Annotated in this window: 97 protein-coding genes, 1 pseudogene and 1 riboswitch; of the genes and pseudogenes, 57 read left to right on the plus strand and 41 right to left on the minus strand. The window is 40.8% G+C overall.

Annotated features, from left to right (window positions below):
- Positions 1-111 precede the first annotated feature (111 nt).
- Positions 112-639 carry a VC2046/SO_2500 family protein gene (locus OIZ54_RS14940; RefSeq protein WP_264390715.1) on the plus strand — a complete coding sequence of 176 codons (528 nt, stop codon included), beginning with the start codon at positions 112-114 and terminating at the stop codon, positions 637-639.
- Between the two features lie 190 nt (positions 640-829).
- The gene (locus OIZ54_RS14945) at positions 830-1132 is read left to right on the plus strand and encodes a DUF6172 family protein (protein WP_004589192.1); all 303 of its coding nucleotides are present in this window, start codon (positions 830-832) and stop codon (positions 1130-1132) included.
- A gap of 130 nt (positions 1133-1262) precedes the next feature.
- Here OIZ54_RS14945 and OIZ54_RS14950 read toward each other — a convergent pair whose 3' ends face one another.
- From OIZ54_RS14950 to OIZ54_RS14960, 3 genes are all read right to left on the minus strand, one after another.
- On the minus strand, positions 1263-1742 hold the full coding sequence (locus OIZ54_RS14950; protein ID WP_029774254.1) for a YchJ family protein: 480 nt from the start codon (positions 1740-1742) through the stop codon (positions 1263-1265).
- Positions 1743-1784: 42 nt separating this feature from the next.
- Positions 1785-2219, minus strand: a complete 435-nt coding sequence (locus OIZ54_RS14955) for a SulA-like leucine-rich domain-containing protein (protein ID WP_054983082.1) — start codon at positions 2217-2219, stop codon at positions 1785-1787.
- 283 nt (positions 2220-2502) lie between these two features.
- Entirely contained in the window at positions 2503-2958 is a 456-nt protein-coding gene (locus tag OIZ54_RS14960) for a tetratricopeptide repeat protein (RefSeq protein ID WP_264390716.1), read from the minus strand.
- Positions 2959-3075: 117 nt separating this feature from the next.
- Between OIZ54_RS14960 and OIZ54_RS14965 the strand changes: the two genes are divergently transcribed.
- A complete protein-coding gene (locus tag OIZ54_RS14965) occupies positions 3076-4368 on the plus strand; it encodes an NCS2 family permease (RefSeq protein ID WP_004589400.1) in 1293 nt (430 codons plus the stop codon).
- A gap of 254 nt (positions 4369-4622) precedes the next feature.
- On the opposite strand, the gene OIZ54_RS14970 is transcribed toward OIZ54_RS14965, so the two are convergent.
- The gene (locus OIZ54_RS14970) at positions 4623-5381 is read right to left on the minus strand and encodes a hypothetical protein (protein WP_024032356.1); all 759 of its coding nucleotides are present in this window, start codon (positions 5379-5381) and stop codon (positions 4623-4625) included.
- Between the two features lie 293 nt (positions 5382-5674).
- Between OIZ54_RS14970 and cysB the strand changes: the two genes are divergently transcribed.
- Positions 5675-6652, plus strand: a complete 978-nt coding sequence (gene cysB, locus OIZ54_RS14975; RefSeq protein WP_004589402.1) for an HTH-type transcriptional regulator CysB — start codon at positions 5675-5677, stop codon at positions 6650-6652.
- Positions 6653-6723: 71 nt separating this feature from the next.
- Here cysB and OIZ54_RS14980 read toward each other — a convergent pair whose 3' ends face one another.
- The 3 genes from OIZ54_RS14980 to pabB form a co-directional block, all read right to left on the minus strand.
- Positions 6724-8100: an L-serine ammonia-lyase gene (locus OIZ54_RS14980; protein ID WP_004589403.1), complete on the minus strand. Its 1377-nt coding sequence runs from the start codon at positions 8098-8100 to the stop codon at positions 6724-6726.
- Positions 8101-8202: 102 nt separating this feature from the next.
- Positions 8203-8778 (minus strand): NUDIX hydrolase, encoded by a 576-nt coding sequence (locus OIZ54_RS14985; protein ID WP_264390717.1) that lies wholly within the window; start codon positions 8776-8778, stop codon positions 8203-8205.
- A gap of 6 nt (positions 8779-8784) precedes the next feature.
- Positions 8785-10131 (minus strand): aminodeoxychorismate synthase component I, encoded by a 1347-nt coding sequence (gene pabB / locus OIZ54_RS14990; protein ID WP_264390718.1) that lies wholly within the window; start codon positions 10129-10131, stop codon positions 8785-8787.
- Between the two features lie 169 nt (positions 10132-10300).
- Here pabB and OIZ54_RS14995 point away from each other — a divergent pair, with 169 nt between their 5' ends.
- The 6 genes from OIZ54_RS14995 (at position 10301) to OIZ54_RS15020 (ending at position 21513) form a co-directional block, all read left to right on the plus strand.
- Positions 10301-11827 carry a fumarate hydratase gene (locus tag OIZ54_RS14995; protein WP_264390719.1) on the plus strand — a complete coding sequence of 509 codons (1527 nt, stop codon included), beginning with the start codon at positions 10301-10303 and terminating at the stop codon, positions 11825-11827.
- A 450-nt stretch (positions 11828-12277) separates the two neighbouring features.
- Positions 12278-13318: a Glu/Leu/Phe/Val family dehydrogenase gene (locus tag OIZ54_RS15000; protein WP_024033350.1), complete on the plus strand. Its 1041-nt coding sequence runs from the start codon at positions 12278-12280 to the stop codon at positions 13316-13318.
- Positions 13319-13473: 155 nt separating this feature from the next.
- Entirely contained in the window at positions 13474-14112 is a 639-nt protein-coding gene (locus OIZ54_RS15005; protein ID WP_031289849.1) for a chloramphenicol acetyltransferase, read from the plus strand.
- A gap of 355 nt (positions 14113-14467) precedes the next feature.
- Positions 14468-17356, plus strand: coding sequence for a diguanylate cyclase (locus tag OIZ54_RS15010; protein WP_319641010.1), 2889 nt, complete (start codon positions 14468-14470; stop codon positions 17354-17356).
- A gap of 58 nt (positions 17357-17414) precedes the next feature.
- Positions 17415-18239, plus strand: a complete 825-nt coding sequence (locus OIZ54_RS15015) for a M90 family metallopeptidase (RefSeq protein ID WP_004588146.1) — start codon at positions 17415-17417, stop codon at positions 18237-18239.
- 97 nt (positions 18240-18336) lie between these two features.
- Positions 18337-21513: an amidohydrolase family protein gene (locus OIZ54_RS15020; RefSeq protein ID WP_264390720.1), complete on the plus strand. Its 3177-nt coding sequence runs from the start codon at positions 18337-18339 to the stop codon at positions 21511-21513.
- A 141-nt stretch (positions 21514-21654) separates the two neighbouring features.
- On the opposite strand, the gene OIZ54_RS15025 is transcribed toward OIZ54_RS15020, so the two are convergent.
- On the minus strand, positions 21655-22023 hold the full coding sequence (locus tag OIZ54_RS15025) for a hypothetical protein (RefSeq protein WP_004588144.1): 369 nt from the start codon (positions 22021-22023) through the stop codon (positions 21655-21657).
- Between the two features lie 150 nt (positions 22024-22173).
- Here OIZ54_RS15025 and OIZ54_RS15030 point away from each other — a divergent pair, with 150 nt between their 5' ends.
- A complete protein-coding gene (locus OIZ54_RS15030; protein ID WP_055254995.1) occupies positions 22174-22926 on the plus strand; it encodes a Nif3-like dinuclear metal center hexameric protein in 753 nt (250 codons plus the stop codon).
- A 32-nt stretch (positions 22927-22958) separates the two neighbouring features.
- On the opposite strand, the gene OIZ54_RS15035 is transcribed toward OIZ54_RS15030, so the two are convergent.
- From OIZ54_RS15035 to OIZ54_RS15045, 3 genes are all read right to left on the minus strand, one after another.
- Positions 22959-23702: a YdcF family protein gene (locus tag OIZ54_RS15035; protein ID WP_264390721.1), complete on the minus strand. Its 744-nt coding sequence runs from the start codon at positions 23700-23702 to the stop codon at positions 22959-22961.
- Between the two features lie 51 nt (positions 23703-23753).
- A complete protein-coding gene (locus OIZ54_RS15040) occupies positions 23754-24641 on the minus strand; it encodes a LysR substrate-binding domain-containing protein (protein ID WP_004588141.1) in 888 nt (295 codons plus the stop codon).
- Positions 24642-25094: 453 nt separating this feature from the next.
- On the minus strand, positions 25095-27464 hold the full coding sequence (locus OIZ54_RS15045) for a GGDEF domain-containing protein (RefSeq protein WP_264390722.1): 2370 nt from the start codon (positions 27462-27464) through the stop codon (positions 25095-25097).
- 214 nt (positions 27465-27678) lie between these two features.
- On the opposite strand from OIZ54_RS15045, the gene pyrC reads away from it, so the two are divergent.
- The 9 genes from pyrC (at position 27679) to OIZ54_RS15090 (ending at position 36361) form a co-directional block, all read left to right on the plus strand.
- Positions 27679-28728: a dihydroorotase gene (pyrC, locus tag OIZ54_RS15050; RefSeq protein ID WP_064386682.1), complete on the plus strand. Its 1050-nt coding sequence runs from the start codon at positions 27679-27681 to the stop codon at positions 28726-28728.
- Between the two features lie 464 nt (positions 28729-29192).
- Positions 29193-29396 (plus strand): cold-shock protein, encoded by a 204-nt coding sequence (locus OIZ54_RS15055; RefSeq protein ID WP_004588138.1) that lies wholly within the window; start codon positions 29193-29195, stop codon positions 29394-29396.
- Positions 29397-30283: 887 nt separating this feature from the next.
- Positions 30284-31054, plus strand: a complete 771-nt coding sequence (locus OIZ54_RS15060) for a DUF3450 domain-containing protein (RefSeq protein WP_004588137.1) — start codon at positions 30284-30286, stop codon at positions 31052-31054.
- A 7-nt stretch (positions 31055-31061) separates the two neighbouring features.
- Entirely contained in the window at positions 31062-32426 is a 1365-nt protein-coding gene (locus OIZ54_RS15065; RefSeq protein WP_004588136.1) for a MotA/TolQ/ExbB proton channel family protein, read from the plus strand.
- Complete coding sequence (locus OIZ54_RS15070) at positions 32426-32950, plus strand: MotA/TolQ/ExbB proton channel family protein (protein ID WP_004588135.1); 525 nt, start codon at positions 32426-32428, stop codon at positions 32948-32950. Before OIZ54_RS15065 ends, OIZ54_RS15070 begins: the two co-directional genes overlap by 1 nt.
- Positions 32951-32964: 14 nt before the next feature.
- Positions 32965-33369 (plus strand): ExbD/TolR family protein, encoded by a 405-nt coding sequence (locus OIZ54_RS15075; protein ID WP_004588134.1) that lies wholly within the window; start codon positions 32965-32967, stop codon positions 33367-33369.
- Positions 33369-33983: an energy transducer TonB gene (locus OIZ54_RS15080; RefSeq protein WP_004588133.1), complete on the plus strand. Its 615-nt coding sequence runs from the start codon at positions 33369-33371 to the stop codon at positions 33981-33983. Before OIZ54_RS15075 ends, OIZ54_RS15080 begins: the two co-directional genes overlap by 1 nt.
- A gap of 11 nt (positions 33984-33994) precedes the next feature.
- Positions 33995-35254, plus strand: a complete 1260-nt coding sequence (locus tag OIZ54_RS15085) for a tetratricopeptide repeat protein (protein ID WP_004588132.1) — start codon at positions 33995-33997, stop codon at positions 35252-35254.
- A gap of 63 nt (positions 35255-35317) precedes the next feature.
- On the plus strand, positions 35318-36361 hold the full coding sequence (locus OIZ54_RS15090; RefSeq protein ID WP_264390723.1) for a hypothetical protein: 1044 nt from the start codon (positions 35318-35320) through the stop codon (positions 36359-36361).
- Positions 36362-36365: 4 nt separating this feature from the next.
- Here the strand turns inward: OIZ54_RS15090 and OIZ54_RS15095 are convergent, their stop codons facing one another.
- Both OIZ54_RS15095 and OIZ54_RS15100 read right to left on the minus strand, forming a co-directional pair.
- Positions 36366-36698, minus strand: a complete 333-nt coding sequence (locus OIZ54_RS15095; RefSeq protein ID WP_264390724.1) for a TraR/DksA C4-type zinc finger protein — start codon at positions 36696-36698, stop codon at positions 36366-36368.
- 57 nt (positions 36699-36755) lie between these two features.
- Positions 36756-37736, minus strand: coding sequence for a tRNA-dihydrouridine synthase (locus OIZ54_RS15100; RefSeq protein ID WP_248450812.1), 981 nt, complete (start codon positions 37734-37736; stop codon positions 36756-36758).
- A 227-nt stretch (positions 37737-37963) separates the two neighbouring features.
- On the opposite strand from OIZ54_RS15100, the gene OIZ54_RS15105 reads away from it, so the two are divergent.
- From OIZ54_RS15105 to adk, 11 genes are all read left to right on the plus strand, one after another.
- On the plus strand, positions 37964-38449 hold the full coding sequence (locus OIZ54_RS15105) for a hypothetical protein (RefSeq protein WP_264390725.1): 486 nt from the start codon (positions 37964-37966) through the stop codon (positions 38447-38449).
- A gap of 113 nt (positions 38450-38562) precedes the next feature.
- Entirely contained in the window at positions 38563-39390 is an 828-nt protein-coding gene (locus OIZ54_RS15110; protein WP_264390755.1) for a DUF692 domain-containing protein, read from the plus strand.
- A gap of 10 nt (positions 39391-39400) precedes the next feature.
- Entirely contained in the window at positions 39401-40153 is a 753-nt protein-coding gene (locus OIZ54_RS15115) for a DUF2063 domain-containing protein (protein WP_264390726.1), read from the plus strand.
- 72 nt (positions 40154-40225) lie between these two features.
- On the plus strand, positions 40226-40348 hold the full coding sequence (locus OIZ54_RS15120) for a hypothetical protein (RefSeq protein ID WP_004588125.1): 123 nt from the start codon (positions 40226-40228) through the stop codon (positions 40346-40348).
- Positions 40349-40520: 172 nt separating this feature from the next.
- Positions 40521-41066 (plus strand): adenine phosphoribosyltransferase, encoded by a 546-nt coding sequence (apt, locus tag OIZ54_RS15125; protein ID WP_004588124.1) that lies wholly within the window; start codon positions 40521-40523, stop codon positions 41064-41066.
- Between the two features lie 3 nt (positions 41067-41069).
- Positions 41070-43538, plus strand: coding sequence for a DNA polymerase III subunit gamma/tau (dnaX, locus tag OIZ54_RS15130; RefSeq protein WP_264390727.1), 2469 nt, complete (start codon positions 41070-41072; stop codon positions 43536-43538).
- Positions 43539-43597: 59 nt separating this feature from the next.
- Entirely contained in the window at positions 43598-43924 is a 327-nt protein-coding gene (locus OIZ54_RS15135; RefSeq protein WP_004588122.1) for a YbaB/EbfC family nucleoid-associated protein, read from the plus strand.
- A 6-nt stretch (positions 43925-43930) separates the two neighbouring features.
- Positions 43931-44539, plus strand: coding sequence for a recombination mediator RecR (gene recR / locus OIZ54_RS15140; protein WP_004588121.1), 609 nt, complete (start codon positions 43931-43933; stop codon positions 44537-44539).
- Between the two features lie 266 nt (positions 44540-44805).
- Positions 44806-46710 (plus strand): MFS transporter, encoded by a 1905-nt coding sequence (locus tag OIZ54_RS15145; RefSeq protein ID WP_264390728.1) that lies wholly within the window; start codon positions 44806-44808, stop codon positions 46708-46710.
- Positions 46711-46855: 145 nt separating this feature from the next.
- The gene (htpG, locus tag OIZ54_RS15150) at positions 46856-48769 is read left to right on the plus strand and encodes a molecular chaperone HtpG (RefSeq protein ID WP_121637648.1); all 1914 of its coding nucleotides are present in this window, start codon (positions 46856-46858) and stop codon (positions 48767-48769) included.
- Positions 48770-48951: 182 nt separating this feature from the next.
- Entirely contained in the window at positions 48952-49596 is a 645-nt protein-coding gene (gene adk, locus OIZ54_RS15155) for an adenylate kinase (RefSeq protein ID WP_004588118.1), read from the plus strand.
- Between the two features lie 113 nt (positions 49597-49709).
- On the opposite strand, the gene tpx is transcribed toward adk, so the two are convergent.
- Positions 49710-50297: a thiol peroxidase gene (gene tpx / locus OIZ54_RS15160; RefSeq protein WP_024033369.1), complete on the minus strand. Its 588-nt coding sequence runs from the start codon at positions 50295-50297 to the stop codon at positions 49710-49712.
- 216 nt (positions 50298-50513) lie between these two features.
- On the opposite strand from tpx, the gene OIZ54_RS15165 reads away from it, so the two are divergent.
- Both OIZ54_RS15165 and OIZ54_RS15170 read left to right on the plus strand, forming a co-directional pair.
- Positions 50514-51518, plus strand: coding sequence for a response regulator (locus OIZ54_RS15165; RefSeq protein ID WP_004588116.1), 1005 nt, complete (start codon positions 50514-50516; stop codon positions 51516-51518).
- Between the two features lie 3 nt (positions 51519-51521).
- On the plus strand, positions 51522-52493 hold the full coding sequence (locus tag OIZ54_RS15170; RefSeq protein WP_029774351.1) for a diguanylate cyclase: 972 nt from the start codon (positions 51522-51524) through the stop codon (positions 52491-52493).
- A 152-nt stretch (positions 52494-52645) separates the two neighbouring features.
- On the opposite strand, the gene OIZ54_RS15175 is transcribed toward OIZ54_RS15170, so the two are convergent.
- From OIZ54_RS15175 to OIZ54_RS15190, 4 genes are all read right to left on the minus strand, one after another.
- Complete coding sequence (locus OIZ54_RS15175; RefSeq protein ID WP_264390729.1) at positions 52646-54160, minus strand: SpoVR family protein; 1515 nt, start codon at positions 54158-54160, stop codon at positions 52646-52648.
- A gap of 17 nt (positions 54161-54177) precedes the next feature.
- Positions 54178-55461, minus strand: a complete 1284-nt coding sequence (locus OIZ54_RS15180) for a YeaH/YhbH family protein (RefSeq protein WP_264390730.1) — start codon at positions 55459-55461, stop codon at positions 54178-54180.
- Between the two features lie 26 nt (positions 55462-55487).
- Positions 55488-57410 (minus strand): PrkA family serine protein kinase, encoded by a 1923-nt coding sequence (locus OIZ54_RS15185; protein ID WP_024033371.1) that lies wholly within the window; start codon positions 57408-57410, stop codon positions 55488-55490.
- A 209-nt stretch (positions 57411-57619) separates the two neighbouring features.
- Positions 57620-58201 (minus strand): Fe-Mn family superoxide dismutase, encoded by a 582-nt coding sequence (locus tag OIZ54_RS15190; protein WP_004588111.1) that lies wholly within the window; start codon positions 58199-58201, stop codon positions 57620-57622.
- 267 nt (positions 58202-58468) lie between these two features.
- Between OIZ54_RS15190 and OIZ54_RS15195 the strand changes: the two genes are divergently transcribed.
- The 4 genes from OIZ54_RS15195 to OIZ54_RS15210 all read left to right on the plus strand — a co-directional run bounded on the left by OIZ54_RS15195 (position 58469) and on the right by OIZ54_RS15210 (position 66772).
- Positions 58469-58807 (plus strand): Grx4 family monothiol glutaredoxin, encoded by a 339-nt coding sequence (locus OIZ54_RS15195; RefSeq protein WP_004588110.1) that lies wholly within the window; start codon positions 58469-58471, stop codon positions 58805-58807.
- A gap of 844 nt (positions 58808-59651) precedes the next feature.
- Entirely contained in the window at positions 59652-64109 is a 4458-nt protein-coding gene (gene gltB, locus OIZ54_RS15200; protein ID WP_264390731.1) for a glutamate synthase large subunit, read from the plus strand.
- A 9-nt stretch (positions 64110-64118) separates the two neighbouring features.
- Complete coding sequence (locus tag OIZ54_RS15205; RefSeq protein WP_004588108.1) at positions 64119-65534, plus strand: FAD-dependent oxidoreductase; 1416 nt, start codon at positions 64119-64121, stop codon at positions 65532-65534.
- 218 nt (positions 65535-65752) lie between these two features.
- Positions 65753-66772: a GGDEF domain-containing protein gene (locus tag OIZ54_RS15210; protein WP_244151624.1), complete on the plus strand. Its 1020-nt coding sequence runs from the start codon at positions 65753-65755 to the stop codon at positions 66770-66772.
- Between the two features lie 12 nt (positions 66773-66784).
- On the opposite strand, the gene OIZ54_RS15215 is transcribed toward OIZ54_RS15210, so the two are convergent.
- The 4 genes from OIZ54_RS15215 to nadK form a co-directional block, all read right to left on the minus strand.
- Positions 66785-67096, minus strand: a complete 312-nt coding sequence (locus OIZ54_RS15215; protein ID WP_064385182.1) for a hypothetical protein — start codon at positions 67094-67096, stop codon at positions 66785-66787.
- A gap of 37 nt (positions 67097-67133) precedes the next feature.
- Positions 67134-68807, minus strand: a complete 1674-nt coding sequence (recN, locus tag OIZ54_RS15220) for a DNA repair protein RecN (RefSeq protein ID WP_264390732.1) — start codon at positions 68805-68807, stop codon at positions 67134-67136.
- A 75-nt stretch (positions 68808-68882) separates the two neighbouring features.
- Positions 68883-69449 carry a hypothetical protein gene (locus OIZ54_RS15225; RefSeq protein WP_264390733.1) on the minus strand — a complete coding sequence of 189 codons (567 nt, stop codon included), beginning with the start codon at positions 69447-69449 and terminating at the stop codon, positions 68883-68885.
- A 75-nt stretch (positions 69450-69524) separates the two neighbouring features.
- Positions 69525-70409, minus strand: coding sequence for an NAD(+) kinase (gene nadK / locus OIZ54_RS15230; RefSeq protein ID WP_004588103.1), 885 nt, complete (start codon positions 70407-70409; stop codon positions 69525-69527).
- A 284-nt stretch (positions 70410-70693) separates the two neighbouring features.
- Between nadK and OIZ54_RS15235 the strand changes: the two genes are divergently transcribed.
- Entirely contained in the window at positions 70694-71659 is a 966-nt protein-coding gene (locus OIZ54_RS15235) for an HrcA family transcriptional regulator (RefSeq protein ID WP_264390734.1), read from the plus strand.
- Positions 71660-71717: 58 nt separating this feature from the next.
- Positions 71718-72332 (plus strand): nucleotide exchange factor GrpE, encoded by a 615-nt coding sequence (grpE, locus tag OIZ54_RS15240; RefSeq protein WP_024033377.1) that lies wholly within the window; start codon positions 71718-71720, stop codon positions 72330-72332.
- Positions 72333-72360: 28 nt separating this feature from the next.
- Here grpE and OIZ54_RS15245 read toward each other — a convergent pair whose 3' ends face one another.
- The gene (locus tag OIZ54_RS15245; RefSeq protein WP_264390735.1) at positions 72361-73560 is read right to left on the minus strand and encodes a Bcr/CflA family multidrug efflux MFS transporter; all 1200 of its coding nucleotides are present in this window, start codon (positions 73558-73560) and stop codon (positions 72361-72363) included.
- A 194-nt stretch (positions 73561-73754) separates the two neighbouring features.
- Between OIZ54_RS15245 and OIZ54_RS15250 the strand changes: the two genes are divergently transcribed.
- Positions 73755-74552: a M48 family metallopeptidase gene (locus OIZ54_RS15250; RefSeq protein ID WP_004588099.1), complete on the plus strand. Its 798-nt coding sequence runs from the start codon at positions 73755-73757 to the stop codon at positions 74550-74552.
- Positions 74553-74624: 72 nt separating this feature from the next.
- On the opposite strand, the gene OIZ54_RS15255 is transcribed toward OIZ54_RS15250, so the two are convergent.
- The 3 genes from OIZ54_RS15255 to OIZ54_RS15265 all read right to left on the minus strand — a co-directional run bounded on the left by OIZ54_RS15255 (position 74625) and on the right by OIZ54_RS15265 (position 78037).
- A complete protein-coding gene (locus tag OIZ54_RS15255; RefSeq protein WP_264390736.1) occupies positions 74625-75638 on the minus strand; it encodes an alpha/beta fold hydrolase in 1014 nt (337 codons plus the stop codon).
- Positions 75639-75800: 162 nt separating this feature from the next.
- Positions 75801-76589: a nucleoside-binding protein gene (locus OIZ54_RS15260; protein ID WP_264390737.1), complete on the minus strand. Its 789-nt coding sequence runs from the start codon at positions 76587-76589 to the stop codon at positions 75801-75803.
- Positions 76590-76723: 134 nt separating this feature from the next.
- On the minus strand, positions 76724-78037 hold the full coding sequence (locus OIZ54_RS15265) for a Na+/H+ antiporter NhaC family protein (protein ID WP_004588096.1): 1314 nt from the start codon (positions 78035-78037) through the stop codon (positions 76724-76726).
- Between the two features lie 339 nt (positions 78038-78376).
- On the opposite strand from OIZ54_RS15265, the gene dapB reads away from it, so the two are divergent.
- The 10 genes from dapB (at position 78377) to OIZ54_RS15315 (ending at position 90455) form a co-directional block, all read left to right on the plus strand.
- A complete protein-coding gene (dapB, locus tag OIZ54_RS15270; RefSeq protein ID WP_264390738.1) occupies positions 78377-79174 on the plus strand; it encodes a 4-hydroxy-tetrahydrodipicolinate reductase in 798 nt (265 codons plus the stop codon).
- Between the two features lie 364 nt (positions 79175-79538).
- Positions 79539-80675 (plus strand): glutamine-hydrolyzing carbamoyl-phosphate synthase small subunit, encoded by a 1137-nt coding sequence (gene carA, locus OIZ54_RS15275; RefSeq protein ID WP_004588094.1) that lies wholly within the window; start codon positions 79539-79541, stop codon positions 80673-80675.
- 16 nt (positions 80676-80691) lie between these two features.
- The gene (gene carB / locus OIZ54_RS15280) at positions 80692-83910 is read left to right on the plus strand and encodes a carbamoyl-phosphate synthase large subunit (protein WP_248450822.1); all 3219 of its coding nucleotides are present in this window, start codon (positions 80692-80694) and stop codon (positions 83908-83910) included.
- 46 nt (positions 83911-83956) lie between these two features.
- Positions 83957-84433 carry a transcription elongation factor GreA gene (gene greA, locus OIZ54_RS15285; RefSeq protein ID WP_004588092.1) on the plus strand — a complete coding sequence of 159 codons (477 nt, stop codon included), beginning with the start codon at positions 83957-83959 and terminating at the stop codon, positions 84431-84433.
- A gap of 353 nt (positions 84434-84786) precedes the next feature.
- A complete protein-coding gene (locus tag OIZ54_RS15290) occupies positions 84787-85845 on the plus strand; it encodes a S66 peptidase family protein (protein ID WP_264390739.1) in 1059 nt (352 codons plus the stop codon).
- 67 nt (positions 85846-85912) lie between these two features.
- Positions 85913-86094, plus strand: a riboswitch (FMN riboswitch).
- A 224-nt stretch (positions 86095-86318) separates the two neighbouring features.
- A complete protein-coding gene (ribB, locus tag OIZ54_RS15295; protein ID WP_264390740.1) occupies positions 86319-86972 on the plus strand; it encodes a 3,4-dihydroxy-2-butanone-4-phosphate synthase in 654 nt (217 codons plus the stop codon).
- A 189-nt stretch (positions 86973-87161) separates the two neighbouring features.
- The gene (locus OIZ54_RS15300) at positions 87162-87653 is read left to right on the plus strand and encodes a cupin domain-containing protein (RefSeq protein ID WP_264390741.1); all 492 of its coding nucleotides are present in this window, start codon (positions 87162-87164) and stop codon (positions 87651-87653) included.
- Positions 87654-87661: 8 nt separating this feature from the next.
- A complete protein-coding gene (locus OIZ54_RS15305) occupies positions 87662-88795 on the plus strand; it encodes an L-dopachrome tautomerase-related protein (RefSeq protein WP_064385173.1) in 1134 nt (377 codons plus the stop codon).
- Between the two features lie 178 nt (positions 88796-88973).
- Positions 88974-89606 carry a glutaredoxin 2 gene (gene grxB / locus OIZ54_RS15310; protein ID WP_264390742.1) on the plus strand — a complete coding sequence of 211 codons (633 nt, stop codon included), beginning with the start codon at positions 88974-88976 and terminating at the stop codon, positions 89604-89606.
- A 264-nt stretch (positions 89607-89870) separates the two neighbouring features.
- A complete protein-coding gene (locus OIZ54_RS15315; RefSeq protein ID WP_138578699.1) occupies positions 89871-90455 on the plus strand; it encodes a class I SAM-dependent methyltransferase in 585 nt (194 codons plus the stop codon).
- Positions 90456-90507: 52 nt separating this feature from the next.
- Here OIZ54_RS15315 and OIZ54_RS15320 read toward each other — a convergent pair whose 3' ends face one another.
- From OIZ54_RS15320 to OIZ54_RS15335, 4 genes are all read right to left on the minus strand, one after another.
- Positions 90508-91161 carry a nitroreductase family protein gene (locus OIZ54_RS15320; RefSeq protein WP_054983121.1) on the minus strand — a complete coding sequence of 218 codons (654 nt, stop codon included), beginning with the start codon at positions 91159-91161 and terminating at the stop codon, positions 90508-90510.
- Positions 91162-91236: 75 nt separating this feature from the next.
- A complete protein-coding gene (locus OIZ54_RS15325) occupies positions 91237-92028 on the minus strand; it encodes a glycine betaine ABC transporter substrate-binding protein (RefSeq protein WP_264390743.1) in 792 nt (263 codons plus the stop codon).
- Entirely contained in the window at positions 92025-92579 is a 555-nt protein-coding gene (locus OIZ54_RS15330) for a thioredoxin family protein (protein ID WP_264390744.1), read from the minus strand. The genes OIZ54_RS15325 and OIZ54_RS15330 overlap by 4 nt, the downstream gene beginning before the upstream one ends.
- Before the next feature lie 52 nt (positions 92580-92631).
- Entirely contained in the window at positions 92632-93738 is a 1107-nt protein-coding gene (locus OIZ54_RS15335; protein WP_138725021.1) for an L-dopachrome tautomerase-related protein, read from the minus strand.
- A gap of 456 nt (positions 93739-94194) precedes the next feature.
- Between OIZ54_RS15335 and OIZ54_RS15340 the strand changes: the two genes are divergently transcribed.
- The 3 genes from OIZ54_RS15340 to OIZ54_RS15350 all read left to right on the plus strand — a co-directional run bounded on the left by OIZ54_RS15340 (position 94195) and on the right by OIZ54_RS15350 (position 95650).
- The gene (locus OIZ54_RS15340) at positions 94195-95130 is read left to right on the plus strand and encodes a LysR family transcriptional regulator (RefSeq protein WP_264390745.1); all 936 of its coding nucleotides are present in this window, start codon (positions 94195-94197) and stop codon (positions 95128-95130) included.
- Between the two features lie 13 nt (positions 95131-95143).
- Complete coding sequence (locus OIZ54_RS15345) at positions 95144-95302, plus strand: hypothetical protein (protein WP_004589679.1); 159 nt, start codon at positions 95144-95146, stop codon at positions 95300-95302.
- Positions 95303-95485: 183 nt separating this feature from the next.
- A complete protein-coding gene (locus tag OIZ54_RS15350; RefSeq protein ID WP_232510967.1) occupies positions 95486-95650 on the plus strand; it encodes a hypothetical protein in 165 nt (54 codons plus the stop codon).
- A 45-nt stretch (positions 95651-95695) separates the two neighbouring features.
- Here the strand turns inward: OIZ54_RS15350 and OIZ54_RS15355 are convergent, their stop codons facing one another.
- The 4 genes from OIZ54_RS15355 to OIZ54_RS15370 form a co-directional block, all read right to left on the minus strand.
- Positions 95696-96586 (minus strand): dienelactone hydrolase family protein, encoded by an 891-nt coding sequence (locus OIZ54_RS15355; protein WP_264390746.1) that lies wholly within the window; start codon positions 96584-96586, stop codon positions 95696-95698.
- Positions 96587-96804: 218 nt separating this feature from the next.
- Complete coding sequence (locus OIZ54_RS15360) at positions 96805-98601, minus strand: SulP family inorganic anion transporter (RefSeq protein WP_264390747.1); 1797 nt, start codon at positions 98599-98601, stop codon at positions 96805-96807.
- 712 nt (positions 98602-99313) lie between these two features.
- Positions 99314-102463 (minus strand): efflux RND transporter permease subunit, encoded by a 3150-nt coding sequence (locus OIZ54_RS15365; protein ID WP_264390748.1) that lies wholly within the window; start codon positions 102461-102463, stop codon positions 99314-99316.
- Complete coding sequence (locus OIZ54_RS15370; RefSeq protein WP_004588902.1) at positions 102460-103641, minus strand: efflux RND transporter periplasmic adaptor subunit; 1182 nt, start codon at positions 103639-103641, stop codon at positions 102460-102462. Before OIZ54_RS15370 ends, OIZ54_RS15365 begins: the two co-directional genes overlap by 4 nt.
- A 169-nt stretch (positions 103642-103810) precedes the next feature.
- Here OIZ54_RS15370 and OIZ54_RS15375 point away from each other — a divergent pair, with 169 nt between their 5' ends.
- Positions 103811-104074 (plus strand): YkgJ family cysteine cluster protein, encoded by a 264-nt coding sequence (locus tag OIZ54_RS15375; protein ID WP_029774574.1) that lies wholly within the window; start codon positions 103811-103813, stop codon positions 104072-104074.
- 379 nt (positions 104075-104453) lie between these two features.
- Here OIZ54_RS15375 and OIZ54_RS15380 read toward each other — a convergent pair whose 3' ends face one another.
- Positions 104454-106307 (minus strand): TonB-dependent receptor plug domain-containing protein, encoded by a 1854-nt coding sequence (locus OIZ54_RS15380; protein ID WP_264390749.1) that lies wholly within the window; start codon positions 106305-106307, stop codon positions 104454-104456.
- A 177-nt stretch (positions 106308-106484) separates the two neighbouring features.
- Between OIZ54_RS15380 and OIZ54_RS15385 the strand changes: the two genes are divergently transcribed.
- Positions 106485-106976 carry a peptide-methionine (S)-S-oxide reductase gene (locus tag OIZ54_RS15385; protein WP_264390750.1) on the plus strand — a complete coding sequence of 164 codons (492 nt, stop codon included), beginning with the start codon at positions 106485-106487 and terminating at the stop codon, positions 106974-106976.
- A gap of 73 nt (positions 106977-107049) precedes the next feature.
- On the opposite strand, the gene OIZ54_RS15390 is transcribed toward OIZ54_RS15385, so the two are convergent.
- The 5 genes from OIZ54_RS15390 to OIZ54_RS15410 all read right to left on the minus strand — a co-directional run bounded on the left by OIZ54_RS15390 (position 107050) and on the right by OIZ54_RS15410 (position 110042).
- On the minus strand, positions 107050-107346 hold the full coding sequence (locus OIZ54_RS15390) for a hypothetical protein (protein WP_096739449.1): 297 nt from the start codon (positions 107344-107346) through the stop codon (positions 107050-107052).
- Complete coding sequence (locus OIZ54_RS15395; protein ID WP_232510969.1) at positions 107330-107509, minus strand: hypothetical protein; 180 nt, start codon at positions 107507-107509, stop codon at positions 107330-107332. Before OIZ54_RS15395 ends, OIZ54_RS15390 begins: the two co-directional genes overlap by 17 nt.
- 125 nt (positions 107510-107634) lie before the next feature.
- The gene (locus tag OIZ54_RS15400; RefSeq protein WP_096739450.1) at positions 107635-108501 is read right to left on the minus strand and encodes a formylglycine-generating enzyme family protein; all 867 of its coding nucleotides are present in this window, start codon (positions 108499-108501) and stop codon (positions 107635-107637) included.
- A gap of 69 nt (positions 108502-108570) precedes the next feature.
- Positions 108571-109041, minus strand: a complete 471-nt coding sequence (locus tag OIZ54_RS15405; RefSeq protein WP_096739451.1) for a hypothetical protein — start codon at positions 109039-109041, stop codon at positions 108571-108573.
- Positions 109042-109475: 434 nt separating this feature from the next.
- Positions 109476-110042, minus strand: a complete 567-nt coding sequence (locus tag OIZ54_RS15410) for a hypothetical protein (RefSeq protein ID WP_264390751.1) — start codon at positions 110040-110042, stop codon at positions 109476-109478.
- 590 nt (positions 110043-110632) lie between these two features.
- Here OIZ54_RS15410 and OIZ54_RS15415 point away from each other — a divergent pair.
- Entirely contained in the window at positions 110633-111094 is a 462-nt protein-coding gene (locus OIZ54_RS15415) for an immunity protein YezG family protein (RefSeq protein WP_264390752.1), read from the plus strand.
- A gap of 296 nt (positions 111095-111390) precedes the next feature.
- Here the strand turns inward: OIZ54_RS15415 and OIZ54_RS15420 are convergent.
- A pseudogene (locus OIZ54_RS15420) lies at positions 111391-112556 on the minus strand (IS3 family transposase).
- An 83-nt stretch (positions 112557-112639) separates the two neighbouring features.
- Here OIZ54_RS15420 and OIZ54_RS15425 point away from each other — a divergent pair.
- Positions 112640-112783 carry a DUF4272 domain-containing protein gene (locus OIZ54_RS15425; RefSeq protein WP_264390753.1) on the plus strand — a complete coding sequence of 48 codons (144 nt, stop codon included), beginning with the start codon at positions 112640-112642 and terminating at the stop codon, positions 112781-112783.
- The last annotated feature ends 595 nt before the right edge of the window (positions 112784-113378 follow it).

The raw sequence follows: 113378 nt of genomic DNA on the forward strand, positions 1-113378 counted from the left end.
ATGCAACGGCGCTGATAATAGCAAACTGCGTATTTAAGTAAAGAAAAAAGCTAAAGAAATTTGAAATAAAGCCGATAAATATCTATCAGTTATCATAATCGGCTAAAGACTATGCAAATCGATGATTTGTTAATCACAGAGAGTCAACTAAAGACCAGGCTAAATAAAAGTGTGCATGAAAATCGCAGAGGCGAATTCTCACTTTTATTAGCGATGCTATCGCACGATGCGCTGGATTTTAGTCAATTTCACTTGCCAAAAAGTGAAACGCATAGTGCTTATGAAGACGAAGAACAGTTAAGGGAGCGCTTTGGTGCTGGACCAAAGCAATTATTAGCTCCCGAAAAATTTGATATGACCATAGGGCAAGAGCATGCATCGGTGATTGTTCAACAAGGCGAGCAAGCAGGTATGAAAGCAATAAAATTAAGCCACTGCTTAAACCCTGAGCCACTAGCGATTAGAGATGACAAGTTACATATTCCTTTAACAGTAATCGATAATTGTGAACTATCAGTACGCAGGCGCTTAAATGACACGCACACCGCGCTTGCAAGTCCACAAATGGACGCCGCGGCATTTTATGACGATTTAACTAATGAGGCTATACATAAGCCATTGCTTGTTGCTAACGCATAAAAATAATTTAACACTTGTGCGTTTCAAAAGCCTAAAACACCTTATATTTAATAATCGGTTATGCAATAAAATAGAACAATTCTTTTTTTGTTTAAAAAAAGCATCCACAAATTAAATGCAATTGCTATAATGGCTGCAAATGGTATGACTTGAGTGCCATTATCATTAAATCAAGGTAATTAGGAACGTAATGAAGAAAACATTCACGCTAAATCATGAGAAAATCAAATACCCTCGTATGGTTGATGCTGCAAAGCATGAAGTGAAAAAATATTTGAAAAGAGAGCGCAATAAAACGCTACCTGTTGAAGCTGATTACTGGGCGTTTGACTGTAAGTTTGGCACAAGTGCCGATGATGCCGAAGTCGTTCACGTAGCTGAAATTAACAACAAGATCAGCGAAATCGAAAAGCAGGCGCTTACTTCATTCTATGTTGAGATTTTAGCTAGACCTGCGCAGCGTGAATCGTTCGATCTAGATGATGATGAATAAACCAATAGCAATATTGTAGAAAATGGACCTAGATGGTCCATTTTTTGTTTATGGCAGTTATTAACATGTTTAGTGGTATAGAGTAGCGCTTAAATAAAAAGCTATTTTTATGCTAAGTGTTTAGCTTATTTTATACACTGTGACACTTTTTATATTTTTTACCGCTTGCACATGGGCAGGGGTCGTTTCTGGCAACTTTTATATCGGCGACCGGATTAATAATACCCTCTAAATAACGCCATTCACCGTCCTCTTTTATAAAGTCTGATTTCTCATCCAACTCACAATATAAGTTTTGGTAAAAATAATACGCGTTAAAAGCAACATAACCTCGCTCATCACTTTGCTGCGTATCGCGCACAACTAATTTTACAAAGCGGCAGCTATTAGCAAAGTCAGCAATTTCATTTACTGGGTTTTGTGCTTGTTTTTCTTTGGCGTAAGTTTTAAATACATAAGATGCATTTTTTAATGCATAAGCACTAAAGCGCGAACGCATTAGTTGCTCAGGTGTTGCTGGGGTTTTTATATCAAGATGATAAGGCTGGCAACAGTCGCCATAATTAAGCTGACTGTTGCATAAGCAAGCGCTAGTACTGGTTACACTCATAAAATACTAATTAACATAAATTAAAAATGTATTTTACCAAGCTTATTGAGTAAGTGATATTGCTGTAGTGCTGGTTTTTTTAGTAAAGCAAAATAGCTTAGCGCTTCTTTTGTCTAAATTAAGCGATAAATTAACAAGCTGCTGTTCACTTACTATATCGGTCCACGTAATAATGGCTGCAAAGTTACCATTATGAAGTGCTGAATTTAGCACATACTCTAAATTTACTAAATGCTTTTGTCTTATTACAAGCAGTTTGCTGGTATCTATAGAGCAGCTATCTAACAAGGCTTTACTAGGCACATGGTCGGGCGCAATCAGTAAGGTCCACGCGTTAGAGCTATTGTATTGGTGCAACACTTTTAGCATCTCAAACGTAGCAGAAATTTCATCTTCTACTTTTATTAAGTTTACCGACTCACTTTCATCATGTTGTTGGTAGCTTTTAACGGTTCTTACGGTAATTGGCTGTAGCATAGGTCTCACTCACTGGGTTTATATACAGTACATGTATACAGTAGTTTATACAGTTGTTGTGTGCAAGCGTTTTTTGTTATTTTTTATACAGTTAATGGTTTTAAAAAATAAATAATAAAAATAACACTTTAAAAACAGTGCGTTATAATTTAAGTCGTGTAAGTGAAAGCTGAGGGTGTTTGCAGTACTGTATAAAGTGTAGCAGCGTTATACAGTACTTAAGGGATGGCTATACAGTTATTTTAGTGTGTTTTACAGTGCTTAGCTGTTAGCTATACAGTAGTTAGTCATTTTTTGGGATTAAGTGGGCAAACTGAATTTGGTGGATTTGCTCATACAAACTGGCTGCATAGCACTGAGCGTCTTTAAGACGTTTGGTGTCGATATATTTTCTTAAACCATTTAAAGCAGCGGTTGCCGGTTCATAGCCTTGGCTGCTGGCTAAACTCAGCCATGCTGCTGCGTGAAATACGCTTTTTGGTACGCCTTGGCCTTTGACAAAAAATAACCCTAAATAAAACTGGGCGCGATGATTTCCGGCCATTGCGGCAAGGCGCATCCACTTAGCTGCCAACGGTGCTTGGTTATGCTTTAAATAATACAGTGCTTTATTAAGTGTTGTTTGCTCACTTACATCACTATTGTTTTCAGCGCTGTGGTTTGTAGGCTGTGTTACAAAATCTAAAATATTGTTTAATTGCTGCTCTAAGTCTTGTCCGCTAGGCTGAGTCTTATTCATATATTTTCTTTTTTATAGTTTCTACGCCAACAGTTTAGTATATCGCAAGGTAAAATGTCCTGTTTATACTTAATTTTATGGTAAAATCACGTCACTTTTTACTATCACAAGTCTATTATGCTCGAAGCTCTATTTAAACTCCGCGAAAATAACTCCAATGTGCGACGCGAAAGCATTGCTGGAATCACTACTTTCATTACTATGGTTTACATTGTATTTGTAAACCCTGCTATGCTTGCGGAAGCAGGCATGGATCAAGGTGCTGCATTTGTTGCTACCTGTATTGCGGCTGCTATTGGCTGTTTTATTATGGGATTGTGGGCTAATTACCCTTTAGCACTTGCGCCGGGCATGGGTTTAAACGCATTTTTTACTTACGGTGTTGTACTGGGCATGGGTTATAGCTGGCAAGCTGCATTAGGTGCGGTATTTATGTCTGGTTGTATATTTTTAATATTAAGTTTGTTTAAGGTCAGAGAGTGGATAATTAATGCTATTCCTTTGGTCTTAAAGCAGGCTATTGCCACTGGTATTGGTGCGTTTTTAGCGTTAATTGCGCTTAAAAATGCAGGCATTATTGTTTCAAGCCCAGCTACATTAGTACAGCTTGGCGATATTACTTCGGCAGGTCCTTTATTAGCTATTTTAAGCTTTTTTGTCATTGCTGCTTTGCTTTATCGTGATATAAAAAGCGGCGTACTTATTAGCATTTTGCTAGTAACGGGCATTGCGTTAAGCCTCGACTTAGTTGAGTACCACGGCGTAATGTCAATGCCACCATCTATTTTACCTACCTTCATGCAACTTGATTTTGCAGCGGCCTTTGAGCTTTCTATGCTGAGTGTAATTTTTGCGTTTTTGTTTGTTGATTTATTTGATACATCAGGCACGTTAGTTGCGGTAACTCAAAAAGCAGGCTTAGCCGATGAAAAAGGCAATATGCCACGTTTAGGGCGTGCTTTAAGTGCCGATAGTACAGCTACTATTGCGGGTGCAATGTTAGGTACTTCTACCACTACTTCTTATATTGAGTCTGTGGCCGGTGTATCGGTTGGTGGGCGTACTGGCTTAACAGCTGTTGTTGTGGGTATATGCTTTTTACTAATGATGTTTTTTGCGCCGCTTGCGCAAATGGTGCCGGCTTATGCAACAGCGGGTGCTATTTTATACGTTGCGGTATTAATGCTGCAAAACCTTAAGTTTGTAAACTGGGATGACATGAGCGATGCAATTCCGGTAAGTGTAGTACTACTTATGACGCCGCTTACATTCTCTATTGCGCATGGTATTGCTCTTGGTTTTATATCGTATACTGCGGTTAAAGTACTGTGTGGTAAACGCGATCAGGTTAGTATTAGCGTGTGGATTTTAACAGCGTTATTTATTATCAAGTTTGCATTTTTATCATAATAGCTAATACCCATTCTTTTAGCTAAGAGGCTTAGTTTGAGGGTGGGTAAACATTTATTATTTAGTGGCTATCGCTCATTGCCACTGCATTGTTATACCTTGCGTATCTATGTTGTGGTAAATGAGCGTTTATAACGTAGTTAGCGCTAGGTAGTGCCTCAAAATACGTTAGTATTTACCCATTGGTAAAAACAGCTTAACAGATACAAAAAAGCCCATACATTATGTATGGGCTTTCTTTTGGGTATTTAAAATTACCATTTCTTTTTAGGTGCAAATAATACGTCCAAGTCATCTTGCTCTGCTTCTGCTTTTTTCTTCAAGGCAGTGGCGTTTGATGCTTTTAGTTCGGTGCTTATTTCTTCTAAATAGGCTTCAACTTCTTGGCGTTTTGCGTTTACGTATTCATCAGAATAGGTAACGGCACTAAGTGTGGCATAGGCTTTTTCAAAATATTGCCTAGCAGAGCCCACCATGCTCGCTGAACGAGCAGATAAACCGCGTTTAATTTGGCTTTCTATGTTGATTCTAAGTTGTAACTTTTCTAGGCGCTTATCTTCAGCTGCAAATACTTGGCTATCTACACGGCCTTTACTGTGCTCAGAGCGCATAATAACTCTAAGCTTTTTTATGCCCTGAATTAACGAGACTAACTGCTTATCGTTACTTGGTAACGATAAATTGTCGCTGCTATTACCTTGTACTGCACCACTTAGCTTTTCTTTAGCTTCGTTCATTCTGCTTTTTAATGCTTTAGAATTAGGTGAATGGTTCACCATAGCGTTTAGTGCTTCGTAACATCTACGTTGTAAAACGCGTATAATGTTTTCAGAAAGCGGAATATTAGCGCTATTCATAAGTGCTTCTTCGGTTTCTTCAATTATCGCTTTTTGTTTTGTTAATTCTTTGCGACGTTCAATTTCTTGCTTTTCTTTATGCTGCTGTACAGCGCTTACCCACAGTGCAATCACTATCAGTGCCACTATAAGCACAATTATAATCGAAACGATCATGGCTTAATTCTCGGATTCATAATCTATTTTTTTATATTACATCAAATATATGCTTTGAGGGTAGCTTTGCGCTGATTAACTTAAAAATATGTTAAAAATTAGATATAAGAATAATGTATTATAAGTTGAACCTGAATAAACATCGCTATCTGCAGCGGGTTTATTATGCTAGCCTTAATGCTTAAATAATGAAAATATACGTGCTTACTTTGCCAAGTTTTAACTAAATTAAACTTGGTTTTGCTTAGTATTACCATCATATAAGCTTAATAATAACGTTAAAAACTGCAACCATGAAATTACAACAACTTAGATACATCGTAGAAGTTCAAAACCATAAGCTAAACGTATCAGCAACTGCTGAGAGTTTATTTACCTCACAGCCTGGTATATCTAAACAAGTGCGCATGCTTGAAGATGAGCTAGGTGTACAAATTTTTGGCCGCAGTGGTAAGCATTTAACGCATGTTACAGGTGCCGGCGAAGAAATAATTAACATTTCTCGCGAAATTTTATCTAAAGTCGAAGGTATAAAAGCGGTTGCTAATGAGCACACGCTGCCTGATCAGGGTAAACTAAATATAGCCACCACACATACGCAAGCACGTTATGCTTTGCCAAGTGTTATTCAGGGCTTTATGAAAAAATACCCAGCTGTTTCGCTGCATATGCATCAAGGTACACCACAACAGATTTCTGATGCGGCAGCGCGCGGTGACGCAGACTTTGCCATTGCAACTGAAGCACTTCATTTATACTCAGATTTAGTTATGCTGCCTTGCTATCATTGGAACCGCAGCATTGTGGTGGCAAAAGATCATCCTCTAGCACAAAAGGCCGACAATTTAACCGTTGCCGATATAGCGCAGTATCCGCTTATTACGTATGTATTTGGGTTTACTGGGCGCTCTGAGCTTGATAAAGCATTTAACGCGCACGGTCTTGAGCCGCACATTGTGTTTACTGCAACCGATGCCGATGTAATTAAAACTTATGTAAGGTTAGGGCTAGGTGTAGGTGTAGTTGCCTCAATGGCCGTTGATCAATTAAGTGACACAGATTTAGTGTGTATTGATGCCAGCCATTTATTTGAAGCTAGCACAACTAAAATTGGCTTTAGAAAGGGCAGTTTTTTACGTACTTATATGTATGACTTTATTGAGCGTTTTGCCCCGCATTTAACTAAAGAGCGAGTAGAGCGAGCAAGCTTATTACGTAATCAAGATGATGTTGATGCGTTATTTGCCGACATAGAACTGCCAGTAAAATAGTAAGACTTTAAGTATACAAATACTAAAAAACCGCGTATTGCTAAAATACGCGGTTTTTTGTTTTTATACGCTTAACATTCAATAATGTTTACCGCTAATCCACCGCGTGCGGTTTCTTTATATTTGGTTTTCATGTCGTTACCGGTATCGAGCATGGTTTTAATCACTTTATCAAGCGACACCTTTTGCTCGCCACTACCACGTATTGCTAGGCGAGAGGCATTAATTGCTTTAATGGCGCCCATGGCATTGCGCTCAATACACGGTACTTGTACCAATCCGCCTACAGGGTCGCAAGTTAGGCCTAAATTATGCTCCATGCCTATTTCGGCGGCGTTTTCAACATGTACTACATTACCACCAACAATTTCAGTAAGTGCGCCAGCGGCCATTGAACAGGCAACACCTACTTCACCTTGGCAGCCTACTTCTGCGCCCGAAATAGAGGCATTTTTTTTGTATAAAATACCAATCGCCGCTGCGGTTAATAAATAGCGTGTAGCTATGTCGCGGTCCACTTCTTTAATAAATGTGTGGTAGTACATTAAAACGGCCGGCAATATACCCGCAGCACCATTTGTTGGCGCCGTGACTACGCGCCCACCTGCGGCATTTTCTTCATTTACAGCTAAGGCAAATAAATCCACCCAATCCATTGCTCTGAGTGGGTCATTACTCACTTCTACATTTAGCTTTAAATACAAACTAGGTGCACGGCGTTTAACTTTTAAACCACCTGGTAAAATTCCCTCGGTGCGCATGCCACGTTCAATACAGGCTTTCATTACTTGCCAAATATTAAACAGCTCGTCTTTAATATCGTCTTCTTTGCGCAGCGTTTTTTCGTTATGCATCATTAAAGTAGATACACTAAAGCCTGATTCTTTACACAGCTCTAGTAAATCTTTTGCACTTTCGAACGGGTAAGGAGCTGGGTTTTGTTCGCGTATATCAAGGGCTGCTTGTTTTTCGTTTTCAAATTCTTCATCGGTAACAATAAAGCCGCCGCCAATAGAGTAGTACACTTTGCTATATACTTTTTCGCCATTGTTTGAGGCAATAATTTCCATTGCATTAGAGTGCTTAGGTAAGGTTTTGCGGCGATGAAAAACAATAGCCCCTTGCTTAGGAAAGTTCGCTTTATGGGTTTGGTTGAGGTATATCACTTGCTCTTTTTCAATGGTGGCAAGGATATCGTCAACTAAATCGGCATCTATTGTTTCTGGGTCGTAGCCGGCAAGCCCTAATATAACGGCTTTACCAGAGCCATGGCCTACGCCGGTTTGACCCAGTGAGCCATAAAGCTCTACCTTTATATCGGTAACAGAGGTTAAAAGTTGTTGCTCTTGTAGGTCATTAACAAATAAGCGCGAGGCACGCATTGGGCCAACGGTATGTGACGACGATGGGCCAATACCAATGCTAAACATATCAAATGCACTGATCATACTATGGGTCTCTACTTTATTTACTCAGCCCGAAAGCTGTTCTTTGAACGGTCGAGTATCATAACGTTAATTCTATATTATGTAACTATTTGGCCGTAAGTTTTACACTGGTAGGGCAAGCTGTTTTGTAAAGTTTTTTATAATGCTAGCCGTTGCTCCCCACAATAATCCGTGCGGTGTACTAAACCCTTGCAAGGTGATGGTTTTGCCAAAACGTTGAAAAGGAATAGGCTGCCAATTGGCCTCGTTTGAAAGCTGGGTAAGCGACAGTAAAAAGCTAGCTTGCACTTCATTAAAATCGTTCTCCCATACTGTGTGTTCATCAAGTAAACCCACAAATGGGCTAATGCTAAAGCCAGTTAGGGTCGAGTATTGTGGCAGCTGCCCGAGCACTTTAACATTACTTGGCGCTATATTAAGCTCTTCGTGTAGTTCTCGAAGCGCTGTGGTGCGCAGGTGTTTATCGCTTTGCTCAAATTTACCGCCGGGTAAACAAATTTCCCCAGGGTGATGATGTAAATAAGTAGGGCGTTTGCACAATAAAATATGCGCCTGGTTATCAACATCAATAATAGGCAGCATAACCGCACTGGCACGCTTTTTACGGGTATCTTTTATTTGATTTGGCGCGGCAGTAGGGCTTAGCTGAAACCGCGCCATAATATGTTCACTATTCAAAGCGTTCTACTGTTTTAATAAAGGAAGTATTTTATTCACTTTATCGTATGTTTCTTGGTATTCCAATTCGACTTTAGAATCAGCGACAATACCACCACCGGCCCAGCAATAAATGTGTTCGTTATGACAAACCAATGTGCGGATTGTAATACTGGTGTCCATATTACCGCAGGCGCTTAAATACCCTATAGAGCCACAGTAAATACTACGCCTATGAGGCTCTAGCTCTTCAATTATCTCCATAGCTCTAATTTTAGGCGCGCCGGTGATTGACCCTCCGGGAAATGCTGCTTCAAGTTGATCAACACACGTTTTGCTCTCATCCAGTTCTGCCGTTACGGTACTCACTAAGTGATGCACTGCCGGAAAGCTCTCAATAGCAAAAAGTGAGGGCACCTTTACAGAGCCAGGTTTTGCAACCTTACCTAAATCGTTACGTAGTAAATCAACAATCATTACGTTTTCTGCGCGGTCTTTGGTTGAGTTTTCAAGGGCTCTGGCTTGCTGTTGGTCGGCGATTGCATCGGCCATGCGTGGCAAAGTGCCCTTGATGGGTTTTGTTTCAACTATATTGTCGTGAACTGCAATAAAGCGCTCTGGCGATATTGATAAAATGGCGCCACGTGGGTGGTTAATAAAGCTAGAAAATGGCGCTTTATTAGCCTCTCGCAATACTTTATAGGCTTGGAAAGGGTCGCCTTTAAAACCGGCACTAAAGCGCTGTGCTAGGTTGATTTGATAGCAATCACCACTTTTTAAATAATCTTGTATTTGCGCAAATTTATCAGCGTATTCATGCTTACTCATATTTGAGTGCCAATCGCTGGTGAGCGAAAACTGTGCAGGCGCTACATCGTTTGCTAAAAATTGCTGGTAAAGCGCTAAACGGTTCACCTCAGGTTGAGAAACGTAAAACCAGCTTTGCTGGTGTTTATCAAATATCAGCGCATCTAAATAAAGGCCAATGGCCATTTGTGGCATTGTTATATCGTGTTTTGCCGTGCGTGGCATGTGCTCAATAATACGCCCTAAATCGTAACCAAAATAACCAAGCCAGCCGCCGTTAAAAGGCAGGTTATTAGCGGCCTTTTGCGCGCTAAGTTTACTTAGCTCATCGTTCATTATTGTAAAGGGGCTACGCGAGTCAAGCTGTTGATTAAATACGCTTTGATTGTTGTTTACTTCTAAAATAGCGTGAGGCTCTATCGCAATAATATCAAAGCGACTATTTATGTGCTCGCTATTGGCTGAGTCTAGTAATACGGCATAGGGTAAATGCGCAAAATGCGCGAAAACATCAATGCAGTTTTGTGTTATGGCTAATTTTACACAATTTTTTTCATTGTTTAGCATTTACTGCCCCTTTAAGAACTGGCTCGAAACGGGCTGGGAGGGTATCATAAGTCAAATTTTTTTGGCAGCGTTTAGTATCAAATCTACGTTGTAATTAAAACAGTGCAAACCACCGTCACCGGTTTGGTATAGATTACGCTTAAGCGTAACGCTAACTTAAGGAACCACTATGAGTACAATCCGTCAGCAAGACTTTATTGATAGCATTGAAGATGCGTTGCAATATATCTCTTTTTATCATCCCCTTGATTTTGTTCAAGCGTTAGAAAAAGCCTACAACAAAGAACAAAGCAAGGCTGCAAAAGATGCAATCGCGCAAATTTTAATTAACTCGCGTATGTCGGCTGAAGGCAAGCGTCCATTGTGTCAAGACACGGGTATTATTACCTGTTTTGTAAAAGTAGGGATGGATGTTAAGTGGGATAAAACAGATTTAACCGTACAACAAATGGTTGATGAAGGCACACGTCGCGCATATTTAAAACCAGATAACCCACTACGAGCTTCTATTGTAGCTGACCCTGCTGGCACACGTAAAAACACTAAAGATAATACCCCTTCAGTTGTACACATTGATTTAGTGGCGGGTGGCGAAGTAGAAGTAATGGTTGCAGCGAAAGGCGGCGGCTCAGAGAACAAAAGTAAAATGGTTATGCTAAACCCATCTGACGATGTAGCTGCATGGGTAGAAAAAACGCTACCGACAATGGGCGCTGGTTGGTGCCCGCCAGGCATGCTAGGTATAGGCATTGGTGGAACCGCCGAAAAAGCAGCGGTAATGGCAAAAGAGTCGTTAATGGACCCGGTTGATATTCATGAGCTTATGGAGCGCGGTGCAGAAACAATGGAAGAAAAACTGCGTTTAGAAATTTTTGAACGTGCTAACAAACTAGGTATTGGCGCGCAAGGTTTAGGTGGTTTAACCACGGTTGTTGATATTAAAGTAAAAACAGCGCCTACGCATGCGGCATCAAAACCTGTTGTGATGATCCCTAACTGTGCAGCTACGCGCCACGTACACTTTACACTAGACGGCTCTGGCCCTGCAGATTTAAAAGCACCTAAACTAGAAGACTGGCCAGAAGTAACGTTTGAAGTAGGTGAAGGAACTCGCCGTGTTAATTTAGATACGTTAACTAAAGAAGACACCCGCGAGTGGAAAATGGGAGAAACTGTTTTACTCTCAGGCACTATTTTAACAGGCCGTGATGCTGCTCATAAACGCTTACAAGATATGATCAATTCAGGTGAAGGTTTACCTGAGGGCGTTGATTTTGATAATAAGTTTATTTATTACGTTGGCCCAGTTGATGCTGTAGGTGATGAAGCTGTAGGCCCTGCAGGCCCTACAACTGCAACACGTATGGATAAATTTACCGATATGATGCTAGAAAAAACCGGCATTGTAGGCATGATAGGTAAAGCTGAGCGTGGTCCTGCTACAGTTGAGTCGATTAAAGAGCATAAATCGGTTTATTTAATGGCTGTAGGTGGTGCGGCATACTTAGTATCTAAAGCAATTAAAAAAGCACGCGTGGTTGCCTTTGAAGATTTAGGTATGGAAGCAATCTACGAATTTGAAGTAGAAGATATGCCAGTTACGGTTGCCGTAGACAGCGAAGGTGCTAACGCACACACGCAAGGCCCTGCAATTTGGAAAGCTAAAATTGAAGAGCTAGACGGCAAGCTTAAATAAAGGTTTACGTAATCTAATAACAAAGCGAGCTTAGGCTCGCTTTTTTTGTATTTGTTTTATGAAATATTAAAAAAGCGCAAATTGCCCCTTCAAATAAACACCTCAGACCAGTTGTAGTAAATCTGCTTTTTTCTTCATAAACCTATACACTGTGCGCCTTTGCTGGGAGGGGAGCTGTGTAATACAAGGTTTACACTTGGCATTACCTTTACGTTCACGTAAATGTGAAGGCGCTTTTTAACGGTGTTGTTAGCTTTAAACTTAATTTATATGCCTTTTGTTGAATTTTATATCCATTTTTTATTGCTATTTAGATTTATTAATTCACAATGCTCGCTTTTTTCGGGTTTAACTTCTCATTATGTGGCACCCTTAAAAATGAAGTGGTAAAGTTTCGTCAATTTCCAGCGCTCATCCCTCTCACGGGTAAACTATTTTGGAGTAATTACAGTGGCTGTGTTTAATCAAGCTGAATTTGATAACCACGAACAAGTGGTTTTTTGTTCTGACGAAGCGTCAGGTTTAAAAGCAATTATTGCCGTACATAATACTAACCTTGGCCCTGCTGTTGGTGGTTGTAGAATGTGGGACTATGCCAACGATGAAGATGCCGTTTACGATGTTTTACGTCTCTCAAAAGGGATGACCTATAAAAATGCGGTTGCTCGCCTACCGTTTGGTGGTGGTAAATCAGTTATTATTGGCAATGCAAAAGAGATTAAATCAGAGCAGTTATTTCGAGCTTTTGGTCGTCAATTAGAGCGATTGAATGGCCGTTACTATTCTGCCGAAGATGTAAACATTACATGTGATGACGTTGCATTAATGAATAAAGAAACGAATTATGTGTTGGGCTTGGAAGGGAAAAGCGGTAACCCGTCACCTTTTACAGCTTACGGTACGTTTTTAGGAATTAAAGCGGCATTACAGCACCAACGTGGGCATCAAGATTTTGCGGGCATTAAAGTGGCTGTACAAGGTTTAGGTGCAGTCGCCTATGGTTTATGTAAGCATTTAGCTCAAGCTGGTGCAAAATTATTTGTAACAGATATCAATCAAGATGCTGTAGAGCGGGTAGTAAATGACTTTGGCGCTACGGCGGTGGGTATTGATGAAATTTACGACCTTGATGTTGATGTATACGCACCTTGTGCATTAGGTGCCACCATTAATGATGAAACCATTGCACGTATTAAGGCAACCATTATTGCTGGGTGTGCTAATAATCAGCTAGCGCAGTCTCGTCACGGTGAAGTACTTCGTGAAAAAGGTATTTTGTATGCACCCGATTACGTTATTAACGCTGGTGGCATTATTAATGTGTATTACGAAACTGCACCACAAGGCTACAGTGAGGCGGCGTCTAATAAACATGTTGAAGGTATTTTTGATACCTTAACCGAAATATTCACCCGTAGTGAAAAAGAGCAAAAATCAACGCACTTGATTGCCGATGAGTTAGCGCAAGAGATAATTCAAAACGGCCTGTAAACTTACCCCGTTTATTTAAACTAAGGCGTACAGTGGTACGCCTTTTTTGTTTATACTCTGTGGCGTGGTAGTTTTTGTGGCCAAGACCCTAAAGGCATTGCGGCCTAATCGTTAACGACAAGCTTATGGATATTATGACTGATACAAACGCCTTAATGGAGCCCATCGACCTTGATACATGGCCTCGCCAACAACACTTCGAATTATTTAAAAACTTTACCCAGCCATATTTTAATGTGTGCGTAACACTTAACGCCAAGCCTTTATTTGAATATTGTAAACAAAATAAACTGTCTTTTTTTCAAGCATATGTGCATGCCACATTAAAAGCTTGCCACGCTTATAACCCGATTATGCTAAGAATTATTAATGACCGTCCATGGCGATTAAAGCAAGTAAGAGCCAGTGTGGTAGAGCTTGCTAGTGATGACTCGTTTATATTTAGTTACTTTAATTATTCGCCTTGCCTTGAAGAATTTGCTCAGCACGCCACAGCGATAAGCGCCAATGCTAAATCTCAACCGTTATTTTCTCAGGCGTTTAATCAAACCGAAGGGCAGGCCGATTTGATACATATATCGGTTTTACCTTGGCTGAACTTTAGTAGTTTTTCGCATGCCTTTAGTGAAGGGAAAAGCTTAGGTATTCCTAAATTTGTGTTTGGTCAATACGATAAAACCACGGGCCTAATGCCGTTTTCGATTGATGTGCATCATTCGCTAATGGACGGTTTACACGTCGCAGCGTTTATAAACGTATTACAAAACAATATTGACGACTTTTGTAAAGATTAATTGAATTTAGTTAATGCAATGTATTTATTTGCTATGGTAGTATTTTTAGTTAGATAAGCGATATAAGTTAATTTGTAACGATTAGCTGATACGTTTACGACATTAAGTTTTAGCGACTTATTTAAGGTGCTTTTTAGCACGTATTATTAGTTGTTTACGCTATTGTTTAGTTTTAATTAATGCGCTTTTAGCGCTTAAACAAATTCTAGTGTATTCACCCAATGCGTATAGGGATTTTAACGCTTTGTTGGAGCGCACAATTTTGGTGTGCCCAGTGCCAAGTAAATTCTTTCCTACTCCTTTTAAATAACGATAAAACGCTTACACACAAGTAAAAGAATAACTAAGGCAGTTGATGATGAGACAATTAAGCATTATATGTTCTTTTTTCGTCATGTTTTTATGTGAAGCCCAAGAGCAAACCCGTTTACCGTTAAGTGATTATTTTTCTGAAACATGGAATACCCGCTCTGGATTGCCACACAACAGTATTAATAGCGTTACGCAAACCCAAGATGGCTACTTATGGGTTGCTACATGGGAAGGTTTGGCACGTTTTAATGGCCAAGAGTTTACAATATTAACCCGTGCTCATATTAATAACTTACCCGACTCGGGTTTAAGGGCACTCACTCCCACAAATAGTGGGGGGTTATACATAGCGGGGTCGCGCGGAGGAATTAGCTTATATCAACATAGGCAGTGGGATACCAAGCGATCAGCATCAACCATGGTTAATCATTTAATTGAAAGTGCTGATCAAAGCCTATGGTTAGCTCTTGAAAACGACGGCGTGTTTTATCGTGAACATAACAGCGATACCGACCTTGCGATTATTAAAAATGTGAGTGCTTATCGCGTTATAGAAGATCACGATGGGGTTATTTGGGCAGCAACCAGTGCAGGCCTTTATAAAATACACAACAAAATACCGACCTTAATGACGCCACACTTTGGTTTACCAAATGCACCTGTATATAACTTATTAATTACCCGTGGTGGCTCGCTTATTGTGGGAAGTGAAAAAGGCGCGTGGATCAAAACCAATGCGCAGTTTCAGCCGATACATGAAAAGCTTAGCAATGAATCTATTTCTAGCTTATTAGAAGATAACCATGGAGATTTATGGTTTGGCACAATTAATAAAGGGGTGTTTAGGTTATCTCCTGATGGCGTAGAGCAGTTAGATGCCAATAACGGATTACCCGCCAACCGTATTTTATCTTTGTTACAAGATAGAGAAAACAGTATTTGGATTGGCACAAACGCCGGGTTGTTTCGCCTGCGTGAGTCGCCGTTTTCATCGTGGACCCAAAAAAGAGGTTTAGCGGGGGATTATACCCGCACAGTGCTTTCTCACTCCGATGGCAGTTTATGGGTGGGGGGAAGCTCTGGCTTAAATATAATAAAAAACAACCGCGCTACCTTGGTTTCAGGCTCTAAACAAAGCAGTCCTTATTCTGTACTCAGTTTACACGAAGCACCCGACGGTAGCGTGTGGGCAGGTACGTATACCTCAGGTGTTTTAAAAATAGTTAATAATACCTTTACGCCGTTTATTAATCGTAGCACTGGCCTTGGGAGTAACGAAGTAAGGGCTTTATTATTTGATTCTAAAAACCGTTTGTGGATAGGCTCTGCTATGGGGCTTACGCGCATCAATGAAGATGGCAGCTTAAATCAATTTACAAATAAAAAAGACTTACCAAGTGGGTTTGTACTTGCACTTAGTGAAGATAACGCAGGCAATATTTGGGTAGGCACCGGCAATGGGGTGGTGGTATTTGATATTGTTAGTGAGCAATTTACAACGGTTGAATTCCCTCATGAGTTTTCTGCGCAATATGCGTTTGGGTTTTATATTGATGATACCTATACCTGGATGGCCACAGATAGAGGCTTAGTGCGCTATGAGCTAACAAGCGGAAAAATGGCCATGCTTGGCTTAGAGCAAGGTTTACCTATCGATAAACTATTTCAAGTGGTGCCGTACAATGGCTCATTTTGGCTCTCGAGCAACCGCGGGATTATTCAAATCGATAAAAATCATATACAGCAAATCCTCGACGCTCCCGCGAGCGCTAAAGCACCCGTTCTTAACTATCAACTGTATGATGAAGGCGATGGGATGTTAAGTGCACAGGCCAACGGAGGTTCAACCCCTTCGGCTGTAACGCATAACGATGGGAGTATTTGGTTTGCAACCGCAAAGGGGGTGAGTACCGTAAAACCAGCGCGCTTACAAGCATCAACGCAAATTGCGCTGCCGACCATTATTGAAAATATTTTTGTAGATGGTAAGCCTATTGCGCTTCCGCTTGAAGGGGAGTCGGTATTTTTGCCTCCGGGGGTTTCTCGTTTATCGTTTCATTATGCAGGGCTGAGCTTTATTATGCCGCAGCGATTAAATTTTCAAACCCAATTAAAGGGCTTTAACGATAAATGGGTTAATCGCCAACATATGACCGGTGCTGAGTACACTAACTTACCGCCTGGGGAATATACCTTTATGGTACGAGCAAGTTACCCTAACGCACAGTGGCAAGATAATCAGCAAGCTGTAAATATTGTAATTCAGTCATTTTTTTGGCAAAAACCGCAATTTAAGTTTGCAGTATTTGTATTATTTTTAATGGTTATTTTTGCTATATACAAATACCGTTTATACCACTACAAAAAAATAGAAATAGAGTTGACTAATCGCGTAGAAAAACAAACCCAAGACCTACAAACGCAAGCCAATGCGTTTGCATACCAAGCAACACACGACCAACTTACCGACATGCCTAACAGGCGTGCTTTTGATAGCTGGCTTGCCCATAACTTTGCCACTTACAAACAGCAAAACCGGCCGCTAGCCATAGCTATACTGGATATTGATCACTTTAAGCGGATTAACGATAACTGGTCTCATATTATTGGTGACAAAGTGATTTGTACTATTGCAGAGCTGCTTAAAAATGGCTGCCAAGAAAACCAGCATATAGCACGCTGGGGCGGTGAAGAGTTTACAATTGTTTTTGCAGATAAAACCGCCGGCGAAGCAAAAATCATATGCGAAGCACTGCGCGAGAGCATTGCACAGCATGACTTTTCTGCCATGGGTGAGGGGTTAAGTGTAACAGCCAGTTTTGGCTTGTCTGACTCAACCAACGTCGGTGATTACGACCGCCTTTTATCGCGGGCAGATCAAGCATTATACAAAGCTAAAAATAGCGGACGAAATTGCACAGAAATTATCTGATTGAAAATGAGTGCATGTGCACATATTAATAAGAGACTAACTTATTTTGGATGTCCCCATGATAAACGGGCTACTCATTTTTGCTTTGGCTATTTTTGTTGTAATTTATTGGCGCTGGCAGGCACTACAAAACTGGCTTTGGAATAAAAAATATAAAAACGCGGTTTTAAACTCTCAACAAAAAGAAATACTCCTTCGTTGCATGCCTATCTATAAAAAGATGACGGATAACGACAGAGCCAAGCTTGAGCGCCACATAATATGGTTTTTAAATGAAAAGCGCTTTTTAGGCCGAGACGGACTAAAGCTAACCCCCGCCATGAAGCTGATAGTTGCTGCCGATGCCTGTGTGTTAGTGCTTAATAAACCTTGGCCACTTTATAAAAACGTAAAAGAAATTTTGCTCTACCCCAGTGCGTATTATGCGCCGCAATCTACACGAGATAGTGCTGGGCTGGTTAGTTACCACAACGCGGTACGCTTAGGTGAGTCGTGGCCTGGTGGCACGTTAGTGCTAAGTTGGCACGATGTACTTGAAGGCAACCGTTTACCAAGCGATGGCCATAATTTAGTGTTTCATGAATTTGCCCACCAGTTAGACCAAGAAACCGGAAAAACCACTGGCACTCCATTATTAAAAACCCCCAATGCTTATAAAGAGTGGGCCCGAGTGTTTAGCCGTGCATTTGTGCAGTTAAAAAGTCATGTTGCTTATAACATGCCTCACGTTATTCATAGTTATGGGGCCACCAACGAGGCTGAGTTTTTTGCAGTACTCACAGAGACCTTTTTAGAAAAGCCGGCGCAGCTTAGGCAACACGACCCTGAAATTTATAGAATGCTGGTGGATTACTACCAATTTGACCCCATAGTTTGGCATTAATTTTTGGTACTTGGTCTGATAACGCTGGCAAGTTAGCGCTGTTTTTGTTGCAATCGTGTTAGAGAGTTTAACTGCAATAATAACAAGCGAGAAATGCATGAAAAAAATGCTTCACACTGCACTGGCTTTATCAGTCGCCCTTGCAATAGGTCAGCCGCACGCAAACGAAGAGCAAGAAAAGTGGCAGGTAGACTCACCAAAAGGTGAGTTTGTAGATGCCACCATTAGCACAGAGCAAGGCACATGGATGAACATTGATGTTAGTCCTGATGGCAACACGCTGGTGTTTGACTTACTTGGCGACATTTACACTATGCCTATAAGCGGAGGTGAAGCAACTAAACTCACCTCAGATATTGCTTGGCAAATGCAGCCTCGCTTTAGCCCTGATGGTAAACACATTGCGTTTACCTCAGATCAAGGCGGTGGTGATAATATTTGGGTTATGGATGTTGATGGTAGCAATCAACACGCTGTGACTGACGAAACCTTTAGACTTTTAAACAGCCCCGCATGGAGCCCTGATGGCGATTACCTTGTCGCACGCAAACACTTTACCGCTAGTCGCTCACTAGGAGCTGGAGAAGTGTGGCTTTACCACAAAGCGGGTGGTAAAGGTGTTCAGCTTACTAAACGTGAGAACGACCAAAAAGACTTAGGTGAGCCAATGTTCTCACCAGATGGCCGCTATGTTTATTTTTCTCATGACGCGACACCAGGTAAAACCTTTCACTACTCTAAAGATTCTGTTGCCGGTATTTATAAAATTAAGCGCTACGATAGAGAAACAGGCGAAATAGAAACCATAATACAAGGCATGGGCGGTGCAATAAGACCGACACCTTCACCTGATGGTAAAAAGCTTGCCTATATAAGACGTGATGACTTTCAAACAAGCTTGTACTTATACGACCTAACCAGTGGCGAGCACACCAAGCTTTATGACAAGCTTGAACGCGATATGCAAGAAACCTGGGCTATTCATGGTGTGTATCCGACCATTGCGTGGACCCCAGATAACGAAGAACTGGTGTTTTGGGCTTCAGGCTCAATACATAAAATTGCTGTTGATGATAAAGCTGTTGCGCGTGTTCCCTTTAAAGTAAACACCAGTAAAAAAATACAAACCGCGGTACGCTTTACTCAAAATTTAGATACCGATGAGTTTGATGTAAAAATGTTGCGCAACGTGCAGGTTAGTCCCGATGGTGAAACTGCGATTTTTGAAGCATTAGGTTATATTTATAAACGCGATTTAGACTCTGGTAAAATTAAGCGCTTAACCAAACAAACTGATCATTATGAGCTGTTTCCGCAGTACTCCCGCGATGGTAAAAAGATTGTTTACACCACCTGGAGTGATACTAAGCAAGGTACTGTACGCGTTGTCTCTGCCCGCAGCGGGCGCGGCGAGGCGATAACCCGCGAGCCGGGTAAATACGTTGAGCCTACTTTTAGTCCTGACGGCAAAACAATCGTTTATCGTAAAGCCACCGGCGGAAGTATTTTAAATCCTAAGTGGTCACTTAACCCAGGTATTTATAAAGTAAGCGCAAAAGGGGGAGAGAGCGAGCTTATTTCTAAAAGTGGTTATCAACCTCAGTTTGGTAGCGCCAATGACCGTGTATTTATCATGAGCCCTTGGCCTAAGCCTACCTTAAGTGTTGTGGAGCTTGAAACTAAAAACGTTCGTAAACTTTACGAATCAGAGCATGCGACTGAATTTCGAGTCTCACCAGATGGTAAATACTTAGCGTTTGCTGAGCGCTTTAAAGTATTTGTTACCCCGCTGGTAGAAAGCGGCTCACCTATCACAATAAGCCCTAAAGATAACCAGTTTCCTATTGAGCAGTTGTCTGTGCGTGCGGGTGAAAATATAAGTTGGAGTGCTCAAAGTAACACTCTCTACTGGAGCTTAGGGCCCGAGCTATACCATGCAAGCCTTGATGGTATGTTTGCTATTGATAAAGCCGATGATGCCGACTTTAAAGTAAAAAGCGGTGAGAATATTAGCTTTAGTAAAAAAATGGCTGCACCAAAGGGCATGATTGCGCTAAAGGGCGCCAACATTATTACCATGAAGGGTGAGCAAGTCATTGAAAATGGTGTCATCATCACAGACGGTAAACGCATAAAAGCAATAGGTACTGCTGATGAGGTAACGATCCCTAAAGGGGCTGAAATTATCGATGTAGCAGGTAAAACAATTATGCCTGGGATTGTTGATGCGCATGCCCATGGCTCACAAGCCAGCGATGAAATTATTCCTCAGCAAAACTGGAAAAACTATGCTGGTTTAGCGTTAGGTGTCACAACAATTCATGATCCATCAAACGATACCTCTGAAATATTTACCGCCAGTGAAATGCAAAAAGCCGGCATGATTGTCGGGCCACGTATTTTTTCTACCGGCACCATTTTATATGGAGCAAATATGCCTGGTTACACCTCGCATATTGATTCGCTAGATGATGCTAAATTTCATTTAGAGCGTCTTAAAAAGGTTGGGGCGTTTAGTGTTAAATCGTACAACCAGCCACGCCGTGAGCAGCGCCAACAAGTTATTGAAGCAGGGCGAGAGCTTGAGATGATGGTTGTGCCAGAGGGCGGCTCACTGCTACAACATAACTTAAGTATGGTTGTTGATGGACATACGGGCATTGAACACTCAATTCCGGTTGAGCATATTTACGATGATATAAAACAATTATGGTCGCAAAGTGATGTTGGTTATACCCCAACGCTTGTTGTCGCCTATGGTGGAATTTGGGGAGAAAACTACTGGTACGATAAAACGGACGTGTGGAATCACCCGCGTTTAAGTAAGTTTGTGCCTAAAAATCAGCTGTTGCCACGTGCTATGCGCCGAGTAAAAGCGCCCGATTATCACTATAACCACTTTAATAATGCCCGTGTTGCTAAAGAGCTGCAAGATTTAGGTGTACTGGTAAATTTAGGTGCTCACGGACAACGCGAGGGCTTAGGTGCACATTGGGAAATGTGGATGTTTGCTCAAGGCGGTATGAGTTCACTTGAAGCAATTAGAGCCTCTACGCTTGACCCTGCTAAATACTTGGGGCTTGATATAAATATAGGCTCGCTAGAAGTAGGTAAGCTTGCCGATTTAATTGTTATTGATGGCGATCCGCTGAAAAATATTCGCGATTCAGATAAAGTCGATTACACCATGATCAATGGGCGCTTATTTGATGCAAGCACAATGAACGAAGTGGGTAAAAAGCAGCGAAAACCACTTTATTTTGAAAAGCTATAATTGTAATACACGTTTAAAAAGCGGCTATTAGCCGCTTTTTTTTAGCTCAAAATAAATTATTTAATAAAGCGAATTGATAGAAGGTGATAAACAGGCACAAAAAAACCGCTTAACGCGGCTTTTTTATTAATCACATGTTGTTTAAACAACACCGCGCGGTAAGCGACAGTCGTGATCTTTACTTGCAAGCTCAACAATCCAAAGCTCTTCAGCTGTGTAGCCGTCTTCGCTTTGTGTTACAACAGTAAACGGCGCTGTTTTTTGTGCTTTAACAGGCGCAGCAGCTTTAGTTTTAGTTTTTTTCGCAGGCGCTTTTTGCTCAGCTTGTGCAGGCGATTTGCCAGAGCTTAATTCTTTCGTTAGCTCTGCTACATCAGCTAGGCGTAAGTTTTTGCCACCATCGATGCTGTACCAGCCAGGTTTTGTAGTAATTTCAGGTTTTTTACCATTGGCAGCTTCATATGCAGCTTCAAAGGCAGATAAAACTTCTGTTTTGTCTAGTTTGCTCATCAGAGACCCTATACGTTGTGAACACAGATAAAGAAGCCGTATTTATACCTATTTTCCAACTGTTTTTCAATTTTTTGCGATTTTCCTTCCATTTTAGCCCCATAAACGCCAAAATTTGCACAAAATTCAGTGCTGAGTAAGGTAATAAGTATGCAACGTAGAGAATTTAACCAACTGTTAAACGACATTTTAAAGCCTCACACAATTAAAGATTTTTGTCCAAATGGGCTGCAAGTCGAAGGTAAAAATGAAATCAGAACGATTGTTACGGGGGTGACTGCAAGCCAAGCACTCATTGATGCAGCGATAGAAAAAAAAGCCGATGCTGTTTTGGTTCACCATGGTTATTTTTGGAAAGGTGAATCGCAACCTATTACAGGCATGAAAAAACGCCGTATTGGGGCTTTGTTAGCGCACGATATTAATTTATTTGCCTATCATTTACCGCTTGATATTCACCCTGTTATAGGTAACAACGCCCAGCTTGCTAATTTGCTCGATATTGAAATAGAGACAGGGCTTGAACCCGTTACTAATAGCGTTGCTATGAAAGGACGGTTAAAAACTCCGCTTACAGGTAGCGAGTTTGCAAATAAAATAGCCAAAGTTTTAAACCGCGAACCTTTAAGTAGTGTTGTACGCGATGAAAAAATTAACACCATTGCCTTGTGTACAGGAGGCGGGCAAGGTTATATCGATTTAGCAGCAGAGCAGGGGATTGATGCATACCTAACGGGTGAAGCCTCAGAGCAAACTATTCACAGCTCGCGAGAGCAAAATATAGACTTTTTTGCAGCAGGGCATCATGCAACCGAGCGTTACGGAATTAAAGCCCTTGGTGAACTACTTGCTAAAGAACATGGTTTTGATGTGAGCTTTATAGATATAGATAACCCAGTATAAATTTATATACTCTACAGCGCCTCTGGGTTTATCTAGCGGCGCATACTTATCCAAGCATTCCCAATCACTTCATGGGCATATTGCGTTACTACACGTAATGCCTCAGCATTTGGTATAAATTGTTTATACAAAGGTAAAGCCGCAAAATTGTGATAATCCGTAGCGGCAGGAATTACCTCAATGCCTTGGGCATTAAACAGGTTTATTGAGCGCGGCATGTGTAGCACAGACGTAACCAGTGCAACCTTAAAATCAACGAGCTTAGGCGCGAGTAGTTTGGCTTCTGCGGCTGTATCCATCGCCTGTGGGTTTTGTTTTATGCGGTTTTTACTCACCCCTAAATTTATTGCTGTTTGGCTCATTAACGCGCTATTGGTTACTTTATTATAGCCACCGCCAGATACGATAAGCGTTGCATTAGGGTATTTTTTTGCAAGCTTAACCCCTTCTACCAAGCGAGTAAGCGCACAGTTTCCTAGCTGATTATTAGCGCTTAAAGCGGGGTTAGGGTTTATGTCGCAACCCAGTACAACAATTTTATCAAGGGTTGGGTGTTTTAGTGCATTAAAAGCCAATGACGCGGGCTCATTGTTTTTAATCAGTTGATGCGCAGCAAACGGCGTACTTAACACTAAAAGCGCCAATAGACTTAAGCTTGCGATCACTAAAGCAGACTTACGTGCACGAAACGCCAAAACTAGCATTACAAACGCAAGTAAACCAAATAGTGGTAGCGGCATAATTAAGCCACCTAATAATTTTTTTAATTCAAACATAACAAGCAACATAAAACACAATAGGCCTTATGTTACTTATTAGTTTGTGATTTATCGACCGTTATTTTGCTTACAGGTATTTAAAAAATGGCGATAAACGGGGTTGTCTTTCATGTCTTTTTTCATTGCTAGGTACATAGGGCGGGTTAGGCCTAGTGCACCAAGCGGGATAGATTTAATTAAACCTTGGCTTTCGTAAGGTGTTACCAACCAATCAGGCAGCGCTGCTACACCCATTCCTGCACTCACTAGCTGAAAAATTAATAAGCCTTGATCTACATTTTTTAAGGTGCCGTCAAAGCGGGCATTTTGAATAAAGTGTTTAAATATATCTTGTCGCTCGCGCGGAATAGGATACGAAATAATGGTTTCGTTTTTTAAATCAAGCGCCGTTACATATGCTTTTTTAGCTAGGTCGTGATCAGGGGCGACGATAAGCTTTAATTTAAAATCAAATAAGTGAGCGTATTCAAGTTTATCAGGATCGCGTATATCTGAGGTCAATACTAAGTCGAGCTCATCGTTGAGTAAATCTGGTATAGCGTCGTAGCTAAAGCCGCGTTCGTAGTCAATTTTAATATCTGGCCAAAAATTATTAAATTCTTTAATAGTAGGAAGCAGCCAATGAAAACACGCATGGCATTCAACACTTAAGCGCAGTTGGGAAATAGGTTGATTAAGGCTTTCTTTTAAACGGCACTTAGTGGCTTCTACTTTAGGTAAAACTTCGTTGGCAAGTTCGAGTAATAGCATTCCTTGTGGCGTAAAGCGCACAGGTTGCGTTTTTCTTTCAAATAATTGGCAGTCTAATTTGTTTTCTAAGTCTTTAATTTGATGAGATAAAGCTGATTGCGTTAAAAATAATTCGCGGGCTGTATTAACTAACGATCCGGTGTCTTTTAATGTCGCAATAGTTTTAAGGTGTTTTATATCAATCATCTTTAATAATTCTCAAGGGAAAAGTGAGTTTGGCTCAGATTGACTACATACTACGCCTTTACAAAAAACGTTTCAACGTCTAGATGGCTAAAATAATCTATTATTTACTAAAATATGCCCTTAAAGTTAAATTAACTAATGTGGGTACTTTGGTTGCTACTGGTTTGATGAGTTTGGCATGAGTTTAGCTCAAGTTGTTTTGTTGGGTTATGCAGCGGCTGTTTAAAGCGTATTATGGGCAGGGCAGCTTAATAAATGGCACTGGTTTTTAAGAGGGATAAGTAATTATCACAACGCGCAATAACAGGTCTGTTTTTAATGGGCTAAAGCTTAAACAGCAACAACATGTTTTTATTACTTCAAAATTGAGCGCTTAAATAAACGAATGGGTATTACGGGGCTTACTTTTTATATCTTTTGGTTGTGAAAAAGTAAGCCTTTGGATAACAGCTACTACAGCGGTTTATGGATAAGTTTAATGGCGTGTTGTGCTGTAACTGGTTTTGACTTTAAAAAGCCTTGCCCGTAATTACATTGAGTGGCTTGTAAAATATTTAGTTGCTCTTGGGTTTCGATTCCCTCAGCCACAACTTCAAAGTTTAGTGATTGCGCTAATGAGAGAATGGCCTCTACTAATGGGTTATTGGTTTTGTTGAGGTGATCGATAAAGCTTTTATCTATTTTTAAAATATGAATAGGTAATTGGTGTAAGTAACCAAGTGCTGAGTATCCAGTACCAAAGTCATCCAAGCATAACTTCACTTTAAGTGGGGCAAGCCCTTCTATTATTTGGGTTGCTAAATCAAGGTTAGCAATAAGCCCTGATTCAGTGATTTCTAAACACAACGACCCTAAAGGCAGTTGGTATTTATTATACAATGCGTGAACTTGGGCAACAAAGTCGAGGCTGGCAAAATGACGCGATGACACATTGACCGTTACTTTTAAAAAGCGATGCCCTAATGTGTGCCAGTGCGCAATATGTTGGGCTGCGAGGTCAAGCAAGTGCAAATCGAGGTTAATAATTTGCCCAGTGGTTTCGGCTATCGGAATAAACTCATTTGGTGGCACAAACCCTTTTTTAGGATGGTGCCATCTCACTAATGCCTCAAAGCCGACAACTTCGCTTGTCGCTATAGTAAAAATAGGCTGAAAATAAAGCTCAAATTCGTTGTGTTCAATGCCGTGTTGTAAGTCGTTTTCTATATCGGCATGTGTTTTGAGCTTTTTACGCATGGTGTTATTAAAAAACTTAACTTGGCCACGCCCGCTGGATTTAGCTTCGTACATAGCGGCATCGGCTTGTTGTAATAACAAATAGGCTTTATCGTCGCTGCTTTCGCTAAAGGCGATGCCAATGCTGGTTGATGCTTGCAATAAATGACTATCCACATTAAGTGGCTTAGCAAGGGCTGTGTTTATTCGTTTTAACGCTTCGCTAACCTGGTTTCGGTGCGTGATGTTTTCCATAAAAATAGCAAATTCGTCGCCACCCAGGCGTGCAAACGTATCGGTGTTTCTGACGGTGCCTTTTATGAGCTCACAAATTTTAATTAAAAAGTGATCGCCAACCTCATGGCCAAGCGAATCATTAATACTTTTAAATCGATCAAAATCTAAATAAAGCAAGGCGTGGCTCGTGCCTTTTTTAACACGCGATAAACGCAAAATTGCATGTTTAATACGCTCAATAAGTAACGAGCGATTAGCGAGGCCTGTTAGCTCATCATGCAAAGCTTTGTGTTCAAGCTCTTGCCTTGCAAGCTGCCTATCTATGGCCATACTAATTTGCCTACTTACGTAGGTTAAAAGGGCGCTGTCGTGTTCGTTGTAATGCAGCTTTTTATCGTAACTTTGAACAACAATTACACCGCTTATTCTATCATTTGCTTTAAAAGGCACACCTAGCCAGGATTCAGAAAGACGGCCAACAAGTTTAAAGTCGCCGTTATCTATATGTTGCTGATAATCGTTTTGATTTAATAGCAGTACACGGTCTGATTTTAGTAGGTAATACGAAGCTGTGTCTTTTAATTGCTCTTTTGATATTTTTTTGTGGGCGTGCGTTTGAATGCCTTCTTCAACGATGTAAACCAAATCGAGTATGTCTACTTGCTTATCGTAAAGGGCAATAAAAAAGTTATCTGCAGGAAGTAAGCTATTTATTATGCTGTGAAGAGACTCAAAAAAGGTATCTAGGTTACTGGCTTTATACGTTAAATTAGCGATTTGCAGTAAGCTGTTTTCAAGCTTTTGCGCATCATTTAACTGTTTTACTGTGTGCTTTAAGCTATTGACCGTGTTTACTTGGTTTAGCTTAGCACTTAATAAATGCGCAACCGTGGTTAATATTTCTAGGTGGGCGTTTGTGAAGTAATTTTTTATTGGATGTTCACAATCAATAACCCCTAAAACATGATCCTTGTATATAAGTGGCACGCACAACTCTGATTGAGCAGGGCGTTCATCAGCAATGTAGCGAGGGTCTTGTGTTACATCGCCAATAATAATAGCTGTGCCTGTACGGGCAACATAACCGGTTATACCTTCGTTAAAGCCAATAACTTTGCGCTCTGCTTGGTATTCGTCCCTGGCGTGGGTTATGCCCATAGAAGCGACTTGATTTAGCTGTAAACGTGTTTCATCAGCCAGGTAAATAACACAATCAACAAACCCAAGGCGGTTTACTACTTGAGTGGTTACGTACTCAAATAACTCTTCTAGGGTATCGAGCTGTAATAAGCTTGAGGAAAACTGATTTATTATGCTCAGCTGTTCAGTTTTAACTTCGAGCGCTTTATAGGTATCGATATGATTCGACATAGGGTAATTTTATTCTTTTTATTTGTATTAGCACCGATAAGTTAACCCAAATTTAAAGCATGTTCAAAATAAAACGCTTAAACGAGTGTAATCGTCGTTAAACTTAAACCCAATAGTATTTTGCAGCACTCATAGAGGTCAATAGTTTAGATAACACTTTACTAGGTCTTTCCATATGCCTATGATCGGATAAATTCAGCCGTGGAAAAAAGTAATGAGCATTAATACCGATTCAAAAAACACATTAACCATAACTCGTCCTGATGATTGGCATGTCCATTTACGTGATGGTGAGCAACTTAAAGATACAGTACGCGATATTAGCCGCTACATGGGCCGCGCCATCATAATGCCAAACCTTGTACCGCCAGCAACGAGCACTGATTTAGCGCTAGCTTATCGAGAGCGAATTATGGCAGCGGGGCCGCAGGGCAACTTTGAGCCCTTAATGGTGCTTTACCTAACCGATAAAACCACACCTGAAGAAATTAAAAAAGCCAAAGCAACGGGGAAAATTGTTGCTGCCAAGTTGTACCCAGCAGGGGCAACCACTAACTCAGACTCTGGGGTTACATCAGTAAAGAATATTTACCCTGTATTAGAAGCGATGCAAGACGTGGGCATGCTGTTATTAGTGCATGGTGAAGTGACTGATTCATCAATAGATATTTTTGACCGTGAAAAAGTATTTTTAGAGACGATTTTAGGCGATGTTGTCGCTGATTTTCCAAATCTGAAAATAGTGCTTGAACACATTACGACAAAAGACGCTGTTGATTTTGTGACAGCCGCACCGCAAAATGTGGCGGCAACCATTACCGCGCATCACTTATTGTACAACCGTAACCACATGTTAGCTGGTGGCATACGCCCGCATTATTACTGTTTACCTATTTTAAAGCGCAATATTCACCAACAAGCATTAATGGCGGCAGCTATAAGTGGAAATAAAAAGTTCTTTTTAGGGACTGACTCAGCACCACATTATAAAGATAAAAAGGAAGCGGCATGCGGTTGTGCTGGCGCCTATACAGCACATGCTGCGATTGAACTTTACGCCGAAGCCTTTGAAGAAGCAGGCGCACTGGACAAACTAGAGGGCTTTGCAAGCCATTTTGGGCCTGACTTTTACGGACTTGCCCGTAACACCGATACAATTACCCTAGAGAAAAGCCCTTGGCAAGTTCCCGCAAGTTACACACTTGGTGACTCACAAGTTGTGCCTATTAAAGCAGAAGCTACGATTGACTGGCAGGTTAAGTAAACTGCATTAAATTAGCATTGTATTAAAGCCGTATAGCTTGCTGTACGGCTTTTTATTTGCTTGAAATTCAATCTTTACCTGAGATTTAACGCTCTTTACGAGGGGCTTTATTTGTAAAGCTAAGCTGTTATACATGATTTGTTACAATTAGGAGCAACAAAGTTGCCGTTTTTTGTTCAATTTTAGCTTTAAAAATAACCGCTTACATATAATGCTTTATTTATTTTTGTTCTGAGTAAATAAATCTTAATTAATAGAGCCAAAAAAAAATTAATGTGTTAACCTTAACTTGCTTTGAGTTTTTGCGTATTGAATTTACGGATATTGTGCTGCGTTTAAGGTTACCGGTTAGGTTAAAACTTGTTCCTGTACTATACCTCCAGAATTTTGGGCACTGACTCAGGGAGGATATAGCCATAATAATATGGCTGAATTTTAATTATTGACTTACAGGAAAATTTAGTATGTCGGTTACTGGTAAAGTAAAATTTTTCAACGAAGCTAAAGGCTTTGGTTTCATTGAACAAGAAAATGGTCCTGACGTGTTTGTACATTTCAGCGCAATCACTGGTTCTGGTTTTCGCACTCTTAGCGAAGGTCAAGCAGTGACTTTCAGCATCAAACAAGGTCAAAAAGGCCCTGAAGCTGAGAACGTAGAAGTAGCATAATTTTAATTATGTGAACCTTAGTTCATCTTGGTGAAGCAGTTTTCTGTTTCACCATAATTCCTCAAAATCTTCCTCATTGTTTATACATTCCCTAATATTGTTTCTACACTCCTTAATATTGTTTCTACACTCCTTAATACAGTCAAACGTTTAAATTTAACTTCTTGCTATAGCTTCAAACACGTTTAACATATTTCCCATTTTGCTAGTTAATATCCCCGTTAAAAAGTAACGCCGCTTTAATACATTAACAGCTCACAATCTGCATACTTTCACCAAGCTTAGAGAATACATTTAGCACACGCGTAGTGTGTATTAAAAAACCGTGTAATTAACTGAGTGTTTTACTGGCTTTAATAAGGCTTAACTTGGGCTTAGCAAAGTTAAAGCCATTAACTTAAATGCAGTAATATTTATACATCATCTCAAAACCACTTTCGAATTGTTGTATTTTTATACGATGAAGCGCAGGATTTGTAAGTTAAGATGTGTTTTTAGCCTAATTTAACCAAATCTAGTTCATCAAATTGTCACATTTTTATTATTTTTGTTTTTTTTTAAGGTGCAATTCAGTTTTGTTTAGATGTTGCATTTTTGTTTCATGTAAGTGTCTAATTTTTAACTAGTGTTTAATTTTAAAGGGGCTATATAATGCTAAAACGGCTTAATGCTGGTTGCATTTATGTTAACAGTATTTTTTGTAATACTTTAGTTTTAGCTTTTTCAAGGTATTTATTTACTTAGAATAGCTAACATCAAGTTGACAGGGCGTATTGCATTTAGCATTATTGGAGGGTTGATATCTATTAAAAGATATCAGGGTTGTCATCCTTAATAAGGTTGATAATTAAATTATAAAAGTAACATTACTTAATTGGTTGGGAACTATGTCTGTTAAAATCAGAAAGAGTCTTGTAGCATCTGCGTTGGTTGGCGCTTTTGCATTTGCAAGCAGCAATGTGATTGCAGATCCTTTGAATGACGTGCAAAAAGCAGGTCAGCAAATTCAAAAGGCTGCTGTTAAGTCTCAAACTAAAATTGACAACGTATACGGTCAAACTCAAGAGCTAATCGCTGAGTACCGTAGTATTGTTGATGAGACTGAACTTATGAAAGTGTACAACGATCACGTAGCACGTTTGGTCGCTGACCAAAATGCGTCAATCGAATCGTTTGACCGTCAAATCGCTACTATCGACAACACTAAACAAAACGTTGTGCCTTTGATGTATCGCATGATCGATACGCTTGAGCAATTCATCAAAGCGGACGTTCCGTTCAATCTTGATTCTCGTCTTGCTCGTGTAGAAAGACTTCGTGAAATCATGGCTTCTGCGTCTGTAACGACGTCTGAGAAATTCCGCCAAGTTCTTGAAGCATACACAGTTGAAACTGCTTACAGCTCGGCTGTAACTGCTTCTCAAGGTACTTTAGAAGTTGATGGTAAAAACATTAACGTTGATATCGGTCGTTTAGGTCGTATCACTTACGTAGCACAATCTTTTGACTTAAAACACGCTTGGGTGTGGGACAACAACACTAAAGAGTGGAAAGAATTAGGTGAAGAATACCTAAAACCAGTTAAAGAAGTGATTCGTATGGCGCGTAAGCAAGCGACACTCGAACTTGTTAAACTACCAATCTTTGGCGCGGAGTAATCGAATAATGAAGAAACTATTTAAAGGTTTTGCTGTTGCAGCAGTACTATCTGTTTCTGCAGGTACCGCGCTTAATGCACATGCAAATACTGATGCTTTAGATAAAATTCTTGAGCAAGTAAAGCAAGAACGTATCTCTGAAGGTAAAATCAATAAGCAACGTGAGCAAGAGTTCTTATCAGAACGTGCTGACAAGCAAGCATTACTTAACAAAGCAAAAAGCCAATTAGCGTCTGAAAAAGCACGCGGTGACAGCTTAGCTAAGCAATATGCACAAAACGAAAATACATTAGCTGAAAAAGAGCAAGCGCTTCAAAACGCACAAGGTACTCTTGGTGAAATGTTTGGTGTTGTACGTCGTGCAGCGCAAGACGCTATCGGTTCTATCGAAGCTTCACTAGTAAGTGCTGAAAAGCCAGGCCGTGCAGAAGTACTTCGTTCATTAGCAGCTGCTAAAGAGCTTCCAACAGTTCGTGAACTTGAAGAACTTTGGATTGCACTTCAAACAGAAATGACTGAGTCAGCAAAAGTTTCTACTTTTGAAACTGAAGTGTCAGGTCTTGACGGCAACTCTACAGTTAAGCAAGTAACACGTATTGGTAACTTTAACTTAGTTACTGACGAAGGTTACTTAATCTACTCGCCAGAGACAAAATCTATTCAGCCTTTAGGTAAACAACCTGATAGCTACATTTTAGATGGTATCTCTGCTCTTGAAGGTACTTCTTCTGACAATTACGCTGGCGTATACATTGACCCGACTCGTGGTGCAATCTTACGTATCAACACGCAGAAGAAAACGCTTATGGAATACTACGAGCAAGGTGCTGAAGTTGGTTACATCATCACAGTTTTATTAGCTGTTGGTCTACTAATCTTCTTAGTACGTTTCGTTGACTTAGCGCTTACTACTTCTAAGATCAAGTCTCAGCTTAAAAACTTGTCTACACCGAATACAAACAACCCACTGGGTCGTATTCTTAAAGTGTACCATGACAACAAGAGCCAAGACGTTGAAAACCTTGAGCTTAAACTAGATGAAGCTATCTTACGTGAAACGCCACGTGTTGAAGCTGGTATTAACATCATCAAGATTCTTGCTGCAATCGCACCGTTACTTGGTCTACTAGGTACAGTAATCGGTATGATCTTAACGTTCCAAACAATCACATTGTTCGGTACGGGCGATCCGAAGATCATGGCTGGTAACATCTCTCTAGCTCTTGTAACTACAGCGCTAGGTCTAATTGCTGCACTACCACTTATCCTACTTCATTCAATTGTTGCAGGTCGTAGTAAGTCAGTATTACATATCCTTGATGAGCAAAGCGCAGGTATCGTTGCTACTCACGCGGAGAAGGAGAAAGCCTAATGCTAGTCCTGATGGAGATATGGGAATCTATCAGGGATTTTGTTGGCACAGGCGGCCAGGTATTATACGTGGTCGCGATAGCACTCTTTCTTATGTGGGTTTTAATGATTGAGCGCTATTGGTTCCTACTTGCTGAATTTCCTCGTTTAACGAAGGATATTGTAGCAAAGTGGGATGCCCGCCAAGACACTACGTCTTGGTACGCACACAGAATCCGTGAAGCATGGATTTCTGAAGCGTCTGAAAAATTAGATCAGCGTATGTTGTTGATTAAAACATTAGTAGCTGTTTGTCCTTTAATAGGCTTACTTGGAACTGTAACGGGTATGATCGCGGTTTTCGAAACCATGGCAACCCAAGGTACTGGTAATGCACGTTTAATGGCATCAGGTATTTCAATGGCAACAATCCCAACAATGGCTGGAATGGTTGCGGCACTATCTGGAGTTTTCTTTAGCTCACGCCTTGAGGCAAGAGCGAGAATGGTGAAAGCCAAACTTGTAGATAGCATGCCTCATCACTAGAGAGAGAATTAAATATGGCACGTAAACAACGTTTTCGTGAAGAAGAAGAAGCAGCGGTAGATATGACGCCAATGCTTGACATCGTATTTATCATGCTTATTTTCTTTATCGTAACTACATCGTTCGTTAAAGAGGCTGGTATCGAGGTCAATAAACCTAAAGCGGCCCAAGCTACGAAGCAAAAAAATGCTAACATTTTTGTTGCTATTCGTAGTGATGGTGCTATCTGGATTGATAAACAGCAAGTTGATGTTGAACGTGTTTCAGCAAAAATCGAAAGTTTATTAGCAGAACAACCTACTGATGTTGTGATTTTGCAAGCTGATAAAGAAGCAAAGCACGGCGTAGTGGTTAAAGTTATGGACCAGATCAAAGCGACAGGTGACAACCTGAGAATTTCAATAGCTGGAGATCAGTAATGATTCGTTTTCTGTTTTCACTGATTGCAGGTGGGGCAGTTACTTTCGGCTTGTTCTACTTCATGGCTTACCTCATCTCTGGTGGGGCTGACCGTAATACTGAACAAAAAGAGCAGATCATAGTCGAAATAATGACGAATCCGCCTGAATCTAAGGTGCAGGAGAGGAAGCGTGTTCCGCCTCCGCCTCCGCCACCGCCAAAGCAGCCGCCTAAACCGCAGCCGCCACAGCCGGAGAATAACAATCCTAATCCTGGTGCTATGTCATTTAATATGGGTAGCATTGATGTAGGAAGTTCGGCTGGTGGACTAAGTGGTCCAGGTGCATTTGGACGAGATGGTGATGCGACACCTATCGTTCGTATTGAACCAAAATATCCAACGCAAGCAGCGCGTGATGGTAAAGAAGGTTGGGTTCAACTTTCGTTCACAATTGATGAGTTAGGTGGCGTGACTGACGTTCAAGTTATTGACGCAGAACCAAAACGTATCTTTGACCGTGAAGCTAAACGTGCATTACGCAAGTGGAAATACCGTCCTAAAATTATTGACGGTAAACCACAGAAACAAGTTGGTTTACAAGTTCAACTAGACTTTAAACTTAACCAAGGCTAAGGAGGCGAGTAATGAGAAATTTATCTAAAGTAACTGCTCTTGCAATTCTTATGTCTGTGTCAGGTGCAGCTATAACTGCACCTGTATTAGCAGCGCCGGATTACGCTAAAATTGAAGAGCGTAAAAAAGCCAAGACTAAAATCATGGGCGAGCGTACTGGTAAAAAGGTAATTAAAGCGTTTGACTTGTACAATGAAGACAAAATTGATGAAGCAATTGCCTTGTTAAAAGAGATTGACGCATCTAACGACTTCGATAAAGCGACTGTAAATCGTTACTTAGGTAGCATGTACGCGCAAAAAGAGAAGTACGATGAAGCGATTAAATACTCTAGACAAGCTGTTGCCCCTGATATTTTAAACTTCGCAGATCACGAGCAAACTTTAAAGCTATTAGGTGATTTATACGCAGGTACTGAAAAGTTCCAAGAAGCCAAAAAAGCTTATACAGCTTGGATGGACTTCACCGGCGAAGAAGACCCTAAAGTGTATACTCGTATTGCGCAAGCTAACTATCAGTTAGGTCAGTTTCGTGATGTTTTTAAACCTGCCGACAAGGCAATCTCTTTACAAAAGGAGCCTAACAAGGCTCCTTACCAATTAAAATTAGGTTCTTACTTTGAACTTAAAGACTACGCCAACATGGTGAAAATTGGTGAAGAGATTGTACGAGTTTGGCCAGATGACAAAAAAGCCTGGGTTAGTTTAGGTAAATACTACCTACAAACCGAAGACTACTCTAAAGGTCTAGCGACCATGGAAGTAGCATTCAAAAATGGCTATTTTGAAGCGGAAGTAGATTACAAAGTACTTTCTAACTTTTATTCTTTAAACGAAATTCCATTTAAAGCGGCTAAAACCCTTGAAAATGCGATTAAAGAAGACAAAGTTAAGCGTACTAAGCAAAATGTTAACGCAATTGCTAGTAACTACCACCGTTCTAAAGACATCGAAAAAGCTGCTAAGTACTACGAAGAAGCTGCTAAATTTGACGACGATGCAGAGCTTTACCGCAAAGCAGGATCGTTACTTTTACAATCTGAGAACTTTAGTGCTGCTGTTGTTCGTTTGAACAAAGCGTTAGAGCTTGGCTCTGACAAAAAAGGCACCATTTATTCAGATTTAGCTGAAGCGTACTACTACCAAGCTAAATACAAGCAAGCTTATGCTGCTATTACTAAAGCAATGGACGACCCACGCACACGTAAGTTTGCTAAAGGTTGGTCTACATTTATTAAAGATAAAGCCGCTCGCAACGGTGTTAAAATTTAACTTTAATTTGTTTTAGCAATTATATAAAAAGCCCCTTTGGGGCTTTTTTTATTGGAATTTATAATGAATAAAACGCATCTTTTGTCTGTCCTATTTAGTCTGTTTTTGGTTGCTTGTTCAAAACAACCACTGCCTTTTGAATCTTATGATGCTGCGCAGCAGAGTATTAAAAGTTTAAACACGGCGCTAAAGCCTGTGGGCACTGAAAGTGTATCCACTGAACAAGTACTGCCTTTTTCCTCAGCGTATTTATCGCTTCGTCATCAGATGTATCAGCGCCTACAAACAATGACTCTTTCAAACGCGCAAACAAAGCAGCTAAATTACTTAATTATTGCTGAGCGTTTTCCTGAGCGCTTTTTCAGCTGGCCTGCACAGGTGAATGTGTTAGAGAACTTATTATCAGCGCAAATGCAAATTACTAAGTCTAACGAGGTAATTGAGTGGCTTAAGTTCACTCAAGATCAATTAGATAGTGCGCTGCAAAGCAATTTGAGATTAAACAAGGTTGAATTAAACCTCCTGCAGGGTTACTTACAAACGTCACTATTAAAACAATCTAGCGTAAACGATTTAAAAGCCCAGATTGCAGAGTTTAATGATTACTTGGCCCAGTACAAACCAAGGGGAAGCATTGGCTTACGTGGACTTGCTAATGGCAGTGAATGGTATCAAAGTAAACTAAATTACTTCAGTGGGGCAGTTAAGTCGCCTTTGCAATGGGTTGATACTATTAATCAGCATCTTCAAATGAACTCACACACTGCACCTAATTTGAGCTATATCGAGCATCATAGTACTTCATTTATTAGCCAATATTTAAGCACAGCGCCAAAAGTAAAAGGGATTGATTGGCAAACTGATTACATGCTGTTGCCAGCTATGGCTAAAAACAGCCAGCTAAGCCCAGAAGATAAAAGGTTAATGCTTGCGCTAATGGAAACCGATGTGGGCATACACTACCATGCATGGACTTTATCTCAGGCAAAAGTGAACTTAGTAAAACGATTAGCTATTTCACAGCGCGATGCGCAGTATTTAGTTGAAGATAGTGTGCTTTACCCAGGCCACGCTTTTAGTTTTGCCGAGCAACTATTAATACTTTAAACGCTTATGTGCGCTTAGCGCACATTTCACAACGCTGTGTTGCAGGGTCTTTTTTAAGTAACCGCTCAGAAATTGCTTCTTCACAATCGCAGCAATAGCCGTATTGACCAATATCAATTTGGCTTATTGCCGCTTCTAATTCTGTCAGCCTATTAACTAAAGTTTGATATTCAGGACCTAAGTGGTAGGTGGCAGTGTCAAGCCATTCGTTAAGCTGGCTAGTTAATATAACGTCACGTAGCTTAAGATGGGCAGGGTGTGCTGATTGGCTCAGCATCGCTAATATTACTGATTTAACGTGTGCTATTTCACTGTGCAGTTGTTGCTGATAAAGCATATTGGTATAACCTTCATTTAGCGTTTCGTTATACCAGTATTATCTGAGCTGCGCTGCTTATACGCTATGATTTGAATCAAGTTGCGGAGACTTAGCGTATTTTTTTAAAACTTGGGCTACATCACCTTTTACTTTAAGACGTCTTATTTCATCAAATAGTGCATTAGCTTGTGGGTATTGGCGTTTTAGATAACCCAGCCACTGTTTAGTACGAGAGGCAAAATATTTTTCATCTTGTGTGGGGTCTTGATGAATAGCAGAGTGAATCAAATGATAAATTATATGTTCCCACTCTAGGCCATTATATTGTTCATTATTAACATGAGCTTTAATTTTTTTCGCTAAATCAGGGTGAGAAAGCGCACCGCGCCCTAGCATTAAATCGCTACACTGGCTTCGGGATTGGCAAAGTAGGGCATCTTCCACTTGCCAAATTTCACCGTTGGCAACCACGGCTATGTTTTTACCTTTTATTAGCGGGGGGATTTTTTCCCAGTATGCAGGTGGGTTATAACCATCACGCTTAGTACGGGCATGTATTGCAATACTATCTGCACCTGCGCTTACAACTGCATCTACAATTTCTTGGCTATTGCTATCATCATCAAAGCCCAAGCGTATTTTAGCGCTTACTTGATGTTTACTATCGACCGCATCCCTTACCGCTTTGATTATGTCATACATATGATCAGGGTCTTTTAGCAGTACAGCGCCCCCGCGGCTTTTATTTACCGTTTTTGCAGGGCAGCCAAAATTAAGATCTATACCGTGGGAGCCTAATTCGATAGCTCTAACCGCATTTTCTGCTAATACGTCGGCCACTTGCCCTAATAACTGTACGCGCACAGGAGTACCGGCTTTGGTTAAACCGTTATTATTGAGCTCAGGGCAATAGCGATGAAACACTTTAGCCGGTAAACATTTATCAATTACTCTAACAAATTCTGTTACGCATAGGTCAAAGCCACCAATATTGGTAAGAAGTTGGCGCATTTTAAAATCAACAACACCTTCCATAGGCGCTAAAACAAGTTTCATAGAGTATTTTTATTGAAAAAACGGGTGCGTAGTGTACCTGCAAAGTATGGTTTGATAAAACTTAAATTACTGCCCATATTTGTTTGTATAAATTTAAAAGTAAAAAAAATGAAAATAAATGAAAGTTTTTATTTGATAGCGGGTCTATTTAATTATACAAGCAACGCATAATTGACAATAATTAGTTTGCGTTACCTTAATACACACTTATATAAGAGAGTCATACAATGAATACAGTAAAGAAAAACTCAATCGCGTTAACCTTAGGTGCAGTAGTTGTTGGCTCTGCAAGTTTTGCCTCTGCAGATGCACAAGCAAACCCATTTGAATTTCAACAGCTAGTAACCGGATACCAGCTTGATGCGGCAGAAGGTAAGTGCGGTGAAGGCAAATGTGGCGGCGACGCAAAAGGTAAAAAAGAAGGTAAGTGCGGCGAAGGCAAATGTGGCGGTGAGACAAAAGGTAAAAAAGAAGGTAAGTGCGGCGAAGGCAAATGTGGCGGCGACGCAAAAGGTAAAAAAGAAGGCAAGTGCGGCGAAGGCAAATGTGGCGGCAACGCAAAAGGCAAAAAAGAAGGTAAGTGCGGCGAAGGCAAATGTGGCGGCGACGCAAAAGGCAAAAAAGAAGGTAAATGCGGCGAAGGTAAATGTGGCGGCGACGCAAAAGGTAAAAAAGAAGGTAAATGCGGCGAAGGCAAATGTGGCGGCCAATAACAGGCTGATTTAAGTACCTGATTTACTCAGATATACGTTATGCTAAAAGGGCCAAAAGGCCCTTTTTGTTTTAGGAGATAATGATGAGAGCAACACAAAACTCAGCATTTGGGATGGTGGGCTTAGGTCTTCGTCGAGAGATGCTTGATGAATTACTAGCGCATACACCAAAGCAAATTGATTTTATGGAAGTAGCGCCTGAAAACTGGCTTAAGCTGGGAGGGCGCTTTAAAAAACAATTTAAAACCTTAACTGACGCCAATAATTTTGTTTGCCATGGTTTATCGCTTTCTATCGGCTCGCCTGAACCTCTTGATATTGAATTTGTTAAATCGCTAAAAACGTTTTTTGATCAGCACAACATTAAACTATTCAGTGAGCACCTAAGTTACTGCTCTGGAAAGGGGCACATGTACGATTTAATGCCAATCCCTTTTACTGAAGATGCCATTGCACACGTTGTACCTCGCATCAAACAAGTGCAAGATATTTTAGAGCGCCAAATAGCCATCGAAAATGTCTCTTATTATGTGGCGCCTGGCCAGCAGTTATCTGAGCTTGAATTTACAAACACGATTTTAGAGCAAGCCGATTGTAAACTACTCCTTGATGTAAATAATATTTATGTTAATTCAATTAATCATGGTTACAACGCCGAAGCGTTTTTATTAGGGTTACCTTCAAAACGCATTGCATATGGGCACGTAGCTGGGCACTACAATGAAGCCGATGATTTAATTGTTGATACCCACGGCGCGGATGTTATTGACCCCGTATGGGACTTGCTTGATAAAGCGTACCAAGCGCATGGGGTGTTTCCTACCTTATTAGAGCGTGACTTTAATATTCCAAGTATAAATACACTAACAAAAGAACTTGATATTATTCACGATTTACAAAATAAGCAGTTATGCGCAACGCCTACTCAGCAATTAGCATAAAGGAATAAATATGAGCTTTATTGACAGCCAAAATGAGTTTATGGCGCACATACGTGAGCCTGAGCATAACCCAAAGCCTAACGATATTGAAGATAGACGCATGGCGATTTACCGCGACTTATTTTTTAATAATATTGCAGGGTTCATCTCATCAGGTTTTCCGGTGCTTAAAACTTTATACACAAAGCAACAATGGCAAAAATTAATAAGGGCATTTTTTAGTGAGCATGACTGCAAGTCGCCTTATTTTTTAGACATAGCAGGGGAATTTATTAATTACTTATCGAGCAGCTATACCCTGCAAGAGTACGATTATGCATTTATGCTGGAGCTGGCACATTATGAGTGGATAGAGCTTGATGTTTCCGTGGCTAATGAAGATACCAACGAGCAACGTTTAAAAAGCACTGAACTAACCAGTTCTGCACTTTACTTATCGAGTGTAGCGCGTAATTTAAGCTACCAGTATGCGGTGCAAAATATCAGCACAGAATATAAACCCAGCACGCCATCTGAGCAGCCTAATTACTTTGTTGTATACAGAGATGATAACGACGACGTACAGTTTTTAGCCACAAATGCAATGACCGCCTTGCTACTTTCAATAATAGAATCCAATGCGGGCATTGACTTTGAGACTGTATGCCAGCAGGTTTTAGTGCATGCGCCTAATTTTAGCGAACAACAAATTGCGCATGGTGCGTTAAGTACGCTTAATGCAATGTGCGAGCGCGGTATTATCGTGACAAAAAATCAACATTAAGGTCTTTATAGATGTTTTTACTTCGTCTATCATGGCAGCCTTATTTGTCGTGCTTAAAAAAAGGTTATACCAATGTCAGATGATAAAGACTTTAAAGATCCGTTTAACGCTACTTACTTTATTGCTTTTTTAGCAGTTTTTGTGGGTATTGGCTGTTTAAATGCGATTTTAGGCTGGATCACAAGCCTAACTTAAAGCTCCTTGCTCTATTAAGGCTGTTGTTTATATCAGCCTTAAGCTTCTTTTCTTCCTCCACCATTATAATTTTCAAACCACCTTGGTATTAATAACAGCAAACTCGCATTTTAACGTCAGTTAAGGTTATAATCAGCTGCTTTGAAATATAAACTATTGAGCAATTAAACTTATGACTCAAGTAACACCCGCTATTATTAAAAACAGTATCGCAACCATTGCCGACTATCCTAAACCAGGCATTATGTTTCGTGATGTAACAACACTAATGGCAAATCCAGAAGCCTTTAAAGCAACAATCGATGCTTTTATAAACGAATATAAAAACCAAGGCTTTACAAAAATTATTGGTACAGAATCTCGCGGCTTTATTTTTGGTGCACCGCTATCTTACGCGTTAGGGATTCCTTTTATTCCTGTTCGTAAGCCAGGCAAGCTACCACGCGAAGTGATTCGCCAAGATTACCTACTTGAATACGGTGAAGACACATTAGAGCTTCATGTTGATGCTATTGTCCCAGGCGACAAAGTATTATTAGTTGACGATTTATTAGCTACCGGTGGCACAATTGAAGCCACAGCAAAGCTAGTTGCAAAATTAGGCGGCACAGCCACTGATGCAGCGTTTGTTGTTTCATTACCAGAGCTTGGTGGTGAGCAGCGTATAGAAAAAATGGGTATTAAAATCTTAAAACTGGTTGAGTTTGAAGGCGAGTAATTGATGAGTTATCAGGTTCTAGCGAGAAAATGGCGTCCGCAAACCTTTCATGAATTGGTTGGCCAGTCTCATGTAAAGCAAGCGCTTGTTAATGCGCTAACGCAAAATAGACTGCATCACGCTTATTTATTCACTGGAACCCGTGGTGTCGGTAAAACGACCATTGCGCGTATTTTTGCTAAAAGCTTAAATTGTGATGAGGGTATATCGGCATCTCCTTGTGGGCAATGTAGCAGTTGTACTGACATAGAAGCAGGGCGATACATTGACTTACTTGAAATCGATGCCGCTTCTCGCACCAAAGTAGAAGATACTCGTGAAATTCTTGATAACGTTCAATATGCCCCCACGCGTGGACGTTATAAAGTATACCTAATAGATGAAGTACACATGCTCTCTAAGCATAGCTTTAACGCGTTATTAAAAACGTTGGAAGAGCCGCCAGAGCATGTGAAATTTTTACTAGCAACCACTGATCCGCAAAAGTTACCTGTTACCATTTTATCACGCTGTTTACAGTTTAACTTAAATGCACTTTCGCAAAGCGAAATTAAAACTCAGCTTGAGCATGTCCTTACTCAAGAGGAATTAAATTTTGATAAAGATGCGCTAAGTATTATTGCAAAAGCCGCCGATGGCAGTATGCGTGACGCGTTGAGCTTAACAGATCAAGCTATTGCGCAAACTAACGGCGACATAAACAATCAAGCCGTACAAGCTATGCTTGGTTTAATGGACACCCATTACAGCCAAAGTTTGCTTGCTGCTTTGTTAGCACAAGATGGTGGCGCACTGATGGACGAAATAGCCCAAGTAGCGAGCCGTAATCCTAACTATATTGCACTACTTGATGATTTAATTGCATTAACTCACCTTATTCAATTAACTCAGCTTGTCCCGCAAGCAGCGCAACTTGATGATAAAAACGCCGATTATGTTAGTCATGTTGCACAGCATACCCAGGCTCAACAAATACAGGTTTATTACCAGTTACTGTTAAACGGTAAAAAAGACTTACAATGGGCGCCAGAGCCTCGTTTAGGCTTTGAAATGATAATGCTGCGTTTATTAGCATTTGAGTCTGCAGGTACAACGCCTGCTCAATCGCTTCCTGAGCCTAGTGACACATCAAGTGCAGCAATGCCTGCGCCTACCAGTAGTAAAGGCCGTGCCGATGCGCTGCGTGATATATTAAATAAAAATAAAACATCATCGCAAGACGAAAACCCTGCTTCGCAAGCAATGGTTGAGAAAAGCCAAAACCAAAGCACAGCGCAAAGCCAAACAATTGATGAACCAGTAGAGCAACCGTCCACAGAGCAGCTAACACGCTCGCCAAGTGAGCAACACAGCAACAGCGCATCACCTGCGGCTCAAAGCCCGCAAAACGATATAGCGAGCCCTGTGCAGCAAAGTGAGCACATTGCTAAGAGTGACGATGCTGCTGAGCGCCAAAGTGAAGACGATGCTTATTTGCAACACAGTAATATGGAGCAAAGCTTAGCTGCACAATTTGATGATGTTATGAGCAGTGCGGTAGAGCAAGGTTATAACCCTGCACCTGTAGCGCAACACACACAACCCGCGCCTGAAAACGCCGATGCTAAAGATAGCAGTGTGCGTGAACAAGAAGCTCAAGCACAATCAGCAATTGCGCGAATTTTACGGGATAGAAATATATCGGGTGCTGGCAGGCTTTCTGGGGGGAGTGTAAATACCCCTGAGCAAGCGCAAACACCAAAAACACCTGCCCAAGCTACGCCTAACAGCGAAGCAAAGCCACATAATACAAGCCCGCAAGCGAGTGAGTCACAAAACGATTCACCGCCATGGCATGACCATGCGCAAGGCGATAGCGAAAAAAAGCCAACGCTCCCAGTAACAGGGAGCCAAACGCCAGCTGAGCCAGTAACGCAAAGCCAGCCAGCACGTAAGGTTGATTTTAAAGAAAAGCATCAAACAATTACTGAAAACTTAGCGCCTGAGCTGCTTGAGCAAATTAACCCGCAAAAAAAGCCTGAGGTAATAGAGCAAGAGCCCGCTATACCGGTTCCTGATGATTTTCAAAGCCCAATTAGCGAGATTAAATTTGCGCATCAGCAAGATGAGTGGGCTTATTTAATTAAGCGTATGGGGCTTGGTGGGCGAATGCGCCAATTTGCATTACACTCGATTTTTACTAAGCAAGGCGACAGTTTACATATTGACGTGGATGAATCGCAAAAACACTTAGATACGCCCATGCTTAGGCAAAAGCTCGATGCGGCGTTATCAAGTATATACGGGCATAACGTATCGCTGAGTATTAACTTTGCAAAAGGGGTGATTGACTCGCCTTATTTAATTCAGCAAAAAATAGATGCAGGGCGTCATCAGCAAGCAATAGATGTGATCACATCTGATGAAAACATAGTACAATTTCAGCAGCTATTTAGCGCCGAAATTGACGAAAACAGTATTCAGGCATTGTAATTAAATACAATCGCCCTTATCTTCATGACAACTAGAGTTTAAAAGAAAGAGAGAAAATTATGTTTAAAGGTGGAATGGGTAACATGATGAAGCAAGCGCAGCAAATGCAAGAGCGCATGCAAAAAGCCCAAGACGAAATCGCGACAATGGAAGTTGTTGGCGAAGCCGGCGCAGGCCTTGTAAAAGTAACCATGCTTGGTAATCATAACGTGCGTCGTGTTGAGCTTGATGAAAGCCTTATGGAAGACGACAAAGACATGATTGAAGATTTACTTGCTGCAGCATGTAACGATGCTGTTCGCCGCGTTGCTGACGAAACGCAAGAGCGTATGGGCAAAGTAACTGGCGGTATGCAATTACCACCAGGTATGAAAATGCCGTTTTAAGCAAATATGCAACTTTCAGATAGTTTAACGCAGCTTATAGAAGCGCTACGTTGCCAACCGGGTATTGGTCCTAAATCGGCTCAGCGCATTGCGTTTCATTTATTAGAGCGCGATCGTAAAGGCGGTACTCAACTTGGTAACGCATTGACCAAAGCCATGGGCGCGGTTGGGCATTGTCAGTCGTGCCGCACTTTTACTGAGCAAGCGCAGTGTGATATTTGCTTAAGTACAAAACGCCAAGACAGTGGTGTGCTGTGTGTTGTTGAATCGCCTACCGATGTGTTGGCAATAGAGCAAACAGGCCAATACCTTGGTTTATATTTTGTACTTATGGGGCACTTATCGCCAATTGACGGTATTGGGCCTAAAGAAATTGGCCTTGATATACTTGAACAAAAGCTCTCGCACGGCGGTATTAACGAAGTGATTTTAGCTACCAACCCCACGGTTGAGGGCGAAACCACTGCACATTATATTGCCCAGCTTTGCCATAAATATAAAGTAGGGGCCTCGCGTATAGCGCATGGTATACCTGTTGGTGGCGAGCTTGATTTAGTAGATGGCACAACGTTAATGCATGCATTTAGTGGCCGCCGAGCGGTTATGCAGGACTAACACAACTATCTGAAATCGTTTTAAAAGCCTACATAGTAAAATATGTGGGCTTTTTTGTGTTTGCTATTTAATTACCGTATAACGTGTGTGAGTTTGCCGGTAATCATATTAAATTAATAAATGAGTTAAACTTGGCGACGTTGTGTTATAAATTATTGACTAACAACAACTAAATAACGTGATAGTTGCACGGCTCACGCGCCTTAATAATATCGCTTAAGTTGCTATAAAAACATCAGGAATTTATCTGATTAGTAAGGAGTACTATGCAAAATAATAAACACGACAATAAAGGCGGTTTACTCAGCAGTAAGCGCTTTTTACCGCTATTTCTAACGCAGTTTTTGTCGGCTATGAATGATAATGTGTATAAGCAATCCGTGCTTATATTGTTAGTGTTTCAAGCTGCCACCCTTGGCGATGGTGCGCTGTATTCAAACCTTGCAGCGGGCTTATTTATATTACCGTTTTTTTTATTTTCAGGAATGGCGGGGCAATTAGCCGAAAAAACAGAAAAATCAAAGCTGATCCGGCTTGTTAAATTTTGCGAAATACCGATTATGGTTATTGGCGCAGCCTCTATTTTTACGCAATATGTGTGGCTAATGCTGACCACCGTGTTTTTTATGGGCTTGCAAAGTACTTTTTTTGGCCCGCTTAAGTATTCAATATTACCGCAGCATGTGGCGCCTAACGAATTAACAAAAGCCAATGGCTTGGTTGAGTCTGCCACTTTTGTAGCTATTTTAATTGGTACTATTTTTGGCACCTATTACATTACTCAAACAACAGGTCCAACAATTATTAGTATTGCCGTGTTGATACTTGCGGTACTTGGCTTTTTCAGCAGCCGCTTTATTCCTATCAGCCAAGCCAATAATCCTAATTTGCACTTTACCTATAATATTTTTTCATCCACTAAAAATGTATTTAAAGCGCTTAATGCTCAAACAGAATCGGTTGGTAAATCGGTGTTGGGTATAAGCTGGTTTTGGCTAATAGGCGCGGTTATTTTAACGGCATTACCTAATTACGTTAAGCATGTAATGGGTGGCGATGAACTCGTTGTAACCAGTGCGCTGGTGGTGTTTTCGCTAAGCATTGCCGTGGGGTCTTTGTTGTGCGAAAAGCTTTCGCGCTCACGTATTGAGCTGGGCATTGTACCTTTTGGCGCTATTTTAATTACGCTATTTTTGTATTTACTAAGCCAAGAGCCGGCTATTAGTGAATATATCGCGCCCTCTGAAAACTTATTAACCCTAAAGCAAGTGCTCAATACAGGCGACATGGTATGGCATTTTGTTTGGATGGCAGGTATTGGTATTGCATCCGGTTTTTATACTGTGCCGCTGTATGCGCTTATTCAACAGCGTACCGAGGAGGCAAGTCGTTCACGGGTGATTGCTGCTAATAATGTGCTTAATGCGCTCTTTATGGTTGGCAGTGCCATATTAAGTATTGTAACGCTCTCTGTTTTAGAGTGGCATATTTCGTCGTTACTATTGCTTTTGGCGGGGCTTAATTTGCTTATCTCTATTTATATTTACACTAAGGTGCCGGAATTTTTCTTGCGCTTTGTTATCTATATTTTAGCCATATGCATGTATCGCGTGCGCACAAAAGGGCATGAAAATATTCCAAGCGAAGGCGCAGCCGTTATTGTAGCTAATCATGTAAGCTTTGTAGATTGGATGTTTATTTTAGCCACTTCGCCTAGGCCTATACGCTTTATGGTGTTTGCTCCCATTTATTACTCAAAAGCGCTGCATTGGCTATTTAAAATGGCAAAAGCTATTCCAATTGATAGCGAAAAAGCCAACCCAAAGGCGTTTGCAAAAGCATTTGATGAGGTTGCCGCAGCGCTTGAACGCGGTGAGTTAGTTGGTATTTTTCCTGAAGGAAAACTAACAAGCAATGGTGAAATGGACATGTTTAGGCGGGGCATTGAGCGGATTATAGCGCGCACACCGGTGCCTGTTGTGCCCGTTCACTTAGGTGGCTTGTGGGGCAGTATGTTTAGCCGTAAAGCCAAGTGGCAACTACCACGCCTTAAATGGTCTTTAGTATCGGTGAGTGTGGGAGAGCCGATTGAAGCTGAGCAGGTAAGTGCTAATTATTTGCACGAACAAGTCAGCGCTTTAAAAGCCCAGCACGCTAAAAATACACCGTAATTTAACTCTAAAAGCCACATTTTTATATGGCTTTTTATTTATGTCAGCACAAAAGCTGCTTTTTTAAATTTTTCCCTTGAAGTTACTCCACCTCACCCCATATTAAGTGCATAACGCAGACACTTTGCTAATTGGAGATACATAAATGACTGCAGCACAAAAAGAAACATTAGGCTTTCAAACAGAAGTAAAACAACTATTAAACTTAATGATTCATTCGTTATATTCGAATAAAGAAATATTTTTACGTGAGCTTGTATCAAATGCATCAGATGCCGCCGATAAGCTACGCTTTTTAGCGCTTTCAAATGGCGACCTTTACCAAGGTGATGCCGATTTACGTGTACGTATTAGCGCAGATAAAGAGGCAAACACAATTACCATTTCTGACAATGGTATTGGTATGACGCGAGAAGAAGTGATTAGCTCTTTAGGAACTATTGCTAAGTCGGGTACTGCTGAGTTTTTCAAAAACTTAACCGGTGACCAAAGTAAAGACTCGCAATTAATTGGTCAATTTGGTGTTGGTTTTTACTCGGCATTTATTGTGGCTGATGAAGTGACAGTGCGCACGCGTAAAGCGGGTGAAACACAAGCGTACGAGTGGCAATCACAAGGTGAAGGTGAGTACACGTTACAAGAAATTGAAAAAGAAGGCCGTGGTACGGATATCATTTTACACCTGCGTGAAGAAGAAAAAGAATACGCGGATGAATACCGTTTACGTAGCATCGTTACTAAATACTCAGATCATATTTCTACGCCTGTACAAATGTATAAAGCAGAAGTGCCTGAGTCTGAAGGCGAAGACGGCGAAAAAATCCCAGCAGTTCCAGGTGAATGGGAAAGCATTAACCGTGCAACCGCTTTATGGACACGTGATAAGTCAGAGGTTTCTGATGAAGAATACAAAGAGTTTTACAAGCATGTAAGCCATGATTGGGAAGAGCCGCTAAACTGGGCGCACAATAAAGTAGAAGGTAAAACTGAGTACACAAGCTTATTGTATATCCCTAAAAAAGCGCCGTTCGATTTATGGAACCGTGAGCGCCAAAGTGGCTTAAAACTGTATGTTCAACGTGTCTTTATTATGGATGACGCTGAGCAGTTTATGCCAAGCTACCTGCGCTTTGTAAAAGGCTTGCTTGATTCAAACGATTTACCACTAAATGTATCGCGCGAAATTTTACAAGATAACAAAGTAACGCAAGCGATTCGTAAAGGGTGTACGTCTCGTATCTTAAAAATGCTAGAGCGTATGGCTAAAAACAAAGCCGAAGACTACCAAACATTTTGGAACGAGTTTGGCCAAGTAATCAAAGAAGGCCCAGCAGAAGATACAGCGAATAAAGAAGCCATTGCTAAATTGTTACGCTTCTCATCTACGCATACCGACTCAGAAACACAAGATGTATCGCTTGAGCAATACATTGAGCGTATGAACGATGAGCAAGATAAAATTTACTATGTAGTTGCTGATTCGTTTACAGCGGCTAAAAACTCGCCGCACTTAGAAATCTTCCGCAAAAAAGGCATCGAAGTATTATTACTAAGTGACCGTGTTGATGAGTGGATGATGAGCCACTTAACTGAGTTTAACGAAAAACCATTCCAGTCAATTACCCGTGGCGACCTTGATTTAGGTAAGCTTGACGACGAAGAAACGAAAAAAGCACAAGAAGAGTCTGAAAAAGAAGTAGAAGGCTTAATTGAGCGCATTAAAACAGCGCTAGGCGAAGAAGTTAAAGAAGTACGCTTTACGCATCGCTTGACAGACTCTCCTGCCTGTGTTGTTAGCGATGAGAACGATATGAGCTCGCAAATGCAAAAGCTTATGGAGTCAGTTGGGCAACCTGTACCAGAGGCGAAGCCAGTGTTTGAGCTTAACCCTGAGCATCAGTTAGTTAAGCACTTAAACGATGAGCAAGACGAAGATAAGTTTGCACAGTGGTCTCATGTATTACTAGACCAAGCTTTACTTGCCGAACGCGGTACATTAAAAGATCCTACCGGGTTCGTAACACGTTTAAACAAGTTAATGCTTGATTTAAATAAGTAAGGCTAACAGGCTCTTTTAATTGCTAAAAGAGCCTAAAATATAACCATAATTATAAAGGAAGCGTATGCTTCCTTTTTTTATGTGCTCTAAAGTAGGCAATTAGTATAAGTTGCTTGAGTATCTGCAGCGCTTGTGGAAGAATTCAGGCTTTAAAATAAATATCCATACTAGGGGACAATGATATGCGCATTATTCTTTTGGGCGCGCCAGGTGCTGGTAAAGGTACTCAAGCTCAGTTTTTAATGGACAAATACGGTATTCCACAAATTTCTACCGGTGATATGCTTCGTGCAGCCATTAAAGAAGGTACACCACTTGGCTTAGAAGCGAAAAAAGTAATGGATGCAGGTCAGTTAATTTCTGACGATATCATCATTGGTTTAGTGAAAGAGCGTATTGCTAAACCAGACTGCGAACAAGGCTTTTTACTTGATGGCTTCCCACGTACTATTCCACAAGCAGATGCTATGAAAGAAAATGGCGTTGTGGTTGATCACGTTATTGAGTTTGACGTTGCTGATGAAGTAATTGTTGAGCGTATGGGTGGACGTCGCGTACATCCTGGCTCTGGCCGTGTTTATCACGTTGTTTACAACCCACCAAAAGTGGAAGGTAAAGACGATGAAACAGGCGAAGAGCTTATTATTCGTGCAGATGACACGGAAGAAACAGTTCGTAAACGTTTAGCTATTTACCATGAGCAAACTATGCCATTGGTTGATTACTACCAAGCTGAAGCGCAAGCAGGTAACACGCAGTACCATAAAATTGATGGTACGCAAGCTGTTGAAACAGTAAGCCAGCAACTAGCAGAGCTTTTAGGTTAATATAATCTAAACACAGCTTAGGTATTAAAAAACCGCCCTTGGGCGGTTTTTTTGTATTTAGTAGCTTTTAACAATTTAAAATTAAACCGCCAAAGGTCAACACGCCCTGTTACCTATAACGTTTTTAGCTTTTCTATTACTGGGTCGTAGTTTGGCTCGGTAGATAAATTAGACACGAGCTGTTTGTATATCACTGTATGGCTTTTATCTAAAATAAGCACAGCGCGAGTTAGTAGCCCCATATCTTTTATAATTAAGCCATATTTTTGGCCAAAGTCTCGCCATACAGAGTCAGAAAGGGCTGTTACTTTGTCGATGTTTTCAGCATTACAAAAGCGTTTTTGAGCAAAAGGTAAATCGGCACTGATGGTCAGTATTGCGATAGCAGGAAATTGCGTCGCTACTTTTTCATTAAAATGTTTAGTTTGTAAGCTACAAATGCCTGTATCTAAACTCGGCACCACGCTGATTAATACAGCTTGCCCTTTATAATCATTAAGATTTACAGGGGCAAAACCACCATCAACCACTTTAAAATTTGGCGCATTATCACCTACACTTACACCTTTACCTAACAAAGTGACAGGCTTACCTTGAGCAGAGACCTTACCTGCATCAAGCGTGTTTTCTGGGTACTGTGATGCGTGCACAACTGAGCTTAAAGCCAGTGTGCTTAGTGCAAAAATAAGAGAGCGTACCATAGGTTATTTCCTTTTAAATTAACGCAATAGGTTTGAGTGTATTATACTCAATATCACTGACCAAGCGATTAAATATCACTGTAAAAGTAATAATAAGTTCTGTGATATATAAATTGTAAACTGCAAGAACTTTTATTAACATGTAGTTACAAAATGTATCTTTAATAAAGTCATAAGGCCTATTGACAAAATTGGGTTAAATAATAGAGAGATAGTATGTCAACATCCGTATTAATATGTGACGACTCAAAATTAGCGAGGCGCCAGCTAGCTCGCTCTTTACCAGATGACTGGGATATTAAAGTAGAGTTTGCTCAAGATGGTGTTGATTGCATCAAAAAACTAAAAATAATCGAGCCCGAAATCCTTTTTCTTGATTTAAACATGCCTGAAATGGACGGTTACGAAGTCCTTATGGCCATGAAAGAGCAAGGCCTTAATATTCTAACCGTGGTTGTATCTGGCGATATTCAGCCAAATGCGCACCAACGCGTACTTGAATTAGGCGCCATTGATTTTATCCAAAAACCTTGCTCACCTGAAAAACTGGCCGATATTATCGAGCATCATGGCATTAAAGATAAAGCCATGCGCGAGCGCCTTGCTCATTCTTTAGGTGAACAAGTAGACCCAGATGTGCGCGATATATACCAAGAGCTTACAAATGTCGCTATGGGCCAAGCAGGCGATTTGCTTGCACGGCTTTTGAATGTGTTTGTAGAGCTGCCAATTCCGAATGTGAATGTGCTTGAAGTTAATGAACTGGATATGGCGCTGCAGTCAATTGACAATAATGCTGCCACATCAGGGGTGTGCCAAGGCTTTATTGGTGGTGGCGTATCGGGCGAGGCATTACTTTTATTAAACGACTCAAGCTTTAAAGAAATTGCGTCACTGATGAATTACGACGGTGAGCTTAACGACAAAGTTGAGCTTGAGCTACTTATGGATATTAGTAATATTTTAATAGGCTCAATTTTAACGGGGCTTTCTAAACAGCTAGATATGTCTTTTAGCCAAGGTCATCCCATTGTACTTGGCCAACATCGCGACGTATCTGAATTGGTTAAATCAAATAAATCTCGTTGGCAAAGAACCTTAGCGATAGAAATAAGCTACGGCATCGAAAACCACGATATTAACTGCGATCTTATGCTGTTATTTACCGAAGATTCACTTAAAACTTTGAAATACAAAGTTGCTTACCTATTAGAAGACTAAGTTATGGCCGCTGATTTAGAAATGAATGAGATCCATTGGTTAATGGATATGTTTAACACGGTTGATGTGGGCCTGGTTGTACTGGATAGAAATTATAAAGTGTGTGTGTGGAATGGCTTTATGGAAAACCATTCTGGGCTATTACCAAGTGCTGTAAAAGACAAAGACCTATTTGATTTATTTCCTTCGATTGATGAGAAATGGTTTAGAAGCAAGTCAGAGTCTGTATTTGTACTTAAAAACCGCTCTTTTACTATCTGGGAGCAGCAACCTTACATCTTTCGTTTTAAAAACTACCGCCCCATTACCGGTAAAGCAGATTACATGTACCAAAATGCGACCTTTATTCCACTTACCAACACTCTGGGTGAGGTCAGTCATATTTGTATCATTATTTATGATGTTACCGATGTGGCGGTCAATAAAAAAGAATTAGAAGATTTAAATAAGCGTTTAGAGCAAGTAAGCCAAACCGACAGCTTAACGCAGCTGTTTAACCGTGGGCATTGGGAAAGCACACTGCACCAAGAGTTTTTGCGTGTTAAGCGCAGCGGTGGCAGCAGCACATTATTGATGTTTGATATCGATCATTTTAAAAAAATTAATGATGAGCATGGCCATAGTTGTGGCGATGAAGCGCTACGCCACCTTTCAGAACTGCTACGAACGACGCTTCGCGAAACCGATATAGCAGGGCGCTATGGTGGGGAGGAGTTTGTTGTTACTTTACTCGATACCGACAAGCAAGGCGCAGCAATATTTGCCGAGCGCATAAGAGCGTTAATAGAAGCCAACCCTTTTGTTTATAAAAACACAAAAATAGAGATGACTGTGAGTGTTGGCTTTGCAGGAAATAGCCCTGACTTTGCAAAGCATGAGCGGTGGATTGAAGCCGCTGACAAAGCCTTGTATCACTCAAAAGAGCATGGCCGTAACAGAGTAACCGATTTTGAGGATATAAAAAATGACGCATAAGCGTCATTTTTATGCGCTGCTAAAATTAAGGCAGCGATAATATTACTGCTAAATTAAAGTAACCAAGGATGCATCTAATTGCGCCGCAAGCCTTGGCAGTCAATACTTAACAAGGGCTTGGTTAAAGTGCCATTTTTTATCAGCCATTTTATTCACTCTGTAGTATGGCGAGTATCATCTGCTGGGCATTGGCCAAGAGTAGACACATCGCCTGTACTGGTCTCTTGCTGTAATTGAACCTTGAATCCCCATAACCTGTACAGGTGTTTTAGCACTTCTTTATGCGAGTCAGCAAGGGGGATGTTATTGTGAGGAACATAACGCAACGTTAAAGAACGATCGCCTCTAACATCAACATTATATACTTGAATGTTAGGCTCGTGATTACTCAAATTATATTGCGCTGAAAGCGCTTCGCGTACAGCCTGATAACCGCTATCATCATGTATTGCGCCTACCTCTAGATGTGGATTACGGCTGTGATCGACAATAGTAAATAGCTTAAAATCACGAATTAACTTAGGTGATAAAAATTGGCTTATGAAACTTTCATCTTTAAAGTTTTCCATTGCAAAATGCAGTGTGTCTAGCCAATTAGTGCCTGCATATTCAGGAAACCAGCGTCTATCTTCATCTGTTGGGTTTTCGCAAATACGGCGAATATCCACCATCATATTAAAACCCAATGCATACGGGTTTATACCTGAATAGTAATTGCTGTTATAAGGTGGCTGATAAACAACGTTGGTATGGCTTTGCAAAAACTCCATCATAAAGGAGTCGGTTAATTTACCTTCATCATATAAGTGGTTTAAAATGGTGTAGTGCCAAAAGGTGGCCCAGCCTTCGTTCATCACTTGGGTTTGTTTTTGCGGATAAAAATATTGCGATATCTTTCGCACAATACGTATTATTTCTCGCTGCCAAGACTCTAATAAAGGCGCGTTTTTCTCAATAAAGTATAAAATGTTTTCTTGCGGCTCTTGCGGAAAATGCCTCTCTTGCTTTTTAGCTTCTTGCTGTTGAGCGGGGATAGTGCGCCATAGCTCGTTTACTTGAGATTGCATGTAGTCTTCACGCTCTTTTTGGCGTTTTTGCTCTTCAAAAAGGGAAATTTGCTGCGGGCGTTTATACCTATCTACGCCGTAATTCATCAATGCGTGGCACGAATCAATTAAGCTTTCTACTTGTGCAATACCGTATTTTTCTTCGCAGCGGCTAATGTAATTTTTAGCAAACACTAAGTAATCTATGATGGAGTCTGCGTCAGTCCATGTTTTAAATAAGTAGTTTCCTTTAAAAAATGAGTTATGGCCATAACAGGCATGCGCCATAACCAGTGCCTGCATAGGGAGTGTGTTTTCTTCCATTAAATAAGCAATACAGGGGTTTGAATTAATCACAATTTCGTAAGCCAGCCCCATTTGCCCACGCTTATAATTTTGTTCGGTTTGTATAAATTTTTTACCATATGACCAATGGCTGTAGCCTATAGGCATGCCAACGCTTGAATAAGCATCCATCATTTGCTCAGCTGTTATTACCTCAATTTGGTTAGGGTAAGTGTCTAACCGGTAATGCGCTGCAACACGGGCTATATCAGTTTGGTATTGCTCAAGCAGCTCAAAGGTCCAATCTGGGCCATCGCTAATTCGTTCAGTGCTCATAATAAACCTCGCTTAGGCTAAGCAGCCCCTTGTTGTTGACGATTTTTTTTAAATAGCTCCCTAAACATAGGGTAAATGTCTTCAACACTTTGAATATGTTGTATTGCAAAGTTGCTATGGGTTTGGGTGATATTTTGGTATTCGCGCCACAAGCTTTGGTGCGCACGCGTGGTAATTTCTATATAGGCAAAGTAGCGTACCGCATTAAGTAGCTTATTGCGTAATATTTCACCGCAGTGTGGGGTGTCGTCTGCCCAGTTATCGCCATCGGATGCTTGCGCTGCGTATATATTCCATTGCTCTGAATCATAGCGCTCTTTTATTATTTCGTTCATTAATTTAAGGGCACTGGAGACAATAGTGCCGCCAGTTTCTTGGGAATAAAAAAACTCTTGTTCGTCGACCTCTTTAGCTTGTGTGTGGTGGCGTATATACACCACCTCAATGTCTTTATAACTTCGGGTCAAAAATTGATACAGCAAAATATAAAAACGCTTTGCCATGTCTTTTGTGGCCTGATCCATCGAGCCCGATACATCCATAATACAAAACATAACGGCTTTGCTGGTGGGGTGGGGGCGTTTTTCATAATTACGAAAACGTAAGTCGTAATTATCAATAAATGGTACGGCTTTTATTTGCAGTTTAAGTTGCTCAATTTCCTCTTGTAATAACGCAATGATGGCTTGGTCGCTGTCGGCTTGCTCACGCTCCATCGCAAGTTGGCCTTGAAGCTCTGCTAGGCGTCTTTTTTTTCCCGCACTCATGGCGACTCTTCTGGCGAGTGAGCCCTGTAATGAGCGTACTATATCAATATTACTGGGCATACCATCGCTACAAAAACCAGCCCGATGAGTTTTCATTTGTACAAGCTTATCTAGCTGGTTTTCTTGTAAGTTGGGCAGCTCTAGGTCTTCAAAGAGTAAATCAAGGTATTCATCTTTAGAAATAGAAAACACAAAGTCATCTTGGCCTTCGCCTGAATCACTTGCATCGCCATCGCCTGCGCCACCACCTTGGCCGCCTTTAGGGCGCTCAATTTTGTCACCTGTTGAAAATTGATCGTTGCCAGGGTGAATTTGTTCTCTGTCGCCCCCTTTACCTTGGTGAAAAATGGGCTCGCTAATATCTCGTTGCGGGATAGATATACTCTCCCCTGAACTAGAGTCGGTAACGCTGCGTTTATTAACCGCATCAGACACTGCTTCTTTTATTTGCTTTTTATAGCGCCTAATAAAGCGCTGACGATTAAGCGTGCTTTTGTTTTTACCATTTAAGCGTCTATCTATAAAATGCGCCATACTGTTCCCCCTAAACTACATGAAGGTTACTGCGATTTTCTAACCCGTAAATACCACTCAGAAAGTAAACGCACTTGTTTTTGCGTGTAGCCTTTTTCAACCATGCGGTTAACAAAGTCCTCGTGTTTTTGTTGATCCTCAGCGGAGGTTTTTGTATTAAAGGAAATAACAGGGAGTAGATCTTCGGTATTTGAGAACATTTTTTTCTCAATCACAGTGCGTAGTTTTTCGTAGCTTGTCCATAACGGGTTTTTACCATTATTGTGAGCGCGTGCACGTAATACAAAGTTAACTATTTCGTTCCTAAAATCTTTGGGATTAGAAATGCCGGCGGGTTTTTCTATTTTTTCAAGTTCTGCATTTAACGAGGCGCGGTCAAATAACTGTCCTGTATCTGGGTCTCTGTATTCTTGATCTTGTATCCAAAAATCAGCATAAATTACATAGCGGTCAAAAATATTTTGGCCGTATTCAGAGTATGACTCTAAATAAGCGGTTTGTAGTTCTTTACCAATAAACTCAACATATTGCGGAATTAAATAGCCTTTTAAAAAACTTAAATAGCGCTCTTCCACTTCGGCGCTAAATTGTTCACGCTCTATTTGTTGCTCCAAAACATAAAATAAATGTACCGGATTAGCTGCAACCTCGGTGGTATCAAAATTAAATACGCGCGACAAAATCTTAAAAGCAAAACGAGTGGAAAGGCCGGTCATGCCTTCATCTACCCCTGCGTAATCACGATACTCCTGGTAGGACTTTGCTTTAGGGTCGGTATCTTTTAGGGTTTCACCATCATAGACCCGCATTTTTGAGTAAATACTAGAGTTTTCAGGCTCTTTTAATCGAGATAAGGTAGTAAATTGCGCTAACGCTTTAAGCGTACCTGGTGCACACGGTGCACTGGCAAGTTCACTATGTTGAATAAGTTTGTCGTAGATTTTTATTTCTTCGGTCACACGCAGGCAATAAGGGACCTTTACAATGTAAACACGATCTAAAAACGCTTCATTGTTTTTATTATTTTTAAATGTTTGCCATTCTGACTCATTTGAGTGGGCTAAAATCATGCCGTTAAAGGGCAGAGCGCTAATACCTTCAGTACCGTTGTAGTTACCCTCTTGCGTTGCGGTAAGGAGTGGATGCAGCACCTTGATAGGGGCTTTAAACATTTCTACAAACTCCATTAAACCTTGGTTTGCTAAACATAAAGAGCCTGAGTAAGCGTAGGCATCGGGGTCGTTTTGAGCAAAGTGCTCAAGCTGGCGAATATCTACTTTGCCCACCAATGCAGAAATATCTTGATTATTTTCATCACCGGGTTCGGTTTTGGCTATACCTATTTGATTTAAAATAGAGGGGTAGCGTTTGACGACTCTAAATTGGCTAATATCGCCGTTAAATTCTTTTAATCGTTTACCAGCCCATGGCGACATAATCGTTTTTAAATAACGTGGTTTAATACCGTATTCTTTTTCGAGAACGCTGGCATCTTCTACTGGGTCAAACAAACTGAGCGGGTGATCGTTTACCGGAGAGCCTTTAATTGAATAGATAGGCACTTGTTGCATTAAATATTTTAGTTTTTCTGCAATTGAAGATTTACCTCCCCCAACAGGGCCGAGTAAATAAAGGACTTGTTTGCATTCTTCTAGGCCTTGAGCCGCATGCTTTAGATAGGAGACAATTTGTTCTATGGCATCTTCCATGCCGTAAAAGTCTGCAAAGGCAGGGTAGCGTGCAACCACTCTATTAGAAAATAACCGGCTTAAACGTGCATCGGTTGCAGTATCAACCATTTGCGGCTCGCCTATTGCCATAAGTAAACGCTCAGGGGCGCTGGCATAAGCTGATTTGTCATTTTTACAAATTTCTAGAAATTCGCTAATGCTGTATTCTTCTTCTTGTGCTGCTTCGTATCGTGCTTGGTAGTGCTCAAAAATAGTCATAATAACCTCCGAAACCCGCTTTAAAAAGGTGCTTACTTTTTAAAGTTTAGTCAGAGATTGATATTTTTGTGCAATAAAATTAAAAATTTAAGTGAAAAAAGATCATGTGGCTAAATTAGCAATTTCGCGCGTATAAAGGCGGTTTTAATTTTATAAAGGCATAAAAAAAGACGCCGAGGCGTCTTTTTAAATCAGCGTATAATAGCTAATTAAGCGAAGTTAGCGTTCGCGAATTCCCAGTTAACAAGCGCCCAAAAACCTTTAAGGTAATCAGGACGAACGTTACGGTAATCAATGTAGTAAGCGTGTTCCCATAAATCCACAGTTAGGATTGGTGTAACACCTTCGTCTGTAAGCGGCGTTGCTGCGTTAGACGTGTTTACGATATCTAATGAACCGTCAGCTAGTTTAACTAACCATGTCCAGCTAGAACCAAAGTTATTAACCGCTTTGTCGTTTAATGCATCTTTAAACGCGTCAAAAGAGCCCCATTTAGCGTTAATAGCGTCAGCGATAGCACCTGTTGGCTCGCCGCCGCCATTTGGAGATAGACAGTTCCAGTAGAAAGTGTGGTTCCAAATTTGTGCAGCGTTGTTAAATACGCCACCTTCAGATGAACAAACAATCTCTTCTAAAGATTTGTTTTCAAATTCAGTACCTGGAATTAAACCGTTTAATTTAACAACGTAAGTGTTGTGGTGCTTACCGTGGTGATACTCAAGAGTTTCTTGTGAAATATGAGGCTCAAGTGCATCAATTGCATATGGTAGTGACGGTAGTTCAAATGCCATTTTTTTATCTCCATCTTCTTTTGGTTGATAACTCGCTTGATAGTACGTAATGCCTGATAGAACAGACCACTTACCTATACCAAACGAAAATATAGTGTTACTATAATTGTTGAGTATTTTACTCAAGTTTAAGCAAACAGCAATGCTATTGCTAAAGACTATTTCAATTGCGGCTTTATTTGCCCATTTTAAGTTATATATCTGTGGCCACAATGATTTATTTTCAAGCCCTAGGTATATCAAGCTATCGTCATTTTGAGGTTGTAGATGGAAACCATTGATAAAATTAAACAGCAGATTTCAGAAAACCCAATTATCCTTTACATGAAAGGGTCGCCTAAATTACCAAATTGTGGTTTTTCTTCACAAGCGTCACAAGCTCTAATGTCATGTGGCGAACCATTTGCCTATGTTGATATTTTACTTAATCCAGATATTCGCGCTGAGTTACCAGCATACGCAAATTGGCCTACTTTCCCACAGCTTTGGGTTGAGGGCGAATTAGTAGGTGGTTGTGACATTATCATTGAAATGTTTCAACGTGGTGAATTACAGCCACTGATCACTGAAACTGCAGCTAAGTATAAAGAAGCTGACGCAGAGTAATTGCTACTTTGCTAGATTATTAAGGCCACGTTTTACGTGGCTTTTTTGTGCCTATATAACTTTATTACGTCTTAATCTCTTGAACAGCCCATCAGTGGGTGATTAAAACCATTAATCTGTGCTCAATAGTTAGCAAACTCAGCTCTCGATTCTAGTTTAGGTGCACCTAGTAAGGATAAGTAAGCAACAAAGCTACTTATATAAGCGCGAATTTTAATTAAAATATGAGTTTTATATCAATGCGCAATAAGACGTAATCATTTTGCGGGGCTAAATGTGTCGCTATTTGCGCTAAAAAATTATTTTAGAACAACTAAATAGCGAGTTTTTTGCCCAAGCTATCAACACGTTTTCCAGCCTCAAAATAGTTCGCTCAATCAAGCGAATTGGTAATAAATAAAAATTCACTACATCTGCACTAAAAACGACACAACAATTAATAACTATACTAATGAACGCTAAAAAAGCGTGATCCTAAGCCTCTAATTTATTTAAAACGCATTAAACTATCTAAATGTTAACTGAACCTGCGGGAAATTAGTGAATATTTATTCATTGGTTTGGTTCTTTACGTTTACGTAAAGGGTATTGCTTTGGCGCCTTTGTTTTTACAAAATGTTAAAATTGACACCAGTGTCATGAAAAAATAACGCGCAAATAAGCGCTAATTGTTAAAACTTATGGGTAAAAAAGAAATCTTGCCTTGAAGTGAGAAATATTCAAGAATGTGAATATGTATTCAAAATAATATTGACTCTATTTACTATAGAGGCTAGTTTTGTGCGTCTGTTAGCAAATCGTCGAGCAGTTCATTCACGTTAACAGTGCAGCAAGGGAGGGGTCTATGTTATACGACTCAACATTAGAAAAAGATAATTGTGGCTTTGGCTTAATAGCCCAAGTAAATGGTCAAGCTAGTCATCGGCTTATTCGTACAGCTATTACTGGACTTGATCGCATGCAGCACCGCGGTGGTATTTCTGCCGATGGTAAAACAGGTGACGGCTGTGGTTTATTACTACAAAAACCTGACAGTTTTTTCCGTGCTATTGCGAGTGAGCATAATTGGCACTTAGGTAAAAATTACGCCGTAGGCATGGTTTTCTTAAATTCAGATCCCGTTTTAGCACAAGCTGCAAAACAGGTTTTATGTGAAGAATTAGAACAAGAAACACTTAAAATACTCGGTTGGCGTGAAGTGCCTACTGACCCTTCAATGCTAGGGCCAATTGCGACACAGCAATTACCTGGTTTTGAGCAAATTTTTGTTAGTGCGCCTGAAGGATGGCGCTCTAAAGATTTAGAGCGACGTTTATATGTAGCACGTCGCCGTGCAGAAAAGCGTTTAGCAGAGGATGAGTCGTTTTATATTGCGAGTTTATCGGGGTTAGTGACTATCTATAAAGGCCTTATGATGCCTGCAGATTTGCCTAACTTTTATTTAGACTTAGCTGATATTCGTATGACCAGCGCTATTTGTGTATTCCATCAGCGTTTTTCTACTAATACTCAGCCGCGTTGGCCTTTAGCACAACCATTTAGGTATTTAGCGCATAATGGTGAAATTAATACCATTGAAGGTAACCGCCAATGGGCTCGTGCACGTTCGTATAAGTTTTCATCGCCACTTATTCCTGATTTACAAAGTGCAGCGCCATTTGTAAACGAAACCGGCTCTGACTCTTCAAGCTTAGATAACATGCTGGAGCTGTTTTTAGCGGGTGGCATGGATTTATTCCGTGCTATGCGTATGCTTGTGCCACCTGCATGGCAGAAAAACCGTGCTATGGATGATGACTTACGCGCTTTTTACGACTTTAACTCTATGCATATGGAACCGTGGGATGGCCCTGCGGGCATTGTTATGTCTGATGGGCGTTTTGCAGCCTGTAACCTTGACAGAAATGGTCTGCGTCCAGCGCGCTATGTTATTACCCAAGATGGCTTTATTACACTTGCCTCTGAGGTAGGGATTTGGGATTACACTGCAGATGAAGTGGTCGAAAAAGGCCGTGTAGGGCCAGGTGAGCTGTTAGTAATTGATACTAAATTAGGCAAGATTTGGCACTCAGACGAAATCGACCAAGATTTAAAATCGCGTCATCCTTATAAGTCATGGCTTGAAGAAAACGTTAAACGTTTAACCCCGTTTGAAGAGCTTACCGAGCAAGATGCGGGTAATCGCTCTTTTGATGACGAAACACTTGCTAAATACCAAAAAATGTTTGGTTACACTAACGAAGAGCTCGATAGTGTTATTCGCGTAATGGGTGAAAATGGCCAAGAAGCAACAGGCTCTATGGGTGATGACACGCCATTTGCAGTACTTAGCGAAGGGCATCGTTCATTGTACGATTACTTCCGCCAAAAGTTTGCACAAGTAACTAACCCGCCAATCGACCCGCTGCGTGAAAACCACGTAATGTCACTGGCAACGTGTATTGGTAGTGAGCAAAACGTATTTAATGAAACCACAGGCCACGCTAAGCGCCTACAATTTGATACGCCAATTTTAATGTATGCAGACATGCAGCAGCTACTTAATGCCGATGACGAGCATTACAGCTACTGTAAAATTGATATTACATACACAGCAGAGGAAGGTTTAGAAAAAGCGGTTGCACGTATTTGCGACGCTGCACAAGAAAAAGCAGCAGCCGGCTGTGTAATGCTTATTTTATCTGACCGTAACTTTAGCGAAACCCAATTACCAATTCCTGCTGCTATGGCGGTAGGTGCTGTACAAAAACGTTTAGTAGATAATAACTTACGTTGTGAGTCTAATATTATTATTGAAACGGGTAGCGTACGCGATGCACACCAATTTGCCGTATTACTTGGTTTTGGTGCAACCGCAATTTACCCATACCTTGCATACGAGTCACTGGTTGCGATGAGCGACAGTAAAGTGATTGATAAATCGTACTGCGAAGTGACGCTTTCGTACCGAAAAGCCATTAATAAAGGCTTGTACAAAATTATGTCTAAGATGGGCATAAGCACAATTGCATCGTACCGTTGTTCAATGCTTTTTGAAGCGGTTGGTCTATCTGATGCTATGGTAGACATGTGCTTTAAAGGTGTGGCAAGTCGTATTAAAGGCGCCTGTTTTAGCGATTTTGATATTGATCAGCAAAAGCTACATAAACTTGCTTTTAGTAAACGTAAATTACTCAGCCATGGTGGTTTATTAAAATACGTTCACGGTGGTGAATACCACGCTTACAACCCAGATGTTATTCAAACGCTACAAAAGGCCGTACGTTCAGGCGATTATAAAGACTACGCAGCCTATGCTGATTTAGTTAATAACCGTCCTATTGCAACGCTGCGCGATATGTTAGCGCTTAAATTACCTGAAAAAGGCATTAGCATCGATGATGTTGAGCCGGCTGAATTTTTATACCAGCGCTTTGACTCTGCAGCTATGAGTATTGGTGCACTTTCGCCTGAGGCGCATGAAGCGCTTGCCATTGCAATGAACCGCTTAGGCGGGTGTTCAAACTCTGGTGAAGGCGGCGAAGATAAGCTGCGCTACAACACCGAGAAAAACTCACGTATTAAACAAGTTGCTTCGGGTCGTTTTGGTGTAACGCCGCACTACCTTCGTAATGCGGATGTAATTCAAATTAAAGTGGCGCAGGGTGCTAAACCTGGCGAAGGCGGACAATTACCAGGCGAAAAAGTAACGCCATATATTGCAAAGCTTCGTTATTCGGTTCCCGGTGTAACATTAATTTCACCACCACCGCATCACGATATTTACTCAATTGAAGATTTAGCCCAGCTAATATTCGATTTAAAACAAGTAAACCCAGAAGCGATGATATCGGTGAAGTTAGTATCTGAGCCGGGTGTAGGCACAATTGCCACAGGTGTAGCTAAAGCGTACGCCGACTTAATTACTATCTCTGGTTACGATGGTGGTACCGGTGCTAGCCCATTAACGTCAGTTAAATACGCGGGTAGCCCGTGGGAGCTTGGCCTTGCAGAAACCCAGCAAGCGCTTGTTGAAAATGGTCTTCGTCACCGTATTCGCCTGCAAACAGATGGTGGTTTAAAAACAGGTTTAGATATCATTAAAGCCGCTATTTTAGGTGCAGAGAGCTTTGGCTTTGGTACGGGCCCAATGGTAGCGCTGGGTTGTAAATACTTACGTATTTGTCATTTAAATAACTGTGCGACCGGTGTTGCAACGCAAGATGAAACACTTCGTCAAAAGCACTACCACGGCTTACCAGAAATGGCGATGAACTACTTTAAGTTTATAGCCCAAGAAGCACGTGAAATTATGGCAAGCTTAGGTATTGCTAATCTAACTGACTTAATTGGCCGTTTAGACTTATTAGAAGCGATTGAAGGTAAAACAGCGAAGCAAAAGAAAATAGATTTATCGTCTGTGATTGCTCAGCCAAATAACCCAACGGGCGAAACCTTATTTTGTAGCGCACCAAATAGCTCGCACTATTTAGGTGAACTTAACGAAACGTTACTAGGTAAAGCGCAACAAGCGATTGATACCTCATCGGGTATTTCGCTCGTGAGCCGCATATGTAATACAGACCGTTCAGTGGGCGCAATGCTGTCGGGTTACATAGCCTCTAAGCATGGCAACCAAGGTATGGCTGCAGATCCAGTATCTATTGAGCTACATGGTACAGCAGGGCAATCATTTGGTGTTTGGAATGCCGGTGGCCTTGAAATGACCCTTATTGGCGATGCAAACGACTACGTGGGTAAAGGCATGGCAGGCGGTAAGCTTGTTATACGCCCACCACTGGGATCATCGTTTGAAAGTCATAAAGCGACCATTGCAGGTAACACATGTTTGTACGGTGCTACGGGTGGTAAGTTATTTGCCGCAGGCTGTGCTGGTGAGCGTTTTGCAGTGCGTAACTCTGGCGTGCAAGCCGTTGTTGAAGGCGTAGGTGATAACGGCTGTGAATACATGACTGGCGGCGTTGTATGTGTGCTAGGTAATGTAGGCGTTAACTTTGGTGCGGGTATGACAGGTGGTTTTGCTTATATTTTAGATGAGCGAAGTGACTTTGAAAAACGCATTAATCCAGAGCTTGTAGAAGTAGTAACACTTGATGATTTAAGTTCGCACCAAGAGCATTTACGTGGCCTAATTGCCGAGCATTTAGAGCTTACGGGTTCATGTCGAGCAGAAACCATTTTAGCTAATTTTGAACTGTACTTACCTATGTTCAAACTAGTTAAACCAAAATCAAGTGATGTAAAAAGTTTACTCGGGCACCGCGCTCGCAGTAGCGCAGAACTTCGTGTTCAAGCGCAATAAGGGGGCAGTATGAGCGAAAATGTATATCAATTTATAGACGTGCAGCGTGTTGATCCGCGCAAAAAACCAATCTCGTCGCGTAAAAAATCTTTCGTGGAAATTTACGAACCCTTTTCTGAGAATCAGGTAAATTCACAAGCTGACCGTTGTTTAGACTGTGGTAACCCTTACTGTGAATGGAAATGCCCAGTGCATAACTACATTCCACAATGGTTAAAACTAATTAGAACTGGCCGTATTTTAGAAGCGGCTGAGCTTTCTCATCGTACAAACAGTTTACCTGAAGTGTGTGGACGCGTTTGTCCACAAGACAGACTGTGTGAAGGTTCATGTACGCTTGATGAAGAGTTTGGCGCAGTAACGATAGGTAATATTGAAAAATACATTACCGATACCGCATTTAAAATGGGCTGGAAACCAGACATGTCATACGTGACATGGACGGATAAAAAAGTAGCTATTATTGGTGCGGGTCCGGCTGGTTTAGGGTGCGCAGATATTTTAGTGCGTAACGGTGTAAAGCCAGTGGTTTTTGACCGTCACCCAGAAATTGGTGGATTACTTACTTTTGGTATCCCTTCTTTTAAACTTGAAAAAGAAGTAATGCAAAAGCGCCGTGAAATTTTCACCGAAATGGGTGTGGAATTTAAGCTAAACGTTGAAGTGGGTGTAGATATCACTATGGACGAAATTTTAGCTGACTACGACGCGGTATTTTTAGGTGTAGGTACGTATCAGAGTATGCGTGCTGGTCTTGAAAACGAAGACGCGCCAGGCGTACACGACGCACTGCCATTTTTAATTGGTAACACAAATCGCGTTATGGGTTACGATGAAAAAAACCAAGCGTGCATTGATATGGCCAATCAAAAGGTTGTGGTACTTGGCGGTGGTGATACCGCGATGGACTGTGTGCGAACGTCTATTCGCCAAAATGCAGCTAAAGTAACCTGTGCTTATCGCCGTGATGAAGAAAATATGCCAGGCTCTAAGCGTGAAGTTAAAAACGCTAAAGAAGAAGGTGTAAACTTTACCTTTAATGTACAGCCAACGGGTATTGTACTTGACGATAATGGCCATGTTGCAGGCGTTAAAATGGTTAAAACACAACTGGGTGAGCCTGATGAAAACGGCCGTAGCCGAGCAGAAGTTGTACCAGGCTCTGAGCACGTACTTGAGGCAGACCAGGTTATTATGGCGTTTGGCTTTAAACCACACAAAATGGACTGGTTAGAAAAGTATGATGTAGAAATTAACCACTGGGGCGGCATTAACGCACCAGAGCAAGGTGAATTTACTCATCAAACAACTAATCCGAAAATATTTGCAGGTGGCGATATAGTGCGAGGCTCTGATTTAGTGGTAACGGCTATTTTTGAAGGGCGTAACGCTGCTGAAGGTATTATGGATTATTTAGAGGTTTAATTATCTCGTTAAGTTTTAAATATAATAAAGGCAAGCCAACTGGCTTGCTTTTTTTTGCTTTTTTCAAATGAAAAAGTATTAAAAAGTTGTCATTAACCAATAATTAACGTGTAAATCTTGCTTAAAGTACTATTTCAGTACAAACTTGCAGCTAACTTCTTTTTTAAATCCTCGGAAAATGAGCTTTTAAAGCTCGCTTGCAAATAAAAAATAATAATATGAATGCATACTCAGACAACAGAGAAAGAAAGCTAATTGTTCGCTTTTTTTCGACCATCGGATTTATAGCTACCTTCGCTATGGCGTGTAATGCATTGTCTAGTGCTGATGTAGTGCTAGGTATTATGCTGCTAGTTTCAGCTGGTTTTTATGCGTGGGCTTTTAGCCTTTACCGCGCAGTTGAAAAATCAGCGACCACCATTTTATATAACCTTTATTGTTTAATGCTGTATTTAGTGATCTCGGGCGGAGCTGAAGGTACTGGGCCAATTTGGATATTTATTGTATCACCGGTGACTTACTCTATCAGAGGCCTTAAAAAAGGAACATTTGATATTGTTGCCTTTTTATTTGCGGTGATCGCCGGCTTTATTATTACAGATAACTTTAATATTTATGATTATCAGCCTGAAGCACTTCCGCTGAGGGTGGTCATTTCTTTTATTATTGTCGCTTTATTAAGTGGTTTTTATGAGCGATCACGCGAAAAATACAATGAAAAAATAGTCGCGCTGAGTCAAAAAAATGAGCGCCTTGCCACAATAGATCACTTAACTGATTTACCTAACAGACGTTTTATGATGAAAGAACTTGCTGAGCTTAAACATCTTCATAAAAAAAATAAGCAGCCGTATGTAATTTTGCTAGCTGATGTTGATAATTTCAAAAACATTAATGATAACTACGGCCACGACTTTGGTGATGAAGCGTTAACCCAACTTGCCAATATTTTAAAAAAGAGCATGCCAAAGCAAGGTATTGCTTCTCGGTGGGGCGGTGAAGAGTTTTTAATTGCACTACCAAACAGCGACAAAGAGCAGGGGCAAAGTATTGCAGAAAAAATTCATGCCGAATTACAAAAAAATCCAGTGCGCATGAATGGAAAATCGGTGGTATTAACTATAAGTATGGGGCTTGTGCAAAGCCAGTTAGATACAACCATAGCCCAAGACATAAAGCTTGCCGACGAGCGATTATACAAAGCAAAAGAGCAAGGTAAAAATAGAACTTGCTCTTAACGCTTGCGTTAGTTAATCCATAGAAAAACTATCAAGGTTGGGGCGGCTTTTACTTTTTCGCCGCTGTAAACTTAAATAGCACATTGCACTGCACAGTACCTGTGCTAATAAAAGTAACCATTGATTATTAGCCACTATGTTGCCAATAATAAACCACTGCCAAACACTCACCGTTACTTGATAAACCAATATAAGTTTTAAAAAGCTAAAGAGTTTTAGCTTAAATTCTGCGTGCTTAAACTTACTAAACCCAATAAGCAAAAAGCTCAAAACAACAAGTAGCCACCCAATAACATGGCAAAAATTTATCAGCATGCTTTGCATTTAAAACGTCTCTCCACTGTTGTAGCAAAAGTATAACTTAGGCGTGCGCCATAATAAGCTCTTTAGCATTTGCTTTAGCGGTTTTACTTATATTATCGCCGCCAAGTAAGCGTGCAATTTCATTAATACGGCCGTCTTTATTTAGGCTGAGCATTTGAGTAAAGGTCTCGCCTTGTGCTATTTCTTTTGCTACAAAAAACTGCTGATGCGCACTACTTGCAACCTGGGGTAAATGGGTTACACAAATAACCTGTGTTGATTTTCCTAGTTGGCGTAGTAACTTCCCTACAGAGGAGGCGGTAGGACCTGATATACCTACATCCACTTCGTCAAAAATAAGCGTTGGCGTTGTCACTTTTTGGGCAATGATCACCTGTATGGCAAGGCTAATACGCGACAGCTCACCACCCGAGGCAACTTTAGCTAAAGGTTGTAATGGCTGCCCAGGGTTAGTAGAGACCAAAAACGAGACGCTATCAAAACCTAATGCATTGGGTTGGCGCTCAGCTTCTTGGGTAAGCTGAATTTCAAAGACCCCATTTTCCATTGATAAATTAGCCATGCTTTCACTAATTAATTGATTTAATGTATTAGCATATTTATGGCGACTTTCGCTTAGCTGATCACTGGCGTGCTGGTATGCACTTAGCGCATTAGTTATTTCATCGTCTAATTGCGCCAAACGTGAGCTATTGTTACTAATTGACTCTAGCTCTTGTGTTAAACCTTGATGAAACTCAACCAGCTCTTGAGGCTTTATATGATGCTTACGGGCTAAGTTCATCGCGCCACTTAAGCGCGCTTCTACTTCTGTTAATCTAGCAGGGTCTAAGTCGGCTTGCTCTGCGTAGTTTCTTACTTCTCTGCTTGCTTCTTCAACTTGCACTGCGGCTTCATCTAATAATGCAGCTACACTTGCTAAGCTTTCGTCATAATTTGCAAGCTCGGCAAATTGCTGAGCGCTGTGTTGCAGCATTGAACAGGCATTTTGCTCATCACTTTCGTATAAATGTTGAAGTTCGCGCTGGCAGGCTTCTAAAATGGTTTGGCTATTACTTAGCTTGTAATGTTCGGCTTCTATTTGTTCAAACTCGCCGTCTTGTAAGGCAAACTCATCTAATTCGGCAACTTGGTATTCGAGTAATTGTTTTTGAGCGGCTTGTTGTAATTGCTGTTGCTCAAGCTGTTTAAATTCTTTTTGCAGGTTTGCATATAATTTAAAGCTTTGGCTAACCGCTTTTACAAGCTGATTATGGCCTGCGTAGGCGTCTAGCAGTTGCAGCTGGTGTTCAGCTTTTAAAAGGTGCTGATGAGCGTGCTGTCCGTGTATAGAAATTAAATACTGTCCCAGCTCTTTAAGTTGAGCTGCTGTAACAGCGCTGCCATTTATATAGCTTTTGCTGCGGCCATTTTTACATACAACGCGTCTAAGTAGGCATTCGTTGTCGTTACTCGTTAGCATGTGTTGTTCTAAAAATGCTTTAGCAAGAGGAAGGGCAGTTAAATCAAATTGTGCGCACACTTCTGCTTTATCTGTGCCAGGGCGAACCGCCGACGCTTCAGCGCGCTCGCCTAAACACAGTGAAAGTGCATCAATGGCAATCGATTTACCCGCGCCGGTTTCACCCGTGATCGCCGTCATGCCGTTATGCCACTCAGTGCTTAAGTTACTTACAATTGCAAAATTTTTAATTTCTAAACCAATTAACATACTGTTCATCCATCCAGTGAATTAACTGTTAATTTATACAGTGTTTAGGTTTTTTGCAAATTAATTTTTTACTTTTTAAGCAACACTCGCATTTTGAGAAAACTGCGCATCAGAGTCAGTACTTTCATCAGAAGGTGTTTCGTCAGTATTTTCAAGGCTTTCGCTTGGGTTTTCAGGTGTGTCAGTTTTAATTTGTACAATCAATGAGGGCAAAATTTCATGATAAAACGCTTTATTATATAGTATGCCTTGCTGGGGTAACTCACTCACAAAGTACTGTATATTATCTTGTAGCGCTTGGGCGTTTTCACTTTGCAGTGCTTTTTGAAACTCAATCGAAAGCGTGCTCACTAAGCTGTCGTTAATATCTTCTAAATGTTGTAGGTTTTCATCAGTATGGGGCTGAACCACAAAAAAATTGGCCACAATTGCCTGAATTTGCGCTACATATTTAGGTCTTATTATTTTGGCTTCTAATAAATTGTTTAGCTTGGTTTTAAGGCGAGTGTTTACTTGGGCAACACGTTCGTTAAATTGTTTTTTCTTGGTTTCTAACGCTTTTTTTCTATTGTTTTCAACTCTAATATAAGCGCCAAGCAAAGTGATAAGTAATAACAAAGCAAAGATAACAACATAGGTCATTGCTAGATATTCCTAGTTTGATTAATTTTTATTTGTCTTGTATTTTGCGCTAAAGCACTACGCTTGGCAATAAAATTAGTATAAACGGCTGCCCCAATTAAGTTTAGTACGTAAAACGTTGTAGTAAGAGTAGTTTTTTGGGTGAATTAAGCGCAGTTTTCTGTCGGCTTTTTTAATAACCACTTCATCGCCGGGTAAAACGGCAAGCACTACATGGCTGTCGCAACTGACTTGTAAGCTGTCGGTGTTCTCAAGGCTTAGCTTTAAGCGTACCTCGTTATCGGCATCAACCACTAAGGGTCTGCTTGATAATGTATGCGGAAACATAGGCACTAACGAAATTGCATTAAGCTCAGGTGTTAAAATGGGCCCGCCACCCGATAAAGAATAAGCTGTAGAGCCGGTAGGGGTTGATACAATTAAGCCATCAGAGCGCTGAGAAAACACAAAGTCATTATTAATAAATGCTTCAAACTCAATCATGTGGGCAACTTTGTCGGCGTGTAGCACCGCTTCGTTAACGGCTGAATTCGCACTTTTAAGTTCGTTATGGCGGTATACTTCTACCTCGAGCAAAAAGCGTTTTTCTTCTAAATATTCGCCGCTTAACACTTGCTCTAGGCTACCTTCAAAGCCCTCTGGATTTAAGTCGGTTAAAAACCCTAAATTACCTCTGTTTACGCCTATTACAGCTACGTCAAAGCGTGCAAGTACGCGTGCAGCACCAAGCATATTGCCATCACCCCCTACAACAATAGCAAGGTCGGCTTGCTCGCCTAAGCTAACAAGGTCAACTTGATGAGTATCAGGGACATCCGATAACTGCCCACCGGTGCGCTTTTCTACAATCACGGTAAAGCCAAGAGCCGATAAAAAAGTATGTAAACGCTGTAACGTAGCCGCAGCTTTAGGATGGTTTGGTTTACCTATAAGGCCAATAGTTTTAAACGGTGAGTGCATAACGGCTGCAATAAAAAGTAATAATATTTTTGTAGGGTAACTCAAAACAGAAGTGTTTGAAAACACAGATTTACCAATATGATAATGATTCAATTACACCTGTATATTGCTAAGCTCACCTAAGAGCTGATTATTGGCTCAACAGATTAAATTACCCCTTTAATTTTTGTATTTAATGCTTAAAAATAGTTGCAGCAGTGTTTTATTGTAATGCATGCAACAACATATTCACTTAAAGCGTGCTTTAGGCTTGAATTTGTTTTAACTGCCCCGATATCTCTTTCATGCAACAAGATGTAGATAACATGAATATAAACCCGCGAGATCAACAAATTTTTTCAGCAGTGATGAGCCTTTATTGTAATGGTGAAGGGTTACCCGTTCCATCAACAAAAATAGCGAAGCAAAAAGGCATGGCGGTTTGTTCTGCCACGGTACGAAATGCTATGGCGCGACTTGAAAAAGTAGGCTTGTTATATTCCCCTCATACATCGGCAGGGCGTGTGCCTACAAACCAAGGGTTTGATTATTGGTTTGATGAGTTTTTTCCGTTAGCTGAAATAGCTAATTACTGGCAGCCAAAACAAGCACAACTTGTGGAGCTGGCCCATGGATTAAGTAAAAAGTATCAAGTATGTTGTTGTGTAGGCTTACCTCAAGCAAGCTCGCAACAAGTGTTTAGAGTAGAAGTACTTGAGTTTGATTCTAACGATTGGCTTGTACTGCTAATAGATAGAGCAGGGCAAAGCCACAATATTTGTATCAACAAACCTGATGATTCCTCAGATGCCGTGCGTTATCAATTTGCAACTTGGTTAAACACAGTATTTAGCCAACAAACCATAATGGAAGGTTTGTACAGAATGCAAGCAATGGCAAACACCGCACCGCGTAATTGCCATGACTCACTGACACAGTGGACGCGCCAGCTTAGTCATAAGCTTGGATCAGATAACAGTATTGTAGTAGGCGAAAACTATTTATATAAAAAGGTCGATTGCGAACAAAGCTTAAATATTGGCGTTTCATTTTTAAATTTTGTCGAAGATAAACTCGCATTTAAAAACGGGGTATCAGTTTTAAACACTGAAAACTTACCGTTTACAGAGTGTAATGAGCTGATAGTAATTAGTGTGCCGTACTTTCAAAATCAAGAGTATCAAAGCCGCTTTTGCGTAATTTGCCCTAAATCGGCGCAAATTGAACAATTAATCCAAGAATTTAAATTATTAGAGCCATCTAACTCTTGAATCTTTTTATTCAATCCCCATAATTACCGCAGTTGTAAAGAATTGGAGCACGTATTTTATGTCTGAGCAGACACAAAACCCAGAGCAAGAAGTAGAACTAAACGAAGAAGTAGCTCAAATGGAAGCTGATGTTGAAGCAGCAGTAGAAGCCGCAGAGCAACACGAAGCAGACCAAGAGCAAAGCCCTGAAGCTGAAATTGCAATGCTATACGCAGAGCTTGAAGCCGCTAAGCAAACCATTGCGGATCAAAAAGACAGCGTTGTACGCGCCGCCGCAGATGTAGATAACATTCGTCGTCGTGCTGCACAAGATGTAGAAAAAGCACATAAATTTGCACTGGAAAAGTTTGCTAACGAATTACTTCCAGTAATCGATAACCTAGAGCGTGCTATTGAGTTTTCTGATAAAGAAAACGAAACCTTAAAGCCATTGCTTGAAGGTATTGATATGACAGTTAAAAGCTTTAACGATGCGGTTGCAAAGTTTGGCGTTGAAATTGTTAACCCACAAGGTGAGCAATTCAATCCAGAATTCCACCAAGCAATGTCTATCCAACCAAGTAACGATGTTTCACCAAACACGGTACTTGCAGTAATGCAAAAAGGATACACATTAAATGGTCGTTTATTACGCCCTGCAATGGTTATGGTATCTAAAGCAGCAGACGCTTAATTAGTCACTGTTTATAAAAAATGCCTCATTATGAGGCATTTTTTTTGTCTATTTTATAGTGGATTAACTGCACCAGCATAGTTAATAGCACGGCGCTGAACATTAAGCTTGAAAACGGCACAGCACTTTTTGCATGCACCACCGCAAGCAATGGGCCAACGAGCGCGCCACTGCCAAAGCGCAGCGTTCCAATAACAGCGGTGGCGGTACCGGTGTTTTTTTCAAACTTCATTAATATTAATGAATCAGCATTACTCGCCGTTACCCCTAGGCTCATCATTAAAGGCGCAATGGCCGCTACAATGTAATATAAAGAAAGCTGCAACAAGCTAAACGTAAGCAGTGCCAGCCCAGAGGCAAAGCCACATACAAGCCCTATGTACAGCATTTTTCGAGAGCCAATTCTTGGTACAATTCGGGTATTTAAAAAGTTACCACACATAAGTGCCATGACATTAAATGCGAATAAAATACCAAATAATTGCTCAGATACATTATATAAATCTAGGTATACAAAAGGCACTGAGGTTAAAAAGCAAAAAAAGCCAAACGAGACAAACATAGAGCTTAATATGTCTGCACGTGCATCTTTATTACTAAGTACCGTTTTATAGCTGTTGAAAAACAAGGCTAGGCCTTTTTTCTCATTTTTATGAATGGGGATATCAATTAAATACACTTGTACAAACGCTAAAATTAAAAAGCTATAGGCAGCAAGAACCAAAAATATGGTTGACCATACCGAGAACCCTAAAATAAACGACCCCACAGAGGGGGCAACTAAGGGCGCTACCATCATAATCATAGATACATACGACATGCCTTTAGCGGTGTTTTTTTGATAAATATGCCTAATTACGCCAGGCACAACCACCGTAGCTGCCGCGCCGGTGAATGCTTGCACGGCTCTAAGTACCCAAAAGGTGTGTATTTCGGTGGTAAAAGCCAGCGCAAAAGAGCTTGCACCAAATAAGGTTAAGCCAATACGGGCTAGTTTTCGTCGTCCGAGTTGATCGGCAATAGGGCCAAAAAATAACATGCCTAGCGAGTAGCCAGCCAAATAAATACTTAGCGAAATTTGTACATTTGGCATAGTGGTTTGTAAATCGTTCGCAATAACCAACATGGCCGGTAAGTACATGTCTATAGCCAGCGGCGTAATAGCAACAATACTGGCTAACAAAGGTAACAAAATTCGGGTATTAAAAGACGAGGCCGAGGCGTCCATGTAGTCACTCAACATTCACTAAAAACAAGGCTTATAGTGTAACAGGGCTATGCAAGGGTATAAACTTAGTTTGTCTGGCAAGGTCATTTATTTATTAAAAATAAAAAGCGGCGTAATAAAGAGCAAAGATTCTAAACTGGCACCGTGTTTGCTATTCTACAACTAATAAAAATTAAAGACTTGAAGGAAACACCATGAAAAAACTAGCCCTTGCCTTACTCGCAACCGCAGTTTTAGCCGGCTGTAAAACATCGCCTACGGGGCGTACTCAAATTGCGCTGTATTCAGATCAACAAATGAGTGAAATGGGCACCGCAAGTTTTGCTCAAATGAAGGAATCACAGCCAATCAATAAAGATGCAAAAACCAATGCGTATGTAAATTGTATTGCTGAAAAGGTCGTGGCTGTTTTACCAAAAGAATACGCCTCACAAAATTGGGAAGTCGTGGTATTTGAAGATGAGTCGGCAAATGCTTTTGCATTACCTGGTGGCTACATAGGGGTTCATACGGGGTTATTAAAAATAGCCACCAATCAAGATCAGCTTGCAACCGTACTAGGGCACGAAGTGGGCCACGTTATAGCAGAGCATTCAAATGAGCGTGTATCGCAAAGCTCAATTTTAGATACTGGTATGCAATTAGGCAGCGCAGCGCTTGAAATGGGCAACGTACAATACCGCAACGAAATTATGCAAGGTTTAGGCTTAGGGGCGCAGTACGGCGTAGTTTTACCGTTTAGCCGTTCACACGAATCAGAGGCCGATACCATTGGCTTAGATTTAATGGCGCAGGCTGGCTTTAACCCACAAGAGTCGGTAACGCTTTGGCAAAATATGAGCGCAGCAGGCAGTGGTAGCACACCTGAGTTTTTATCTACTCACCCTGCACCGAGCAATCGAATTAATAATTTACAAGCACAAATGAGCGAAGCACTTAGCGAGCAAAGTACGGCTAAATCGCAGGGTAAAAACCCGCAATGTACGCTGTAAATTAGTTTTTATATAAAAAGCCCCTCTAAGCGGTTTACTTACAGGGGCTTTATTTTATTAAGTATCAAGCTATTACTCACTTAGTGCTTGTTTAAACACTGCCTTAAATCGCTCAAAATCTTCTACTTGCGGTAAATGACCTAAATTATCAAGTTCAAACAGTTGCGCATCAGGAATAAGCGCAGCAGCGTGTTTTCCTAATTTGTCGTAACGCCCCAGCTGATAATCTATCCCGTCTTTTTTCCAGTTTCGGCCAGGGCCTGTTCTGTCACGCGTACCAATAATTAATTTAACGGGCACGGTTAAGTCTTTAAATTCAGTGATCACCGGTTGGGTAAAAATCATATCGTAGGTTTTAGCGTTAACCCAGGCAATTTGCTCTTTATCTGGGCCTTGTATTTGGCCTGTAATAAAGTCGGTTAATGCTGAATACTGAGCATTCCATTGACCGTCGTAATAGTTTTTTTGCTGGTACTTTTTAACACCTTCGGGCGTTTTGTTAAGCTCATTTTTATAAAAAAAGTTGGTGTCTTTGTATTTTACATAGTGTAAGTAGTTTTCAAGCCCTATTGGATTAAGCAAAATCAGTTTAGTGGTTGTATCTGGGTACATTAATGCAAAACGGCTCGCTAGCATTCCCCCCATAGAGTGGCCAACAACAATCGACTTTTCAAGCTTTAGCGAGTCCATTAATGCATGTGTATGATGCGCAAGCGCCGCAAATGAATATTGATAGTTAGTGGGCTTTGAAGACTTACCAAAACCAATTTGATCGGGGATCAGCACCCCAAACCCAAGCGACTGTAAGTAACGGGCTGTGGGGCTCCAGTAGTCGGCATTAAAGTTTTTACCGTGCATTAGCGTCACTGTTGGCATATTTTTTTGTGTGGGTTTTAAATAAATATACGCCATTTTTAGCGATTGCTTTTGTGATGCAATATCAAAATAATTTACTTTAAAATCATACTGGTAATTTGTTAAAAGTGCATCGTAAGAGAGGGTTTTAGAGGGTTCTGTACTACTGGAAAATGCATTATTAGTAAAGGCTAATAATGCAGACAAACAAATAACTTTAATCGCTGGCATTTCCTTACTCCTATTAAAGGCAAGCACATGGCTTTAATTAAAGTAAGACAATAACTAAGTATTAAAGGCTGTTCAATTAAATAGTTTTCATGGCAAAAAAAAGAGCACCGTTTAAGTGCTCCGTTTAAAAGTAATGTTGACTCTGTTTTACACTGTCTGGGCTTAAAAAGTCCACTCAACGTGTATTTGTGGAACCGATTCAGTGATCTCAGTGCCTAGCTTGTTATGCCAGTATTGCAGTTCCATACCCAGTAATAGGGTGTTTTCTTTCATTTCTAACGCGTGGCCCATATCCCATACTAAAATAGGCTGTGCAAGTATCCACGCTTCTACGTCGTTACCAAATTCATCTTCGCGCTCTGCAATGTACTCAGCGTGTCCTTTAAAGCTAAATTTTTGCGAGCCTACGGTAAACGGGTATTCAAAGGCTACATCAAACATCCAGCTGTTAGTTTCAATAGGGGCACCGCCTTTGGCTACGCCTTCACTGTCATCAATATAGGCAGTGACAAGTGTTTGAAAAAAGTTGAACCCAGGTACATCCCAGCTTAATTTAACACCCGGTAGGTATTTCATCATTTTGGCATCGCCGGCAACGTTAATTCCGCCAGTAAGGCCTACATCTAATAATGCACCAGCGCCAATTTTCTCACCGCTAATAGCCGATAAGCTTAGCGTTGAATACCATTCGCCGTAAAAGTCGCTATCTTGGTAGCCGTCGGTTGTATCGTCTTTGCTGTAATCAATAAAGAAAAAGTTATCACCGTAATCATAGCCCGATGCATGTTGCAGCGAGTAAACAGTAGTGTCTGATTCTTGTTTGGTAAATGGGTTTTTTTGGTCGCCATTATTAACATGTAATGCGGTACTGCTCCAATTAGCAGCAAGGGCAGAAGATGATAAAGCGATTGACGTAAGGGTAACGAGGGGAAGTATTTTTTTAAATTTCATAATCTGTATTTAACTATAATTTTAGTGACACGCGAAAGCGCGCATTATAGCACAAGGTATTGATTTGTAGATTATTATTTTAACATATGTTGCAGCTTATTTATTAAGCTGCAACATAAGGTTTTGCACGAAATTTAGGCTTTATTGCGGCGCAAACAAATAACGGCAATGGCAGTAAAGGCTAAAATAAAGCAGTAGTAAGATGACGTTGATACTTCCCACGGGCTAATTTTAAACGTAGCACCTAACAGTAATGCTTGAGCACCATAGGGCAGTGAGCCTTGCGTAACACAAGCAAAAATATCAAGTAAACTTGCAGAGCGTTTACCACTTATTTCGCCATCATCAGCAAGTTTTTTGGCAATAGGACCTGCAACAATAATGGATACCGTGTTATTGGCTATACACACGTTACTGGTTAATACCAACGCAGCTATACCAAGCTGATCAGCTACTTTGCGGTGCCATTTGGCAATCACTTTTGTAATGGCTTGAATTTTTTGTGCCAGAAAATCAAGGCCGCCGTTAATACGAATGAATTCAGATAAGCCACCAATAAACATAGAAAGTAAAAATATTTCCTGCATATCGGTAAAGCCTTTGTAAATATCTTTTACAAAGCTTGCGCCTTCGTAGCTGCCGGTAAAGCCCATTAGCGCAGCAAATACAATACCGCTAAATAGCACCACAAACACGTTCATACCGGCAACAGCCAATACTAAAATAAAGGCATAAGGCAGCACTAATAATAAATCAAAATCTTTAGTTTCTACTGCTTGTGGAGCAGGTGTTAAATAAAGCAGCAAAGCAATGGTTAATACGGCAGCAGGAACCGCTATTTTTAAGTTTTCTTTAAACTTGTCTTTCATTTCACAGCCTTGCGTACGCGTTGCCGCAATGGTTGTGTCTGAAATAATAGAAAGGTTATCACCAAACATTGCGCCCGATACTATAGTACCGGCCATTAGTGCTGGGTCGATGCCTGTTTTAACCGATACCGCATAAGCAATTGGCCCTATAGCACCAATGGTACCCATTGATGTACCCATTGCAGTAGAGACAACCGCAGCAATTAAAAATAGCCCAGGTAATAACAGCGACGGGGGAATAAGTGACAAGCCAGCGTTTACAACCGCATCCACACCACCGGTGGCACTTGCTACTGCCGAAAATGCACCGGCAAGTAAGTAAATTAAACACATGGTAATAATGTTGTTGTGTCCTGCGCCTTTAATAAAGGTTTCAACACATTGGTTTACAGTGCCTTTGTTTAAAATAAAGGCAAGCATAATAGCGGGTAGTATAGCAACCGGCGCTGGGAGCTGGTAAAAAGCGTAATCAACCCCTTGCGATTGTAAATATAAACCTGAGCCTAAAAAAAGGGCTACAAAGGTAAGAAGGGGAAGCAAAGATAGAATTGCTTTGTTTTTATTAAATGTTGGCTGCATTGTATTCCTCATAACCAGTTAGTATAACCACAGCCAAAACTCCTCTTTTAGCTGAATTTAGTAGATCACTCTTTAATAAAAAAGTAGATGACCACAGCGCCCGCAAGCCAAAGACCAAATCGACGCGAAAGAGAAGTTTAAATGTATAGATGGCTAAAGTAAACTGGTATTGTTATTATTATTTAATTAAGGGCTTACCTGACTATTGCACGACTTTTAGATAATATCTACCGGTGTGCGATTATATGCGGCTAATAATTGCTCAAAGCAAGTTTAGGGCGGCAAATTAGTCAGGGTACGCAACAACAGATCCAACTAAATCAGATTAAGGCAATAACAATGAATCGAATAGGTGTTTTTGGTGCTAACGGCAGAATGGGCTTAGCCCTATTAGAAGCCGCGACAATTAAAGAGCAAACACAACTTGGTGGTGCGTATGTTCGCAGCAGCTCATCGTTATTGGGTATTAATGTAAATCAAGTAAACAGCGCAGCCGACAAAGCCATTAGCTTTAGCGACGAGAGCAAGGTTGCTGATGTTGATGTTCTTATCGACTTTACGTTACCACCAGGTATGCGCAACCATTTAAAAACAGCGATGGATAAAAAACTGCCTATGGTTATAGGCACCACAGGTTTAACTAGCGAAGACATGGCATTATTAGAAAATGCTGCTAAACATATTCCTATTGTGTTTGCGCGTAACTACAGCGTTGGCGTTAATGTGCTACTTAACCTAGTGCAAACAGCAGCCACTAAATTTGGTGACGACCTAGATATAGAAGTTTTTGAAGCGCATCATCGTCATAAAATAGATGCGCCATCGGGCACAGCATTAGCCATTGGTGAATCTATTGCACAGGCTAAAGGGTGGGATCACGATGAAGTAGCGGTATACGACCGCAGCCAAGTAGAAACCGCAAAATCACAAAATGAAATTGGCTATTCAGTACTTAGAGGCGGGGACATAGTAGGTGAACACACCGCCTATTTCGCAACTATGGGCGAAAGGCTTGAATTAACCCACAAAGCAAGTTCGCGAATGACCTTTGCATTAGGAGCTATAAGGGCTGCGCAGTGGTTACAAAATAAACCAGTAGGACTTTATGATATGCAAGATGTGCTAGATCTGAAGTAGTTTAGTTACTTTTTTAGCTGTTTGGGTCTATTTTTGCCTAAAGCGACTTATTTGTAGTATTTATCTAAATAACGTTAGACCTAAATAGCATCTTCATGTAGAATGCAGCCAATTTGCCAAAAATTACTAAATGCGTGTTTCCAATTATACCCAAGTGGCTAGTAAAACCAGGGGTTTCAGTGGGAATGAAAAGAGTTTTAGGCAAGAAAAATGATTGAAGGTTTAGCGTTTTATATCGGCATCATTTAAGACTGCGTAAAACAATTTAAGCTCACAAAAAAATCTGGTTTTGACGATCCCTCTGGGTATTGGCGGGGTGTTAAGCATTTGCTTACTCCCGTTTTTTACTGTTAGGAGGTTTAACTTGACTAAATCCGCTCTGTTAGTCCTAGAAGACGGCACAGTGTTTCGCGGTACTGCAATCGGCGCTGACGGCATGTCAGTCGGTGAAGTAGTATTCAATACGTCTATGACTGGTTATCAAGAAATTTTGACTGATCCATCATACGCGGAACAAATCGTAACTTTGACGTACCCACATATCGGCAATACGGGTACCAACAGCGAAGACGAAGAAGCGAATCAAATTTGGGCTAAAGGCCTAGTGATCCGTGATTTGCCACTGCTAGCAAGTAACTTTCGTAACGAGCAATCGTTAGATGATTACTTAAAACAACGTAATATTTTAGGTATTGCGGACATCGACACCAGAAAGCTTACCCGTATTTTGCGCGACAAAGGCGCACAAAACGGCTGTATTATTGCCGGTGACGAGTTAGACGAAAACAAAGCGTTACAAGCCGCGCAAACCTTCCCAGGTTTAAAAGGTATGGATTTAGCAAAAGTTGTCTCAACCAAGGAAAATTTTGAGTGGCGCGAATCAAGCTGGACATTAGGCCAAGGATTTAAAACCCTTAGCAGCGATGATGAAAAGTTTCATGTAGTAGCCTACGACTTCGGTGTTAAACGTAATATTTTACGAATGCTAGTTGATCGCGGTTGTAAATTAACCGTTGTACCAGCGCAAACCTCAGCCGCCGATGTACTTGCTTTAAACCCAGATGGTATCTTCTTATCTAATGGTCCTGGAGATCCAGAGCCATGTACTTACGCTATTGATGCAATTAAAACCTTTTTAGAAACCGACACACCAATTTTTGGTATTTGTTTAGGGCATCAATTATTAGCACTGGCCTCAGGTGCTAAAACAGTAAAAATGAAATTTGGCCACCACGGTGGTAACCACCCAGTAAAAGACTTAGACCGCGATGTAGTAATGATCACTGCACAAAACCACGGTTTTGCTGCCGATGAAGACACACTACCAAGTAACTTACGTGCCACGCACAAATCGTTATTTGATGGAACACTACAAGGTATTCATCGTACTGATAAGCCAGCGTTTAGCTTCCAAGGTCACCCAGAAGCAAGCCCAGGCCCGCACGATGCAGCCCCATTATTTGACCACTTCATCGACCTGATGCAAGCGCGTAATAACTAATTTAACTGGAGTAATAATGCCAAAACGTACCGATTTAAAAAGCATTCTTATCTTAGGCGCAGGCCCAATTGTAATTGGTCAAGCTTGTGAATTTGATTACTCTGGTGCTCAAGCGTGTAAAGCACTTAGAGAAGAAGGCTTTAGAGTTATATTAGTTAACTCAAACCCAGCGACTATCATGACTGACCCGGAAATGGCCGATGCAACGTACATCGAACCTATCCATTGGGAAGTGGTAGAAAAAATTATTGAAAAAGAAAAGCCAGATGCAGTACTACCAACAATGGGTGGTCAAACGGCATTAAACTGTGCACTTGATTTAGATAAGCACGGCGTACTGGCTAAACACGGCGTTGAGCTAATTGGCGCAACCGCCGATGCAATCGACAAAGCAGAGAACCGTGAACGCTTTGACGTAGCCATGAAAAACATTGGCCTTGAATGTCCACGTGCTGAAATTGCTCACTCTATGGATGAAGCACACGATACGCTAACACGTATTGGTTTTCCGTGTATTATTCGTCCTTCTTTCACTATGGGTGGCACCGGTGGCGGTGTGGCTTACAACATGGAAGAATTTAACGAAATCTGTGAGCGCGGCCTAGATTTATCACCAACAAGTGAGTTGTTGATTGATGAATCACTGATTGGCTGGAAAGAATATGAAATGGAAGTTGTTCGCGACAAAAAAGACAACTGTATCATTGTATGTTCTATCGAAAACTTTGACCCAATGGGTGTACACACTGGTGATTCAATCACCGTTGCACCAGCACAAACCCTAACCGACAAAGAATATCAATTAATGCGTAATGCCTCTATGGCGGTACTGCGTGAAATTGGTGTTGAAACCGGTGGTTCAAACGTACAGTTTGGTGTAAACCCTGATGATGGCCGCATGGTTATCATTGAGATGAACCCACGTGTATCTCGCTCATCAGCACTGGCATCTAAAGCAACGGGTTTCCCTATTGCTAAAATTGCCGCTAAGTTAGCAATTGGTTACACGTTAGATGAACTTCAAAACGACATTACGGGTGGCAAAACACCAGCGTCATTTGAGCCATCAATCGACTACGTAGTAACAAAAATTCCTCGCTTTAACTTTGAAAAATTTGCCGGCTCGAACGACCGCTTAACAACGCAAATGAAATCAGTGGGCGAAGTAATGGCGATTGGTCGTAACCAGCAAGAGTCGTTACACAAAGCATTACGCGGTCTTGAAGTAGGCGCAACGGGCTTTAACCCAATTGTGGCACTTGATGACCCGAAAGCGCGCGAAAAAATCATTCGTGAACTACGCGAGCCAGGCGCTGAGCGTATTTGGTACATTGCCGATGCAATGCGCCACGGTATGAGCGTAGAAGAGGTATTTGAACTTACCAAAGTTGACCCTTGGTACTTAGTACAAATAGAAGACATTTTAAAAGACGAAGCTAAAATTGCTGAAGGTGGCATGGCCGGCTTAAATGCCGAGTTTTTACGTAAACTTAAGCGTAAAGGCTTCGCCGACCCACGTATTGCTGAAATAGCTGGTGTATCTGAAGCCGAAATTCGCAAAAAGCGTCATCAGTTAAACATCGTCCCTGTGTACAAGCGTGTTGATACCTGTGCTGCCGAATTTAGCTCAGACACAGCTTACATGTACTCAACGTATGATGAAGAGTGTGAAGCAAACCCGTCAGACAAAGACAAAATCATGGTTATTGGCGGCGGTCCTAACCGTATCGGCCAAGGCATTGAGTTTGACTACTGTTGTGTTCACGCAGCCCTTGCGCTACGTGAAGACGGCTATGAGACCATCATGGTTAACTGTAACCCTGAAACGGTTTCTACCGATTACGATACCTCTGACCGTCTATTCTTTGAACCAATTACACTTGAAGACGTATTAGAAATTGTACGTGTTGAAAAACCAAAAGGTGTGATTGTACAGTACGGTGGCCAAACACCACTTAAACTAGCACGTGAACTTGAAGCGAATGGTGTGCCAGTAATTGGTACTTCACCAGATGCGATTGACCGCGCAGAAGACCGTGAGCGTTTCCAACAGTTAGTAGAGCGTCTTGATTTACTACAACCAGAAAACGCAACAGTTACATCAACTGAAGAAGCATTACTTAAATCAGGTGAAATTGGCTTCCCACTGGTTGTGCGTCCATCGTACGTACTGGGTGGCCGTGCAATGGAAATTGTTTACGATGAGCAAGACTTACGTCGTTACATGACTGAAGCGGTACAAGCTTCAAATGAAGCGCCAGTACTACTTGATCACTTCTTAGATAATGCAATCGAAGTGGACGTTGATGCAATTTGTGACGGCGAGCAAGTAATTATTGGCGGCATAATGGAGCACATTGAGCAAGCGGGTGTTCACTCGGGTGACTCAGCATGTTCATTACCTGCACACTCTTTATCACAAGAAGTGCAAGATGTTATGCGCAAACAAGTAACCGATATGGCACTTGAGCTTGGCGTAGTGGGCTTAATGAATACACAATTTGCTGTAAAAGATGGCAAAGTGTACTTAATTGAGGTGAATCCACGTGCGGCGCGTACTGTACCGTTTGTATCTAAAGCGACCGGTATTGCACTTGCAAAAGTAGCCGCGCGTTGTATGGCGGGTCAGTCTTTAGCAAGCCAAGGCATTACTAAAGAAGTAATTCCACCGTATTACAGCGTTAAAGAAGTTGTTTTACCGTTTGCTAAGTTCCAAGGTGTGGATCCTATCCGTGGCCCAGAGATGCGTTCTACAGGTGAAGTGATGGGTGTTGGCGATACTTTCGCCGAAGCGTTCGCAAAAGCACAATTAGGTGCAAGCAACACTTTACCACGCGGTGGTCGCGCGTTACTATCTGTACGTAACAGCGATAAGTCTCGTGTTGTAGAACTTGCTAAAACCATGACAGACCTTGGTTTTGAAATTGATGCAACAGGTGGCACAGCAGAGGCTTTAAAAGAGGCCGGTATTGAAGTACGCCGTGTAAACAAAGTATATGAAGGCCGCCCGCATATTCTTGATAACATCAAGAATAAAGAGTACAGCTATATCGTAAATACCACCGAAGGTCGCCAAGCGATCGAAGATTCGAAGGTGTTGCGTCGTGGTGCATTGCAAAACAAAACCAACTACACGACAACCTTGAACGCGGCATTTGCTAACTGTACTGCTAACCAAGCGGACGACCGTAGTAAAGTGACGTCAGTTCAAGAGCTACACCAGCGATTGAACTAAGGAAATGTACCAAGGCCACTAGGCCTTGGTGTTAAGTGAGAAAAGTATGCAATCAATTCCGATGACAGTTCGTGGCGCAGAGTTACTGCGCGAAGAGCTTAACGAATTAAAAACAGTTACCCGTCCTAAAATCGTAAATGATATTGCGATTGCACGTGAACATGGTGACTTAAAAGAAAACGCTGAATACCACGCAGCGCGTGAGCAACAGGGTTTTTGTGAAGGCCGTATTCAAGAAATTGAAGCTAAGCTTTCAAATGTGCAAATTATTGACGTAACTAAAATGCCTAATACAGGTAAAGTTATTTTTGGTACTACTGTCACTATTGTAAATGTAGAAACAGATGCCGAAGTAACCTACCGTATTGTGGGTGATGACGAAGCAGATATTAAAAATAACTTAATTTCTGTTAACTCACCGATTGCGCGCGGTTTAATTGGTAAACAAACAGATGATGCTGTGACCATTAAAACGCCTAAAGGCGACGTTGAGTACGAAATCATTGACGTTGAGTATCTTTAATATTTAGCTCACAGTAATGTACAAGCAAAAACCGATGCAATTGCATCGGTTTTTTTATACCTAAAAACTAGCTAATAGCAACTTACCCCCATAAACCCCATATATAACACCCTCCTCAAAATAGACAGCTGAGTTAAACCGACTGGCATAAGTAGATCGCTATAAAAAGCGCGTGCCATTACCCGTTAAAAAATTTATAAATAAAATGGTGACTGCATAAATGCTAAACACACTCTACGCTTATTCATATTGCATAAAGAGTGTGCGTGTTGATATAGGTACATTCATATAGGTAATGTGTAAATGCATAACGGCTTTTACACAGTGGAATCACTTTATTAAAAGGAACATTCATGGCTAATATACTTTATCCAGCGCCTTTAAAAGTAGGCTCTAAAATTGCTATTTGCTCGCTTTCGTCGGGCTTAAAAGAAAAATACCATGCACGATTAGATAGAGTGATAGACGGTTTAAAACACCGTGGTTACGAGGTAGTAGAAGGGGAGTTTTTACGCCAAAATAAACCCCGCGATGAATTAGATGCAAAAGCGCATGCCAAGCAATTAATGGGCTTTTTGCTAGACGATGAGGTTGCCGCCATTATGCCGCCAATGGGCGGAGAGCTGGCAATGGAAATTTTGCCACTGCTCGATTTTAACGCCATAAAAGAGGCCAAACCTAAATGGCTGGTGGGTTTTTCTGATGTGAGCACAATTGCCTGTGCACTTACGGCTAAGTGCCAATGGGCAACACTTCATAGTGCCAACCTAATGCAGCTTCACCCAGATGAAACAAACCCCTACAGCTTACAAATTTTTGAAACCATTACCTACGAGTCGGGAAGTAAATTTGAGCAAGGGCCTTCTGCTTATTATCAAAAAAATAAACCCAATTACGCACAAAACCCTGATGAACTGCTAGCGCCAAGCGAGCCTACCCAGTGGCAGTGCCTAAATTACACCGATGAGCGCACAATAGAGATGTCTGGGCGCTTATTTGGCGGTTGCCTTGATACCGTAGGGTTATTGCTGGATTCGCCATTTTTAGCATTGCACAACTTTAAAAAACACAGTGCGAACGAAGGGCTAATTTTATACCTAGAAAATTCAGAGCTTACGCCTACCACCGTGGCACGATTTTTACTGTCGCTCAAACTTGCCGGTGTATTTGATGATATTAACGGCCTTATTTTAGGGCGCAGCGAAATAACACAAAGTCATCACGACGCATTTGATTACCGCCATGCGCTAGACGTGGCATTGGGTGGTTGCTTATTCCCGGTAATAATAGATGCTGATATTGGCCATGTGCAGCCAAATTTAAACTTAGTTAATGGCGCAAAATGCTCACTCACAGCCGATATTAACCAAGGTAAAGTACTCAATGCCTCACTAAACACTGAACTTATTTAACGTTTATTTTTGAATAACATATAAATACACGCGTATAATGCGCAGGCCGTGAACAGATAAGTTCACGGTACATTCTCAGGGCGGGGTGAAATTCCCCACCGGCGGTATGTTTTACTCATTAGTTTTTGAATAAAACGAGCCCGCGAGCGCTTTATTTAATAATCGTTTTTTAATGTATTAAATAAAGGTCAAGCAGATCTGGTGAGATGCCAGAGCCGACGGTTATAGTCCGGATGAAAGAGAATATAGCTTGTAGCGTATGCAAACACGTTGCCTGTGGCTGCGTGTTTAATACCAATTCGCAATAATACTTAATCATTTTGAGCGACACGTTTTTCCAACCTCAAAATAAATCACTTAATTAAGCGGATTGGTATAAGCTGTTTAGTGGCAAAAAGTGCGCAATTTAGTTTGTGTATTTTGCCATGCCTTTCAGTGTCCTGAATCTATTTATTTTTATGTGGAATATAATAATGATTCAGTCTTTACTTAGCCAATTTGGCAAAAGCCACACCCGTGTAGAAAATGCCATTGCTGCTTTGCAGCAAGGCCAAGGCGTACTTGTTGTTGATGACGAGAACCGCGAAAACGAAGGTGATTTTGTTTTTTCTGCCGAGCATTTAACCACCCAACAAATGGCGGAAATGATCCGCGAAGGCAGCGGTATTGTGTGCCTGTGTATGGGCGATGAGCGTATTAAGCAGCTCGAGCTACCGCAAATGGTAACTCACAACACCAGCCAAAATAATACAGCCTACACAGTCACAATAGAGGCTAAACACGGTGTTACAACCGGCGTATCGGCAGCCGATCGAGTAACAACGATTAAAGCCGCCACAGCCGATAACGCCAAACCCAGTGATTTATCGCGCCCAGGCCATGTATTTGGCTTAAAAGCACAAACAGGTGGGGTTTTAGTTCGCCGCGGCCACACCGAGGCATCTGTTGATTTAATGCAGCTGGCTGGTTTAAAACCGTTTGGGGTTATTTGTGAACTCACTAATCCTGATGGCACCATGGCGCGTTTACCACAGGTAAGTGACTATGCTAATAAACACAGCATGACAGTGGTATCGATTGAAGACTTAGTACAGTACATACAAATGCAAGAATTAAAGGTCAGTTAAGCGTTTTTAAGCATTACCTAAGTAAAACCCAGCTTTATTGCTGGGTTTTTATTTTGTAATAAGTAATTAATTACTCGTTTTTATTTGAAAATGTTTCTTGCCTAGGCGGCTTTTTCAAAAATCCTCAGCCTGTAAACTTTGCCTAAATAGTTAGTGCAGCCGCACACAGTTTATTATTTAGGTGAAACTATGAAAATTAACACGCTTTTACTAGCAAGTGCTTTAACAAGCAGTGGCGTATGGGCAGCGCAAAGTAAACTTGAACAGCAAATATCGCCGGCACCCCAAATGGGCATAATGGGTAGTTATAATCAGCACATTACCAACGCCCCTTTTTTACTTAATCTCGACAGCCAACCCAAAGAGCAAATGGGCCCATATTTAACACGCCAATATTTTCATGGTACGCAATCTACGTTTGTAAAATGGGTGGCTAAAAAAGGCGGAAAAGTACCGCTTCATAAACACCCTAATGAACAAGTAACGTGGATCATCTCAGGCGAAGCTAAAGTGTTTTCTGGCGGTAAACAATACCTTATGAAAGCGGGTGACATGATGGTGATACCGGCCAATGTACCGCACGAATTTCACTTTACCCAAGATACGGTAGATATTGATTTTTTTGCCCCAGCTCGACAAGACTGGATAGACGGCACAGCTAATTACATTAAGCAAAAGTAGGGCAAATTATGTTTTTAAATAAATCTAAATTAGGGCTAAGCGCTATAGCCTTGCTAATAAGTGCCTCGGCTTTTGCAAATGACACGGTCCCCGCTGAGGTTTACGCACAAACCGACGGTGCTGTGGGCGGTATTACGTATACACTAAACAAGCGCTTTATTTTTAGTTATCACCCTTTTTATAACCCAAAAGTAAAGGTGGGGGAGCTTTTAAAAAGTGGTGAGGTAGTGCCATTTCCTAATGCGCAAATGCAAATTCCTTATAAAAGTGATGGCAGCTTAAAAAATCCCGCTAACTATTTAAATTGGGTATTAGGGGTAAGGGCTGATGACAGAGGTAATGTATGGATACTCGACTCAGGCCAGGCGCAGCCGCGTATTACGCCAAAGCTGATATCATGGGATGCGCTAAACAATAAGCTTAATAAAATTATTTATTTACCTAGCCCTATATCGGTTGCTCAATCTCAACTTAATGATTTAGCTATATCGAGCAAATACAATACATTGGTGATCGCTGATGAAGGTATTGCAGATGGCGGAAATGGCAAGCAAGCCGCCCTTATTATCGTTAATACTAAAACAGGTAAGAGCCGGCGAGTACTGCAAGGTCACGAAAGTGCATTACCCGATTACACAATGCCAATAATGATTGATGAAGGGACTGATAACCAAAAGCAACTGAATGCCTTTATTGGTGCCGATGGCATTGTGCTTGATAACGCGCAGCAATGGCTTTACTTTGCTCCGCTTAATAAAAAGTATGTTTACCGTATAAAAATGGCCGATATTGCTAACGAGCAATTAACCGATAAACAACTAGGCGAACGTGTAGAGCAATACGCACAAAAACCAGTAAACGGTGGTTTAAGTATTGATGCTGATGATAATTTATATTTAACCATAGTAGGTGAGCGTACTGTGGGCGTTATTGATGCCAAAACACGTACGTACCGTGATTACACGTACGATAAAAACATGATTTGGCCAGATGGTGTAAGCATTGGACCAGAGGGTTACATGTACACCGGCGCTGCGCAATTGCCGCTTTCGGCACAACTTAATAACGGCAATGCTCAAAATAAAGCACCCTATTACATATTTAGATTTAAACCTTTAGCTGAGGGCGTAATAGGGCGCTAACTATAATGTGTAAATTAAGCACGCCTTTATGGCGTGTTTTTTTATGTTATTTACTTTTTAAAGCGTGATTATCAATTTTTACAAGATAAAGTTTCAACCTAAATGCGGTTTTTCTGCGCTGACTATTTGGGTATCTTACGGGCATAGGTACTTAACCCGCTTTAGGCTTTAATTAATTATGAAACTATACAGTTACTCTCATTGTCCTTTTTGTGCGCGTGTTAAATATGTAGCAGGCAAATTAGGCATTAAGCTTGATGACGTTGTACTTGATTACGACGACACTGAAACACCAACAAAACTAATTGGTAAAAAAATGGTACCTATTCTTGAAAAAGATGACGGCACTGTTATGAGTGAAAGTAACGAAATTATTAGCCTGCTTATTGAACTTGCTGGTTCTAGCGAATCAAACAAGCCAACTCAAGGGGCTATTGAGTGGCAAGGTGGCTCGTTTGCGCCTTTATTGCAAATTGGTTTGCCGCGCTGGCCATTACTGGATTTAACAGAGTTTAAAACAGAATCTAGTCGTATAGCGTGGGAAGATAACAAGCAATCAACAGAGCTTAACTTTGTAAACCTAATAGCATCAACTCCTGAGATAGTTTTACAAGTAAATGAATTTTTAATTGGCACCGAAAAACAGCTCAATATTAAAAATGGTAAAACGTCATTAAGCTTGCTTGATAGCGCTATTTATTTTTCTATATTACGCGGTTTATATTGTGAGCCAACCATTACTTGGCCAGAGCAATTAAACCAATGGATGAACTATCAGGCATTAGAATCTCATGTGCCGTTATTAAGATAACGAATACTGAAAAAGTTTTAACAGCCAGTACGACTCCCTTCGTATTGCCTTCGTTTGGCCGGTGACCTCGTCACTGGCTTTTTTTATTTAGCTCTGAAAATCACCCCTTTTAATCCAGCACTTAGCAGTGTGCGTGAGCATGGCTGCGTAGTATATTAATAACATTAAAAAATTAGTTACCTATTTACACTACATATTATTAGTGGAATTATTAAGCAGGCGTATAGAGCGCTATGAATACGCAAAATAATACCAGGAGCTATTATGTGGGATGAAAGGTATAACACTCAGCAATATGCTTATGGCAAACAGCCAAACGATTTTTTAGCTGAGCACTATAAGCAATTACCTAAAGGCAATGTTATTAGCTTAGCCGAAGGTGAGGGACGAAATGCGGTATTTTTAGCAAAAATGGGTTACAGCGTTACCGCGGTTGATGGCTCAAAAGTAGGGCTTGAAAAAGCGGCAAAGCTTGCCAAAGAGCACAACGTAAACATTGAGCTTGTACACGCCGATTTAGCGAAGTTTGATTTTGGAAAAGAAAAATGGGATGCGGTAGTGTCTATTTATTGCCCTTTACCAAGTGCCGTGCGTTCAGCGGTATATAAGCGCGCTGTTAAAGGTTTAAAGCCAGGTGGGGTGTTTTTACTTGAGGCTTATACGCCTGAGCAAGTAAATTATAATACCGGAGGCGGCCCAAGTGTCGATACTAAAACCTCAAAAAGCGATTTACAAGATGACTTAGCCGAGCTTAGCTTTGTACATTTAGAAGAGCTAAAGCGAGAAGTGTTTGAAGGCACATACCACACGGGTTTAGCGTCGGTCCTGCAAGCTATTGCTAAAAAATAAAATGAATATAAAAGCTTAGCACTCATTAGCGCTAAGCTTTTTTAATAGGTTTTTATAAAACCTGTATAACTTGCTCTTTTGCTAAGCGAGATTTAGGTAACTTAGCGTTATAATCTTCAGTGTCATCGTGGTAGCCAAGTACCAACGCTACATCACAAATATAGCCATCGAGCTCTTGTTCAAACACTTCACCAATAAGCTGTGCATCTACACCTTCCATAGGTGTTGAATCAACGCCTAAGCGTGCTGCGGCGTGCATTGTGTTGCCCAGGGCAATGTAAGTTTGCGCTTTGGTCCACATTGCATTGTTGCCTTGCTCATCGGTATTCATATCAACAAAAGCAAACGCGCCAAACGCTTGTTCGCGGTTTTCACTTTGAGTACGGCCATTTTTAATGTCTGCATCAATTACTTGTGCGTAGTCATCACGTTTATATTTGGGGTTGTAAGCAAATAAAATAACGTGCGATGCAGTTTTAATATGCGGCTGATTAAATTGAAATTTATTAGCAAACGTAGAGTGCATACGCTCTTTAGCTTCGTCTGATTCAATAACAATAAACTTCCACGGCTGCGAGTTAATAGATGAAGGAGAAAGACGCATAGCTTCGTAAATTACATCTAGATCATCTTGAGGAATACGCTTGGTTGTGTAGCGTTTAGTTGTATAACGTTTTTCTAAATCATTAATAATTGGATGGGTCATGGTTATCTCCGTTAAGTGGCTATTTTAGCCAAGTAGTGTCTATATTGAGCCTTTTAAAAAAAAACAAAGCACAAATTACTTTTTAATTGGATTGTTATTAAGCCAATTACGCGTTACGTCATCGAGGGGTTGTAAGTTTTTGCATACTTTATAGTCAAGCTCGGCAATGATCTCATTTGAAAAGCGTAATTTATCAAGGGTGTTTAACTGTGCTTGGTTAAACAGCGCTTGTTTATCTTCACGTAGGAGTAAAACAGCTCTATCAACAACGCCAAGTAACCCTTGTGGTTCTTTAAGCTCACGTATTGTGTGCTTGTAATGCAAAAATTGTGGCTTCCATAACGGCACTACGCACCAGGTTTGGGTGGCGACGGCGTTTTCAAACGCGCTAAAACAGTCATGCTCTGTGCCGGTTAAAAACTCATACCCTGCGCTCGTCAGCCCATATTCTTTCATCATATTAATAGAAAAACGGGTAATACCAGCACCGGCATTAATGCCCTGAATTGTTTTTTGCATTTTTGAAAGCACATCTGGCTTTAGCAAATCACTAATTTCGTTCACTGCACTTTGCGGTACGTAATCTGGTACGCCCCAGTGTGCATAAGGCTCATAATGTAAGCCAAGCTCAACGAGTGGCATAACTTGTTCAACATCGGCTTTATAAATACCGTGGCTTGAAGGTAGCCATGCTGAGGCGAGTAAATCTACTTCACCAGATTTAAGGTTTTTAAAGTTATCTTGATGCGGCGCATAAATACGCTCAACGTTAAAGCCCATATCAGTTAAAACATGGCTCACTAAAGAGGCCGTAACATGGTGAAACGATAAATCGGTTACGCCCAATTTTAAATGTACTGTACTCATAATGAATTACTCCATTTTATAGAGCAGCCCATGCTGGGTGTTTGCTGCTCAGGACCTTTGCCTGTGGCCGCAATTTGGCGCATGGCATTAACTAACTCAGGAGTGCGATGTGCATCGTCATTCATTTTTGCATCGTCTAAGCGGCCACGGTATTGCAGTGCCCCATGTTTATTGAAACCAAAAAAATCAGGCGTGCAAACCGCGCCATACTGTTTGCCTACGCCTTGGTTTTCATCAACAAGGTAGGGAAACAAAAAGCCGTGCTGCTTAGCAAATTTTTCCATATTAGCTGGGGAGTCAGCAGGGACACTTTTATAGTCGTTCGACATAATAGCTAACACATTTATACCTTCGTTTATTAATAACGCGGTATCTTCGCTTAAGCGCCTTGCAATACGTTGCACATAAGGGCAATGGTTACAAATAAACATGATTAACAAGGCATTTTCGCCTAGGTTGTCGGCTAAGGTAAAAGGCTCGCCTTGCGGGGTTTTTAACGTAAAATTGGGTGCTTGCCAGCCAAAGTCACAAATAGGGGTATCCAGTAGCATAACTTAACTCCTAAAAAGCCAGCGGGTATGGCTGGCTTATAAAAATAATTAATTATTTTTGATTAAAGCGAAAACGCGTTAATACGTAAGGTGGTTTTGCATTACCAAAGCCTTGGCTAAATGCAGGGTGCTGGTGGAGCTGATCTTGGGTTACATAAATCCAACCATTGCTCACTGCTAGGCTATCAGGCCATGATAATCGTTTGTCTTGAACAATTATTTCGTAGTGGCCTTTAGTCGTTAAGCCAATGGCATTGTTTTCAAGGTCGGTTACTAAAATACCGCCACCTGGCGCGTAGGTCATGCCATCGCTAGGGTTTTTAGGGCCAAACACTTCAATGCTTTTTGCTTTTTTAGCATCTGAATACGTGCTATCAGCGAGCGTTTTTGCCGGAATACGGTAAACACTTGTGCCTGTAAATGCGCCAAAGTATACCCATTCATTTTTATCATCAATGGTAATTGGGTTTAAACCAAAACGTAGGTTTGTTGTTTCACCTTTTGCTGATTTAGATGCAACAGGAGAGGCTTCGATGACAATATCGCGTTCCTCTGGCATTAGCTTAGCATTGCCCTCAAGTACACGCGTTGATTCGCCGGTTTTTAAATCAACAACAATAAACGCAGGTTTAGTGGCGCCCATAAAGTTACCAAAAGACATATCGGCAATGTAAATTTTGTCGTTACGTTCATCAATAACAAAGTCTTGTAAAAACGAGTTATCAAGTACAGCGTCCTTATTTAATTCAATGGTATTAACTAAGGTGTTGGCAACGCTGTCCCAGGCAATTAGTTTTGGAGCTACTTGCTCGCTGCCCATGTCTAAAATCCACACCACACCTTTGCTGTCGCTATGTACGCCAATTACGGCTGCAAGGCCTACTTTGCCAAGCTCGGGGCCGTCAGCCCAATCTTCGTTAGGGAAAGGTTGTTGAGCACCGTTTGCCATAATTTCAACTACTCGCGTTTTTGGTGCATCAAGCGGGTGCATGCTTACAATCATTCGCCCTGCAGGTGTTATAGTTATACCTGCGCCGCGATATTTATTAAAAGTAGTCACCGTTTCAAGGGGGCCAACGTCTGCTGCATAGGCGCTTGAAAAAGCACTTGCGGCTAATGACAGGGTTGCTATTGCTAAAGTGGTTTTTAATCGTTTCATACTGTGATACCCGTTATGCTAAAAAATAGAGTAAAGCGATTTAAATAGCCTAAATGACTTCGCTTGCGTTGAGGTGAATAATAGGTAAGAATTTTCATGCAATAAACAGGGTAATGATTGAATCTTTATCAAATAAAATTAGTTAATTGGATGGGCGAGTCCTTGCTTTAAACAAATTTGCTTTTTAAACATACTATTAATGCCCAAAAGCTGGGTTTACTAATAAACGCCTTAAAGATTGTCCTAATTTAATAAATAGTGGTTAGTGACTAGCTGTTGGGTACAGTGTAATATTTGCCTTTATATTGATAAACCGCGCAATAGATAAGCATTGTCAAATATAAATAGACAATAAATCACTTTTTGATTGCTCAATACAATGTAAGCAAACCTAAAGCGCTTAATTTTGCCAAAAATAATAATTAAATTATTAAGTTGATAATGGATTAATACACAATGCTTTTAGAAGACTTACAGGTAATTTTAAAAGTGGCAGAGTTTAAAAGTATTACTGCTGCAGCATCAAATTTAGATATGCGCACCGCCACAGCAAGTGCTGCTGTTAAAAGGGTAGAGCAGGCTTTAGGTTTTGAACTATTTATACGCACCACTCGTCATTTAAGGCTTTCTGCAGCCGGCGAGCGTTACATTCCGCAATGCCAGCAAGCAATGGCAATGCTTGAACAAGCCAAAAATACACTTAAAAGCGATGACGATATAATTGATGGTGAGCTGCGTATTGCGCTTTCTTCTGATTTAGGCCGCAACATTGTGATCCCCTGGCTTGACGAATTTATGCAAACCCACACTCAGCTCAGCCTGCGCGCCAATATTAGCGACAGTAATATCGACTTTTATCGCGATTCGGTTGATATAGCACTGCGCTACGGCAAACCTAATGATGCCAGTATGTATGGTTTTAAAATTTGTAACGTACCGCGAGTATTATGCGCTACGCAAGCGTATTTAGATGAGCAAGGCACGCCAATGCACCCACACGATTTAGCTGCGCATAAAGGCTTGTTTTATCAACTGCAAGATATAATTAAAGATGTATGGGTATTTAGCGATGCCAGCGAAGAGTTTAAAGTAAAATTGCATGGTGGCCATGCGGCTAACGATGGCGATTTAGTAAGGCGCTGGTGTGTGTCGGGCAAGGGGCTGGCGGTTAAATCGTGCTTAGATATGTCTAATGAATTACTTGCCGGTAATGTCATAAGTGTTATGCCAAACTTTAAACCCACGCCTACAGAGCTTTGGTTGGTGTGCCCAAGTAGGCAGTCAATCACTCCGGCGGTGCGCTTACTTCGCGATGCCTTTAGAGAAAAAAGCGCCGGTATTTTAAAAGCCCTTATTGCAAAAGGGATTATTGATAAAAGCGTGCTTGGCTAATGAAGGACTGATAATGCAAGTTGATGATATTAGAGTGTTTGTGCCGTGTAAAAATTATCAGCAATCGTGCGACTTTTATCAGGCGCTTGGCTTTACTATTGAGCCTGCATCAGCTGATTTAAGTATTGCAACATCAGGTGAATGTAGTTTGTTTTTATACCAATCGTGTTAAGTTATTAGGCATTTATAGCGACAGATAAATAGCGTGATAACAAGGCATAAATATCGTCATGTAGTTGCTCTACATAAGAAATTTATAACGCTGTTAGCGCTCTATTTAGCACGCTAGGATGATTAAATATTTAAGTCGATTGGTATTAAGCGTTACTACAACCAAGAATTTGCTGAAAATTTAATGCTGCAAGTGTGCGTATTAAACATAAACGAAGCCTTTAACACTATTAGTAAGTTAACTCACTTTGATATTCGCTTTGAAGGGATAAAACAAGAACCGTGGGGTAAAGTGATTTATTTATGGGGACCTTCTGGTGAGCTTTTACACATTACAGAGCTCAATTAACTTAAAAAATGCCACCCATCTTAAGCTGGTGGCATTACCTTATTATTAACTTAGTTTTTCATTAAAAAACGCTAAGGTACGCTGCCAAGCAAGTTCTGCTTTTTGCTCATCATAACGCCCAGTAGAGTCGTTATGAAAACCATGATTAGCGCCTTCGTACATGTGCATAATGTACTCAACATTGTTAGCTTTTAAGCTTTTTTCATAATCAGGCCATGTAGCGTTAACGCGTTTATCAAGCTCACCTAATTGAATCATTAAAGGCGCTTTTATATTTTTTTGCAGTGACTCACTGGCAGGAGTACCATAAAAAGGCACGCCCGCGCTCAATAAGTCACTCTCAACCGCCGCTAAGTAATTAACAATGTAACCACCAAAACAAAAGCCTACAGCTCCCAGTTTGCCGTTACTATTCGAATGATTTTTTAAAAAGTGAGCTCCAGCTACAAAATCGTTTTGAATTTTAGCTCTGTCCATGGTTTTTTGCATGGCGCGGCCTTCATCGTCATTGCCCGGGTAGCCACCAAGCGCAAAGAGTGCGTCGGGTGCAAAGGCAATAAAGCCTTTTTTGGCTAAGCGCCTGGCTACATCTTTAATATATGGGTTTAAACCACGGTTTTCGTGAATAACTAATACAACCGGCAGTTTACCTTCAATTTTGCTAGGTACTGCTAAGTAGCCTTTGCCTTTAGCATGCCCGTTTGGCGAATCAAATTCTTCGTAGGTGGCTTTAATATCATCATCGTTAAATGATACTTGCTCTGCAAACGCGTAATTAGGCAATAGCGCTGATGTAAGTACACTCATTGAAAAACCAAGTGCAGCTAACCCACCTAGTTTTTTCATAAATGTACGTCGGTCCATTAAACCGTGGGCGTATTCGTCGTACCAATCAAAGGCTTCTTGCGGGATATGATCTGATTGCGGGGTATTCATGGCTGCTCCTTAACTTTATTATGTATATTTATTATTTAAATACCATAACGTATTAGGGATAAAAAACGAGCAGTTTATCTTTTTAAATTTATAGATCTCATTAATATAAAATAAAAGGCTAGCAAACTTTAACTTATCTACCTTCATAGCCCTTCATCAATATTTATAAAAAGCTCGAGAAATTCCGAGCTTTTTTAGTGAGTTACCTAAGTGACGTGTTACGCCATAGCGTCGTTGGCTACAGGGTATTTAGGGTCTTCAACAATGTTAACCTCAACTAAATCACCGGCTTTTTGTAATAACTTGGCAGACTCTGGGCTCAAATGGCGCAAATACAACGTTTTATCTAATGCTTTATAACGCTCACTTAAACCATGTATGGCTTCAATACCTGATTGGTCACACACTCTGGCATTGGCAAAATCTATACACACTTTTTGTGGGTCGTTATGTGGATTAAACCCTTCTTTAAACGAGGTTATAGAGCCAAAAAATAGATTACCCGTTACTTGGTAGGTTTTTTCGCTTTGCGATTCATCGCTGCATTTAATACGAATTTCTTTTGCAGAGTTCCATGCATAAACCAAGGCAGAAATAACAATACCTATGCCTACGGCTACGGCTAAATCGAGCAATACGGTAACGGTAGATACCACAATAATGATAAATATTTCAGACTTTGGAACACGGCCAAATAAGCGCAAAGATGACCACTCAAACGTAGCAATAACCACCATAAACATAACGCCAATTAAAGATGCCACCGGTATCATTTCAATTAAGCTTGGAAAAAACAAAATAAATACCAGCATAAATAAAGCGGTAGCAATACCTGCTGCACGCCCTCGGCCGCCTGAGTTTAAACAGACCATGCTTTGGCCAATCATGGCGCAGCCACACATGCCACCAAATAAACCGCTTAAAATATTGCCCGAGCCTTGCGCTACCGACTCACGATTACCTTGGCCGCGGGTTTGTGTTATTTCATCAATAAGCGAAAGCGTCATAAGGGTTTCTATTAGCCCCACAGATGACAAAATAAGCGCAAGCATGAGCACGGTAATGAGTGCATCGAGCGAGTCGCTATTAGTTAAATCCCAGCTAATTTGCGGAAAGTGAAAACTCGGTAATGCACCTTTTAAACTGCCATCAAGTGGGTCGATGGTTTCTTTTAAGCCCTCAGCTACTTTTTGCGCTTCGTTAGCTTGCCATTTAGCCGTAATTTGCACATCGGTTGGGCGCTCAAGTGCAATATTTTGCGCCACTTCGCTGTATTGCCCATGAGGTACTTGATTTTTTATAGCTGCAAAGTTTTCAGTAATGATCTCTTTTTCAATCATTGAAGTACGCTGCGTGTGCACAACATCGCTAACAAGTTTTGACTCAAGTGGAGTAAAGGTGACCAGCGCCGTACACACTGCTATTGCAGCAAGAGGGGCAGGAATTGCTTTAGTATAGCGCGGTAAAAAATACACAATTGCCATAGTTAACGCAATTAGCCCCATCATGGTAAGCATAGCTGGGCTGGTTAGTTGCATCCAATCGCCTGCGTAGGTAAACATATCGTGTTGCTTATCGTAAACTACGCGAACGTTTTCTTTAAATTGGCCAAATTGCGCCATACCAATCACAATAGCTAAGCCATTTACAAAGCCAAGCATTACAGGGTGAGGTAACAGCCTAATAAATTTGCCCATTTTAAAAGCGCCAAACACAACTTGCAGCACACCGGTTAATACCACGGCGGCCAACAAGTATTCGAGCCCAAACATAATAATAAAGGCGGTGGTGACTACAGCCATAGAGCCAGCAGCACCCGAAATCATACCAGGGCGGCCGCCAAACACGGCGGTAATAAAGCCAACAAAAAACGAGCCATAAAGCCCCATCATTGGGTCAATTCCCGCTACAAAGGTAAACGCAACGGCTTCGGGAATGAGCGTAAGCACGGCGGTTAAGCCGGCTAATACATCATTTTTTAAATTAGCGCTGCGTTTGCTTATTAAATCAAACATAGGGTTCCTTAGGGTGCATAAATAAACTAGATGCCATAGCGCTTTAAGCGGATAGCAGTATGTTTAGGTGTTTTAAATTTACGTGTATAGGGCGTGTTGATCTTTGCGGATTGAGATTTGTTCAATCTAGGGGCGATCAAATCGCGGCGCGAGGTTTGTAACCTAGTGGGCTCGATAACTGCTCCTGCGTTATTCTAATGACTTACATCCCTGTAAGAATAAGTAAAAACCGAGCAAAGCTTCCGCGTCCTGCTCACGCCCCTTACCTACATCCATGTAGGCAACAAAGAGTTTATCGCCCCTAGGCAGAACCCAAAGGGCAGCGTATGTTTGGCATTTATGCTACGTTATCGCCTATTTATGGGGAGTAACCACACTTCATAGGCTCTGCCTTGCCTAAAAACCAAACATACTGCTGCAAATTCAAACGCCAAAGGTCAACACGCCCTCGTTATTAGAACTAAGTGGAGGGCACTTAACTGACAAGCGGCTCAAAACCATTGCGGTGTGAGCTTAATGCTAAGCAATAAAATTATAATGCGTTAGCGGTGCTTTAAATTGAGGGCGCATAATACGCTGATATAATTAAAATAATTACCCATAATTTATTTGAAACACTTTATAAAAAGTATTAATAATGCAGCGCAATATTTAGGCAATAAAAAGCTCGGCGTATTAGGCCGAGCTTTAATGGTTGGGAGAGAAACTTTAATTATTTGGCAGTGGGTGTCGGTTGAACACTTATAGGCTGCGATTTACCAAGTAGCTTGCGGGTAAGGCGCTTAGCGTCTTCTAGTGCTACGTATTGGCAAGGTATAAGTATTAAAGTAATTACCGTGGCAAATAGCACTCCAAAGGCCAGCGATACCGCCATAGGAATAACTATTTTAGCCTGTAAGCTGGTTTCCATAATAATTGGCATTACCCCAATAAATGTAGTGATTGAGGTAAGCAATATAGCTCTAAAGCGCTTTGCACCAGCTTGCATAACGGCCTGTTTTACGGCCATGCCTTCTGCGCGTGCTTTGTTTACAAAATCAACCATTACGAGGGAGTCGTTTACGACTATGCCCGCTACGGCAATAATGCCAAACATAGACAGCCCGCTCATAGTCATACCTAATATTACGTGACCAAACATTGCACCTACTACACCAAATGGAATAACCGACATAATAATAAGCGGCTGTGAGTAAGAGCGAAGCGGAATGGCCAATAAGGCAAATATAATCATCAGCGATATAGCAAAGTCGCGTAACTGCTCATCGGCGCTGTCCATTTCTTCTTGTACGCGCCCAGCCACATTACTTTTAACGCCTGGGTAGCTTTTAAGCAGTGAAGGTAAATAGGTATCGCGAATTTCTTGTGCAATAGCAAACGGCTCAACTTGGTCAGTATTTACTGCTGCCCACACATTAACAGTACGGTTTGAGTTTTCACGGCGAATACGGTTTACACCATCTACTAGCCTAACTTCGGCTACTTCGCTTAACGGTACTTCTGCGCCGGTTGGGGTAATAATACGCGCATTTTGAATGTTGCTAATTGAGTTACGCTCGTTTTCTGGGTAGCGTATCATTACTTTAATTTCTTCGCCTTCGCGTAAAATACGCTGTGCTTCTAACCCGTAGTAACTAAAGCTTACTTGCGATGCAACGTCGGCAAGTGTAAGTCCCATGCTGTAGGCTAGTGGTTTTAAATCTAGCTGTACTTCGTCGGTGGCACTTTGCAGTGAGTCGTTTACATCGCCTACACCTTCCATGCTTTGTAGTTTAGCTTTTAATTTACCGGCTACTTCTTTTAGCTCATCGGCATCTTTGCCTTGTAGCCTAAAGCTTACGTCGCCGTCATCACGTCCGCCGCTAAAAATATTATCTTGAATATTAAGCGTTTTAACACCTGGAAGCGGGGGCATTTGTTCGCGCCACAAAGTGCTTAATGCAAAGGTGTCGATAGGGCGCAAGTGTGGCTCTACTAAAATAGCCATAATGTTTGCTTGAGTACGCCCACGTAGGCTTACCGATAAATCGCGGATCATGCTTTGGCCGTATTGCTCTTCAAGCTCTTTATCTACTTTGAGTAATACATCTTCTATTTTACGGGCCGTTTCAAGGGTGGCTTGCTCCGAAGAGGCCAGGTTCATTTCAAGCGTAATACGCGGAAAATCATGCGGTATTTTAGGGTTAGGCACAAACTTAACTAAGCCGCCTGCAAACATACCTGCACTGACTATTAATATACATAAAAAGCCAATAATTACGGTATAACGATAATGTATACAATGGCCTATAAAAGGCGTGTAATAGTTTTGTACAAAGTGTTTTAAGCCACTATCAACCACATTACGCAGTTTATGTAATGGGTTTTTAGGGTTAGGTTTACGTGGGTTCATGGCTGCAATATGCGCAGGTAATATTAGCTTTGATTCAATCAGCGAGAAAATCAAACACAATATAATAACCACACCAATGGCTTTAGAAAACGCAGCGCCTGGGCCCGATGCCATAGCTTGCGGTAAAAACGCCGCGATAGTGGTTAAAACCCCAAAAGTGGCAGGCATTGCAACGCGCTTAACTCCGCGAATAACATTATCAAGGCTATGGCCGTGTTTTTCTATTTCGGCACTGGCAGACTCACCCACGACTATGGCATCGTCGACCACAATGCCAAGTACAATAATAAAGGCAAATAACGACACCATGTTTATGGTGATGTCTAAAAAGCCAATTGGCATAAACAAAAAGGCACCTAGAAAAGACACCGGTAAGCCCATCATTACCCAAAAAGCTAAACGCAGCGGTAAAAACAGTGCCAGCACTATCATTACTAAAATACCGCCCCATACCATGTTGTCGATCATCATATCGAGTCGACCTTCAAGGTAGTAAGTTAAATCAACAATAGGCGAGAGCTTTACGCCTTGTGGAAGTTTCGATTGTTTTTCTGCCATGTAGCCTTTAAGAATTTTAGCTACATCGGTAATGTCTTGATCTTTTGAGGCATCTACTTCAAACGTGAGTGAGTTTTTACCGTTATATTTAGAGTAAAGTAAGCCTTCTTCAAAGCCATCATTAATCGTTGCTACATCGCCTAAGTTAATCTGTGCGCCATCGGCAAGCGTTATAAGCGGAAGCTTTGCAAATTCACCACCACGGTAGGCTTGTTTTTCAACACGCATTGAAATATAACCAGTGTCAGAGCGAATTTGCCCTGCCGACATATTGGTAGAAAAATTTTGCACCGCACTTGAAACATCTCTAAAAGTTAGGCCATATTCGCGTAGTTTGTCGGGGCTTATTTCTATGCCTATTTCGTAATCTAGGCCACTGTAAAAATCGACTAAATTAACCCCAGGCAAGGCGAGTAGTTCATCTTTTATGTCGTTACCTAGCTCTTTAAGCTGGTAATAACTCATGTCGCCATAAAGCGCGAGGATCATCACCTCTTGCTGAAATTTTTCACGTTGAATAACGGGGCGCTCCATTCCTGCCGGAAAGGTATTGATAGAATCAACTTGTGCTTTTATTTCGTCTAGGGCTTCTTGTAGGTCGTATTTTTCTTCTATTTCTACCCACGCTTGCGCATAACCTCGGTTAGAGTAAGTGATTAAGCGTTTTATACCCTCGGTACCCTCAAGGTTTTCTTCAATTTTTATGGTTATGCCTTCTTCAACCTCTTGCGGGGCTGCGCCTGGGTATACCGCTTGAATACTCACCCAGTTACTTTCAAACTGCGGGAATGCCTGTTTACGAATTGTCAGCGCTGTTAAAAGCCCGCCAATAAGTATAAAAATCATGATGAGGTTTGCCGCCACTGGGTTACGTGCAAACCATGCAATTAAGCCTTTTTCTGAGGTACTCATGGTGTATCCTCTTTAAGTGCTAATTGAGTCACATCGCTTTTAGGCTCAGTGCCTTCCAGCTTAACCGCCATGCCTTCTGTTGGGTATTCAAGGGCAGAGGTAATAAGTTGCTCACCACTGTTTAAGCCTTGGTCCGCAATCACCATACCGTTTTGTTCACGTACAATATTAAGCGTTTTAAAACTCAGGGTGTGATCGTCGTTTAAAATAGCAATTTTGTTATTTTTAACTAAATGGTGCGGCACTATAATCGCGTTATCAAGCGCGCGGCCTTTTATGGTGGCATTTATATAAGAGCCAAAACGCAGTGGTTTGGTGTTATCAGCGTACGGAGTCGGTAACTGAGCAACTAAATAGCTCATACGGCTGGTTTGATCTACCACACCTTCGCTTCGTACCACCTTGGCTTGCCATGTTGTTTGTTTGCCGGCAAATTCAGCATTAAGTGTAACCAATGCGCCAATACCGCCGTTATCTAGGTATTGCAGCTCTTTATCTGCAACCGGTAAACGCACCTCTGCAACCGAGGTAGCGCTTAGCTCGCCAAACTTGCTACCCGCACTAACCACTGAGCCTAAGCTAATGGTGCGTTGGTTTATTATAGCGTCGTAAGGGGCTTTGATGTACGTGCGTTCTAAATTACGTTTAGTGCGTTTTACACGGGCTTGGGCAGAGCGAAAGTTTGCCATTTTTTCTGCAAGTTGTGGTTTACGTAAATAAAGCTCCGATGCAATTGCATCGCTTGAGTCTGATTTAATACGTTCCCATTCGGCTTTAGCTACGTGAGCTTGCGCGCGTTCTATTTCAAGCGCTGAACTTGCTTGGGCAAGGCCTGCTTCGGCCTCAATTAAATCGGCCTCGTAATCATTTGGATCAATTCGTGCTAAAATATCGCCTTGCTTAACAAACGCGCCTTCAACAAATTGTTCGGCTACTGAAATAACTTGCCCGCTTACTTGTGCAACCAGTTCTGTACGGTCTTTAGGTTTTACTACGCCGTACGATTTAACATCGAGCGTTATTGCATCAATGTTTACGTTTTGCGCAGCAACAAGTGGGCGAGTGTCTTGCTCTGGTTTTTCTTCTGGTGGCGTTTTCATGGCTGAAAGGCCAAAAGCGAGTGCAATCCCGGCTGCTAAAACCGCGACTGGTAATAAAATTTGTTTTTTAGTAGCCACAAGGCATTCCTTCATATATTTGGTGACAAGACAATAATACGCAATAAAGTGTTTACAAGGCGTTTTAAGATGTAACAAAGCATTACATATGTGTATTACAGATAAATAATGGGCTAGGCAGGGTGTAAATTTAAATACAAAGGCCTGGCTTTAACTGACAGAGGTATTTATGAAAACAGAGCCTATGGCATGTCGCTTAGGCTGCGGTGCGTGTTGCATTGCCCCAAGTATTAGCTCCCCAATCCCAGGAATGCCAAATGGTAAAAAAGCCGGAGAGCGTTGTATTCAGCTTGATGAGAACAATTTATGTAAACTATTTGGCGATGAAAGCCGCCCTAAAGTATGTAGCGATTTTAGCGCCACGCGCGATGTATGTGGGTCAACTAATGCAGAGGCTCTAGCGCTTATTACCGAACTTGAGCAGTTAACCTAGCTTACGAAGTTAATACACATATATTTACATTTATCTATTACTGAGTAATTTTTTAAGTAATTAAAAGCTGCGCCTTTCACGCGAGCAAGCTCTGCGTCTACCGCAAATGTGTAGATATACGGTTACTTTATAGACGTAAAGCTTGCTTACGTGACAGGCAAAGCCTGCAAAAGTGGTTTATTTACAAAGAGGTTAAGGGGCGCTGCACTTTTTGAGGAATAGATTAACTTTAAGCAGTAGTTGGCTTTTGTTTTCTCATTTACTACTCATTCGCTTCTCTTTGTGCAATATTTTTTGCATAAAAACTATGCTTTTGTATCAATAAGCACAGCGTTTACAAACCAAAGTTTAAATTGAGTTTGTAAACGCCGCTTTAATTTTACCAACTGTACGTTGCGCTTAATGTATATTGTTCACCACGCCCTGGTGTACCAGGTATTTCTTCAAACGACTCATCCCATAAGTTATCTGCCGCTAAAGTAATAAATAAATTGCTTAACTGAGGCGGGGTTATTTTAAGCGTTAGCTGGGTAAATAACGCGTTGTCGTCGCCGTTTCTAAGGGCGTTTTTGTGCTGTGTACGCCATTCGTTATCTATTCTAAATTCTAAAATATCAGTTGGGTTATACACAGCGCCAAGTGTTAAACGGTGATCGGGGAAGTTTAACGCGTAAAAACTGGCATTAATATCGGCTGCGCCGTAGTTTTCTGATTTATGTAAATAGGTGTAGCTAGCAATAAGTTTTGCTGTATCAAAGTGCTTAGTCGCTAAAAATTCAACCCCTGCAGTATCAATATCAACCGGGTTTGCAAAGCGCGCCGAGGTAGAATCAAAATTAAAGGTCCAGTCGGTTAAGTTATTATCTTTTCGATAAAAAATAGCCGAATTCAACTGCCAGCTTTGCTCTTCAAGTAGTAAGCCTAGCTCTAAGTTTGAAGTGGTTTCGCGCTCAAGGTTGTAGTTACTTCTAAATAACCCGCCAGAATCGCTACCGCCAATGGCTGTATAGCCTGCAACTTGACTCGCCTGCGCGTACGATAAATAAAGGCTTTGCGCTGTGCCGTCATTATTTTGGGTATTTAAGGTTATATCACCAATGGCAGATACCTCAGCATCATCACGGTTTGTATCGTCATACGCAGCCCCTAAACGAAATATAAGCTGTTGGTTAGCTTTTAGCGCCATAGTGTATTGAGGCAATAAGCTCAGCTTATAATATTTTCGTGAGGTAAAATTGTTTTCAAGTGTGGTTGATTCAATCGAGTCATCAATAAATTGTGCTGAGTAATTAATTGCAAACGCATTGCTTTGTGCATGGCGGCCCGAAAGAGCAAGCGATTTAACTTCACTTTTATGAAACGCTTCAAATGCACTTGGGTTTTCGCGCGAGTAAATATAGTGATCGTCATGGGTGCGGTAATACGCCGATACTTCAAAATTACTGTTTTTAGCGTAGTTTTGCTTGTGGTTAAGCATCCAAAGGCGGGTTTCTAAATCTTCAGTTTCGTTAACGCCAAAAGGGGTATACAAGTTAGGCCAGCCAAAAAACTTATCTTGCGAGCCATAAAATAAATCGGTTTGGCTATGCTCGCTTGCCAATTGCACGCGAGCTGAGGCGCGCGAAAAGTCATGGTCACCATTATCAATAGTGCCATCACTTTGCGAGTGAGAATATTCACCTTCAAAACCTAAGGTATAGTCAGCTAAGCTATCAAGTTGTGTGTTTTTAGCAGCGTGAATACTTTGAAGATTAAAGTCGTTCGTACCAGTACCAAGCGATACACTACCGCCAGTAATAATCGGTTTCCAACCAAACGAAACCGTACCTACAGAGCTGTTCATACCGTACAGTGCGTTATCGGCACCGGTTAAAACGGCTGGGCCGCTTAGCATTTGCGGGGCAATGGGAATTTCAGCAAAATAATGACCAGATTGCGGGTCAAGCAGGGGAGCACTGCCTACTCTAAAGCCGGTGTTTTCAAAAATACCGCCACGAATAGTTACATCAGCTTGTGCCTCAGCCATATTTCGTGATTGGAGATCTACACGCGGATCGTATTCTAAATTAGAAATAGGCGAGTCAAATGTACCTACAGGCAGTTTATTCGCAGTAGGTGAGGCTTCAACCGTTATTTGCTCGATTGAAGACTCATCAGATAACGTATTAGCATAAGCAAATGGAGTAACGCTGCATAATAGTGCAGGCAATATAATGTGTGGTGTGCGGTTCATGTGTTTCTCATCGTTTTTTTATTTGTAGCTGCGGTTACAATTAATTTCAAAGCTTAGATTTGGGCATGATAAAATAGCCAAATGTAACAGCAGTAATTTTGTGCGCGATTGTACATTAATTTGTTAATATCTGCATTTGATAACCATTCACACTTTTCTCATTAGGTAACATTTATAATGGATATTAAAGAACACAATACTATTTACTTTGCTGGTGGCTGCCTATGGGGCGTACAAGAGTTTATGAAGCATTTGCCAGGTGTTGTTAGCACACAGGCAGGGCGCGCTAATGGTTTAAGTAAAACTACAGATGGCGAATACGATGGTTACGCAGAATGCGTAAAGGTAATTTTTGACCTAAACGCCGTTAGCCTAAATAAGCTGTTTGACTACTTTTTTGAAATTATTGACCCACACAGTATTAACAAACAAGGAGATGACGTAGGCCCTAAATACCGCACTGCTATTTACAGCAAACACCAAAGCCATTTAGAGGCAGCAAACAACTATATCAAAAAGCGCAGCGATGCCGATAAAATTGTAGTACAGGTAGAGCCGCTAACTAATTACGTACCAAGCGATCCTGAGCATCAAGACCGTTTAACCAACCACCCAGATGACTATTGCCATATACCTTTTGAGTTATTGTATAAATACAAAACGAGTTAATAAAAACTATTGTTTATTTTTTCTTTGAGCTTTTTTGTTTAGTTTTTTCTCTTTTTTACGCGGAAACATGTCTCTACTTAGGTACGGTATAGCTAAAAAAAGATCCACACCCTAAGTAAAAGAAAAGGTTAAAAAGATAAGCAAATGGAGAGGTAGAGAAAAAATAAACCTCAGATTCAACTCGATAATCTGTTGGTGTAAGCACATAACCGTCGTATATAGATTTTACTGCGATTATTATAAGTAATAACCCTAAAGCAAAAGAAAACAAAGAGAATGCTACTTGGTTCAACAGCATTCTAGTATTACTAATGTTAGCGTGTTTTATTTTTGGCTTCTTTTTTGTTTTTTTATTATTTGATTGATTCATACTTACCAAAAAAAGTAATAAGCATAGCTATAAATATTCCAACAAAGCCAACGGTTGAGAAAACCAAGCTATATTCACTTTTAATGCTGAAAATATTTAGAAGACTAGTTATTAGTAAAAGTGATATTCCAGCAGCTTTTATAATTTCTTGTGTTTTATTCAAACGTATCCATGTTTGACAATATGGGCACTCGACTTCAAAAAATATCCCTTTTTTATTGGTATTCTTATTTCCGTACTTTTGATCTTATGATGGCAACAAGGGCATGTAGGTTTCATTTTAATCCTTTATTTAACCTTTTTAATTTCTCTTAAGACCCTAAAACCAATAGAATTAGCTCTCGAATTTATAGTAAAACCCATTCTAAGTGAGTGATGCACATGAGGCTGTGGCATGGTCCAACTAGCCCCTTTAACCGTTTTATTCTTACAGTTAATTATTTTAATAGGAGCAATAGTCTTTGTTGCATTGTTATGATTATCTACATAACAGTCCTCTACCCACTCATAGACATTAGAAGTGACATCGTATAAGCCAAAAGGGTTTGGCTTTAACGTACCTACATGCCAAGGGTGTCCTAAATCAGCCCCCTTTGGACAATCCCCTAAATCTCTATCGCAGTGATCAATGCCTTGTTCATAATCATTACCCCACCAAAACTTACTCGTTGATCCAGCGCGAGCTGCGTATTCCCACTCAACTTCGCTAGGCAGGCGATAAATATTGCCAGTTTCTTTGCTCAACCACTTTGTGTAAGCAACAGCATCAAACCAAGATATATTTACAACAGGTTGCTTACCACGCCCCCAGCCTTCATCGTTAGGACACGACCTAATTCCGGTTTTACAAAACTGATCATATTGTGCAAAAGTAATCTCGGTTTCACTTAGTGCATAGCTTTCTTTTATTATTGCTTTAAAAATAGGGGCTTCATCTTGAAAAGAGCGAAAATTTTCACCGCCTATGGTGCCTGTACCTGGCGGTATTATTACCATTTTAGGTGATAATTCACCGCTTTTAAGTTTATCTTGTATATAAGTGATTTTATGGTTAGAGATTTTAAAACTAGGCCAGCTAATATTAAAAAAGCCAATACATAACCCAATAAAAACGACAATAACAATGAAATATTTAATTTTTAATCTAGAAAACATGTATCACTCTTAAGTTACGCTAAATGACCAAAATGGTTGATATGAACATTAGATAATTTAGCTATTCGTTTACGATTTAGCATTTGAATAACCCTGTATTAATTTGATGCAATCATTAATTACTATAGCGCTCTCAGCTTTACCTTGAATATTATGGACTGACATATTCATTGAGCTAGAGCCTTGGGCTGCAAAAAACTCTTTATCTAATACGGTCAATATATATTTGAGTGTAGAGAGGTTGAAGGCGCCATATTTAGCTAAATATTTGGTTGTATAAGGATAGTAGCAGTAGTCATATGTAGACGAGGTACTCTCTGATGGTTGAGCAATAATGTTTTCGAACATACTCTTATTATTTAAACATTGCTCAATTAGGTCTAAGGACAAAATTCTTCGTTGTTTTTTGATGAAGACTTTTCTTTCCATTAAAATGAAAACCATGGCTAAAGCTGCATCCTTATCGTAAGGAGAGTTTTTACCTATTATGTCTAAAAATTGAGTAAAAGAATCTGTTAAATACGCTTTTATGTCACTCATTATTTTGATTTCCGTATTCTGATTTTAAAGTGATTTGTGTTAAAACTCTTTGGCTTTATGATAAATAACATTACAGCGTTACAAATATTTTCGAGCTAAGTTCACGGATAAAATGCGGTTAAGAAATTGCTCAATTTAGGTTTAGCAAGCACTCTAATTGTGCATGGTACGCGGAATCAATTTTCTTAAACAGATTATTAAATTGTAACAAGCCAGACTATAAAATTACCTTTCAAAACTAATGTAATATTTTACAACATGTGCCACCTTAAGCCGCCTCAGGTTGTTGTATATTAAATTTTTGATCGCGCTCTTAGTTTCGCTGAAATGTACTATTACTACGTTTTTTAAATGAAAACTAGGCAGAATTCGTTACGTACGTCAGTGTAATAGCTGAAAGTTAGATTCTCCCTCCAGCTATCTAGTGGCTAATTTTATTCATCTATAGAGTTTGCTATTCGCTCAACGGTGACTTTTTCTAACCTGTTCGCGCGGCCTTTCCAGTACTGCATAATCTCTGCTTCTGTAAGGTTGTTTTCAACAGCAAGCTCTAGGCGTAAGGCCCAGGCAATCAGGTGGTTTGGGTTTAGCCAGTGATCATAAAGCCCGTAAGTATGATGGTCGGATAAGGAAATCTTACCTCCTTCATCTTTTGTCATAACAAACCAGTCTCCTATGGGATCTGTTCCCAGGGAGAAGTATTCGGTGTTCGCGTCGAAGTCATCGAGATTTTCCTTAAACTCAAACCCCATACCGTATTGACGCATTGGCCATAAGGATGGTAGCTTGCCTTCGGTGTACATTTTTATATAGCACTTTACCCAATCGTGCCATTCACTAACCACACTTTTATCTAATTGCTCGAAAATACTGTTAGGAACACTTTCTTTGTCATTGAGTTCTGGATTTTTCAATTTTTCCCACTCTTTCAAGAAGGTTTTTGTTAAATAATCTTTATCCACTGGATTTGTTATGATTTCGAGTAATTCAGATTTGTTCATATACGATTTTCCATTCCCGTTGCCTGTGTATACTAAAATAGTATGGTAAAATGTTAGCAAAACCAAGCTTTTAATTAATAAGGTTGCAAACATTATCGAGTCAATTTGAAGCTATTTCCTTATTGATTATTTGTAATATGACCAAAGCTGGCTTTATACAGGTACACCATAAATAGGATGTAGTGTGGTGATAGAAATTGAATACCCAAACTTACCGCTATATGAGAGGATATTTATAACCATCCTGGTCAATCTGCAACTTATATTTATAAAACGAATGAGTAAGGATTTTCAATCAAAGTAGAGCAGCTATGTTGTTGTGCCCTTACTCTAATATCGACCATTTAGCTGATACCTTATTCCAATGTACAGCAGAAAATAAACTAGGTACCCCAACTAAAAAGCCAAAGTTGCTACAGAGTATGGCGATAAATTGAAAGGAATGAACCAAAGGGCTAGTTAGAGATCATGAAGTAGAGATTTTGATAAAATATTCAGATGATAGGGCAGCTTTAGAATCGTTACTTGGTGGCTATAAGTAGGTAATGGAACCCAATTAAGCTTGAGTTTGATAATTAAGGAATAATAAAGTGTTTGAAACAATTGATGATATATACAACCATTTAGGGCTAAGTATGTTTGAACATCTCCCAGAAAAATGGGAAAAAGCATACTTAGAGGTGAATCTACATCAAGTAAACGTGTCAGTCTCAATCGATTCAAAATATATATATAATGGAAAGATATTTGATTTTGATCTTGACGTCATTGATGGCATTTATAAAAACTCAATGTGTAATAAAGCTTTTTATGCTCTTTATACGATTATGCAAAAAGATAAAAATGATGTCCCTTGGAATAAAGCACGTTTCGAAATGACATCAGAAGGCGACTTCTCAATTGACTTTAAATATGATGAAGATTTTGCGTGGTATAAGTCACTCGACATTGATAGTCAAAAATATGATGAACTTGATATAAACGTTATAAATAAAATAAAGTCATGGGATGGTTTGCCAAAGGGTTATCCGAGATATTGGACAAAACGCTGAGAACGATGATTTAGGATTTTATAAATGGATATTTATAGAAACTTTTAACCTAAGTTAAAAATAAATTTTAGCTCTTTTCAATAAGCCCTTTCCTATAGGTACTTTGGTAAAAGATTAAAACAAATTCCACGCTTACCTTAATTTTTGTATCGTTAACGAACGAAGTATTTGGCTTTTGTAATTATAAAATCAAGCAGGGCATTGTATAGCCACTGTAAAAAAGCATTTCTAACTGTATGTGTAGTATATTTTATGTGGACATGACGTTTTAAGGGTAAGTCTTATTAGTGTAGTGGTCAACTAATTTTGGCCACAGTTTTAGAATCTTGATATCTAACCTCAGATTCATTTGGCGCTAAACCGGCATTATAATGATGCGGCCTAACGTTGTTGTAATATCCGTTGATATAATCACTCACGCTATATTTAGCATCTATAAAATTTCCATATCCAACCTTTGGCATCCATTCCGTTTTAAAGCTTCTAAAAAATCGCTCCATTGGTGCATTATCCCAACAGTTTCCACGCCTACTCATACTTTGTTTGATTTTATAGCGCCATAAACGTTGACGATATTTTAAACTTGTATAATGACTACCTTGGTCTGAATGAAACATCAGTCCTGTCGGTTTTCCTCTGCTTTTATACGCGAGTTCAAGTGCTTTTAGCGTTAAATTAGTATCTGGCGACAACGACATGGCCCAGCCAACTACTTTACGTGCAAATAAATCAATAACAACGGCTAAATAAGCCCAGCGATTACCTACCCAAATATACGTCACATCACCGCACCACACTGTATCTGGCTCAACAACATCAAATTGTCTATCAAGCAGGTTTGGAATTTCAAGGTGTTCATTACCGCCGCGTTTATATGAATGTTGAGGTACTTGGCAGCTTTCAAGCTTTAATTTAACCATTAGCTTAGCAGCACGATAACGACTCAATTCAAAATCATTGTTCGTTGCTATTGCCGCGATTGCCCGCGCCCCAGCTGAGCCGCCGCTCATTGCATGTATTGCTCTAACTTCAGCTTCTAGCCTTATTTGCTCTGGTGTAGGCGTTGTATCCCGTATAGCCCAATATTTATAGCTGCTACGATGCACATTGAATACGTTACACAGCACACTAATTGGGTAACGCTCTCGTTGGTTTAGTTTCTCAATTAACGAGAATTGTTCAGGGAGTCGGACATCAAGAGGCGGTAGCCTTTTTTAATATATCCTTTTCTAATTCGATGCGTTGAATTTGCTTTTTAAGTTCGCGGATTTCAATTTGTTCGGGCGTAATTGGCGAAGCAGATGGTGTCTGGCCACTCCGCTCTTGCTTTAATTGAGTAACCCACTTACTGACGGTTGATTTACCCACCCCCATCGCTTTGGCTATAACTTTGGTCAACTACAAGCTGAGCTGTTTCTAATTTTATTGCTGCAGAATACGTTGCGCGTTTTAATTTCGTCATTTTTTCACCCAAATTTGTATGCTTATCAGCATAACATTTCTTTCTTAATGGGTGGCCAAATTAACTATGCCACTACAAGGGACATGGGGTTCAATAATGGCGAACCTGATGAAGACGGCATAAATATTAATGAACTTAACTCAGGTATTGTTTATGAGCGCCGATACGGCATGAGGTGGGTTTTAGGTTATGGTGAGTCGTGGGACGATGTGCCAACAGATACATAATAATTTACGCCTGTACGCTTTAGATTTGACGTGGCTTGCTTCGTTGAGATTTAGCTGGTTGTTAGTAGTTTCGCTCTATTATCCATTTGTATAAAGCTATGACTGGTCTCAATATAAAGGCTCTTAAGTTTAGTGTTATATTGGGACATATGAACATCAAAAATAAGGCTATTGTTTAGTTTGCTATGATTAGAGTTGGCTTGGATTTAAGAGTTTATTTAAATGTAGGAAGTCCACATATCATTTGGGCTAGGGTATAAATCTGAAATTTAAAATAGCCTTAGGTAATTAGAAGCTTCGCTTCTCGCGTAAGCAAGCTTAGTGCTTACAGATAAAATAAAGCCTAGCGTTTACAGGTAAAGCTTAACCGATGTTTTGTAGACGTGCAGCTTGCTGACGTGACGAGCGTAGCTCGTAATTTATAGTTGATATTGTGCGCTATAAGTCATTAGAAGCTTCGCTTCTCGCGCAAGCAAGCTTAGCGCCTTGTATCTCTCGTTGATAAATGATTAGCTCTCATTTATCACATCGAAGTCAGTGAGCTTGCCTTTGCGCCTAGTATTTAATACTGCTCCGTAGATAAAGCCCTGACTTT

This window comes from Pseudoalteromonas sp. A3 (assembly GCF_025942345.1).
In the GTDB taxonomy this organism is placed as follows: domain Bacteria; phylum Pseudomonadota; class Gammaproteobacteria; order Enterobacterales; family Alteromonadaceae; genus Pseudoalteromonas; species Pseudoalteromonas atlantica.

Bases quoted from the DNA above. Each gene is read 5' to 3' on its own strand.
- OIZ54_RS15075 (WP_004588134.1), top strand. From the start codon at position 32,965: ATGGCACGTAAACAACGTTTTCGTGAAGAAGAAGAAGCAGCGGTAGAT.
- OIZ54_RS15030 (WP_055254995.1), top strand. From the start codon at position 22,174: ATGCAACGTAGAGAATTTAACCAACTGTTAAACGACATTTTAAAGCCT.
- OIZ54_RS15245 (WP_264390735.1), bottom strand. From the start codon at position 73,560: ATGGACGCCTCGGCCTCGTCTTTTAATACCCGAATTTTGTTACCTTTG.
- OIZ54_RS15120 (WP_004588125.1), top strand. From the start codon at position 40,226: ATGTCAGATGATAAAGACTTTAAAGATCCGTTTAACGCTACTTACTTT.
- OIZ54_RS15365 (WP_264390748.1), bottom strand. From the start codon at position 102,463: ATGAGTACCTCAGAAAAAGGCTTAATTGCATGGTTTGCACGTAACCCA.
- OIZ54_RS15190 (WP_004588111.1), bottom strand. From the start codon at position 58,201: ATGGCATTTGAACTACCGTCACTACCATATGCAATTGATGCACTTGAG.
- OIZ54_RS15400 (WP_096739450.1), bottom strand. From the start codon at position 108,501: ATGTTTTCTAGATTAAAAATTAAATATTTCATTGTTATTGTCGTTTTT.
- OIZ54_RS15205 (WP_004588108.1), top strand. From the start codon at position 64,119: ATGAGCGAAAATGTATATCAATTTATAGACGTGCAGCGTGTTGATCCG.
- OIZ54_RS15260 (WP_264390737.1), bottom strand. From the start codon at position 76,589: ATGAAATTTAAAAAAATACTTCCCCTCGTTACCCTTACGTCAATCGCT.
- OIZ54_RS15235 (WP_264390734.1), top strand. From the start codon at position 70,694: ATGCAACAAGATGTAGATAACATGAATATAAACCCGCGAGATCAACAA.
- OIZ54_RS15165 (WP_004588116.1), top strand. From the start codon at position 50,514: ATGTCAACATCCGTATTAATATGTGACGACTCAAAATTAGCGAGGCGC.
- dapB (WP_264390738.1), top strand. From the start codon at position 78,377: ATGAATCGAATAGGTGTTTTTGGTGCTAACGGCAGAATGGGCTTAGCC.
- OIZ54_RS15320 (WP_054983121.1), bottom strand. From the start codon at position 91,161: ATGACCCATCCAATTATTAATGATTTAGAAAAACGTTATACAACTAAA.
- OIZ54_RS15085 (WP_004588132.1), top strand. From the start codon at position 33,995: ATGAGAAATTTATCTAAAGTAACTGCTCTTGCAATTCTTATGTCTGTG.
- OIZ54_RS14945 (WP_004589192.1), top strand. From the start codon at position 830: ATGAAGAAAACATTCACGCTAAATCATGAGAAAATCAAATACCCTCGT.
- tpx (WP_024033369.1), bottom strand. From the start codon at position 50,297: ATGGTACGCTCTCTTATTTTTGCACTAAGCACACTGGCTTTAAGCTCA.
- pabB (WP_264390718.1), bottom strand. From the start codon at position 10,131: ATGCTAAACAATGAAAAAAATTGTGTAAAATTAGCCATAACACAAAAC.
- OIZ54_RS15010 (WP_319641010.1), top strand. From the start codon at position 14,468: ATGATGAGACAATTAAGCATTATATGTTCTTTTTTCGTCATGTTTTTA.
- OIZ54_RS15290 (WP_264390739.1), top strand. From the start codon at position 84,787: ATGGCTAATATACTTTATCCAGCGCCTTTAAAAGTAGGCTCTAAAATT.
- OIZ54_RS15215 (WP_064385182.1), bottom strand. From the start codon at position 67,096: ATGCAAAGCATGCTGATAAATTTTTGCCATGTTATTGGGTGGCTACTT.
- OIZ54_RS15095 (WP_264390724.1), bottom strand. From the start codon at position 36,698: ATGCTTTATCAGCAACAACTGCACAGTGAAATAGCACACGTTAAATCA.
- OIZ54_RS15145 (WP_264390728.1), top strand. From the start codon at position 44,806: ATGCAAAATAATAAACACGACAATAAAGGCGGTTTACTCAGCAGTAAG.
- OIZ54_RS15405 (WP_096739451.1), bottom strand. From the start codon at position 109,041: ATGAGTGACATAAAAGCGTATTTAACAGATTCTTTTACTCAATTTTTA.
- OIZ54_RS15225 (WP_264390733.1), bottom strand. From the start codon at position 69,449: ATGACCTATGTTGTTATCTTTGCTTTGTTATTACTTATCACTTTGCTT.
- OIZ54_RS14955 (WP_054983082.1), bottom strand. From the start codon at position 2,219: ATGCTACAGCCAATTACCGTAAGAACCGTTAAAAGCTACCAACAACAT.
- OIZ54_RS15185 (WP_024033371.1), bottom strand. From the start codon at position 57,410: ATGACTATTTTTGAGCACTACCAAGCACGATACGAAGCAGCACAAGAA.
- pyrC (WP_064386682.1), top strand. From the start codon at position 27,679: ATGAGCATTAATACCGATTCAAAAAACACATTAACCATAACTCGTCCT.
- OIZ54_RS15180 (WP_264390730.1), bottom strand. From the start codon at position 55,461: ATGGCGCATTTTATAGATAGACGCTTAAATGGTAAAAACAAAAGCACG.
- OIZ54_RS15055 (WP_004588138.1), top strand. From the start codon at position 29,193: ATGTCGGTTACTGGTAAAGTAAAATTTTTCAACGAAGCTAAAGGCTTT.
- cysB (WP_004589402.1), top strand. From the start codon at position 5,675: ATGAAATTACAACAACTTAGATACATCGTAGAAGTTCAAAACCATAAG.
- greA (WP_004588092.1), top strand. From the start codon at position 83,957: ATGCAATCAATTCCGATGACAGTTCGTGGCGCAGAGTTACTGCGCGAA.
- OIZ54_RS15325 (WP_264390743.1), bottom strand. From the start codon at position 92,028: ATGAGTACAGTACATTTAAAATTGGGCGTAACCGATTTATCGTTTCAC.
- carB (WP_248450822.1), top strand. From the start codon at position 80,692: ATGCCAAAACGTACCGATTTAAAAAGCATTCTTATCTTAGGCGCAGGC.
- dnaX (WP_264390727.1), top strand. From the start codon at position 41,070: ATGAGTTATCAGGTTCTAGCGAGAAAATGGCGTCCGCAAACCTTTCAT.
- grxB (WP_264390742.1), top strand. From the start codon at position 88,974: ATGAAACTATACAGTTACTCTCATTGTCCTTTTTGTGCGCGTGTTAAA.
- recR (WP_004588121.1), top strand. From the start codon at position 43,931: ATGCAACTTTCAGATAGTTTAACGCAGCTTATAGAAGCGCTACGTTGC.
- OIZ54_RS15250 (WP_004588099.1), top strand. From the start codon at position 73,755: ATGAAAAAACTAGCCCTTGCCTTACTCGCAACCGCAGTTTTAGCCGGC.
- OIZ54_RS15060 (WP_004588137.1), top strand. From the start codon at position 30,284: ATGTCTGTTAAAATCAGAAAGAGTCTTGTAGCATCTGCGTTGGTTGGC.
- OIZ54_RS15345 (WP_004589679.1), top strand. From the start codon at position 95,144: ATGCAAGTTGATGATATTAGAGTGTTTGTGCCGTGTAAAAATTATCAG.
- OIZ54_RS15135 (WP_004588122.1), top strand. From the start codon at position 43,598: ATGTTTAAAGGTGGAATGGGTAACATGATGAAGCAAGCGCAGCAAATG.
- OIZ54_RS15380 (WP_264390749.1), bottom strand. From the start codon at position 106,307: ATGAACCGCACACCACACATTATATTGCCTGCACTATTATGCAGCGTT.
- OIZ54_RS15080 (WP_004588133.1), top strand. From the start codon at position 33,369: ATGATTCGTTTTCTGTTTTCACTGATTGCAGGTGGGGCAGTTACTTTC.
- OIZ54_RS15410 (WP_264390751.1), bottom strand. From the start codon at position 110,042: ATGAACAAATCTGAATTACTCGAAATCATAACAAATCCAGTGGATAAA.
- OIZ54_RS15425 (WP_264390753.1), top strand. From the start codon at position 112,640: ATGGGGTTCAATAATGGCGAACCTGATGAAGACGGCATAAATATTAAT.
- OIZ54_RS14970 (WP_024032356.1), bottom strand. From the start codon at position 5,381: ATGATCGTTTCGATTATAATTGTGCTTATAGTGGCACTGATAGTGATT.
- OIZ54_RS15040 (WP_004588141.1), bottom strand. From the start codon at position 24,641: ATGATTGATATAAAACACCTTAAAACTATTGCGACATTAAAAGACACC.
- OIZ54_RS15355 (WP_264390746.1), bottom strand. From the start codon at position 96,586: ATGAATACCCCGCAATCAGATCATATCCCGCAAGAAGCCTTTGATTGG.
- OIZ54_RS15115 (WP_264390726.1), top strand. From the start codon at position 39,401: ATGAGCTTTATTGACAGCCAAAATGAGTTTATGGCGCACATACGTGAG.
- OIZ54_RS15210 (WP_244151624.1), top strand. From the start codon at position 65,753: ATGAATGCATACTCAGACAACAGAGAAAGAAAGCTAATTGTTCGCTTT.
- OIZ54_RS15330 (WP_264390744.1), bottom strand. From the start codon at position 92,579: ATGCTACTGGATACCCCTATTTGTGACTTTGGCTGGCAAGCACCCAAT.
- OIZ54_RS15045 (WP_264390722.1), bottom strand. From the start codon at position 27,464: ATGTCGAATCATATCGATACCTATAAAGCGCTCGAAGTTAAAACTGAA.
- OIZ54_RS15090 (WP_264390723.1), top strand. From the start codon at position 35,318: ATGAATAAAACGCATCTTTTGTCTGTCCTATTTAGTCTGTTTTTGGTT.
- OIZ54_RS14940 (WP_264390715.1), top strand. From the start codon at position 112: ATGCAAATCGATGATTTGTTAATCACAGAGAGTCAACTAAAGACCAGG.
- OIZ54_RS15070 (WP_004588135.1), top strand. From the start codon at position 32,426: ATGCTAGTCCTGATGGAGATATGGGAATCTATCAGGGATTTTGTTGGC.
- nadK (WP_004588103.1), bottom strand. From the start codon at position 70,409: ATGCACTCACCGTTTAAAACTATTGGCCTTATAGGTAAACCAAACCAT.
- OIZ54_RS15375 (WP_029774574.1), top strand. From the start codon at position 103,811: ATGAAAACAGAGCCTATGGCATGTCGCTTAGGCTGCGGTGCGTGTTGC.
- htpG (WP_121637648.1), top strand. From the start codon at position 46,856: ATGACTGCAGCACAAAAAGAAACATTAGGCTTTCAAACAGAAGTAAAA.
- OIZ54_RS15175 (WP_264390729.1), bottom strand. From the start codon at position 54,160: ATGAGCACTGAACGAATTAGCGATGGCCCAGATTGGACCTTTGAGCTG.
- OIZ54_RS15105 (WP_264390725.1), top strand. From the start codon at position 37,964: ATGAATACAGTAAAGAAAAACTCAATCGCGTTAACCTTAGGTGCAGTA.
- OIZ54_RS15385 (WP_264390750.1), top strand. From the start codon at position 106,485: ATGGATATTAAAGAACACAATACTATTTACTTTGCTGGTGGCTGCCTA.
- OIZ54_RS15300 (WP_264390741.1), top strand. From the start codon at position 87,162: ATGAAAATTAACACGCTTTTACTAGCAAGTGCTTTAACAAGCAGTGGC.
- OIZ54_RS15110 (WP_264390755.1), top strand. From the start codon at position 38,563: ATGGTGGGCTTAGGTCTTCGTCGAGAGATGCTTGATGAATTACTAGCG.
- OIZ54_RS15005 (WP_031289849.1), top strand. From the start codon at position 13,474: ATGGAGCCCATCGACCTTGATACATGGCCTCGCCAACAACACTTCGAA.
- OIZ54_RS14995 (WP_264390719.1), top strand. From the start codon at position 10,301: ATGAGTACAATCCGTCAGCAAGACTTTATTGATAGCATTGAAGATGCG.
- OIZ54_RS15340 (WP_264390745.1), top strand. From the start codon at position 94,195: ATGCTTTTAGAAGACTTACAGGTAATTTTAAAAGTGGCAGAGTTTAAA.
- OIZ54_RS15015 (WP_004588146.1), top strand. From the start codon at position 17,415: ATGATAAACGGGCTACTCATTTTTGCTTTGGCTATTTTTGTTGTAATT.
- OIZ54_RS15265 (WP_004588096.1), bottom strand. From the start codon at position 78,037: ATGCAGCCAACATTTAATAAAAACAAAGCAATTCTATCTTTGCTTCCC.
- adk (WP_004588118.1), top strand. From the start codon at position 48,952: ATGCGCATTATTCTTTTGGGCGCGCCAGGTGCTGGTAAAGGTACTCAA.
- apt (WP_004588124.1), top strand. From the start codon at position 40,521: ATGACTCAAGTAACACCCGCTATTATTAAAAACAGTATCGCAACCATT.
- gltB (WP_264390731.1), top strand. From the start codon at position 59,652: ATGTTATACGACTCAACATTAGAAAAAGATAATTGTGGCTTTGGCTTA.
- grpE (WP_024033377.1), top strand. From the start codon at position 71,718: ATGTCTGAGCAGACACAAAACCCAGAGCAAGAAGTAGAACTAAACGAA.
- OIZ54_RS15025 (WP_004588144.1), bottom strand. From the start codon at position 22,023: ATGAGCAAACTAGACAAAACAGAAGTTTTATCTGCCTTTGAAGCTGCA.
- OIZ54_RS15255 (WP_264390736.1), bottom strand. From the start codon at position 75,638: ATGCCAGCGATTAAAGTTATTTGTTTGTCTGCATTATTAGCCTTTACT.
- OIZ54_RS15020 (WP_264390720.1), top strand. From the start codon at position 18,337: ATGAAAAAAATGCTTCACACTGCACTGGCTTTATCAGTCGCCCTTGCA.
- OIZ54_RS15170 (WP_029774351.1), top strand. From the start codon at position 51,522: ATGGCCGCTGATTTAGAAATGAATGAGATCCATTGGTTAATGGATATG.
- OIZ54_RS15100 (WP_248450812.1), bottom strand. From the start codon at position 37,736: ATGAAACTTGTTTTAGCGCCTATGGAAGGTGTTGTTGATTTTAAAATG.
- OIZ54_RS15035 (WP_264390721.1), bottom strand. From the start codon at position 23,702: ATGTTTGAATTAAAAAAATTATTAGGTGGCTTAATTATGCCGCTACCA.
- OIZ54_RS15305 (WP_064385173.1), top strand. From the start codon at position 87,662: ATGTTTTTAAATAAATCTAAATTAGGGCTAAGCGCTATAGCCTTGCTA.
- ribB (WP_264390740.1), top strand. From the start codon at position 86,319: ATGATTCAGTCTTTACTTAGCCAATTTGGCAAAAGCCACACCCGTGTA.
- OIZ54_RS14965 (WP_004589400.1), top strand. From the start codon at position 3,076: ATGCTCGAAGCTCTATTTAAACTCCGCGAAAATAACTCCAATGTGCGA.
- OIZ54_RS15315 (WP_138578699.1), top strand. From the start codon at position 89,871: ATGTGGGATGAAAGGTATAACACTCAGCAATATGCTTATGGCAAACAG.
- OIZ54_RS15350 (WP_232510967.1), top strand. From the start codon at position 95,486: ATGCTGCAAGTGTGCGTATTAAACATAAACGAAGCCTTTAACACTATT.
- OIZ54_RS15360 (WP_264390747.1), bottom strand. From the start codon at position 98,601: ATGTTTGATTTAATAAGCAAACGCAGCGCTAATTTAAAAAATGATGTA.
- recN (WP_264390732.1), bottom strand. From the start codon at position 68,807: ATGTTAATTGGTTTAGAAATTAAAAATTTTGCAATTGTAAGTAACTTA.
- OIZ54_RS15390 (WP_096739449.1), bottom strand. From the start codon at position 107,346: ATGAATCAATCAAATAATAAAAAAACAAAAAAGAAGCCAAAAATAAAA.
- OIZ54_RS15195 (WP_004588110.1), top strand. From the start codon at position 58,469: ATGGAAACCATTGATAAAATTAAACAGCAGATTTCAGAAAACCCAATT.
- OIZ54_RS15065 (WP_004588136.1), top strand. From the start codon at position 31,062: ATGAAGAAACTATTTAAAGGTTTTGCTGTTGCAGCAGTACTATCTGTT.
- OIZ54_RS14980 (WP_004589403.1), bottom strand. From the start codon at position 8,100: ATGATCAGTGCATTTGATATGTTTAGCATTGGTATTGGCCCATCGTCG.
- OIZ54_RS14960 (WP_264390716.1), bottom strand. From the start codon at position 2,958: ATGAATAAGACTCAGCCTAGCGGACAAGACTTAGAGCAGCAATTAAAC.
- OIZ54_RS15335 (WP_138725021.1), bottom strand. From the start codon at position 93,738: ATGAAACGATTAAAAACCACTTTAGCAATAGCAACCCTGTCATTAGCC.
- OIZ54_RS14950 (WP_029774254.1), bottom strand. From the start codon at position 1,742: ATGAGTGTAACCAGTACTAGCGCTTGCTTATGCAACAGTCAGCTTAAT.